Source organism: Marinobacter caseinilyticus (genome assembly GCF_011074955.1).
GTDB lineage: Bacteria > Pseudomonadota > Gammaproteobacteria > Pseudomonadales > Oleiphilaceae > Marinobacter > Marinobacter caseinilyticus.
In genome coordinates this window covers 203,967-289,226 of the sequence record NZ_WUQJ01000023.1, presented here as the reverse complement: position 1 = coordinate 289,226, position 85,260 = coordinate 203,967, and the positions used below count along the sequence as shown (strand labels likewise).

Below are 85,260 nucleotides of genomic sequence, written 5' to 3'. Positions count from 1 at the left end.
AAAGCTTTGCCACTCACCGCCGCTGAACTGACTGCCCTGGTCTGAATGCACCATAACAACCCCGTGGGGCTTTCGGCGCCAGACTGCGGCTAACAGGGCATCCAGCGCCAAGTCGGCGGTCATGCGTGGCTTCATCGACCAGCCAACAACCTGACGAGAGAACAAATCAATAACGACTGATAAATAGAGCCAGCCTTCGTAGGTGCGGATATAGGTGATGTCGGTAACCCAGGCGAGATTGGGCGCTGCTACTTCAAACCGGCGATCGAGATGATTGGGTGATACCGCAGCAGGTTTACCACTGTAGTGGCCCGGGCGGCGTTTATATCCAGTCTGAGAGCGCAGCCCTTCGTGGCGCATAAGACGGGCTACCCGGTGCTTGCCACACGCCTCACCAGCTTCTCGTAGATCCTGATGAATCTTACGATATCCATAGACACCACCGCTTTCCAGCCAGGCATGCTTGATCTGTCCCAGCAGACGCTGATCTTCCCGAGCCCGGCCAGACAATGCATTACGGCACCAGGCATAATAGCCGCTGGGATGCACAGACAACATGCCGCACAGACGTCGTACCGGATACTGGCCCGCATGATCCCGAATAAACGCGTACCTCAGTCGGACTCTCTGGCGAAGTACGCGGTGGCCTTTTTTAATATATCTCGCTCTTCTGACACGCGTTTAAGCTCAGCCTTCAATCGCCGGTTTTCAGCTTGGAGGTCATCATCTTGCTGGCGCAGATCAGCAGGCTTGGAGTAGCGCTTTCTCCACTGATATAGGCTATGACTGGACACGCCCAGTCGGGCAGCAACATCGGCAACACGGTGGCCTTGCTCTACCACCTGTTTGACGGCTTCAATCTTAAATTCTTCGGTGTATTGTGGGTGTCTCATTGGCCCTCCTAAGTGCCTTTAGTATAAGGCCTGGAGGTGTCTATAAAACCCGGGGCGATTCAAGATGCATAGGTTCGCATACGCACTTGAGCTCATTTCTCCTATGCTCTTGAAGCAATATCCGGGACAGATCTGTTTTCGCGTCTTTGAAGAATAGTGCTAAAACTGACTCAAAACACCCAACTCCTGACCCTCGCCCTGAATAACCGACCCATACCCGGTGCCAGGATGATTCGCGAAGCCGAAGCAAACGCAGGATTGACGCATCACACGCGTTTCTAAGCAGAAGTGCCCTTCAGGCAGCAAATAATAGGTGATTTTTTGTCAGGAACAGGCAAAATGATTCGGTACGATCGCCTACGGAATACTCTGGAACACAACCACTCACGACACTCGGACGCGCCAACGTTAGCGTGCGCCCGTGTGCTCCACGATAACGGCATTCGGTCTGACGCGGATGTTTAATGCCAAACAAGACACCCATTGTTCATGAAAAATAAAGAATTCATTCATCAGCGGATCTGTATTTATCTGGGTCAAGAGTTTGACCCGTCGGTTGATGCGCAGGTGAAGGCGGCGTTGCGTAATAAATTCAACATCCGCTTGCCACAGAGGCCCTCACTGAACGAATCCCTGTCGCTTGCGACCAGTGACCATGAGATTATCGGGCTCATTTTACAATATCGGACCATGGGCCGATAAACCCGGCGTCAGGTCTGATCCTTTGCCGGTACGGGTCTCAATGGCTGCGGGCTAGACGCCTGACCCCACGCGCGGAGTTAATAACTCTGGGTAGCGCCTGACAGGCTGTGGATCGAACGGGCCTATCGCCGGGCAATGAAATCGATCTCGACCAGCGCGTCCACGGCCAGTGCCGTGACCCCGATGCAGGTCCGGGAAGGCAATTTCCCTGCCGCAAAATACGATTGGTACACTGCGTTCATCGGATAGAAATCGCGTTTAAATTCGGTCAGAAAGATTCGCACCGTCACCACGTCTTCTAGGCCCAGGCTCATCCCCTCGAGCACCAGTATCAGGTTATCCATCACCCGGCGCGTCTGCGCCTCGATGCCTTCCGGAAGGGCGGCGTCGGCATCCTCGGGATCGGTGGGCATCTGCCCGGTCAGAAACACCCATCCGTCAGTCTCGGTGGCGTGACAAAACGGGCCGACGGGCGTTGGCGCCTGCTCGATCATGTGAAATATGGGTGCAGTCATAGTATTTTAGTCTCGTGGTGAAGGCTGAGGGTCCGGTCGTGTGTCTGGGCTGTGACCGAAACCGGGACAGCTCTGTGGTTTATTCCTCAAGAGTAGCCAGTTCAGCCTTAAAAGGTAAGTGAGCGCCAACATCACGGTGCCGGTGACAACAACCGCCAGCGACCGATAACCAGCGCCGTCTAAACCCAGACGTGAAGGAGATTTCCGGATGTCGATACTGATCACGGGTGCCAATCGTGGCATCGGCAAGGCATTGGCCACGGCGTGGCAAACCGCAGGCACGGCGGTTATTCCAACCGCCCGCAATACCGCGGGCATGGAGCCACTGGATGTGACCGATCCGGCCAGTATCAACGCGCTGGCAAAGCGGTTCGAAGGGCGGCCAATCGCCACCCTGGTCTGCAACGCCGGTGTATCGCTGGATAAATTCGATGAGCTGGAAACCGGCTACGCCCCGGCCCTCTGGGCGCAGTCTTTTGCCGCCAATGTCACCGGGGTGTTTCTCGTGGTTCAGGCCCTGCTCCCGAATCTGCGGGCCAGCCGGGACACGGGCGGCACACCGAAAATCGCGATCATGGCCAGCCAGATGGGGGCCCAGAGCCAACCGGCCGGCGACCGGTTCATTTACCGCGCGTCCAAAGCCGCCGCCATCAACCTGGGGCGCAATCTCGCGGTCAGCCTTGAGAGTGAAGGGATCGCCGTGGGCATCTATCACCCGGGCTGGGTGGCCACTGACATGGGCGGTGATGCCGCCGACCTGACGCTCGATGAGGCCATACCCGGGCTACGCCGACAGATCGATAACCTCACCCTGGCCGACACCGGCTGCTTCAAATCGTGGGACGGGACGGACTGCGCGTTTTAAGGGTTAAAAACTGGGGCAGGCCAGCTGTGAGCGTGTAAGACTCTCACGGAAAGTATTTAAGGTGACTCTGGTCCGGGTTTTTACGTACGAACGTCGGATTTGGCAGGATCGACAAGGTTGCAAAGCACAGGTTTTCGCCGGCTTGTTAAATGGCAATGGAATAACGCCTAAACCCAATTGTGTTTGAAAAATGACCCGGTGCGGTTGTTAAAAGCCCATCAGCGATTGTTGTGACAATCCCATACGACGCGATAATACTCGACGCACTTTTTATGTGTAGTCGCGTGGTAAAGGCAACGGGCAATTGACGCAAAACCAGCGCAAACAAGGGTTGTGCCAACAAGGTTTGCGCCACCCATAATTAATGAGACCGCGACCCGCGACAGCGCAACAACAAGATTAAACCGTAGCAGGAAGGGGTACCAAATGGCCTTGCCCCGGGAAAGCAGAAATGTGGGGGTTAGGATGTAAGAGCGGCGAGCCGAAACAGAGCCAGAGAAACAGGCCGCACGTAGTGCTGAACCATTGTGAGAGCGGCAAAACCACAGGCACCGATAACAGTGCCAAGACTAAGACCTTGCACACGACGCGCCGATCATACGCCATAGGCCGCCGGGGAATGTCTCAGACTGTGGTGGGGCTTGTCCTTGTTTTGCCGGTTGTTTATCACACCTGACGCCTCCGTGCAGGTTGCTCTCCAATGGACCATCCGCCCAGTGCGCTGCCGCCGCCAGGATACTTGTGCACCTGTTCCTTAGTGGCGATCCGGCATGAGCAATGTAAGCATAGCCAACTCTTTTAGAACATAACCTTCACTCATCAACGGCCAAGGGCACTACTTTAACTCTGGTGATCGGGCTGTGATTTCGATTTCACATCCTGCCTGGATTCTTTTTTAGGTGGACTGCCCGGAATCCACCACTCACTTGCTATTTGCGCTGCTTCACCTGGCTTCAGGTGTCTTGTCCTCCATATCGAAAACAGGATGGAGCCACCGATAAGAACCCCGGTTGCCAACAGCGCAACTTCGGTTGGAATGACCTTGGTTCCGAACCAGGCATTGATAACCATCTTTACTCCCACGACGACCAACACCAGCGACAACCCGTACTTCAGGAAATGGAAGCGGTGCACAATGCCTGCCAGCGCAAAGTAAAGTGCCCTCAGCCCAAGGATTGCAAAGACGTTTGACGTATAGACGAGGAACGGGTCCGTGGTTATGGCAAAGATCGCCGGAATCGAGTCCAGAGCAAAAACCACGTCTGTCAGCTCAATGAGAATCAGCACCAGGAATAGCGGCGTCATATACCAGACGCCATCAACCGTCACAAAGAAGCGAGGCCCTGCGAATTGCTGCGTAATCTTAAAGCGCCGGTGTATAAACCTGACGATACGGTTATTGTCGACGTCTGGCTCCTGACCGACAGTCACCAACATTTTAATCCCCGTAAAGATCAGGAAAGCACCGAAAATATAGCTAACCCAATGAAATGCGTCGATAATCGTAGCGCCCGCCAGAATGAGCGTCCCACGCATCACCAAGGCGCCCAGAATGCCAAAAAAGAGCACACGGTATTGGTGCTGTGGGGGGACGGCAAAGTGGGTAAAGATCAGCATGAAGACAAAAATATTGTCGACACTGAGGCTCTTTTCTATCAGGTAGCCTGTAAGGAACTGATACCCCTCCGCTTCTCCAATGAAGGCAAAAATGCCGGCGGCGAATATCATTGCGAGCACGACATAACCAAGGCTGAGCCACAAGGCATGCCTGATGGTTATCTGCTTTTCACTTCGGTGTAGAAAACCGAGGTCCAGGGCGAGCAGCGTAAGGACAAATAGGTTGAACCCGACCCACATCCATATTGCGTCCACCGGTCATTAACCTCTCTAGGGTATTAGTTCCAGCTTCTTGCGAATTTCCTCGGTCGTCGGCCGCAATTGGGCGAGCCCTCTCCTTGACCGTCGCTGACCCAGATAATACAGAATTGGTGACGCAATAAAGACCGAGGAGCTGGTGCCAATCACAATGCCAAAAAGCATGGGCAAGGCAAAACTCGCCACGGCCGCTCCACCGGCAATGCCCATAGGCAACAGCGCTAAAAAGGTCGTTACCGAGGTAAACACAGTGCGGGTAAGCGTCGATGAAATGCTGTCGTTCACCAGATCCAGCATGGGGCGGTCCGGTGTCTTCCGGATGTTTTCCCGGATTCGGTCGAACACCACCACCTTATCGTTAACCGAATATCCCATCAGTGCGAGCAGTGCAGCGACCGCCGTCAGGTTGAACTCCACGCCGGCGAGGGCGAAAAATCCGATGGTTTTTGTGAGATCCAGTGTAATGGTCAGCGCGGCCGCCCAGGCGAAATGAGACTCGAAGCGGAACCAGAGGTACACCAGCATACCGGTACCGGCCAACAGGATTGCCAGAATGGTGGCATCGCTGAAGCCACTGCTGACTTTCGGCCCGACCATATCGACCTTCGGGAACTCGGCATTCGGTTCGATCAGTGTGACGGCGGTTTTGAGCAATGCCACCGGCTCCCCCATCTCTGCCGGCAAACGGATGAGAAAGCGCCCATCGGTGCCAGCTTCCTGAATGGCTGCGTCCTTAAGGTGTTGGGCCTGGAGTGTGGTTCGCAATTGATTCACAGTTACCCCTTTAGCCTGCACCTCGACCACCGTACCGCCGGTAAAATCAACGCCGTATTTCAGCCCCGGCTGCACAACCAGAGCGATCGAAGCAATGGAAAGCACCGCCGATACCACGAGACCCATGACGCGACCGCGCATGAAGTTCACGCCTCGCTCGCTCAGTCGATCAAGCAAGGCAACACCTGAAATCATCAGCGGTTTCCGTTCACGACCCCGGATGTGCCATTCCATGATCAAGCGGGTAACCGCTGTCGCCGTAAACAGGGACGTCATTAGGCCTATGCCAATGGTGACGGCGAAGCCCCGGACCGGACCGCTGCCAAACAGGAACAGCAGGCTGACCGCGATCAGGGTAGTGAAGTTGGAATCCAGAATCGTACTGTAGGCCTTGTCAAACCCCTCTCGGAGGGCCAGCCAGGCTGGCTTGCCTCGGCGAGATTCTTCACGCATACGCTCGTTGATCAGGATATTCGCATCCACCGCCATACCAATGGTGAGGATAATTCCCGCAATACCCGGAAGGGTCAGGGTCGCCCCCAAGAGACTCAATATTCCGAAGACCAACCCAATGTTCACCGTTAATCCGACACAGGCAATCAGCCCCCAGCGTCCATAAAGTCCTATCATGAAGGCAATCACCATGGCGGCACCCAGCAAGCCGGTAGTCAGCCCCATGGCAATGGCGTCACTGCCCAGGTCGGGGCCTACGGTACGTTCTTCCACCACATGCAAGGGAGCGGGCAAGGCTCCGGTCCGCAGCAGCAGGGCCAGGTTGCTGGCTTCTTTTGTGGTAAACCCACCGCTGATCTCACCGTTAGCGCCAATGGCGCTGCGGATCACCGGCGCTGTAATGACTTCACCATCCAGTACAATGGCCAGGGGCCGGCCAATGTTGTCCCGGGTCATGTCCCCAAACAGCCGGGCACCTGTGTCGTCCAGCTTGAAATTGACCACCGGCTCGTTCGTATCCGGGTTGAAAGTCATGTGGGCATCGCGGATGTGCTCGCCCGCCATGGCAACCCGTTTTTCCAGTCTGTATTGTCCGTCTTCATGGGCGCCCGGCAGGGTAATGGTTGCTACACCTTCCCCCCCTGTTTCCCGAGCCACCCAATGAAACGTCATTTTCGCCGTGGTCCCGAGCAATTCACGAATCTCGCTCGGGTCGGCAACTCCCGGCATTTGGACCAGAATGCCGTCGCTGCCCTGGCGGGTGATACTGGGCTCTACCAGTCCGGTTTCATCGAGCCGCCGCCTGACCACTTCCAGGCTTCGTTCTACCGCACCCCGTGAGACACTGGCCCGCCAGGACTCGGTCGGAGTCAGGACCAGGCGTCCGCTATTGATATCGACGTCGAACCGGCGCGTGCCATCCAGCGTTTCCGTAGCCAGTTCACGAGCAAATCCGGCGGCTTCGGACGCCCGTTCGGACTGTCGCACCGGTAGCTCGATACCTTTATCGGTTATCTGGAGGCGTCCGTAACGAATGCTTGCCTCACGCAGGGAGGTGGTTAACTCGCCTGCAATTGCTTCGAGCTCGCTGGCCATCAGTTCTTGGATGTCCGCTTCCAGAAGCAGGTGTGAGCCACCCTGAAGGTCCAGCCCCAGGGAAACCGTGTTCTGCTGGTACCCGTCAGGCAATTGACCGAACAAAGTGGGAGGAAGAAGGTTTGGTAACGCACTCAGCAACCCGAGCACAATGACCAAGCCGTAAACGACGGCCCGTGTATGCAACGATTTCATGGATAATCCTCGAAGAAAATTTCGCTAACCGGTATGACTGCCCAGACGCACAGCCATGAATAAGCGGAGGACTACGCCAGAGGGGGTGCGCGAAGAAGGGGGATCAGAAAACGAGGTGATGCTGGGGGGTATCCCGAATCCGCCGTGAAGTTGCAGATATTGCGGTAAAGGCGGGGCCAAAAAAGCATCGCACTGTTATGCCACCAGCCGGGATAATCCGGACCACCATCCGCTGCGACATCGTTCTTGGGTGTGCCGCTCATAGGCCTGATGGATTCTTTATGGCTGGCAGCAACCAAGTGATCCAGATTTCCAACAAACCCATGCTCTGCCGGTGCAGATGAGGCATGTTGGTGGGTAATAGAAAAGAGAAATACGAGCAGCAATGCCAGTAGTGGAAGTACTACAAGACGAATCTGGATCTGTCGGCGGAGGAGGTGATGAATGACGTTGTTCATTCTGCTGTCTCTAGACGTCTAATAAATCTTGAAATGCGGACCGACCGAAGTCAACGGATTTGTGAAGCCGGTTAAGGAAACTATTTAGCAGGATGTGAGGATGGAGTAGCGTCGAGTAAAACCAGGACAGATTTAATCTTGGCGCAGTACGCCTTTTAGGTGTGTCTGCCCCGGGTTTCCAGGCTCAATGTTCAAAGGCAACCCTGCCGCTTACCTGAGTTTTTATTTAAAAACAATATCTTGAAACTTTTCAATGCGCCTTATTTCGAACGATCACTCTGTAACTGGTTGAGTAACAATGTTTCAAAGTCCTTGGCTGGCAATGCTTTGCTGCACAGGTAGCCTTGCCATTGGTCGCAGCGATGCTCGCGTAAAAAATCGAGCTGAGCGTCGTATTCCACACCTTCGGCAATTACTTTCAGGCCGAGATTGTGGGCCAACGCGATAATGGCAGCGACAATAGAGGCATCATCTTGATCAGAGGTAACCCCTTGGGTAAAGGAGCGGTCAATCTTAATTGTATCGATGGGAAGACGCCGGAGTTTACTTAGGGACGAGTAACCCGTTCCGAAATCGTCGATTGAGGTTACAACGCCTGACTGCCTTAGGGTTGCCAGCATTTCAGTGGCGCGCGTTATGTCGTGCAAAAAGACCCCTTCGGTTAACTCCAGCTCCAGCCACTGGGGCGCCAACTTTGTCTCTGCTAACGTTTTTAGAATGACATCGACCAGGTTTCTTTGCTCAAATTGTCGCATCGACAAATTGACCGCGACCGGCATGGGCGTATATCCGGCCTCCTGCCAGGCTTTATTTTGCGAACATGCCTCCTTGAAAACCCATTCCCCGATTTCGAGGATTAGACCAGTTTCTTCCGCCAACGGGATAAATATATCCGGCGGTATAAAGCCCTGCACAGGATGACGCCAGCGCAATAGCGCCTCCATCGAAACAATTCGGCCGCTGGAACAATCTAATTGAGGTTGGTAATAAAGCTCCAGTTCTGCGTGTTTTATGGCGTTACGCAGGCTGTTTTGCAGGTCCGATTTTGCGGAGGCCTGGGCACTCATGTCTGATGAGTAAAACTGATAATTATTACGTCCGAATTGTTTCACTTTGTACATTGCTGTATCGGCGTTGCGCAGCAAAAGCTCGACACTGTCACCGTCATTTGGATAAAGGGCAATACCAATACTGGCGCCGATAAAAAATTCCCGGCCGCCAACCAGATACGGTTTAGACAGTGTCTGAACGAGGTTGTCAGCAATGGGTGCGATGGCTTCCGGCCCTGCAATATCAAGCAGCGCCAGCGTAAATTCATCACCACCCAAGCGAGCGACGGTATCGCTTTTCCGCACGCAGTTGAGAAGTCTTTCGGCCACCATTCGCAACAACTGATCACCTTCCGCATGTCCGACGGTGTCGTTGACGTTCTTAAAGTGATCCAGATCCAAGAACAAGACAGCCAGCAACTGGCCATTACGTTCGGCGTAGGTAATGGATTGCTGCAGGCGATCCTGAAAGCATACCCGATTGGGCAATTCGGTGACGGCGTCGTAATTGGCCAGAAGCTGCTCGTGTTTGCGAGCTATTTCCAGTTCCTTATAAGCTTTGGCCAGTTCCCGGGATTCCTTACGAACCATCTCGGCAACTGCCGCTTCTGCGGCAAGCTTTTTTTCTTTCGCCGCTCTTTGTTCAATCTCACCAAGTAGCTTTCGAAGCTCTTCGTTTTTCGTTTGAAGCTCAACCAACAGCTCTGCTCTGGTCAAGCGAGCAAGCGTCTCCCGTTGCTGCTCGACAAAAGGTTCCGTGGGCTTGAAGTGTGGATCTGGCAGGTACTTGAACACGAGAAAACTTTGATGATTGTCCTCAGGGCGATTTAGGTTTGTGTGATCGAAGAAACCCCCCGTTCGTTCAGACACCAGCGCACTGCTCTCCGGCGCCGTGGCACTGTCCATTCCCTGAAAATTCAAGAGTAGGCCAAACCCTTGTTCTCTCTCGTCAAAGGCAACAATAACAAAGGCATAGGCATGGTTACGATACAGGCTGCGACACAAGTCCGAGACTAGGGTGGCCAGCCGTGTGGCATCAATGGCGTTAAATTCAAGATTCTCGGCCAACAAGCGGATCTTATTTCTCGATCCGACAATGGCAGCGGTATTTTCTATCGACAGGCGCCCTAGCTCAATCATTTGTCACACCTTGACCACTATGCAGCTGGCATCGTCATCTTTTTTACCGAACTCGGAAACCAGGGTCTCAGCAATGTCGCGCGCACTGCTCCCCTGACGACTCACAACCTCGCTGAAATCAAGGTGGGCTGGCAAGCCGTCGCTGTGTAGCACCAGTATTGCACCTTCGGACAAAACCAAGGTCTCTTCACGAAGTGTGCTTATGATGTAGCCCACGATGCCTTCGCGTGGCACAAACCTGATTGGTTTTGGCGCGTATATTTTCACGCTGATGTTGCCAACTCCGACATAGTTCAACATACCGGTTCGTTGGTTGAGTCGGCATAACGCTACCACGGCGCACCGCGTCCCCTTCAGGTGTTTGTGCAGGCCTTGCATGATGTCAATCAGACTGTTTTTCAGTCTCGCGCCGTCCAGGTACTTAGCGGCGCCGGCTGCGGCGATATGCGCTTCGCTACCATGTCCTAATCCATCGACCAGAGCAATGAACAACTCGTCGCCAAGTTGTTTGATTACGCCGGTGTCGCCGCTGACTTCCTCGTCGGAATGCACTCGAACCACGAAGGCGTGATCTGTTGACCGGCTTGTCATAACCACTTTCTCACCACAATCTGTGTTCCCAGGAGTCGTTTTTCATCAAATACAAATTCATCCGTGAGGCGCTTCGCCCCTGGAAGCCCCAGGCCCAGTGTTCCCTTAGTGCTGTACCCTTCGCCCAAAGCCTGGTTGATGTCGTTTATTCCCGGGCCGCCATCCTCCGCAACTACTTCAATACCCTGTTCGCCGGCGCGTTCCAAAGGCCTTAATGTAATAACCCCTGATCCTGCGTGCAGGAAGATGTTTCGTGCCAGTTCGCTGACCGCCGTGGCGATCATAAACTGATCTATGTTGCTAAATCCGATGGATTTCGATAAAAAATGTGCCTCGAAAATTGCGTGCGCTATATCCGCCTCTTCCGCTATTTCGATGCGTTGTTCTTCATTGTCCATGATGGAATTAATCAACTGACCCAGCGCCATCGTCAGTGGGGAGTATCTCGGCAAAGCCCTCGTCATCTCCAAGCACAATGCTTGTCGGATATTCATCATCGATGCCGTCTGCGGTGTTTTGCTCTACCGCTTCATTATCTGCCGTATTCTGGATGGTTCCATTGGGCCAAACAAAAGGCTCCAGCATCTGAAGTGCTTGCTCTGCGGTCAGGGCCGTGCGGATATCCGCCAGACTGATATCCAGGTCTGTCAGTGCAATCGCCACCACAGGTTTAATACCTACCAGAACTGTCTGGGCGCCAAGCATTGTGGCCATCCTGGTCATGTCTGAAAAGGATTTGGCGATGAAGGAATCCATGATTTCGACCGTTGACACGTCAAGAACAACACCTTTGACGCCTGATTCATGGACCTTTTTCAGCACGTCTTCCTGTAACTGATTCACCATGTTGTCGTAAAGTTCTGCCTGGACAGAGACAATAAGACAGCCCCGTATTATGTGCATGCTGACTTGAGAAAAAACGGGTTGATCATCCATGTAAGGCTCACCTGTATGCCACATCACCAGTCCCGCATCGCCGATTGTTCTGCGGGTATTACTTGCGTGCGGTTGTCGTCGAGGCTCTTACGTCGAGGCCGAGGGTTTGAAATGCGTAGAGTACGGCATCTCTTAAGGTCGCCCGCGTGACGACGGTCGTCAATGGAATGCCCAATTGCACCAGCGTTTGCGCAATTGCTGGCGATATCCCGGAAACAATACAAGTACAACCCATGAGTTGCGTGGCCTGAGTGATTTTGATGAGATGGTTGGCCACGGCCGTGTCAACCGTCTCCACGCCCTCTATGTCGAGGATCACCACTCTGGCTTCAGTCTCCGCCACTTTAGACAGCATGGAATCCATAATTGTCTGGGCTCGCTGGGAATCGACAACGCCTACTATAGGGAGCATAAGGACACGTTCCCAGAGAAGAGTGACCGGAGTATATGTCTCCATTATTTTTTTTCTTGATGTCGTTGCCGTCATATTATTAACCAATGTGAAGTTTGAATAAGTGTGCACTATAAAAGGGCGACTTTGTAAAGTTTGAGTGAGTGCGCACTATAAAAAGGCGACTTTTTTATAGTCGCCGGTCAAGCGGATTAAATTCAACACAAACTCAATTGACGCTAGCACGTGTCTGCGTTATTTGTACACCGTAACCTAATCACATCTTGAAGCGGGTGACTTGCGTGTTGAGCCCTTCCGCAAGCCGTGCCAGTTCTGCGCTGGCAGAAGCAACCTGTTCGGTGGAAGCAGCAGACTGATCACCCACATCGCGGATCAGAGTGATATTTTGATTAATCTCTTCCGCCACGGAACTCTGCTCTTCAGCGGCGGTTGCAATCTGGTTGTTGTGCTGGCGAATTTGTTCAACCCCTTGTGCCATTTCCTGAATAACGGAGCCAGCCAGTTGCGCCCGCTCAAGTGTTTGTTCAGCACGCGTGCGTCCGGTCTCCATGCTGGTAACCGATGTTCCCGCGCTGGTGACCAGATTGCTGATCAGGGTTTCAATCTCGGCTGCGGAGCTTTGAGTGCGCTGAGCCAATGACCGGACTTCATCTGCGACCACAGAGAAACCGCGCCCGTGTTCGCCCGCACGGGCGGCCTCAATGGCGGCATTGAGTGCTAGCAGGTTGGTCTGATCGGCAACCGACTTGATCACGTCCAACACAGAAACAATGTTGTTGGTGTCCGCTTGCAGGCCGGTGAGCTGGTCCATTACGTTGGCGCTTTGTTCGTTCAGGTCCGCGACTAACTCTAGGGTTTCTCTGACGGCTTTTTGACCGTTGTCGGATTTTTCGCTGGCTTGATTAGCCGCCTCAAAAGCCGCTTCAGCACTTTTGGCCACGTCATTAACAGTCGCAACCATCTCATTCATGGCGGTGGCAACCTGATCGGTTTGGCTTTGCTGTTCCGCCACTCCCTTACTGGTCTGATTGGTCACTATGGAAAGCTCTTCCGAAGAGGAGGCAATGCTGGACGCCCCGGTGTCGATCTCGCGAATCAGCTCTCTGAGATTGGTAATCATGGTGGCAAAAGCGGTAAGCAACTGGCCGAACTCATCACCTCGCTGGCTCCGGACACTTACAGTCAGGTCGCCTGAGGCAACCTTGTTGGCAATATAGACCGCTTCGTTGATTGGCCGGGTAATTGAACGGGTCAGTAACCATCCAAGGACGATGGCAATGAGGAAGGCGCTCCCTGACACGATAAGGATTTCTGCAACCGCGAGCTCATACACTTCCTGCAACTCCGCCTGCACTCCATGTTTAAGATCCTCCATGATGTCAATAGTACTGGTTGCAACAGCGTACATTTGCTCTTCAATGGATCTGACGATTTCTGGTTGCCCGGAAGTGCCGGTTTCATAACTTTTCAGGAGATCCTCATAGGACCTGATACCGTCAAGAATTTGTTCTGCCTGCTGTCGGTTTTCGTTGCCTTTCTCTTGCATTTCGATCAGAAGCGGCGCTGTACTTTTAGCTTCACCGATGAACTTGAAGGCGCGATTGATGTATTTTGAGTCCTGCGTAATCGTAAAGCTTTTCTCGGCTCTTTCCGTTTTCAATAAGGCAATTTCAGTGTCGTTGGCGTGTTTTAGCATCGCAACGCCCTGGTGATATTCATGAAGCGAAAAAATACCGACGGCGGTTACAATGGCGAGAAGTATGAGCAGGGTGGTGAAGCTGGCCGCCAATTTTTTACTGACGGCAAGGTTTCCAAAAAAATGTTTGAGCGGCATAAAAGTAGTCCTCAGAATAAATAGGAAAACAATGATTTTCAATCAATACATATTAGTGGAGCGGCCTGTTAGTTACGAACTTTAGCTCAGACTTGGATTTCTTTTGGTAGCCAAGTCTTTCACAAATAGTTGTCGCTAAACCGGAAAAATTAATTGCCCCGGTGTAGTCTAATGAGACTAACGGCAAGCAAGATCAATAATGACGGTTCGGGTACATCAAATGGAATGATATTAGGATGAGAGAGTTTATGATCCCCAGCACGTCTTGGAGTGAGAAACGTATTTGACAGTACTTCACTTAATTTCATGTCGTAGGCGCCTATAACCAGTAAATAATTGCCCGGTGATATAAACACTGAAAAACAGGAGTCTAATCCCGCATTGTTATTATCATCAACAAAAATGAAGTCTCCGGCATCAAGTGAGTCATCATTCATTGGCAACCTTTACCATTAAATCTGGCAAATCTGATCTTGTCGCGCCGTCACATTTAAGCCGGATGCAACAACATCAATTTTTGTTGTTCCCGCAGTATTTATGGCAAATGGGCGGACGAACCGCCCGACTTCGACGTTCGGGCTTTTGCCGGCGTGTCAGTGCCTGGCCTGCAAGGCCGACCGGGATCAACTGCCGAGGCAGGTTCCGATACTGGTGTCAGAAAGGAGAAAAGTTCTCAGGGGCTTGGTCACGAAGAATGGGTAAAGCATGCACATGGTGTTGATCGTAATAAAAAATTGGAATTAAAGGCGTCGCGGCAGGTAATCGAGTCAATAATGTCGATGACGGTGCGTATCAAAAGCAGTGGTCAGGCACAGGCTTTGGGGCGGCCTCGTTGGTGCGAGGGTAAAGGGGTCAACGCCACCGCTTAACCCAATTTCCCGCCCAGCAATATCCGCACCGCCTTGCAGGCGTCTTCCAGTTCTTCCTCGCGGGGTTCACGGTCGCAGATGACATCGCTGTAAAGGCAGGACTCCGCCAGCCGGACCATAAAATAAGACAGGCTGTCGGTCTTCATCGGCGGCCGCAGGTGACCCTCGGCGATCTGTTCCCGCAGGGTGCGGGCGTTGGCTTTCACCACCCGGCTGTGGATGGTGGAACTGGTGGAGGTCAGTATGCGCAGGGCGTATTCCGGGTCCTGGCTGATGAAGGTGCGTAAGGGCCTGGAATTGAGCAGTTTACGATTGATCCGGCGGTAGACACCGACAATGTAGTCGACGCCGTGGCCTTGGGTCTGGGCGAGGGCTTTGGTGCGAATGGGCTCGTAGGTGGACCAGAGGATTTCGCCCAGCAGCAGGTCTTTGTTGCCCACCCAGCGGAACAAGGTGGCGCGCCCGATGTTGAGCTCTTCCGCCAACGAGGCGAGGTGGATGCGCTCGCCGACAATCCACAGTTCCCGGGCCCTGCGAAAGGCATCCTGCGGCGTGGCCCTGGACGTTTTGAGTCCGTCGTCCGAGCCGGTTATTTGCGAAGGGGGTTCGGTTGCCCTCACCACTGCTACCTCTTGCGCCGTTCACTGACAGGAGGATCCGGGCGTGTGCACGGTTCCACGATGTATTGCGAGATTACTGGGCGGGTGGGGCAAAAGCAATGCAACTGTCGGCCAGTTCTGTCGATTCCCGGATCGGTGAAGGGGTCGGTTAAAGCAAATAACGTTTCACTTCTTGACGGTGAGGTTAAAATAATGGAATTTAGTTTCACAAAATAAAGACAATTCACGGATAAGTCAGAGGCCCCCATGAAGACGCGCATTACCGAGCTATTCCAGATTGAGCACCCCATTATTCAGGGCGGCATGCACCACGTCGGCTATGCCGAACTGGCCGCCGCGGTCTCCAACGCCGGGGGGCTGGGCATCATCACCGGGCTGACCCAGCCTACGCCGGAGGCACTGGCGCGGGAAATTGCCCGCTGCCGTGAGATGACGGACAAGCCGTTCGGGGTCAACCTGACGTTTTTGCCGTCGTTCAAGGCGCCGCCTTACCCGGAGTACATTCAGGCCATCATCGACGGTGGCGTGACCGTGGTGGAAACCGCCGGTCGCAGCCCGGAGCAATACATGCCGGCGATGAAGGCGGCGGGTATCAAGGTGATTCACAAATGCACCTCAGTCCGCCATGCCCTGAAAGCCGAAAAGATTGGCTGCGATGCCGTCAGCGTGGATGGTTTCGAGTGCGGCGGTCACCCGGGTGAGGACGATATCCCGAACTTTATCCTGCTGCCCCGCGCCGCGGAAGAACTGACCATTCCGTTCGTCGCCTCCGGCGGTATGGCCGATGGCCGCAGTCTGGTGGCTGCCATGGCGCTGGGCGCGGAAGGCATGAACATGGGCACGCGCTTCATCGCCAGCCAGGACGCGCCCGTGCACGACAACGTCAAGCAGGCCCTGGTGGCCGCCGACGAGCTTCAGACCCGGTTGATCATGCGAGGCCTGCGTAACACCGAGCGGGTGCTGAAAAACGCGGCGGTGGACGAGATTGTCCGGATTGAGGCGCTGAAAGGGCCGGCGATCGAGATCGACGATATCCGGCATCTGGTCACCGGGGTTCAGGGTCGCAAGGTGCTGCAGGACGGCCAGATGGACGCCGCGGCCTGGAGTTGCGGCATGGTGGCCGGGCTGATCCACGACATCCCCACCTGTGAGGTGCTGATTGGCCGCATCATGGCGCAGGCCAATGCCCTCATCCGTGAGCGTTTGAGCGGCATGTTGTCGTAAACCGTTGCGTTAAACGGTCGTCGTAAACGGTTCAGCCACCGTTCAGTGCCACTGTTCAATACCACAGCTGCCCCACCGGTGTGTCGGGTGAGAAGTGGTGCTGTATCTGCGCCTGCAGCAGCTCCGCCGAGGCCAGGGCGTCGGTCAGCGCGTGGTGGGGCGGGTAATGGGGTAAGCCGTAGCGGAGGCGACTGTCCCCGAGCCGGATGGACAGGGGTTCCTGGCCCCGCAGCCGTCCGAACCAGGTGGGCTGGCGGTTCGGATGCACGTCCGCTTCGATGGCCATGGTGTCGATCACGGGAAACTCGATGCCTTCTTTCAGGCGCCACCGCAGCGCCACATCCAGAAACGGTCGCTCAATGCCACGGTGGTGCACCACCACTACTTTACCGGCGAGTGCGTCCAGCAGTTCGTCCAGCACCTCCGTCAGGTCAGGCGCCTGATCAATGTCGGTGTGGGTGATGCCATGGATGGTCACCGAACTCTGATGCAGCGGCAACGGCGGCCGCACCACCCAGTGCTGGGCTGCATTGCAGCGGATGCGTCGGGTGTCCAACGGGATTAAACCGACACTGACGATGGAGTGCCGGTTGGGGTCCAAACCGGTGGTTTCAAAATCCAGCGCCACCAACGGCGTGTCCGCCAGCGCGGTATCGGGCGTCACGCAGCCGGTTTCGTAAAACCGTTTCAGCCGTGGGTCGTTGGTGGTGTCGGCCAGCAGCCGAAAGCGCGCCGGCCAGTCAATCATGGCGGGGCGTTCAGGCGTGGGGTTTGCGTTGTCAGGTCCGGACATGGCCATCAGGAAACGTTGCGCCCCGCCGGTGCGTGGTAGCGATAGCGCAGGAACTTCTGGCCGCTACTGAGAATCTGGAAGGCGTCCTTGAGGTTGCGCCGCTCAAACGGCGACAGGTCTTCCGGCCGCACGCTGTTGTCCGGTGCGTTGCCCGCCTCGATGGCCAGGGACTGATGACGGATACGCACAATGGCGATGAATTCCAGCGCGTCCCGCAGGTTCTCGACGCTGCCCTCGGGCAGCAGCTTGGTGTCGGCAATGGCCCGCAGGCGTTCAAACGAATTCTGCGCCCGTGAGCCACAGGCCAGTGCGTGGACCCGGATCAGGTCGGACAGAGGCGCGGTGCCCCGGCGCTTGAGGTTGATGGTGTTGTTCTGTTTGCCGTCCTGCTCCATCACAAAGGTGCGGAAAAACCCCAGCGGCGGTGTCCGGTTGAGTGCGTTACGGGCCATCAGCGCCAGGAAACGCTGGCTCTTCATGGCTTTTTCCGCCACCAGGGTTTTGAGTTCCTCGGTGTAAGCGGTATCGCCGTGAATGCCTTCCAGATCGAAGAAGATGTTGCTGTTCAGCAGGGCTTGCGCCTTGGGGTTTTCGATCCAGTCGGTGAAGTAGTCTTTCCAGACACTCAGCGGTTGCCGCCATTTGGTGTTGGTGGCCATGATGTCGCCGGTGCAATAGGAGTAGCCGCAGGCGGCCAGGCCGTCGCTGACAAACTTGGCGAGTGCCTTGAAGTAGTCGTCGTGCTGGACCGGATCGAAGCGGTCGTCCAACACCATGGCGTTGTCCTGATCGGTCACCACCAGCTGCTCGTCCCGGGCCATGGAGCCCAGCGCCATAAAGCAATAGGGTATGGGGGGTGGGCCCAGCGCTTCCTCACCCAGCTCCAGCAGCCGCTGGCAGAAACTGCGGCCGATGCCCGCCATGGCACTGCCGATCATGTGGGAATTGGCGTCTTCGCTCACCATGCGGATGAAACTGTCGCGCACATCGCGGCTGACTTCCTTGAGCCCGCTCACATCCGATTGCCGGAAGATATTGCTGACCACGAACAAGGTGCTTTGGGACTCGTATTTGACGATGTCGGACAGCCCGATGATACCTCGGGGCTGACCTTTCGGGTCCACCACCGGGAGGTGATGAACGTTGTTGTGCAGCATCATCAGCATGGCTTCGAAGATAAAGGCTTCGGAGCGGATGGTGATCAGGCCGGTGGACATGATATCCGAGACCGGCGTCTCCGAGGGCAGCGCTTCGGTCAGCGCGCGGGTCCGCAAATCCCGGTCGGTGATAATGCCCGCCATCTGCGGCGGGTCCCCGGACTCGTCCATCAGCAGCAACGCCGACACGCCTTGCTCCGTCATGATGCGGGCGGCTTCCTGCAGGCGTACGCAGGACGGCGCCATCACCGGCGGCCGCGAGATCAGCCGGGTAATCTTGGCGTTCATCAGGTTACCGGATTTGCTTTGTCGGGCAACGGCGGTGCGCAGCCGGGTCCGGTCTTCAATCTCGACAAAATCGGCAAAGCTTTCTTCGGTTTCCCACAGCTCCTGAAACAGGGCGGCGGGAATGCAGTAAATCAGGGTGTCTTCCAGGGCCTTGGCGGGGAACCGCACGGTCTTGTTCATCATCAGGCCAAACTGGCCAAAGATATCGCCCTCGGTGAGTCGGTTGTAGAGTTCCCCCGAGCGCCGGAAAATCTCGACCGCACCGCTGCGGATAAAGTTCAGGTCGGTGCTGGGCTGATCCAGTTCCAGAATGGTGCTGCCGGCGCGGAAATAGGCGATCTCCACCTGGTTGACGATCTTGTCGAGGGTGGCCTCGGGCAGGCCGTCAAAAGGCTCATATTGGCTCAGGTGGTTGCGGATTTCGATGAGCTCGGCTTGCATGGTAACTTCCCAGGAATACGATAATACCCGTCAACCTATACCGTGTTTGACGCATTCGCAAACCTCACCGCAGTAACCTCGTACAATCACGGACAATATGCCGCGCCCAAGGCGCCGGCGGTCACTCAGGCTGCCAGCGGCAGCGATACCGTCGCACACAGCCCGGTGTGGCCATCGCTGCGATCGTCCAGTTGCAGGCTGCCGCCGTGAAGCTCAGCGATGTGCTGGGCGATGGCCAGGCCCAGGCCCGCGCCCCGGCCCTTGCGCTGATCGAGCCGCACAAACCGGCTCAGCGCCCGCTCACGGTCGGCCCTGGGAATGCCCGGGCCGTCGTCATTGATGCTCAGATGGCAATGCTGATGGCCCTTGCGCAGCATGACCTGAATGTTGCCGCGAGGCGGGCAAAACTGGATGGCATTGGCAACGAGGGAGCGGATCAGGGTGGCGATCAGGGCCGCGTTGCAGCGCACCGGACAGGGTCCGTCGGCGTCGTCGAACGACAACTCCAGGTTTTTTGCCAGCACCAGCGGGGCAATGTCCGCCAGGGCGTCGGCGGTCACCGTGGCCAGGTCCAGCCGCTGGATGTCGGCGGCAAAATCCGGGTCCAGCCGGCTGAGCAACAGCATCTGCTCGACCAGGTGCGTCATCCGGTCGACCGACTCCAGCAATGGCGTGGCAACCTCCGCGTTGTCCGGCAGCGCATGCTCCACGTTCAGCCGCAGGGCGGCCAGGGGGGTGCGCAGTTCATGGGCTGCGTTGGCGGTAAACTGGCGTTCCCGTTCCAGGGCGTCGTCCAGCCGCCCCAGCATGCCGTTGATGGCTGCCACCAGCCCCCGGACTTCCTCCGGCGCCATCGACTCGTCCAGGCCCTGGATCGCCTCTGGCGCCATGTAACGGACGTGCTGTTCCAGCCTTGCCAGCGGCTTGAACGCCCAGCGGATGGCGGCCACCACCGCCAGGATCAACAGTGGCAGTACCACCAGCAGCGGCAGGGTGTTGCCCAGCGCCAGCTCCTGACTGAGCTCGCGCCGGATATCGTCCCGCTGGGCCGAACGCACGGTGAAGCCGGTCCGTTGGTCCCGGATCAGGAACGTGCGCCAACGGTTGCCGTCGAATTCAATCCAGCCATAGCCCGGTTCGCTGGTCTGGGAGCCGGCTTCCCGGATGGTGGACGCCAACAACGGCTCACCGGTCGGCGACCAGACCTGAAACATGATTTTCTTTTCATACTTGTGGCCGGCGCCGCCCGGCAACACCTCGTCGTCTTCGTTGTCGCTGAAATGCGGCAACTGTAAGGTTTCGTTAAGGGTCTCGCGCAACTGCGCCATGGACTGGTCGTTTTGCAGGTTACGCACCAGGCCCTGGACCACGCGGGTGTTCTGCGCGAGCTCGGCGTCAAACACCTCTTCCAGCTCGTGGTTGCTCTCAAGGTAACTCCAGACCGCAGCGGTCAGCGCCATGGTCAGCACCAGCAGGGTCAATGTCAGCGTTAAGGTACGGGTCAGGGACATCAAAGGTACTCACAGGTACTGGCGGCGTTGCTGTCGAGCATGTACCCAACGCCCCGGATGGTTCGGATGAGGGATTTCCCGAGGTGCTTGCGCAGATGGTGAATATGAACTTCCAGGGCGTTGCTTTCAACACCGGCATCCCAGCCATAGAGCTGGTCTTCCAGTTTGCGCCGGGTCGCCACCTGATTGGGGTGGCGCATCAGGTAATAGAGAATCTGGAACTCGGTGGGTGATAACGGCACCGGATGGTCACTGACTGACAGCTGGCAGGCGGCGGGATCCACTTTCAGGGTGCCGATTTCAAGGTACGTGCTGGCGTTGCCGTCGCCCCGCCGGATGATGGCCCGGATGCGGGCTTTCAGCTCTTCCATGGCAAAGGGTTTGGTCAGGTAGTCGTCGGCGCCGGAGTCCAGACCCTTCAGTTTGGTGTCAAGGTCGGTGCGGGCCGTGAGAATGATGATGGGGGTGGTGATGCCCCGGCTGCGGGCGCTCCGGAGCACTTCCAGACCGTCTTTGCCCGGCAGCGACAGGTCCAGAATAATCACATCGAAGTGTTCGTTGAGAGTAGCGCTCAGGGCCTGCTGGCCGTCATCGATCCAGTCCACCGTGTGCTGCTGCTGCAACATCGAGACCATGGTTTTGCCCAACAACGGGTCATCTTCTATCAGCAGTATGCGCAATCTCCAATCCCTCCGGTTCTGCCCTGCGGGTGGGCTGACGATCATTTCATGTCGACCTTAAGCTTCCCTTAAGACTCGCGCCTTATTCTCAAGTCACGTTGTAAGAGGAGTACTGATGCATGTTGGATACCTCTGTGCCTTTTATCTTAGATGTTTCTGCGGCATCCGGCGTGCGCGATGTTGCACGGGTGGGTGGCCACACGCTGTATTCGGTCCGGCCCGAAGATAATGCCTGGGGCAGTGTGGAAGCCTTTATCAGGAACCGGTTCTGGCAGGCGTTTGCCGCCGTGCCGTCGATTCAGGTGCCGGAGCTGGTGGTGCTGTGCGATGACCGGCATGTGATGCTGGCGGCGGTCGGGCTCCAGCTCGCTGGCCCGGCCCCGTTGTTTGTGGAGAACTATCTGGGCCAACCCGTTGAACAGGCGATGGCGCCCCGGGTGGTCGCCGACCGCAGCCTGATTGTGGAGATTGCCCACCTGGCGGGGGTGCAGGGCGGCATCAGCCGGCTGTTGTTCCCGATGCTGACGGTACTGCTGCACGACCAGGGCATCCAATGGGTGACCTTCACCGGCACCCGTCAGTTGCGGGTCAGTTTTCAGCGTCTCGGCCTGACCGCTCACAGCCTGGGCGTTGCCGATCCCGACCGGATTCCCGGCGGGGCCGAGGCCTGGGGCCATTATTACCATCACCAACCGGAAGTGCTGATCGCCCACGTGCCCTCGGGTTATCGCGTGCTGGCGGATAAGGGCGTGTTAAGCCGGGTTTTTCCCCAATCCAGGGACGGAGATGCGCATGAACTCTCTGCTTGACCGGTTGGCGCTGCACGCCCGTCAGCGGCCTCATGACGTAGCCGTGCGCGACGACCAGCGGGACCTGAGCTACAGCGAGCTGTGGCAGTGGGTGACGGAACTGGCGTCGGCCCTGACGCTGCGGGGTGCCGGCCGGGTCGGGCTGATGGGGGACAACACCCTGGCCTGGGTGGCGGCCGACCTGGCCTGTCGCCTGGCACGCATTCCCTGTGTGCCGATTCCGGTATTTTTCTCGGCGCAGCAACGGGAGCATCTGAAAACCAGCGCCGGCCTGGATGTATTGCTGTGCGATCAGCCGGAGGCTCTGCGCCAGCAGGGCGTGGCGCCGGAAGCACTCGACCATGCGGTGTGGATGGGTCGGTTGGTCCCGCCACAGGCCCCGGCGGCGATCAATAAGCTTCCGGACGACCTGGCCAAGGTCACGTTTACCTCGGGCAGTACCGGGACACCCAAAGGCGTGTGCCTGACCCATCGCCACCTCGACAACACCGTGGCGGCGCTGGCCGAGCGGTTGGCGTCGGTGGCATTGAGTCGGCATTTGTGTGTGCTACCGCTGGCGACCCTGCTCGAAAACGTAGCCGGCGTATACCTGCCGCTCTGGTTGGGCGCCAGTGTCACCGTGCGGCGCTTGCAGACGCTCGGGTTTAGCGGCAGCAGTGGCCTGGATATGGATCAGTTCTTGGCGACCCTGGGCGCGGAGCAGCCGGATTCGCTGATACTGGTGCCTGAAATCGCGCACCAGCTGGTGGCTGCGGTCGGGCGGGGGGCGGAATGCCCGGCCAGCCTGACCTTTGTCGCCGTCGGCGGTGGCAAGGTGTCGGTCGACGTGTTGCTGATGGCCCACCGCCTGGGGCTGCCTTTTTACGAAGGCTACGGTCTGTCCGAGTGCGGCTCGGTGGTGGCGCTGAACACGCCGGACGACAACCGCCCCGGTGCCGCCGGGCGTCCGTTGTCCCACATTAACGTCACGGTGTCGGGCGAGGGCGAGTTGCTGGTGACCGGCAACACCTTCGCCGGTTATCTGGGTGAACCGTCACGCCCGGACTCCACACTCGCCACCGGCGATCTGGGCCACCTGAGCAAGGACGGTTATCTGTTTGTGGATGGCCGTCGCAAGAACCTGCTGATTACCCGGTTTGGCCGCAACATCAACCCGGAGTGGCTGGAGAGTGAATTGCGATTGGCCCCGGGCCTGCTGCAGTCCGTGGTGATCGGTGACAACCAGGTTTATCCGAGTGCCCTGGTGATGCCGACCAAAACCGCGGATATCCCGGCGCTGGTGGCGTTCGTAAGGACGCTGAACCAACGGCTGCCGGATTACGCCCGGCTGCAAACCCTGCACGTCAGCGCCACGGCCATGACGCCTGCCAACGGCATGCTCACCGCCAACGGTCGCCTGAACCGCCATGAAATTTCACGACAGCTCGAACACTGGCTGGGCCAGTGTGAGCCCTGGTCGGTGATGGACGCCGCACCGGTATCGCCGGATGTCGCCAACCTTGCATGAGGAACACACGATGAGTTTTTTTGAAACCCTGCAAACTGAAACCGCGGAAGCACGCAACCATGTCATGACGGCACCGGTGCTGGCGGCCGTCGGCAAAGGCCAGTTTTACAAGGCCAGTTATGAGTATTTTCTAAGCCAGGCGTATTACCACGTCAAGCACACGGTGCCGTTGATGATGGCCTGCGGCGCGCGGTTGCCCGACCGGCTGGAGCCGGTCCGGAGCGGGTTGGTGGAATACATCCAGGACGAATACGGCCACCAGGAATGGATACTGAACGATCTGGCGGCCTGTGGCGCTGACGCCGAGGCGGTCCGCCATGGCGCGCCCGACCTGCCGATTCAGCTCATGGTGTCGTACCTCTACGACGTCATTGCGCGCGGCAACCCGCTCAGTTTTTTCGGCATGGTCCAGGTTCTGGAAGGCTCCAGTGTCGAGCTCGCCACGCCGATGAGTCAGCAGATCCAGCGCCAGCTGGGGTTGCCGGATCAGGCGTTCAGCTACCTCTATTCCCATGGCAGCCTCGATGTGGGGCATTTCGAGTTCTACCGCAACCTGATGGACGGCATCACCGATCCGGACGACCAGGCCGCGATTATCGAATCGGCGCGGGTGGTGTACCGGTTGTACGGTGACATGCTGCACGCCATTCCGCTGACCCAGGTAACAGAGGAGCGTTGCCATGCCACTGCATGATCGAACCTTTTTGCTGTTGGGGGCCACCGGTGGTATCGGACAGGCGTTGATCAAGCCCCTGCTGAAGACCGGGGTGCGGCTGATCGTCGGGCTGCGGGACGTTGGCCGGGAAACGTCGGCCACCCATTTGCTTGAACGGGTCCGTATTGATCTGGCGGCACCGGATCTGGACCAGCAGCTGGCTGCTGTCTCGAGTCAATACCCGGCCATTGACGGGGTGATTCACTGCGCCGGCCAGAACACCTTTGCCAGCATCGAGGCCACCACGATGGCCGACATCGACCAGATGCTGGCGGTGAATCTGCGCAGCCCCATGGCCCTGAGCCGGCACTTTGTGCCCCGGTTCCGGACCATGGGGCGTGGCACCCTGATGTTTGTGGGCTCAACGTTCGGCAGCATCGGGTTCCCTGGCTACTCGGTGTACAGCGCGACCAAATTCGGGTTGCGGGGGTTTTCCGAAGCGCTCCGGCGCGAAGTGTCGGACTCCAGTCTTGAGGTGCTGTACCTGGCGCCACGGGCAACCCGAACCGATATGAACACCGCGGAAGTGGATGCCCTGAACGATGCCCTGGGGAATACCACCGACGCACCCGAACAGGTGGCGGCACAGATTCTCAAAGCGCTCACCCACACCCGGCGCCGCACGTATCTGGGCTGGCCGGAGAAGCTCTTTGTCCACCTCAACGGGGTGCTGCCGCGGCTGGTGGACGCCGCGCTGCGCAAACAATTACCGATCATTCGCCGCTTTCTGGACCAACGGGGGTAACTCATGACACCGCGTATTGTTACTTATTTAGTACTCACACTTGCCAGCACCCTGGCGCTGGCGGGCAACCTGCCAGACGATCTGCACGCCCTGCAACAGCAATGGGCGGTCACCCAGTACGAGACCGCGGACGAGGCCAAAGAAAAAGCCTTTGAAGACCTGGTGGCCAACGCCGAGCAACTGGTGAAGGACTACCCGGGTAAGGCCGAGCCACTGGTGTGGAAGGGCATTATCCTGAGCACTTTTGCCGGTTATAAGGGCGGGCTGAGTGCGCTGGGCCTGGCAAAAGACGCCCGCAAGGCGTTTGATGCCTCGCTGAAGCTGGACGACAAGGCGCTGGATGGCTCGGCCCACACCTCCATTGGCACCCTGTATTACAAAGTGCCGGGGTGGCCGTTCGGCTTTGGCAATGAGGAAAAAGCCGAGATGCACCTGCGCGAAGGCCTGCGCCTGAATCCGCAAGGCATTGACCCGAACTATTTCTTTGCGGAATTCCTGCTGGATCAGGGCGAACCCGAGCGGGCCCGAGCCTACTATGAAAAGGCCCTCCAGGCCCCACCCCGCCCGGACCGACCCCTGGCGGACAAAGGCCGTCGCCACGAAGTGGAAGTTCGTTTGAGCGAGCTGGGGGCGCGATAACCGGCGGTCATTCCCGACAGGCATCGCTTTCATGGCGCGATCATCTTCGGTATAAGAACCCCTTACACGTGACAGCCCACACCCGCATCGCCGGGTGTGGTGGCCAGGGGTCCGGAGACCAAACCATGTCAGCTAAACATACCCTCGTACTGGGCGGCATTCGTTCCGGTAAAACCGCGCTGGCGGAACAGCAGGCCTCCGCCACCGGGATGCCGGTGGTGTATGTGGCGACCGCCACCGCCGGGGACGACGAGATGGCCGGGCGAATCGAGCGCCACCAAGCTCAGCGTCCGGTGACCTGGGGCTTGATCGAAGTGCCGCAGGCACTGGCCGGAGCCATGACGCAGGCGGCCCGGCAAACGGCGCCGCCGTGTTTGCTGATCGACTGCATGAGCTTATGGCTCAGCAATCTGATGCACGCGGGTACGGAGGTGATGGCCCGTGAACGGGCCGCGTTCCTTGACGCCGTGGTGGCTTACCCTGGCAACCTGGTGGTGGTCAGCAACGAAGTCGGGCTTGGCACCATTGGCATGGACCCATTAACCCGCGCCTTCTGCGACCAGCTGGGCTGGCTCAATCAGGCCCTGGCCGAGCGCTGTGACCGGGTGTTGATGAGTGTGGCGGGGTTGCCGCTCAAACTGAAGTGAGCCCGGGTTAGCCGTGGGACACCAGGCAGCTCAGCCGTCCATGGGGGCTGTGATCGAGGCGGACCCGGGTACGGCAGGCGTACGGCACTTGCATGGCCGACAATACCCGCTCTTGCGGCACCCCCATGACGGCGCCCACCGCGACCCGAACCACCCCGCCGTGACACACCATTAAGATCCGCTGGCCGGCCAGGTGTTCGGTCCAGTCGCGCCAGGCGTCGGCAATTCGGTTCTGAAAGTGACTCAGGCGCTCCCCGCCCGGCGGTGGGTTGGTTTCCGCATCGGCCCAAAATCGCGCCAAGGCCGCCGGGCCATACTGCGTGTTGATGGCCTCCACGGTTTTGCCTTCCCACTCGCCAAAACGAATTTCACGCAGGCGGTCATCGGTATGCAGGGGAATGGCCAGCCGTTCGGCGAGGGTCTCGGCGAACCGGAGGCAGCGCTGCATGGACGAACTCAGCACCACGTCCCAGGTTTCGTCGTCGCCAATGGCCGCGGCCATTTGATGCCAGCCCAGCGGGCTGAGTGGATCGTCCTTGCTGCCCCGGAACATCGGGCCGCCTTCGGGTTCGCCGTGGCGGATCAGGTCGATGATGGTGGTGGTGTCATTGCCCATCACTGACTCCCGCGTCGGCAAAACTGGCCATGGCATTGTGCAGGGCACAGGCGTGGCGCAACAGCGAGGTGGCGACCGCTGCGCCGCTGCCTTCGCCCAGACGCATCTGCAGGTCCAGAAACGGCTGGGCCTGCAGCGCTGACAGAATGGCACCATGGCCGGGCTCGCCGGAGCGGTGGGCAAAATGCAGCCAGTGTTTCAGTGCCGGTTGTTGGCGAACCGCCACCAGCGCGGCAACGGACACAATAAAGCCGTCCACCAGAACCGGTATCCGGCGTTGGCCGCAGCCCAGGAAAGCGCCCGCCAGGGCAGCGATTTCGAAGCCCCCCAGGGACGCCAGAACGGCCAGCGGGTCGGTGGCAGTCCCATGACGCTGCAGCGCCTGGCCGACCACGTCGGCCTTGTGGCGCATACCGGCCGCGTCGAGCCCGGTGCCGGGGCCGACCAGCGCCACCGGTGGCTGGCCCAGCAAGGCACAGGCGATGGCGGTGGCGCTGGTGGTATTGCCAATGCCCATGTCGCCGCCGATGAACAGTTGGGTGCCGTTATCCGCCGCCCGTTGCGCGGCCTGATCGCCCGCCGTCAATGCGGCTATCGTCTGAACGTCGGTCATGGCGGGTGCTGTCACCAGGTTGGCGGTGCCGGGCCCGACGCGCTGCGTGATGACGCCGGGTAGCTCGGGTAACGGGGTCAACGTGCCAATGTTGACCACTTCCAGCCGGGCGTCCAACTGCCGGGCAAGCACGCTGATGGCCGCGCCGCCATGGGCAAAGTTGGCCACCATCTGGCCGGTCACGGCCTGGGGAAAGGCCGACACGCCCTCGGCACAGACCCCGTGATCGGCGGCAAACACCGCGATCTGCACCCGGTCCACCGCGGGCTGGTCGGTATTCTGTTGCCCACACAAATCGATGGCGAGATTTTCCAGACGGCCAAGGGAGCCGGGTGGCTTGGTCAATGAGGCTTGTCGTTGCCGTGCTCGCGCCCTGCGGTGGTCGCAGGGCAGTGAGGGTGCTTGATGCCAGAAATGCAAGTCGGTCACAGGGAAGGCCCGTTAATGGATCGTGGGCGCACGATGGTCTAACGCACCACCGGGGCTGTCAAGTACACTGCGGGTCTGGGCCCACGAATAAGTGAGGCGGCAGCAACACACAGCATCAAGGACAGGTTGTGGACAGTCTATTAAGTACGGTGGTGGTCTGCCTGACGGCCATCCTGATCGACCAGTGGCTGGGTGAGCCCAGGCGTTGGCATCCGTTGATCGCCTACGGTCGCCAGGTCGAACGCGTTGAACGCTGGCTGAACACACCGCCAGGTCAAAATGTTGCCCGCGGAGCCTGGGGGGTGGCGATGCTGGTTGGCGCCCCGGTCGCGGCGGCGCTGCTGTTGATCTGGATATTGCCCCCGGCGCTGGAGATGGTGGCGGAAGTGCTGGGGTTGTGGCTGGCGCTGTCGCTGCGGGGGCTGGCGGAGCATGCCCGGGCGGTTGAATACCCGCTTCGGGCTGGCCATCTTGTGACCGCGCGTCTGCAGGTGAGCCGGATGGTCAGCCGCCAGACCGAATCGCTGGACGACACCGGGGTGGCGACGGCCGCCACCGAGTCGGTGCTGGAGAACGGGGCCGATGCGGTTTTTGCCAGCCTGTTCTGGTTTTTGGTGGCCGGTTTGCCGGGCGTGGTATTGCACCGGACAGTGAACACCCTGGATGCCATGTGGGGTTATCGCAACCCGCGTTACCTGAGTTTTGGCCGGGCCGCCGCCCGGCTGGACGATGTGCTGAACTGGGTGCCGGCCCGCCTGACCGCGATGACGTACGCCCTGGTCGGGCATTCCTCCCCCGCCCTGCGCTGTTGGCACACCCAGGCGGCGGCCTGGGACAGCCCCAATGCCGGGCCGGTCATGGCCGCCGGTGCCGGCGCCCTGAAAGTAACGCTCGGCGGGCTGGCGACATACTCCACCGGGGTAAAGACGCGCCCGTTGCTGGGCGAGGGCCCCGCGCCAAACGCCTTTACCATCGACCGGGCGATTGCACTGGTGCGCCGCGGCGTCTGGCTGTGGATGATACTGCTGGGGGTGCTGGCGCTGATGACCATGACGCCCACCGTGATTCACAGCGGTGTGTCGTAATTTCACAATGGCAGGTTGTTCATTCATGGTGGCGCGCTGAAACTTCCCAAGGAATGTCCCGACATGACCCGGCGTCCGGCCCACGGGGGGCGATTGCACGCCGCTGCCCGGCGCTGGGGTATCCCGTACGAGGAATGGCTGGACCTGTCGACCGGTATCAATCCGCACGGCTGGCCAGTGCCCGGGATTCCAGCGGCGCTTTGGCAGCGTCTGCCGGAAGACGACGACGGTCTGACCGAAGTGATCCGTGTCTGGGCGTCGCCGCCGACCGGCGCGGGCGTGCTGGCGGTGGCGGGCAGTCAGGCCGCCATTCAGGGCTTGCCATTGCAGCGTGCCGGCGCTCGGGTGGCGGTTCCCGCCCCGGGGTATGAAGAACACCGCTTCGGGTGGCTGAACGCCGGTCATACCGTCGTCGCGCTGAGCCCGGAACAGATTGACCAGCAACTGGACCGGTTGGACGTGGTGGTCTGGATTCAGCCCAACAACCCGACCGGTGTCAGGCTCACATCGGAGCGGCTGTTAGGTTGGCATCAACGCCTGGCAGCCCGCGGGGGCTGGCTGGTGGTGGATGAGGCTTTTCTGACTGCGGCCGATACCGGTAGCCTGGTGCCCTTCACCGACCGGGAAGGCCTTATCGTGTTGCGCTCAGTGGGTAAGTTTTTCGGTCTGGCGGGCATTCGCGCGGGCGCGATGTTTGCCATACCGGCCCTGTGTCAGGCCTTGAACCGGAGCCTCGGCCCCTGGGCGCTCAGTGGCCCCAGCCGTTACGTCATGGCGCAGGCGTTGTTGGACCACGACTGGCAGCAAGGGATGACCAAAACCCTCCGGCAGGACGCCCGCCGGCTTCGGGCGTTACTGGCCGACGTCGGCTTGCGACCGTCCGGCGGCACGGATTTGTTCCAGTACGTGCCGCATCCCCAGGCCGGGCTGCTGGCCGACAGGCTCGCCCGGGCGGGCATTCTGGTACGCCGGTTTGATGCGCCGTCGGCCCTGAGGTTTGGCTTGCCAGGCTGTGAGCAAGACTGGCAACGATTGCAGGCGGCGATGCAAAGCCTGGTAAATTAATTGACCGTTCGGTCACCGATTGCTAGCCTTGCCGCTCTTTACAGGTGTCCCGTCGCAATGCGCGGCGGGGTGAAACGGGAAGCTGGTGAATCCAGCGCTGCCCCCGCAACGGTAATTGAGTGAACCCTGATCAAACGCGCCACTGTACCGACGGTATGGGAAGGTGATCAGCGGAGGACGCTTGCGTCCGCTCATAAGCCCGGAGACCGGCCTGAAAAGCGGGAACCTTGATGGTTTCCATCACCAGACGTTGCGGTGGGCGACGGTATGGTGGGTGATCCCGAGCCCTCCCATCCCGCTCGCCGAAGACCCGCCAGCCCAGCCCCCGCCACATTTAAACAATCGTGCGGGCGTGCACGGTGTGCTGAGCGAGATACGAATATGACCACTTCAAACCTGCTGTCGGTGCTGATTGTCACCGCGGCCTCCCTATGTGTGTTACCGACAACGGCCTGGACTCAGACCGGTTCCGACAATCCGTCGGCCGAGCCCGATGACGTCGTCACTGAAACGACGGAAACGGCTGTCGCGGCAGAAACCAATGACCAGCGCCTTGAGCCCCTGGTAGTCACCGCCACCCTGACCAACCAGACCGTGGGTGAGAGCCTGTCGTCGGTCACCGTGATCGAAGAAGACGCCATCCGTCGTCAGCAACCCCGGGAATTCTCGGAGCTGTTGCTGGGACAACCCGGCATCGACATTGCGGGCAACGGCTCCTTTGGCAAAAACACCAGTGTCTATACCCGGGGTACCGGCAGTGAATCCACCGTGCTGTTGCTGGATGGCGTGCGGTTGCGGTCGGCGACGGCGGGCAGCGCACCCTGGGCGTTCGTTCCGCCTCAGCTGCTGGAACGGGTAGAGATTGTGCGCGGGTCGCGCAGCAGCCTTTACGGTGCCGATGCGGTCGGTGGTGTGGTGCAGGCATTTACCCACGCCGCCACCGCGACCCCGGAAGGCTGGGTCAATGCAGGGGCCGGCAATTTCAATTCCCAGGAAGTGGGTGCTGGCGTGGCCGGGCGCGATGGCCGATTCACCTACAGCTTCAATGCCAACCATTACACCACCGACGGCACGGCACTCATCGAAAACGGGGAAGACAAGGGCTACCGGAATACCTCGGGCATCGCCCGGATCGGCCATGAGTTTGAGGGCGGCGGCCAGGCCAGCGTGCTGATGGTCCGTGCCGAGGGCAATACCGAGTTTGAGGGCGGCGAAACCGACTTTGCCATCCAGACCCTGGGGCTGACGCTGGAAGCACCGGTCAGCGATTACTGGATCAGCGAAGTGCAGTTCGCCGAGTCCATCGATGAGCAACAAACCCTCGACGAATTTGGCGACAGCACCTTCGACACCAAAACCCGCAGCGCGCGCTGGGAAAACCATGTTTATGCCGGACCGCATCAGGTCATTGTCGGCACCGAACTGCTGGTCGATACCGTCGACAGCACCACCAATTTTGACGAAAACAGCCGCACCAACACCGCGGTGTTTGGCCTGGCGTTGCTGGACTTTGGTGCGCCGGACCTGCAGTTCAGTCTCCGGGCCGACGATAACGAAGCCTACGGCCGCAATGAAACCGGCTCGGTTGCCCTCGGTGTGGCGTTGGATGATGCCCACCGCTTCCGGGCCAGCTACCGGACCTCGTTCCGTGCCCCGACGTTTAACGACCTCTACTTTCCAGGCTTCGGCAACCCGGACCTGAAGCCGGAAAAAGCCCGCTCCGCCGAAGTGGGTGTCAGCGGGCACTATGACCAGTGGTTCTGGGATGCGGTCGTGTATCAAAACGACATTGATAACCTGATTGTCTTCACCTCCATGGGCGGCGTCTTTGCCCCATTCAATGTCGATGAAGCCCGCATCCGGGGTTTGGAGCTGAGCACCGGCCTGGATCTGGCCAACTGGCATTTCCGTGCGACTGCGGCCGTGATCGATCCCCGCAACCTTGAGACCGATAACCGCATTCGTCGTCGCAGCGCGCAACAGTTGCGCCTTGAAGTGGACCGGGACATTGGTTCGGTGTCGTTGGGGGCCACTGCCAAGGCGCAAGGGTACCGCTACGACGATGCCGCCAATCAGAACCGGCTGGCAGGCTTTGCCACTCTGGATCTGCGGGCCGGCTGGCAATTTGCCCGCGACTGGTCCACCCGCCTGACGGTGGACAATATCTTCGACAAGCAATACACCACCGCCCAGCGCTTCAACGGCGACAACTACATCAGTGCCGGTCGTACGGCGTTCCTGTCGGTTCGTTACGACTTCCAATAAGATGGCACTGTAATCACTGCACGGGACGACGGAATGATGGCACGGCCGGTCTGGCAACGATGGTGGATACTACTGCTCGCGCTCTGCCCCGTGCTGGCGCTCAGTGCTCCGCGCTGTGCCGTGGATGACTGGGGTCGCGAAGTGTGCCTGTCCGGCGCTGCACAGCGCATCGCGGCGTTGTCACCGGGCGCCACCGAGCTGGTGTTTGCCGCCGGTGCCGGCGCGCACGTGGTGGCCGTGGTGGCCTACAGTGATTTCCCGCCGGCCGCCCAGGCGGTACCGTCGGTGGGCAGCCACACCCGGCTGGATCTCGAAGCTCTGGTGACCTTGCGCCCGGACCTGGTCATTGCCTGGGTCACCGGCAATCCGGCGGAGCAGATTGAAACCCTGGCCGACCTGGGTATGCCGGTGTTCTACATTGAGCCCCGGGATTTTGACGGCGTATCAACGGCGATTGAGCGGCTCGCCTACCTGGCGGGCACCGAAGCCGAAGGCGAGCGGGTTGCCGCTGCTTTCCGCGCCGGCATGGCGGAACTGGCCGCCCGCTATGAGGCTGCGGCGCCGGTGCCGGTATTCTATCAGGTGTGGGACGAACCCTTGATGACGGTCAACAACGACCACCTGATTGGAAAGGTGCTGACCCTCTGTGGTGGTGTGAACGTGTTTGGTGATCTCGACCGGCTGGTGCCGCGCATCGCGGTGGAATCGGTGCTGGTGGCCAACCCCGAGGCCATCGTCGCCGGCGGTATGGGTGAGGAGAACCGCCACTGGCTGACCTATTGGGAGCAATACCCTCACCTGCAGGCCGTCGCCCGCAACAATCTGTTCTTTGTGCCGCCGTCCCTGATCCAGCGCCCCACCCCGCGATTGCTCGAAGGCAGCCGTATCCTGTGCCAGAAACTGGAGCAAGCCCGTGCCCGGCGTTAACACGCTGTCGCCAGGGACCCCGAACCGGCGCAGCCCCGGCGGAGGTGGCTTATGCGGCCACTGACCATCCCCCTGATGGCACTGGCGCTGTGCTCCGTGTCCGCGCTGGTACTGTCGGTGACGGTCGGCAGTGCCCCGGTGGCGCTGGCGGATGTTTGGGCCGTACTGGCCGGGCAGGGCAACGATCTGGCCAATACCCTGGTACTGGAATTGCGGGTGCCGCGGTCGGTCGCCGCGTTTGTCACCGGGGGGTTGCTGGCGGTGGCCGGTGCCCTGATGCAAGTGTTGCTGCGCAATCCTCTGGCGGATCCTTATGTGCTGGGCCTGTCCGGAGGCGCCGCCGTGGGTGCCTTGTTGGCGATGCTGGCCGGGCTCGGCAGTGTGGTGGTGTCGGGTTCGGCCTTTGCCGGCGCGCTGGTGGCCACCCTGATGGTTTTCGGCCTGGCACACGGTACCGGCAGTTGGACGCCGTCGCGGTTGTTGCTGACCGGGGTGGTGGTCGCGTCCGGCTGGGGTGCGATCATTACTCTGATGCTGGCCATCAGCCCGGCCAACCGCTTGCCGGGCATGCTGTACTGGCTGATGGGTGATATGTCCTACGCCCGTGCGCCGTGGTTTGCCCTGGTGGTGCTGGTGGCGGTATGCCTGCTGGTGGTGCCGTTTGGCCGCAGCCTGAACGTGTTGGCCCGGGGGCCGATGCAGGCGGCGGCACTGGGGGTCTCGGTGCGCCCGCTGGAATGGACCATCTATCTGGTGGCCAGCCTGTTAACCGCCGTCGCCGTGACCACCGCTGGCAGCATTGGATTTGTCGGCCTGATCGTGCCCCACATGCTGCGGCTGGTGCTGGGCAACGATCAGCGCCTGATCCTGCCGGCTTGCGCGCTGGCCGGCGGTACGTTGCTGACGCTGGCGGACACCCTGGCCCGCACAGTGATAGCGCCGGAACAGCTACCGGTGGGCGTGATTACCGCCCTGATCGGGGTGCCGACGTTCCTGTTCCTGTTGTATCGGAGTCGCTGATGAGTGCACTGACAACCGAACTACTGGTGATCGACATACCGGGTCGGGCCGACGGCCGGGCGTTGGACCTTGACCTGCAACCGGGCCAGGTATGGGGTGTGTTGGGTCCCAATGGTGCCGGCAAGACCACGCTGCTCCATACCCTCGCCGGTCTGCGGGCGCCCCGGTCGGGCCAGGTGCGGATCAGCGGGCAACCGCTGGCCCAGATGCGTCGGCGGGCGGTTGCGCAACAATTGGGGTTGATCTTTCAGGAGCGTCAGGACGGGTTTCCCGCCACTGTGCTGGAAACCGCACTGATTGGTCGCCACCCGTACCTGTCGCCCTGGCGAATGGAAGGTGCGGAGGAGTTTCAGCGGGCTAACGAGGCGCTGGCTGCGTTGGATGTGGGCCACCTGAAGGACCGTCTGGTGAGCACGTTGTCGGGGGGCGAACGTCAACGGGTAGCCATCGCGACGGTGCTGACCCAGGCGCCGGACATCTGGCTGGCGGACGAGCCCACCAACCATCTGGACCTGCACCATCAATCGGCAGTGATGGCGTTGTTAAACCGGCAGGCGCAATCGGGTCGTACTGTGTTCATGTGTCTGCACGATCTGAACATGGCGGCGCGCTGGTGCGACCATGTGTTGCTGTTGTACCCGGACGGGGAGGCCTGTTGGGGGCCGGCAGCGGAGATGCTGGTCCCGGAAGCGCTGGAGGCGCTGTTCAATCAGCCGCTTGCGATGGCGACCGTGAACGGGGCGCCGGTTTTTGTGCCCATTGTCTAACCTGTGGATCAGACATTAAGGAGTGTCCTATGCGTGACCGGGCGAAAGACCCCGAACGCCATGCCCGCCGGATGGCGGCAAAACAGAAAATCATGCAGGAACGCATCGCCCATGCCCAGAAAGAGCAAGGCATCTTGCTCGTCCTGACCGGGCCTGGCAAAGGTAAAAGCAGCTCTGGATTTGGCATGGTGGCCCGGGCGCTCGGCCATGGCATGAAGGTCGGCATTGTGCAATTCATCAAGGGTGCGTTCAGTACCGGCGAGGAGGCGTTTTTCCGTGACTTGCCCAACGTGGACTATCACGTCATGGGGCAAGGCTACACCTGGGACACCCAGGACCGGGAACAGGACGTGACGGCCGCTGAGGCCGCCTGGGACATAGCCAGCCGGATGCTGTCCGATGACCGTTACGACCTGATTCTGCTGGACGAGCTCAACATTGCCCTGCATTACGACTACCTCAGTCTCGACCGGGTCCTGGACGATCTCCAGGGCCGGCCGGAACGACAGCATGTGGCCGTGACCGGACGCCATGCGCCGAAGGAGCTGATCGAGCTGGCCGACACGGTGACCGACATGCAGGTGGTGAAACACGCTTTCAAAGACCAGGGCATCAAGGCCCAGAAAGGCGTCGAACTCTAGCCCGGCGCCCCGTGTAACGACAGGGCATCGAGGATTGGCGAGAACTCGGTGGCGTTGCACGCTGGCCCGATGCTGGCAAATGTAGCCGACGCTTCGCTTCGGAACAGGCCCCGGGCCTGCCGGGGTGACCCTCGGGGCCCTGTCGGACCCACCGAAGCTGAAGCGTCGGCTACGACGCGCCGTCGACTGCAGGGATGAGCATTCTTCTCCAGGCGTGGCCTTGTTTCCGGGCAGAATGCGATGTATTAGACAAAAAGCCTATCGCGGTGTGGCTTGAAAAGTACAGACTCTGCACACTGTTCTCGGTAGCTGGTAGCTGGTAGCTGGTAGCTGGTAGCTGGTAGCTGGTAGCTGGTAGCTGGTAGCTGGTAGCTGGTAGCTGGTAGCTGGTAGCTGGTAGCTGGTAGCTGGTAGCTGGTGCCCGGCCCGGCGCTGGCAAATGTAGCCGACACTTCAGCTTCGGAGCAGGCCCCGGGCCTGCCGGGGTGACCCTCGGGGCTCTATCGGGCCCACCGAAGCTGAAGCCACGACGCACCGTTCGACAGCCGACATGGGCAGTTCCCCTCAGGGCATAGCCGTGTCGCCGGCCCAGCGCGATGCACCCATAAAAAAACCCCCGACTGGCGGGGGTTTTTTGACTCACGTGTGACGCTTACATGGCGGCAGCACGGGCTTCTGCAAGCCAGCTATCGTAAGTTTCACGATGGCCTTCGATCCACGCCTTGGTGTGCGACATGATTTCGCGCTTGGAGTCTTCCCCGTCACGAATCTTCATGTTCTGGGCGCTGACATCGTTGACCGGCAGCTTCATGACTTCAAACAACTTGGCGGCCGCCGGGTTGGCGTCGGCCCACGCCTTGTTGGCAACAATGCGCTCGCTGTTGATTTCAAAGCCGTAGTTCTTGCCATTGGACAGCGCGGTGTCGGAGCCGTTCGGATTTGACGAGAACGGAACTTCCAGCCAGGTTACGTCATCGCCCGGTGACAAAATGCCGGATACCCAGTAAGGGGTCCAGGTGTAGTAGAAGACCGGATCGCCTTCGTTAAAGCGGGTGATGGTGTCGGAAATGATCGCCGCGTACTGACCCTGTTTGTGGGTCACGGTATCCCGCAGTTTGAAGGCATCCATCTGATGCTCGATCACACCTTCACAACCCCAGCCTGCCTGACAACCGGTCAGATCCGCCTTGCCATCGCCGTCGGTATCGAACAGCTTGGCAATTTTCGGGTCTTTCATGTCTTCGATGTTGTCGATGTCGTACTTTTCGGCCGTCTTTTTATCAATCAGGTAGCCCTGGGCTGCGCCAGTAATATAATGGCCCTTGCGGAAGAACTTTTCGTCACCGCCGGCATTGCTGTACATGGCGTTGTGGAGTGGGTACCAGCTTACTGCGAGGTAAGTGGCGTCACCACTGGCAACCGAGGTGTAACCGGCGCTGTAATCCACTTCCTGAGTGTCTTTGACATCGTAGCCCAGGTCACGAAGAGCCTCGTTGATCAGCATGGTCTGGAAGGTTTCTTCCGCGATTGTGCTCTGGATGGGCTGAACGGTTACGCCCTTGCCAGGCATGGTCTCTGCGTGGGCTGTCAGGGCCAGTCCACCCGCAAGCAACGTGCCTGCGATCATAGTTTTCAACTGCATAGTCTGTACTCCTGTTGCAACATTGAATTTATCCGACGTCCCTGCCTTTACTCACTAGCGAATACACAATGCCGGCCGGGCCGGCTTCATACCAGTGTCGTTTACCGCGCTCTCGGGAATCTTTGCCGAGGGCCTGGGTCATGCGATCGAGAATAATGGCCAGAATGACGATGCCGATGCCACCCACGGTCGCCAGCCCGATATCGAGCCGGCCGATACCGCGAAGCACCATCAGGCCGAGGCCAGGCACGGCAATCATCGACGCAATCACCACCATGGACAGTGCCAGCATCAAGGTCTGGTTGACCCCGGCCATAATGGTTGGCATGGCCAATGGCAGTTGTACTTTGTAGAGCAGCTGGCGCGGGCTGGCGCCGAACGAGCGCGAGGCCTCGACCAGATCACCCGGCACCTGGCGGATGCCAAGGTTGGTCAGGCGAATAACCGGTGCGACCGCGAATATGATGGTCACGATAACCCCGGGCACGTTGCCGATGCCGAACAGCATGACGATGGGCACCAGATAGACGAAGGCCGGGGTGGTTTGCATGGTATCCAGAATGGGCCTTACCGAACTGGCTACCCGATCGCTCTTGGCCATCCAGATGCCGGTGGGAATACCGATCGCCATACAGAACAGCACCGAGGTCACCACCAGCGACAACGTCGTCATGGCCTCATCCCAGGCGCCAATCGCGCCCATGACAAACATGCCCGCCATGGCGGCGATGCCGAGCCTGATGCCGGACACCTGCCAGGCCAATATCCCGAATATCAGGATGATGATCGCTGGGTGAATACTCAGTAGGGTGGCATCGAAAATGGTCAAGGCGAAGTCGACGGGTTGCTTGATCAACTGAAAGAACAGGCGGAAGTTGTCAACAATCCAGTTGATGCCGGTGTCGACACCACCCTGGATGTCGAACCATTCGGTACGGAATGGCTCGCTGAAGGTGTTCTCCAGGGCCTGGGTATCCTCGGCCTGGCTCAGCCAGTCGCCACCTTGCTGTTGGGGTTCCGATTCAGCGGCTCCCCACGGGTCCGAACTGGTTGCATCGGTGCTGGTGGTGCCAGCACTGGCAGCGGGCTCTGCCGTGCCGCCCCAGGGGCTGCCACTGCTTTCAAGGTCGTAGGGTACCGCTTCGGAATTCTGTGCGCTGCGTTCTTCAGCCATGATTAATCATCCTCCCGGTTCAGCGCCTGTAACAACGCGGTGCGTGATACCACACCGACATAGCGGCCCTGCTCGTCGGTGACCGGCAGGCCACAAGGGGCCTCGGCGACGCTGCCGATAATACTGTTCAGATAGGTATCAGACGCAATCGCCTCAATGGTTGGCAGCACGGCTTCGTTAATTGACTGGTCCTGCTTTTCCGCTTTCAGCAAGGATTCGACAGACACCACGCCCTGGAATATCTGGTCGCGACTCACCACATAACCGTAGTCGCGGTCTGCCTCGCGCAAACGCGCCAGCGCGGCCGCAATACCGGCACCTTCGCGCTCAATGACCGTGACTTGCTTACGTTGAGCCACATCGGCGGCGGACAATACGGTCGATTTGTCGACCCCTCGGAAGAATGAACGGACGTAGTCATCGGCGGGATTTTTCAGGATGTCGTCCGGCGTGCCGACCTGAACCACTCGCCCGCCTTCCATGATCGCAATGCGATCACCGATGCGCATGGCTTCGTCCAGGTCGTGGGAGATGAACACTACGGTGCGGCTTGAATTCTGCTGCAGTTTTACCAGTTCATCCTGCATTTCGGTGCGGATCAAAGGGTCCAGGGCAGAAAACGCTTCGTCCATCAGCATGATTTCCGGGTCATTGGCCAGCGCTCGGGCGAGGCCTACACGCTGCTGCATGCCACCGGATAACTCATCGGGGTAACTGTTCACATTGGCTTCCAGGCCAACCTGGGCCAAGGCATTGCGGGCGCGCTTGTGGCGCTCTTCCCGTGGCATGCCCGACAGCTCCAGACCAAAGGCCGCGTTGTCGATGACGTTCATGTGAGGCATGAGGGCAAAGGACTGAAAGACCATGCTGATTTTTTTGCGCCGGAGCTCGTTGAGTTCCGATTCCGAGAGGTTGGAAATGTTCTGGTCGCCAATCCAGACCTCACCATCGGTGGGTTCGATCAGGCGGTTGAGGAGGCGCACCATGGTGGATTTGCCCGAGCCCGACAGGCCCATGATGACAAAAATTTCGCCTTCCTGAATTTCGAAGGAGGCATCCATGACGCCAAGTGTCTGGCCGGTGCGTTTGAAGATTTCATCTTTCGGTATGCCTTCCCTGACCAACTTCATTGCTTCCTTGGGTTGACCTCCAAACACCTTATATAGGTTTTTCACGACAACCTTAGGCTGCATCGATTTTTGGTCCTTTTTTATCAATTAGTTAATCTTACGAGCAAGAAACGGGCCCGGACCATGGGTTTCCTACATTACCACTAGTATAGGTGTGTTTTGCAAATTCTCCCGGTTTGTAGCCAGAGCCTCGCCTATCAGCTGTTCTGGGCGAATCGCAACCGGTACCATAGATCCAAACGTCCGTGGGTCAGCCTTCAAGGCGAGGGAGTATTGACGCCCTGCAATTGCAACCTTCGGCCCGCACCATTGTGGAGCAATATTTTCCGTGATCACTCTGATGGTGCAAGGCACCACCTCCGACGCAGGTAAAACCACCGTTGTGGCGGCACTTTGCCGCTGGCTGGCCCGGCAGGGCGTGTCGGTGGCGCCATTCAAACCTCAAAACATGGCGTTGAACAGTGCGGTGACCACCGACGGTGGCGAGATCGGCCGCTCCACCGCGTTGCAAGCTTTGGCCTGTGGTCTGTCGCCCCACAGCGACATGAACCCGATACTGCTCAAACCGCAAAGCGATTGTGGCGCGCAGGTGATCCTGCGGGGCAAAGTTCACGGCAATATGGACGCGCTGGACTATCACACCTACAAAGCCGAGGCCATGCAGTCGGTGCTCGATGCCTGGCGGAGCCTGTCGAGCCGATACGACGTGATCATTGCGGAGGGCGCTGGCAGTCCGGCTGAAATCAACCTGCGTGCGAATGACATCGCCAACATGGGGTTTGCCGAAGCCGCCGATTGCCCGGTGCTGTTGGTGGGCGACATCGACCGAGGCGGCGTTTTCGCGCAGTTGGTTGGCACCCTGGAACTGATTTCCGCTTCGGAGCGGGCGCGGACCCGGGGCTTTATAATCAACCGCTTCCGGGGCGACATCGGGTTGCTGGAGCCGGGCCTGGACTGGCTCACCGAGCGTACTGCCAAACCGGTGGTGGGCGTGCTGCCCTACCTCCATGGCCTGATTGTGGATGCCGAGGACAGTGTCGGCACCAGCGGCGACCACGAATCAGGCGCGCTGAGCGTTGTGGTACCGGTACTGCCCCGCATCAGCAACCACAACGACTTCGACCCACTGCGCCTGCACCCCGGCGTGAAGCTGCAATTTGTTGGCCCGGACCAGCCCATCCCAGCAGCCGATGTGATCATACTGCCCGGCAGTAAAAGTACCCGACATGATCTGGAATGGCTCAAAGTTCAGGGCTGGCCGGAAGCGATCCGCAAACACCTGCGGTACGGCGGTAAAGTGATGGGCATTTGCGGCGGCTTCCAGATGCTGGGCTCAGTGGTCACCGACCCCGATGGCCTGGAAGGCGATGCCGGTGACACCCAGGGGCTGGGCCTGCTGGAACTGACTACCCGCATGGTGGCCGGCAAACAGCTTACCCATGTGACGGGCCATTTGACGTTCGACACCGAACCGTCACCGCTGACCGGCTATGAAATGCATAACGGTGTCTCCTCCGGACCCGCACTGACCCATCCGATGGCCGACCTGGGAGGGCGACCGGACGGTGCCATCAGTGCAGACAACCAGATTATGGGAACCTACGTGCACGGTATTTTCGATTCCCCGCAGGCCTGTGATGCTTTGCTCAACTGGTGCGGTTTGTCGGGGGACGGAGGTGGTAACCGGCAGGCGATTGACTATCAGGCCCATCGCGAACAGCAACTGGACCGGCTGGCGGATATGGTGGAGGCTCACCTGGATACCGAATGGCTGCGGAGCCTGCTGGGCCTGACGCCTGAAGACGCTGGCGCGGGGCGGAAAACCTTATGAGCACCCAGGAACAGAACCACAACCGGCCGTTCACCGACGACGAGCTGCATGGCCTCTATCGCGCCATATATGAGCGCCGGGATGTGCGCTCACAATTCCTGCCAGACCCGATCCCCTCAGACGTACTGGTCCGGTTACTGAACGCGGCCCATCACGCACCGTCCGTGGGTTTTATGCAGCCCTGGGATTTTATCGTGATTGACAGTGTGGCGGTGCGGGAATCGGTGCTCGCCATTTTCGAGCAGGAAAACCGTAAAGCGGCGGAGAATTACACCGGCGATCAGGGCGCCCGCTACCGTAGCCTGAAACTGCAGGGCATTCTGGAAAGCCCGATCAATCTCTGCATCACCTGCAACCGGAGCCGGGGCGGCCGCCATGTGCTGGGCCGCAACTCTGTTGTTGAAATGGATTTGTTCAGCACCTGCCTGGCGGTGCAAAACCTGTGGCTGGCGGCCCGAGCCGAAGGCATCGGCGTGGGCTGGGTCAGTATTCTTGATCAGCAGCAACTGGCGCACACCCTGAAACTGCCCAACGACGTCTACCCGCTGGCCTACCTGTGCCTGGGTTACGTCAGCGAATTCCTCGACCAACCGGAACTGCAAGCCAAGGGCTGGCGCTCACGGCTGCCGCTGGACGAGCTGGTTCATGGCAATACCTGGGGCGAGGGCTTAGGGAATGAGGAGCTGCAGGCCGAGCTGGCAAACAAAAAAGTGTGGTGAAGCGATGCCGCGCGAGTGACTTGCGAAGACACACTCAGGTTGGCGGATGAACGGCGTGGGCCGATCGTTTGGGTTGGCAATACGATTTGACGGGGCGCGTTCGCGGGGTTACACATGGCATGGACTGAGGGCGCAGGAAGCGGCCCATTAAAGGACGAACTGAGGATTGGATTCGGTGTCACAGAACCGGCGCAAAGGGGATGTCCTCAGACCTTTCTGTGAATGACGAGAGGGACGTTACCCGACGTTTAGCAATCTTCAGTGCAATGAGCTCCTTACCTTCGAAACGGCTGTGGTAATAGAATCGTTTAGAAGGGAGCAGGAGGCGAACACGGCAAATATAAGCGGAGTGGCCGGAAGAACAGACGGAATCAGAGGTTCCAACATCCGTATTGAAGACAAGACGTTTAAACGCATAAAAATGAAAGTTTTCTAAACGACGGGCAGGGATTCAGCCACCGGATTCTTTAACAGTGCATTATCAGCGATACGGGTCGCGACAGTTGTGCGGCCGCCGCGAACAATGTCAGTAACTGGAATATCAAATCGTGGGGGATGTTACATGTTGGATTACCCAATAGAGGCGTCGTGTCAGTGTGGTCAGGTTCGTTATAAGTTGTTGCAGCCGCCAGTGAAAGTCATCGCGTGCCATTGTAAAGAATGCCAGAAACTGGCCACCGGTCCGTTCAGCGTAACGGCCATTATGCCGGCCAGTCACATTGAGTTTACCGGCGAAATGAAAGAGTGGAGCCGGTTGGCCGACAGCGGCAATACGAACACCGCCACGTTCTGCCCCAACTGTGGCACCCGGATCTATCACTACAATCCGGCAGATCCGGAGGTCATCAAGCTGAAGCTCAAGCCTGTAGGTTTGACGGATGACAAGGTTTTTGAGCCAACGGCCCATCTGTGGGTGAGTGAGAAGCTTAGTTGGTGTGTTTTGCCGGAGGGCGTGCCGGCGTTCGACAAGCAGGGATAGAACCGCACCATGAATCCCCTAAGGCCGGGGCGCCAAAAGCCAGACCGATGCCCGGGCGATTCACCAGGTTCTGTTCGAACAGTGCGCACCCGGTCAGGTACGATGGGCGACCTTCACTGGATAAAAAGGTTGACGTTATGGTTGATGAAGACACCTTGCGCGCTTTGAAAACCGCTTTTACATTCATGCCCAACCCTGTCGAGGTGACCCGCTACGATTACGGTGACCAGGCGGACAAGATGCTGAAACAAATAAATTTTGTGAGGGAAGTCCTCGCCAGCCACGGCATTGATCCGGACGAAGTGGCCGGTGACATTAACCCGGAATCGACACCGAATTCCTGTTACTGACTGCCTTTTACGGACTCCCTGATCGACCGCTAATACGCCGGGCAATAAGAAGGGCATCATCTTTGCCGCTTTTGCGGTGAGGACGATCGACGCCCTGCACGCCTCCGGTCGCACAGGGCCGGAAAGCGGCTCGCCTTAAGAGAATGACCGGTTTGGCCGAGACGGATCGCCACTGTCCCTGTGCGCCTTTTCGCTGTTCTTGGTGAGCATCTTCTTAAGCCGTGGACTGCAGCCGGGTCGGAGCCATACAGCGGTTGTCTGCGTGCGGTTCCATGGCGGGCAAGGTCACGGAATGACCGGGCGTTTAATGAGGACGGGCGGCGTAAGGCCTGGATTGTTTGTAGGCTGGTGGGTAACAGGCGACGTCGCAAAACGCCCGGTTCGTGCCATTCAGTCGAGCATCTGCTGTGTGATAGCACGACACGGCGTATGCGAGGTGAGCCGTCACCCACTTTACCGTCCAATCGACAGGGACAGCAATTTATGGATGAATTGTTCGAATTCGGTCAGAGAATGTTGCGGGAGCAGCCGTTCAGCGTGCTGCTGGGTACTCAGTTGGCACTGTTCAAACCGGGAGAGGTCGTGCTCACGCTCGCCATCCGGCATGCACTGAAACAGCAACATGGCTTCGTTCACGGTGGCGTTCTCAGTTATCTTGCGGATAATGCACTGACCTACGCCGGTGGCTCGGTACTGGGCGATTCGGTAACGTCCGAGTACAAGATTAATTATGTGCGTCCCGCCCTGGGTCACAAACTGGTCGCAAGGGCTTCGGTACTGTCCTCTGGCAAGCGTCAGGCCGTCTGCCAGTGCGAGATCGTTGCCATTGGCGAGGATGGCGAACGCCTGGTGGCGGTGGCGCAGGGCACGGTCAGGAAGGCAGAGACTGAGGCATAGCCGGACACTGGGCTGACGGGTGTCGGTGTGGCCCCCGTAACGCACCCGGTTGATGGGTCAGGGTTCAGGATGTCGTATGCGCGCTCATTGTTTTCAACACATCCCTTTTGAAGGGCTCGGCAGTATTGGCCCCTGGTTGGAACAGGCCGGCTATCGGGTCACCAGTACCTGTTTTTACGAGTCAGCCGAGATGCCCGATCCCGATGCCATTGATGCGCTGGTGGTGATGGGCGGGTCGATGAGTGTCAATGACGAGGCGGCGTTTCCCTGGCTGGTGGCAGAGAAGCGTTATATCCGCGAATGTATCAGGGCGGAAAAACCGGTACTGGGAATTTGCCTGGGTGCGCAACTGATAGCCAGCGCAATGGGGGCACCTGTTTACCCTAACCCGGTGCCCGAAATCGGGTGGTTCGTCATCCGGGGTCTGCCAACCAATGACGTCTCCAGTTTTGGTTTCCCGCCCTCCGCGCCGGTTTTTCACTGGCACAACGATACCTTCGACTTACCCTCCGGTGCCATTCACCTGGCCGTCAGTGACGCCTGTGAGCATCAGGCGTTTCAGCTTGGCAAGTCGGTGATCGGACTGCAGTTTCATCTTGAAGTCACCGCCGAGTCACTGGCCGAGATGATCGCCCAGGATGGTGACGAGCTAGTACCGTCGGCAACCGTGCAGGATGGCGCGACCATCCTGGCGGCGGACCCGGCCCGCTACGCCGGTGTGACTCAACTGATGTACCGAGTGCTGACGTATCTGTTCTGAAGGCGTGATGATCGGTGGGGGCAGCGGGGCGAAGCAGGCAGGCATCCTTGATACGCCCCGGGTACCTGTATCGGCCAGTTCCCGGTTGCCAGTTGCGAGCGCTCACCAGGAGAAGTCTGAGCTAGGGCGGAGAGGTCCGATATCCGGCTCGTCTCGACAGCAGGATCAGCCCCGCACTGATGCCTCCCCAGAGCGCGCCGTAGAGGTGGGCGTGGGTCACAATGGCGCCCCCGAGTAACTGCGCCAGCCGCGGGTCGGCACCGTGGAGGGACTCGGTGACCAGTTTAGCCACCGTTACTGCCAGGGCACCCCAGGCAAGGATGGGGTTTTGGCGCAGAGAGAGCAGAGCGCCGACGACCAGCATTCCTTGCAGAATCCCCGACAATCCCACATACCAGACAATGCCGGGGTGGAAAAGCAGCAGGCAGAGACTGAGCCCGAGTCCGGTAAGGACCGTCACCGCCAGCCATAGGACGGGCTGCAGCCGGTCTTCAAACAAACTCCAGATCAGTGTCAGCCCGGCCAGGTTCAGCGCAAGATGTTCCCCGCCCAAATGGACCCAGTGGCCGGTAATGAGACGCCACCACTGATGCCCGTCCACAATCCCGTCACGCTGATACATCAACGCCTCCGACGCCGTATCGCCGATCACCCAGACAGTCAGGGCCGCCAGGACCATAGCCAGGGGGAGCCAATAACGTTTGATCATCGCTCTATGCCGTCGTCACGTTGTCAGGGCCTTTTTTTAGCATGGTTGCCGGTGGCGGGCGAGTGATTGACGATTATCTGGTGGAAATACTACGGATATGCAACTAAATTAAGTCCACATCAAACGATGTTTGCCAAACAGGCCAGGGGTCGCGCAAGCCGGGCCGCAGTGCACTACCCACCCGCGCATTAACACCTAAATTGAGGAGTGTCCCGTGCAAAAATCCCATGTTCTGGCGTGTGCTCTGTTGCTGGCGTTGCCGGTAGCGGCTTTGGCTGACGAAGTCATTAACGATGACCTGATTGTACCGTTCAGTACCTGTGTGGGTGCGGATTGTGTTGATGGCGAAGCGTTCGGTTTCGACACCCTGCGGTTGAAATCGCCCAGCCCGCAAATTCTGTTTGACGATACCAGTAACAGTGGCAGCTTTCCCAATCAGGATTGGTCAATCGGCATCACCGATGGAGGTTTGGCAGTGCCAACGTGGTTCTTTATTAAAAATGTGACCAACAACCTCGATGCCCTGGTGATCTCGGCCGACGGCGATGTGGCTTTGGGCGCCGGCTCGGAGCTGGTTGAGGGCGCGGTGTCTGTGGGCAATCTGGGCAGCGAACGCCGGGTTACGTTTGTGGCGGATGCGGTTGATGACAGCGATGCGGTGAACCTGGGCCAGTTCCAGACTTTCCAGGCGACAGCCTTGGCGACGGTGAGTACGGAGGTCAGTGATCTCGACAGTCGGCTCGCCGGGCTGGAAAGCCGGCTGACGGATCTGGTCGAGCGCCTGGATGCAGTTGCTGCGAAGGTCAACTAATCAACAGGCTTAGCCGGGGAACCATACTCATGGCGTTACACCAATATGTTGCAGTGGGGCTCTGCTTGGCAGTGGCTTCGACAACCTTAGCCGACGTAATCAAGTCGGACGGCATCATCGTTCAGGGCAGCCTGTGTGTCGGCTCAGACTGTGTTAACGGTGAAATCTTCACCAATGTTGCCTTGAAGCTGAAGGAGAACAACACCCGAATCCGATGGCACGACCTATCCGCGACCCCGGGGCCAATGGTGCGGGTCGATGGCGAAAACACTTATGTGGAGGGCACAGTCGGGGAATCCTGGCGGCTGGATGCGAACCAGTCCAACAACGGCGGCACCAATAGTGTTTTCATCAGCCAGTTCAGCCTGACGGATACCATCGTGCTCAGTAATGGCTCGGCGCCCGATTACGACTGCCCGGCCACGGCGAATCCAAATCCGAGTGTCGGGGTCATTGCCGAGGGCTTGCCCGCGGAAAATCAGTCGAATTGTGCAGAGCTGCGCGACTTCGTCCAGGTCAATGCTTTGAGCGCCGGTGGGGCCGCCGCCAGCGGCGTTGCCCTGGGCACGGGCGCTCAGCTTCAGGATCAGCAGGTGAGCCTGGGCAATATAACCCTCAAACGCCGTCTCGCCAGGGTTGCCCTTGCCGTGGCCGAAACAGACGCCCTCATCAAATCGCAGCTGGATGCCGATGTGCTGAAGGACCAGAAGCGGAGAGCGGACGAAATCGAAGCGTTGCTGGATATGGTGGAAGCCGACGTGGTGGCGTTGGAAGCGGCGACAAGTAAGCCGAAGACGCCCTTTGGTGGCGGCGGTGCCGCGACCTGGCTGCTGGTGCTGGTGCCGTTGCTTGGGCTGAAACGGCTGGCGCGCCAAGGCAGGCGCTAGTCAGGCGCAGAGGGGCGGTGGCGGGTGACGGCGTGGCGCCCCACCCGATCACGGCCTCAGTGTTCGGGTTTGTTGAGCTCGGTCGTATCGAGCTCCGGCGGTGCCCAGATCGGCACCGCCTCCGGTTTCGGCTCTTCCCAGTCCTTATTCATCACGGTGCTGAGGGTTTCTTCCAGTTTCATGAACAGCTCACTGTAACGGGGGCTGAAACTGACGCCAGCGTCGATTTCCTTCCAGGCTTCGAACAACTCGTCTTCGTGGGCGGCTTCGCTCTCAATGAAGGCCCAGGTCATTTGTTTGGCGCGCAGTGGGTGAACCCCCATGGCGGTGAGGGCGTGGCCGCCGAGTTCCAGTGCCGAGTGATAGGTTTCGCTGACGACATCGTCGGCGCCTGCCGCCCGGAGCCGGTAACCATGGCCACGGTCAAACGCCCGCGCCAGCACCCAGACCGACGGGTAGAACTGCTTCACATGTGCGACCATCTGCACGGCACGTTCGCGGTCATCGATGGCAACGACCAGCAACCGGGCGCTTTCGATGCCGGCGGTTTCCAACAGGTCGGAGCGGCTGGCATCGCCGAAAAAGCTCTTGATGTTGATCTGGCGGGCGATTTGGATCTGCTCAACCTCGTGGTCCAGCACCACGATGGGTATGTTGTTGGCCCTTAGCAAACGACACACGATCTGGCCAAACCGTCCGATGCCTGCGACGATCACCGGCGCCTGTTCATCGATGACATCGGCTTCCTGGGCGGCGTTCTTGGAGGAGCGATAGCGGGGCAACACCACCCGGTCGAAGAGAATGAACAGGGCGGGTGTGAGGAACATGGAGAAGGCCACTACCAAAGACAGGATCTGGGATGTTTCGGTGGCAATGACATGGTTCTGGACACTGTAATTCAACAGCACGAAGCCAAATTCACCGGCTTGCGCCAGGCCCAGGGTGAACAGCCAGCCATTGCTGCCATGGACGCCGAACAACACGGCCAGAGCGAACAGGATCAGCGCCTTGACCACAATGACGGTGAGGCCCAGGGCCAGTATGGTTGGCCATTCAGCGACCAGTACATCAAAGTTTACACCGGCGCCGACGGTGATAAAAAACAACCCAAGCAGCAGGCCCTTGAACGGCTCGATATTGGCTTCCAACTCATGGCGGAATTCGCTGTTGGCCAGCACCACACCGGCCAGAAATGCCCCCAGGGCCGGCGACAGGTTTACCAGGCTCATGAGAGCGGCAATCCCGATGACCAGCATCAATGCCGTGGCAGTGAACACTTCCCGTAAGCCTGACGCCACCACATACCGGAACAGGGGTCGGCTCAGATAAGATCCGCCGACGATCACCGTTGCGATGACAGCCACCACCGCCAGCGCATGAGCCCATGCCGGCAGATTGGCCACCAGGCTCATGCCGGCGCTGTCGGAGCTCGCACCGCCATCAACAGCGATCAGCTCTGGCAGTGCTAACAGTGGAATGAGTGCCAGCATGGGGATGACCGCAATGTCCTGAAACAGCAGTACGGAGAACGCACTGCGACCACCCTCGGTTTTTGTCAGGCCCTTTTCGTTCAGCGTCTGCAGCACGATGGCGGTGGAGGAGAGCGCGAAAATCAGGCCGATGACCAAGGCCGTTTGCCAGGGCAGGCCGAACCACCAGGCCACCGATGCGCCTGCTGCCGTGGTCAGGGTTACCTGCAGGCCGCCCATACCGACCAGACGAACCCGCATTGCCCACAAGGCTTTGGGGTCCAGCTCCATGCCGACCAGGAACAGCATCATGACCACGCCAAATTCGGCAAAATGCTGAATGGTTGAGGTTTCCTGCCCGACGAGGCCGATGACCGGCCCAATAACCACGCCGGCCACCAGGTAGCCCAGCACTGAGCCCAGGCCCCAGCGTTTCGCCAGGGGCACTGCGATAACGGCCGCAATAAGATAGATAAATGCCTGTACGAAATACGCCGTCATTGCGGTGCTCCTGCCCGCGTGATGCGGGTGGTCTGTTGGATCGTCTGTTTACGCTATGATGTGGGTAATGACGATTTAGTCTAGAGATTACGGCAGTTTAGTCTAGCCTAGCCTATAAAAAAGTGCGGGTCGGGTTGTTGATAGCGGTCCGGTGGACACTTCATGGTCTCAAGATCGGTTACAAGGACATCACAGCATGGCAGATACAACTCCCCTTTTTATCGCGCTGATATTCGGCTCCATCGGGATTGGTTATCTGGTGTATGGTCGGCGTCAGCAAAAAAAGCCTTGGTTCTACACCGGCCTGGCGCTGATGGTTTTCCCGTACCTGGTCACCACTCCATTGGCGATGCTCGTGGTTGGCGTGACCTTGTTGCTGCTGCCACGCTTTATTCCGTGAACGACGCTGAGCAACACAGGTTTCCAATGGTCGCTGACCGTCTTGAGGAGCATACCTTATGAATGAGCCCTTGTGGCTGAACGAGTGCGAACTGGTGGGGACCGTGGTCACCCTGCGGCCCCTGCGGGCATCGGATGCGCAAGGGCTGATGGCGGCGGCATCGGACGGCCGGTTGTGGGAGCTATGGTTTACCGGCGTGCCATCCCCGGCGTCGATTGAGCAGTACCTCGCATCGGCGCTCTCGGAGCAGTCACAGGGGCGTGCATTGCCCTTTGTGGTAGTGGACAACGCGTCGGGGAACGTGATCGGCAGCACCCGGTTCTGTAATGCCACGCCTCAACACCGGCGAGTGGAGATTGGCTACACCTGGTACGCCCAGCGGTTTCAGCGCAGCGCAGTGAATACTGAGTGCAAATACCTGTTGCTGGGCCACGCCTTTGAGCACTTATCCGCGATTGCGGTTGAGTTCCGGACCCATTGGCACAACCGGGCATCACGAGAAGCGATAGCTCGCCTGGGCGCGAAACAGGACGGTGTTTTACGTAATCACCAGATCGAGTCCGAGGGCGGCTTCCGGGATACAGTGGTGTTTTCGATCCTGGAAAGCGAGTGGCCGGTGGTCAAGAAAGGTTTGGCCTTTGAGCGGGTCCGGCGGCAGTTTGCGACGGCCGATCGAGAGCCTGGGGGCTAGTTTTCAGCGACGGCTACACCGGCTCAGGCACCGAGCATACGCCGTTTTGGCACCACGATTATTGCGCCCCGGAACGGAGGCCTGTGTCGCACGACGGGTGATTGTCAGTGGCCTGAAAAAGTAGGACACTTCAACACAACCACCCCGAGTTTGCCTTGCATTTATTGCGGGCTATGCCTCCTGCATGGTCACCGCGTTAAGGCCTGTGAGTCTGGTCCTTCAATCGGCCCACGGGATCGTTTGTCGCCCCCGCCTGATTGTTGATCGCCACCTTTGTTCGACTTGGTTAAGACTGCCTGCACGTCCCAGGCGGTGCTGGTCATGATTACAAAACGGAGGTAGTCATGGGAAAAAAACTTTTCTGGGCCCTGGCTGGGCTGCTGATTGCACTGCCGATAGTGGGTGGCATTGTGGGCACCAAGGTGCTCCAGTTTAAGGCCATGGCCGAGGCGGGGGCCCAATTCTCAATGCCGCCGGAACCGGTTAACGTGGTGACCGTGCGGGAACGCCGGTGGCAGTCATTGTTGTCCACGGTGGGTTCGGTGATGGCGGTACAGGGTACGGTGCTCAGCAGCGAAGCCGAAGGCGTGGTGCGGGAAATCAATTTCACCCCCGGCGCACAAGTCCAGGCCGGAGACGTGCTGATCCACCTGGATACGGACGTGGAGGAGGCACAACTGCACGCGGCGGAAGTCGATGCCGAGTTGGCCAGGGTCTCATACCAGCGCGCCCGTCAGTTGAGTCAGTCTCGTAACATCTCCCAGGCGGAGCTGGATACCGCCGCCACCCGTCTGGCGCAGACGCAAGCGCAAATCCGCTATATCCGTGCATTGATGGCGAAAAAAGTCCTGACCGCGCCGTTTTCCGGGCGGCTGGGTATTTTGCGGGTCAGCGTTGGGCATTACCTGGCCAAGGGCAGCCCGGTGGTGTCGCTGCAGTCGCTGGACCCGGTGTTTGTGGAGTTCTCCTTGCCCCAGCGGAGCCTGGGTGAGTTAAGCCGGGGCCTTAAGGTCATGGTCCATTCGGACGCCTACCCCGATGCCGCCTTCGAGGGCACCATTACGGCGGTTGATCCCGACATTGACCTGGACACCCGTAACGTCCGGGTGCAGGCGACGCTGGCCAATCCGGATGAGCAATTGCGGCCGGGTATGTTTGTCGCCCTTGAGGTGGTGTCATTCCGATACAAGCGCGCGTTGATGGTGCCTGCGACGGCGGTGCAGTATGGCCCGCAGGGCGATACCGTCTTCATTGTCGAAGCGCGCCGTGAGGGGGAATCCGAGATGGACGACCGGCGTGATCACAAGAGTGACAACAAGGGTGATAACAAGGGTGGCAACAAGAGTAACAACGACAATGACAGCAAGAGTCACGCCGAGGGGGGAGTAACCGGTGAAACAGACAGCGACGCGCTGGTGGTGCGCCAGCAGCCGGTCAAACTGGGCGAGCGGCACGGCGATTTTGTGGTGGTGATTGACGGGGTCGCGGTTGGGGAGCAAGTGGTGTCGACGGGCGTTTTTAAACTTCGGCCCGGCATGGCGGTGGTGATCGACAACACCCTGGCACCGGAGTTCAGCCTGGTGCCGAGCCCGGATAACAGCTGAACGCCCTGATGCGCCTTGCCGAGGAGCGCTGCCAATGACCACCTTTACTGACCTCTTCGTGCGTCGCCCGGTGTTGGCTCTGGTGGTCAACCTGGTGATTGTAATTGCCGGCCTGCAGGCATGGAACAGCCTGAGTGTGCGGCAGTATCCGCAAAGTGAAAACGCCTCGGTGGTGGTCGCTACACAATACATTGGCGCTAGTGCGGAGGTGGTGCGCGGGTTTGTCACCACCGCGATCGAGCGTGCCATTGCCTCGGCGGACGGGGTCGATTACATCGAATCCAAGAGCCTGCTGGGGCTCTCACTGGTGACCGCGCGGCTTGAACTCAATTACGATCCGACCACCGCCCTGGCGGACATCACCGCCAAGGTCAACGAGGTGCGCAATGAGCTGCCGGCGGAAGCTGAAGTGCCGTCGATCACGGTGCAGTCGGCGGATTCCGAATTCGCAGCCGCCTACCTGAGTTTTTCTTCCGATCAATTGTCCCAGAGTGACATTACCGACTACCTGGTGCGCATGGTTCAGCCCCGGTTGTCCGCGTTGGAGGGCGTGCAGCGGGCAGACATATTCGGGGCCCGAACTTTTGCGATGCGAATCTGGCTCGATCCCAATAAAATGGCCGCGTTGCACATTAGCCCCGCCGAGGTTCGGGAGGCGCTGGCGGCCAATAATTTTCTCACTGCGGTTGGCACGACCAAGGGTTCCTACGAGCAGGTTTATCTGACCGCCAATACCGATCTGCACACTGTGGACGAGTTCAAGCAGCTGGTGATTCGCCATCAGAACGATACCATCGTGCACCTGCAGGATGTCGCGGAGGTGGAGCTGGGCGCAGAAGACTATGACACCGAGGTCAGTTTCAACGGACAGACGGCGGTTTTCATGGGCATTTTCCCGCTGCCCAGCGCCAATACCATCGAGGTCGTCGAGCGGGTGCGTAAGGACCTGGAAGGCATCAGGAAAGACCTACCCTACGGGCTCGACGCCAGTATCGGCTACGACGCATCGGAATACATCAGCAATGCCATCGAGGAAGTGGTCGGGACGCTGATCGACACCTTGCTCATTGTCGTGGTGGTGATTTTCCTGTTTCTGGGGTCCGTGCGGTCGGTCCTGGTGCCGGTGGTGGCGATTCCGGTGTCACTGATTGGCGCCATTTTTCTGATGCAGGCGTTCGGTTTCACTCTGAACCTGCTGACATTGCTGGCTATCGTGCTTTCGGTCGGGTTGGTGGTGGACGATGCCATTGTGGTGGTGGAAAACGTCGAACGCCACCTGCGGGAAGGCCGGACGCCGTTCGAAGCCGCTCGTATTGGCGCGCGGGAGTTGGTGGGTCCGGTCATTGCCATGACCCTGACACTGGCGGCCGTCTACACGCCGATTGGTTTGCAGGGCGGGCTAACCGGGGCCTTGTTCCGGGAGTTTGCACTGACCCTGGCAGGGGCGGTGACCATCTCCGGAATTGTGGCGCTGACCTTGTCGCCGATGATGAGTGCCACCCTGCTGCGCAGCGCCGATCAGGAAGAGCATGGCCTGACCGGCTGGATCAATCATCGGTTTGATCGCCTGCGGAATACCTATGGCCGACTGCTGGCGGGTACGCTCAAGGCTCGCCCCGCGGTCTACATGGTGTGGGCGGTGTTAACCGTAATGGTGGTGCCCATGTACCTGTTTTCGCCCAAGGAACTGGCCCCGCTGGAAGACCAGGGTTTCATGTTTGGCATCATCAACAACGCCGCCAATGCCTCGGCGGATCAGAAGATTCACTTCGGCCGTGCCGCGGAGGAGGTCTTTCTCAATGCCCCTGAGCGGGCGCTGACTTTCCAGATTCTGCTGTCGCCTTCGGATCCCTTCGCGGCCGCCCTGGGGGTGGGTGGCTTCAGTGGCATGGTGGTCAAACCCTGGAACCAGCGCAGTCGCACCATCCGCGAAATCGTGCCGGACATGCAGGCCCAACTGGCGGCCATCCCGGGTTTGCAGATCTTCGTCGCGCAGCCGCCAGCGCTGCCTGGCGGTAGCAACTTTCCCATTGAGTTTGTGATCGCCTCAACGGCCGAGCCGGAGGTGATGCTGGAGTATGCCCGGCAGCTTCAGGCCCGCGTCATGGAGAGCGGTCTTTTTTACTTCCCGCCGGAAATTGACCTGAAGTATGACCAGCCGCAATCGCAGATCGTGATCGATCATCAGAAACTGGCCGCGCTCGGTCTCAGCAACGCCCAGGTTGGCGCCGATCTCGGCGCCGCGTTGGGTGGCAACTACGTCAACCGTTTCAACATTAATGGCCGGGCGTACAAGGTCATTCCCCAGGTGGCCCGTGTCGAACGCCTGAATCCGGATCAGCTTAAGGACATCTATATCAGCGGGCCTGACAACCAGCTGATTCCGCTCAGTGCGATTGCGACCCTGCAGGACAGTACCGTGCCTCGCTCGCTGAACCGTTTTCAGCAGCTGAACGCCATCAAACTATCCGGCATGAGCGCGCAAATCGATGCCGGCCTGAGGGCTATGGAGAGCGCCGCCGAGTCGATCCTGCCCGCAGGCTATACCATCAACTACACCGGTGAGTCCCGGCAATTGCGTACCGAAGGCGGAAAGTTTCTACCGGCTCTGGGGCTGGCCGTGTTGATGATATTTCTGGTGTTGGCCGTGCAGTTCAACTCTTTCAGGGACCCGCTGGTGATATTGTTGGGGTCTGTGCCGTTAGCCATGTTCGGAGCGTTGATCTTCACGGGTTTGAAAATGCCAAACGCCGATATGGCTTACTGGACCGATGGCTGGACCACCACCATGAACATTTATGCCCAGGTTGGGCTGGTGACGCTGGTGGGCCTGATTGCCAAGAACGGAATTCTGATCGTCGAGTTTGCCAATAAGCTTCAGGAGCACGGTAAGGACAAACTGGAGGCGATCAGGGAGGCTGCCATGACGCGCCTGCGACCAGTGCTGATGACCTCCGTTGCCACGATCGCCGGCCATTTCCCGTTGACGCTGGTCGACGGCCCCGGGGCGGCGGCGCGAAACTCTATCGGTTTGGTGTTGGTCGGAGGGATGACGGTGGGCACTTTATTCACCTTGTTTGTGGTGCCATCGCTGTACATGCTCATTGCCCGACGCCATACACCCGCACAGCCGGCCGATGCGGCCCCGGTATTGACGCCTGACCAGGCACCCGGACCGGTGTGACCCTAGGGCCGTGTCGTGCGCAAATGTTCACAGAAAACCACCCTTTTAAAATCATGAATTTACATTCAGTATCATTTGGAGCTCACTGTTTTATCGGGAAAATTAAAATTGTAAGCGTTTGAAAATTTGAACCGATAGTACTGGCTATTGGCCACTGCCATCCGATACATTGCAAAACGTGTAAACGTCAAGTTAGTGTAAAGGGTGCGGCGTAGTGAAGCGATTGCCGGAATTAGTCTTACTGGGGTGTCTACTTGGCATGAGCGTGCAGGTGCTGGCTCGGGCGAATGCCACGGGCGAACTCGACCTGTCCATCCACAACCTGGCGCCTGACCCCGGCACCAATGCCCCGGCGCCTGACAAAGACGCCGAAGCCTCACCACCTGATCCGTCACTCCATATTCATGCGCCGAACCCAAGCTGGTTGGGCGAACGGCTGTCCTTTCGCGGTGACAGCCAACAGGCCAATGGCGATTATCGCGGCCGGCTTGACCTGGCCGCCAACGATCTGACCGGCCTCAACGATGCGCTGCAGCTCAACTACAATCGCTCGTTGGCCGGACGCGCCGATGCCCATGCCCGGGGCTTTAATTTTGACTACTCGTTTCCCTCGCGCTTTGGTGTCATTGCGATTAACGGCGACCTGTCCGAGTATGAAGACTCCGTCATTGGCAGTGGTTATAAATTTCAGGTCAGTGGTGAGCGCCACGCCATTGATATGAGTGCCCGACGCAACCTGTTCGGTAACCGGATGATGAACCTTGATGCCCTGCTGGGCGCGGCCACCGAAGAAAGCAGCCGGTTTGAAGAGGGCGCGGAGCAGCGCGATTCCAGCCGACAGTTTTCCGCCGTATGGATTGAAGGCCGGATGAACTACGACCTGGGGCTATTGAATACCGCTGCTTTTACCAGCGTGTCGGTGGAAAACGGCTTTGAGCACTATCGGGAAACGGCGTCGGCCGCTAATGATACGGCTGAATACCGGAAATACACAGTGCTGGGGTCGCTTAGCAAACCCCTGTGGCGCTGGACATGGGATCTGAACGGCCAATATCAATACAGCCCGGATGCACTGCCTGGCTCCGAAAAATTATTGGTGGCCGGCTCCTCCCTGATCAGCGGCTTTGCCGGTCAGGGTGCCTCCAGCAGTCGCGGGGGCTGGCTGCGTCTGGATGCCAGCAGTCCGTGGCTGCCACTGATGATGCTGTCGAATATGCATTCCAGCCTCAGGCTGTCTGTGCTCAAAGGCTGGATTGCACATACGACCCATCAGGTCGACCATCACGGCAGTGCCAGTGCCGCCGAAGTGGCTCTGCAGGTCAAATCGGCGGGCATGACCGCAGGTCTGCGAGTGGGCAAAATGCTGGGTGAATCACTGCGGGTCATGTCCAAGCCGGACGTGCCTGATGTCTCTCTGACCTTGTCCCTCAGCCTCGAATAACCCGCCCCATTACTCCCATTGGCCGCGATACCAGAGTATGCTGGCGAGTCGATGACTCGTGTCGAGCCGGCCACAAGGATCCCCTGACCCCACCGTGATTATTCCCGCTACAAACGTGCCAGACCCGGAGATTACCTGTTCCAGTTGCGAGGCGTGCTGTTGTCGTCTCGAGGTCCTGTTAATCACCGATACGGGTGTGCCGGAGAAGTTCATTGAGACGGATGAATGGGGGGGGCAGACGATGGCCCGGCTGAACGATGGCTGGTGTGCCGCACTGGATCGATCCACAATGATGTGCCGCATTTACGAAGTTCGGCCCTGGGTATGCCGGGAGTTTGAGATGGGGTCCTATGAGTGTCAGGTTGAACGCGCCGATCACCTGTAACCGTTAACACGACCCCGTGTGAGCCTCCTCGCCATGGAACCGGCTGTAACCCCGCACAAGAATTAATCCCGTGTTGAGCGGAATGAGCTAAGCTGTATTAAGGGTTTGCGCAGTGTGGACGGACAGCTTACCAAGTTGTCACTTGATGTCACGCTAACCAGCGGTGTTACATGGAATTTGATGGAATCTGTCGCGTGTCCAATCGAATGGCCAGCAGTTGTGCGTTCAGATTCTGAGACGATGGAGATGGAGTGTCCATGGTTTTTGTGCGTGGTCTGTTGGCGGCGGTGTGGCTGGTTTTCGCTATTCCGTGTGTTGATGCAGCGACATTTACATTTGACGTCGTAATCGACCAGGCCCGGGCTTTGGCGAAGCAGCCTTACCAGGCATTGGCGCAAGTGCCGCAGTTTCTGCGTGATCTTGAGTACCGTCAGTATCAGGAAATTCGATTTAAGCCTGAGGCGAGTCTGTGGCGTGGCTCGAAATCGAAATTCCAGGTCATGATGATGTCCCCCGGCACCTATTACAGCCAGCCCGTGACACTGCACGAGGTCGATTCGGACGGTGTGCACACCATTGCGTTCGATAAAAGTAACTTCGACTACCCCAACGAGTCGCTGGCCAAACGCATTCCTGCCGACACCGGTTACGCGGGCTTCAAACTGACCTACCCCATGCACGACGACACTACCCAAAATCAGTTTTTGGTGTTTGCCGGAGCCAGTTACTTTCGCGGCGTTGGCCGTGACAATCACTTTGGCCTGTCGGCCCGGGGCATTGCGGTTGATACGGGCCTGCCCTCGGGCGAAGAGTACCCGATGTTTGTCGAGTATTGGATAGAGCGGCCCGCTGCCGGGGCGGATGTCATGACCGTCTATGGCTTGCTGGACGGGCCCAGCGTGACAGGTGCCTATCGCTTCCAGATTCACCCCGGCGAGTCAACGCGGGTCGAAGTCACTGCACAGGTGTTTTTACGTGAGGACATTCAGTTGCTGGGCTTTGCGCCACTGACCAGTATGTTTTACTACGGTGAGAACACCCCCCGGCCCGTCGGTGAGTGGCGACCCCAGGTGCACGATTCAGACGGTTTGCTAATTCACGACGGTCGTTCTGGCGAGTGGTTATGGCGGCCACTGATTAACCCTCGTAAATTGCGCATGAGCTTCCTCGAAGTTGAAAATCTGCGCGGGTTCGGTCTGCTTCAGCGGAACTCGGAGTTTTCCCAGTTTGAAGACGCTGAGGCGCGCTATGATGCAAGACCCAGCGCCTGGGTAGAGCCCAAAGGCGTCTGGGGTAAGGGCCAGATTGTGCTGGTTGAAATTCCGACCCGGTCCGAAACCCATGACAACATCGTCGCCTTCTGGCATCCGGCCGAGCCGACCCTGGCGGGCCAGCAACTCAGCCGGGAGTATACCCTGCGCTTTGGCAGCGCCACCCTGCCGGGACAGCCGTCGGCGGCCGCCCAGCAAACCTTTGTGGGCGACGGCAACCGGGTTGGGGGCGGTGCCGTAGAGGGCGCATACCGGGTGATCGTTGATTTTGCCGGCGGCAAACTGGCGGGCCTGGGACCCGGGGCCTCGGTGGTCAGTTCGGTGACCGGTGGCGAACGGGTCGAGGTGCTGGAGCATTTTGTCGAATACATCGCGCCTGAGAAATACTGGCGACTGTCCATGCTGGTGCGCCCCGCCGCGGATGCCATCCTGTCGCTGCGTGCTTTTCTCAGTCTCGACGGGCAGCCTCTGACGGAAACCTGGACGTACGAATTACCCCCGCAAGCGGGCGTCCGGGGGGCGATGAACTAGCCTGTCGTCTGGTTACCGAAGTCACCAGACGACAGGCTGAACGGCCAAGCAAGGAGCGGCACAATGGCCAGATCAATGTGTCAGCAAACCCTCGACCGAGTGATTGCTTACCTGCGTGGTTATGGCATCGAGCCCAGCAATTATGCCTGCCGCCGAGCGCTGAAAGTGGTTGATGCCGCGCTGGCCGACGGCAGTGAAGGCGCGATGGCGCGGGTGATTGACCGGGTGCCTGAATTTTTTGAACTGCCGGAACCCCACGTACCGCGCCAGCGACCGGAACTGAAACGCGGCAGCATCGGGTATCGACGTTATGTCTGAGCTGATGCAGGAGTTGGCCAAGCAGCCCACGGAGAAGGCCTCGCCTGCGCCAATACGGTGGCGCGGGTTGGCGTTTATTCGTCGTAGCTTGCTCGCGCTGTGCGTGTTTGGCCAAACCACCGTTGCGAGCAATTACCTGATGTGGGTGTTGCCTTACCACGGTGGCACCTGGGTTGAAATCGGGTTGGTGGTGTTATTCGCGTTGTTGTACGCCTGGATTGCCGTGGGCTTCTGGACCGCGATGCTGGGCTTTGTGCTGCAACTGTTCGGGGGCGACCGGCACTCGCTGCTCAAACGTCATAGCGCCAGAGAGATTGCCGCCACACCACTGGCCAAAACAGCGGTGGTGATGCCGATCTACCACGAACCGGTTCAGCGCACTTTGCGTGGACTCCGGGCGGTGTATCGGGACATCGAGCGCACTGGGCAACTCCACCATTTTGAGTTCTACATTCTGTCCGACAGCCGCGACCCGAATGTCTGGCTGGAGGAACAGGCGGCCTGGCAGCGGTTGTGTGACGAGTTGGGCGCCGACGGCCGGCTGTTTTACCGCCGGCGTACCGTCAACCTGAATTACAAGAGCGGCAATGTCGCCGACTTCCTGCGGCGTTGGGGCCGTCGCAGTGATTATATGATTGTGTTGGACGCCGACAGTCTGCTCAGCGGGCGCACACTGGTCAGGATGGTGCAGTTGATGGAGCTGGAACCCCGCACCGGCATTCTGCAAACCTGCCCCAATGTGATCAACGGCCAGTCCCTGTTTGCCCGGTTGCAACAATTTGCCAATCGGGTCTATTCCCCTTTGTTTGCGACCGGGCTGGCAGCGGTGCAGATGGGCGATGCCGCATTCTGGGGCCACAACGCGATCATTCGGGTGGATGCCTTTATGCGCCACTGTGGTCTTCGCAAACTACCGGGCATCGGTTTATTCCGGGGGCCGATCATGAGCCATGACTTTGTCGAGGCGGCGTACATGGGCCGTGCCGGGTATGAAGTGTGGCTGGAGCCTGGTCTGGGAGAGAGCTATGAAGAGTCGCCGCCAACGCTGGCCGATGAGCTGACGCGGGATGAACGCTGGTCCAAAGGCAATCTGCAGCATCTCTGGATCATGCTGTTTGGCCGCAAGCTCCGGCTGGCCCACCGAATGGCCTTCCTCAATGGGATTATGGCTTATCTGGCGTCTCCGCTATGGCTGGCGTTTTTGGCCCTCACCACGGTGGCCGCTGCGCAAATGGTGCTGGCGCCCATCGATTACTTTCCCGAGGGGCATCAGGCGCTGTTCCCGCTGTGGCCGGAGTGGCGGCCCGAATGGGCGATTGGTCTGGCACTGAGCACACTGGCGCTGCTGTTCGTGCCCAAGTTCCTGGCGATTTTAAGCCTGCTTCTGACGCGTCAGACCAGACCGTTCGGCGGTTTTATACGGCTGTTGCTGAGCGTGTTGGTGGAAATCGTGATTTCGGTTTTGCTGGCGCCGGTACGGATGCTGGCGCACAGCCGCTATGTGTTGGGCGCCATATTCAATGTGTCCCTGCATTGGGGTGGGCAGAACCGGACCGAAGAGACCACCTGGAAGCAGGCAATTCTGAACCAGTTACCCGGCACTTTGGTCGGTCTGGCCTGGTCCGGTTTTGCCTTGTGGCTGGACCCGCTGTTTTTCTTTTGGTCGCTACCGGTTGCCATACCCCTGATTCTGGCGGCCCCCACCTCGGTGTTGCTCAGCCGTGTCAGCGTTGGTCAAGCGCTGGCAGCCCATCGCCTGCTGTTGATTCCGGAAGAAATACAGCCTCCCGCGCTGCTGCTGGACGTCGCCGATGAGAGTCAGTTGCTGCCCCACCTGGACGGCCTGTCACGGTTCGAGGAGGCCATACTGCTGCCGCGCCTGAACCGAATGCACCAGAGCCTGGCACGATGGCACAGCAGCAATGCCCGTCGCGAGTCGCTGGAGCGCTTGACCCATCTGTGTCTGCGCGAAGGGCCGGCAGCTTTGACCCGCAATGAATTGAGCCATCTGTGTCAGGACAAAGCGTCGCTGGCCTGGCTTCATAAGGAAGCCTGGCGGTCAGAACCGGACAGTTTTTGGGGCCGGCGGTTAGCGTTTCTGGCCGCCGCAGAAAACTAATATCCCCCCGAGGCACGTCAAGTCGGGAGACGAATAGGTGAACCCACCATGGATCGACGATCGTTACTGAAATTGGCTGCCCTAATGGGTGCTTACGGGGTGGTTGCGCCCGCACTATGGCGTGTTGGAGAGGCACAGGGACGCCTGCTGGGTGATGCCCAGGCCTTTGATTACGCCTGGTTGAAGGGCGTCGCCCGGGACCTGGCGACCCGGCCGTTTCAGTCCCTTCAGGGTGATTTGCCTCCACGGCTCAAGACGCTTTCCTGGGACGAATATCAGGCCATTACGTTTCGGCCGGAAGCGTCGCTCTGGCGGGGGCAGGACCGGGCGTTTCAGGCGCAGCTGTTTCATCTCGGGCTGTACTTCCAGACCCCGGTCCGGATTTATGAGGTAGAGGATGGCCTGGCCCGGGAGTTGGCTTACGACCCGGACTATTTTCGCTATCACGGTGATGAGCCGCTCGGCACGCTGCCGGATGATCTCGGTTATGCAGGGTTCCGGCTGAGCTTTCACACCGACTTTAAGCGCGATCTGGCCGCGTTTCTCGGTGCCAGCTATTTTCGGGCTGTGGGTGAATCGATGCAGTACGGCCTGTCGGCCCGGGGGCTGGCCATTGATACTGCGATGGCCGAGGGTGAGGAGTTTCCCAATTTCACGGGGTTCTGGCTGGAGAAACCGAGCCGGGATGCAGGGCATCTCACCGTATACGCCCTGCTGGATTCCGCCAGCATCACCGGCGCCTATGTGTTCGACCTCTTCCCCGGCCGCAATATGGTGATGGCGGTGAGCGCCGCACTGTATCCCCGCAAACCGATTGCACGCCTGGGCATTGCCCCGTTGACCAGTATGTACCAGGTGGGCGAAAACGATCGGCGGATGGACCATGACTGGCGTCCGGAAATTCACGACTCCGACGGGCTGGCGATCTGGAGTGGCACTGGTGAGCGGATCTGGCGACCGTTGCAAAACCCGCAGACGGTTCGCGTTAACACTTTCCTCGACAACCATCCAAAAGGCTTTGGTCTGGTGCAGCGGGACCGGAACTTTGCCAATTATCAGGACGATGGCGTGTTTTACAATCGTCGTCCCAGTGTTTGGGTCGAGCCGGGAGAGAATTGGGGTAAGGGGGCGGTCATGCTGGTTGAAATTCCGACCCGGGACGAAACCTTCGATAATATCGTGGCGTTCTGGCGTCCCGACCAGCCACTGGTGCCTGGGCAGGAACACTTGCTGTCCTATCGACTGACCTGGGGCGAAGTGTTGACAGACTCACCCTATGAGCTGGCCACCACCCAAGCCACGCGAACCGGCCTTGGCGGGGTCGTGGGCAAAGAGCGTACGTATTTCTCGTGGCGGTTTGTGATCGACTTTGCCGGTGGCGTGCTGGCGATGCTGGGCCCCGATGCCAAGGTGGTGCCGGTCATCACCGTGAGCCGGGGCACGGTCGAAATCACCTCGGCGCGGCCGTTGTCGGCTATTCAGGGTTGCCGGGCAATGTTTGACCTGGTGCCCGACGACAGCGATGAGCCCATCGACATGCGAGTCTACCTCGCGCTGGGTTCACAGCCTCTGACGGAAACCTGGGTCTACCAGTACACGCCGCCGCCCTTAGCCGAACGTGCTGTTTAGCCGGGCGAGGCCGACTCGGACCCGTACCGGGTTCCCAATTGCGCTCAGGTCTGATCAACTATACGCCTCCAAATAGGGTGCGTTAGGTGTTATGACTACAGAAACCAATACCACACGGCTGAACAAATTCATTAGCGAAACCGGAATGTGTTCCCGGCGTGAAGCGGACCGGCTGATCGAGGGTGGACTCGTACAGGTAAACGGGGCCGTTGCGGTGATGGGCCTGAAGGTGGGGCCGGGCGACGAGGTCAAGGTACGGGGTAAATCGCTGCGGGCAAAGCCCAAGGCGGTGTACCTGGCTTACAACAAACCGGTGGGCATTACCTGCACCACGGACCCGAAAATTCACGGCAATATCGTGGAAGCGGTGAAATACCGGGGCGGCCGCATCTTCCCCATCGGTCGCTTGGATAAACCGTCGGAAGGCCTGATTTTGCTGACCAACGACGGCGACATTGTTAATAAGATCCTACGCGCCGGCAACGCCCACGAAAAAGAATACCGGGTCACTGTCGACCAGCCATTCGACGACGCGTTTTTACAGCACATGTCGAGCGGCGTGCCGATTCTGGATACGGTGACCCAGCCGTGCACAGTGCAACGCACGTCGGCAAAATCGTTCAGTATCGTTCTGACCCAGGGCCTCAACCGCCAGATTCGCCGGATGACGGAATACCTGGGCTACAACGTGGTGAAGCTCAAGCGGGTGCGGGTTATGAACATCTCACTGGACGGCCTCAAGACCGGCCAGTGGCGAGAACTCAGTAGTCAGGAAATGGCCGTCATCGACGCCATGGTTGCAAGTTCCAGCAAAACCGAGGAAGCCAGCACCCAGGGGCGGAAACCACAGCCGGCGGTTGGCCGGCGCAGCCCGCGTTCGCCTCGTAAACGCAGGGCATCGTGACGCCGTTGCGATAAATACCGAATCGTCAGCCCAGCGGTAAAACGATACACTGCCGACCTCTACCAATCAGGACGATGACTTCCATGGCTCTGCAGGCAACGCCTTACAAAATAAACCTCGATCTCTCGGATGTGGATCGCGGGGTGTACGAGTCGATCCGTATGACGGTGGCGCGCCATCCCTCTGAAACCGAAGAACGCATGGTCGCCCGGGTATTGGCCTACGGCCTGTGGTATCAGGAGCGGGTGACGTTCGGCCGTGGCTTGTCGGATGTGGACGAGCCCGCGCTGTGGCAAAAGAGCCTGGATGGCCGAATCGAGCACTGGATAGAAGTGGGTCAGCCCGACGCCGAGCGTCTGATCTGGTGTTCGCGTCGGGCCGAAAAAGTGTCGTTGCTGGCGTACGGCAGCACCCGGGTCTGGGCACCCAAAATTCTGTCCTCGGTGGCGACCCTGAAAAATGTCACCATCGCCGTCTTGCCGCAAGAGCCGCTTTCCGTGCTGGCGAAAGACCTTCCGCGCAGCATTAACTGGGGTCTGATGATTTCCGATGGCGTGCTTTATGTCAGCGACGCCGAGGTGCAGCATGAGCTCCCTCTGGAATGGATGCAGGGTGAGCGCTGAATGCGAAGGTGCTGACGTGAGTTTCTGAATAAGGCGGTTGGGTATGTCTCATTGGGTGTTGTTGGCGATTGCGATCGCGGCGGAAGTGTTCGGTACCAGTTTCCTGAAAGCCTCCGACGGTTTCAGTCGGTTGTGGCCTTCCATCGCGGTGGTGCTGAGCTACATGCTGGCGTTTTACTTTCTGGCCTTGACCCTGAAAGTGATACCCGTCGGCATAGCGTATGCGATCTGGGCCGGTGCCGGGGTGGCGCTGATCACCCTGATCGGCTGGGCGATTCTGGGTCAGGCCCTTGATGGGCCTGCGATTGTGGGGATCGCAATGATTGTCAGCGGCGTTGTGGTGCTCAACGTGTTCTCTTCCAGTGTGCCGCACTGACCCAGGCGGTGCCGTTGGCGGCGGTTAACCCGGCGGCCGGGTGTCAGTTAAAACTTGTCAGATACTCCACCAACTGATTTTCAAGCCAGGTCATGATTTGGCCACTCAGCGCACCCGGCGCCGTGAAAGTGCCGTAGCTTTGCCACGTCTGGGCTTTCGGGTGCTTGAACACCTTAAGCTGCTCCGCTTTGAGTGCGGCAGCGACCAGCGGCAGTGGTAAATTCGCCCAGCCCGCGCCTTCAATCACCGTGTCGCGAATCAATTCAAACTGGGTCAGCGCCAGATAGCTGGGTGAGTCAGACATTTGCGGAACCAGCAGGTTGTTCTGCAAAAAGGCGGTGGTGACTTCGGTATAGAGCATCAGGTCGTCCGGGCTGACGCGCGGTAGCTGGCACAGCGGATGCTCCGGTGCCGCAACCGTCAGCATGCGAATGTCCCCGAGTTCCTGCACCTGGAGCGAAGGGTCGTTGAGACCCGCCGGGGCCAGGCCAAAGGCGATATCCACGGCCTGGCGGCTGACCAGGGCCTGGAGTTCCTGGGGCGGTGCCAGATAAACCGAGATGCCGGTGAGAGGGAAACGCTGTTTTAATGCCGCCAGGGTCTGGCGCCAGAACACCTCCGGCAAGGCGTCATCCCGCGCGATGCGCAGCGCCGATTCCACGCCGTCGAGGTGATGACTGCAGCGATCCTGTATCTGGCGGCCGGTCTGTGCCAGACGGCGGCAATCCGCCTGAATCGACGACCCGATAGGGGTAAGGCGCAACTGGTTCCCGATGCGCTCGAACAGATGCACCCCCAGCTCGTCTTCAAACGCACCCAGTGCCGTGCTGACAGTGGTGCGGGAGCGGCCAAGCTGTCGCGCTGCACCGGCGACGGAGCCTTGTTCTACTACCGCCAGAAATATTTCTGCCTGGGATGTGCGCATAGCATTGGGCCGCGTGTCGGGTGGGTTCGGATCGGGTATGAACGCTTGCGACGGAAAACCCGTCACTAAGCGTCTCACGCTTAACACTAACATCGCATTATAATTCCGAACAGTGTTTTCTGGTCGCGTTTTGACGACGGAAAAATTGACGCTTAACGAGGTGTGTATGCGGCTCAAACCCACCGCAGAAAAACGTATATTGATGATTTCGGCGTTGTCTGCCGGAGTGTTCGCCATCGCGGGTATCGGTTGGGGGCTGTGGATCGGCTCGCTGGTGATTGTCTTTGACGGCCTCTATTCGCTGGTCAGCCTCGGGCTCTCCCTGTTATCAATGTTCGCTTTACGCCTGGTCCAGAAGCCGGCCGATGCCCGGTTTAATTTTGGGCGATTGCTGGTGGAGCCGCTGGTGGTCGCACTGAAGGGTTTGGTGATTACCGTGGTCTGTGTAGCGTCACTGGTTGCCGCTTGTTCGGCGATCCTGGAGGGCGGGCGCCTGGTGTCTGCGGAGCTGGCCATCGGGTTCGGTGTGATCGGTGCGGTGGGTTGTTTTGCGACCTGGAAGTACCTGGACATTAACCGCAAACTGGGAAGCTCTAGCCTGGTCGCGGCTGAAAGCCGGCAGTGGCTGATGGATACTGTCATCAGCGTGGCGGTGCTGTGTGGTTTCCTGATCGCTTCGGCACTGATCAACACCCGGTTTCATGCGCTGGCGGCCTATGCCGACCCGGTGATGGTGGTGCTGGCCTCGGTGTATTTTATGACGGTACCATTGAAGATGACGTGGGCGGCCTTGCGCGAGGCGATGCTGGCAATACCGGAGCCGTCGTTGTGCCGGCTGGTGTTCAAGCGACTGGCGGTGCAGGGCATTGGGAAGGGCGACGTGCGCATGACCAAGGTCGGTAGTCACCTGATTGTGGACATTGACGCACCGCTGGCCGAATTGACCGATCTTACCACCACGCGCGAGCAACTGGAGCGCAGTTTTGATGACCTGCCGCTGCAGTCGGTGGTGCGGGTTAACTTCTACGCCTCCGATACACCGTTGTTGGCCGCCTGCTGAGGCGTATTGAGCAAGCAAATACTGTAACCGGAACCGCACGTCATGCGGTTCCGGTATACGGTGAAGGCAGGCCCCGTCACAGGATTCCACTCGCTACATCTTAGGCCCCCGCCCCTTCAGTGCATTGACCACCAGTGAGATGACCAGCAAGATCAGGAAGACGAAGAATAGAATTTTCGCGAGCCCCGCTGCGGTTCCGGCGATTCCCCCGAACCCCAGAACGCCTGCGATGATGGCGATTATGAGACATACCACTGCCCAATACAGCATAGGTCGCTCTCCTTGTCTTGTTGATCCTTGTCGTGTCAGCGCGACAACCGACCAACGGTTCGCTGTTGAAGTGTCGAAGTGCTGTAATCAAACCTTTGATGATGCACTGAAAAAACGCAAGTGAAGCGCCTGATTGTGGCGGCAATGTAATGGACAGTTCACGGGCGGAACAGATGGCTCAGATGACTGGATCCCGGGATTTCGCTTCCTTGATGGTGTCGCTGGCGGCTTGCCACTCATCCCTGTTGGCACTCGGTGGTTCCTGTTCGCTGGCCCGTGTGGGCTGATAGCAGAGGGTTGCGATGATGGGGAAGTGGTCGGAACCGAAGCGTTGCAGGCGCCGCATCCGCTTCAGGGTGAAATGTTCACTGACGAAGATGTGGTCCAGGGGCCACCGCAGTAATGGGTAGTTTGCATGGAAGGTGCTGAACAGGCCGCGGCCCCGCCGGGGGTCCAGCATTCCACTGACGCGGCAAAACATTCGGGTAGTGCGCGACCAGGCGACGTCGTTCAGGTCTCCGGCAACCAGGGTCGGCTGGTTGTCCTGATGGATCTGTTTGCCCACCAGCAACAGCTCGGCGTCCCGCCACAGTGACTCTTCACTTTCGTTGGGTGCCGGTGGCCGAGGGTGCATGGCGTGCAGTCGCACCCGGTCACCGCTGGGCAGGCGGAGCCAAGCATGTATCGAAGGAATATCGTCCTGGATCAGCCATTTTACCTCAACCTCTTCCAGTTTCAGCCTTGAGTAAAGATGCATGCCGTACAGGTTATCCAGCGGAACCTTCACGCTGTGGGGCCAGTCTTGTGCCAGCGCATGATCGAGCTGCTGCTGCCACCACCCGTCAGATTCCAGGGTCAGAATCAGATCCGGCTGTCGTTGCCGTATTTGGCGCATCAGGCCCTCGGCATTGCGGTTGGGGGTCAGCACATTGGCGACCATCACCGTGACACAGAGCTCATCGTGGCCGGCCTTGGCGCGCTTGACCTGAACGGGCCAGAGGCGCGTCCAGGGCAGGATTTGAACCCCTTGTGCGACGACGACTGCGATACTGAGGAGCAGCGTGGGCAATTGCCATGGCGGTTCGGCCCAAAGTGACAGTATGGCGGTGAGGAATGCGAGAACGGCGATCTGAAGGCGGGGAAATTCACAGGCCCGAACCCACCAGTCGTGCAACGGTGTTTTGGCCAGCAGCGTGACGAGCATCAACAGGCAGGCGATAACGAATACACTCAGGCCGAGCAATAGCTGTCTCCCTCAGGGTATGCCATTCGGCACCGGCCTCCCACGTGGCGTCGGTGATCAGGGGCCAGATATCAGCATGCAAATACGGGTGGCTTGGAACGACGCGCGCCCGAATAGCTCGGGCGCGCTCGCAATCGGGTCATGGCCCAGAGTGGTCAGCTGGTCAGGCCGAACCAGGCCGGGAAGATAAAGATCATCGCCAGCACCATCAACTGCAGGAGGATGAACGGCGTTACACCTTTGTAGATGTCCGTGGTTCGCACTTCCGGGGGCGAAACCCCTTTCAGGTAGAACAGACTGAACCCAAACGGTGGCGTCAGGAAGCTGGCCTGCAGGTTCATGGCGATCAGGATGGCAAACCAGAGCATGTTAATGCCCAACGCTTCGGCAACCGGCGCCAGAATCGGCACGATAATGAACGAAATCTCAACAAAATCGATGAAGAAACCGAGCACGAGAATGACCGCCATGGCCACAATCAGAAAACCCCATTTATCGCCGGGCAATGACAGCAACCACTCCTCAAGGATGTAATCGCCACCGGTGTAACTGAACGTCATCGAGAAGGCCGTAGCACCCACCAGGATGGCAAATACCATAGCGGTGACTGTGACGGTGTCCTTTGCGCTTTCCCACATCAGTTTGAACGAGAACTGGCGATAAGCGACGGATAACAGCAGGGCACCCACACCGCCGAGTGCGGACGATTCCGTGGGCGTCGCAATGCCGGTAAAAATCGAACCCAGCACAATGGCAATCAGCGCCAGTGGCGGAATGATGGCAATCAGGGCTTTGACGATTTCCTGCTTTCGGGTGTCGTCGGTGGTACGCGGCATCGCCGGTGCCTGCTCGGGTTTTAGCCAGGTCAGGACCAGGATGTACGCGATGTACAGGCCGATCAGTACCACACCGGGAATCACCGCCGCGCGGAACAAATCGCCGACCGGCAGCCCGAGCACGTCACCCAGAATGATCAGGATAATCGACGGTGGAATAATCTGCCCCAGAGTGCCCGAGGCGCAGATGGTGCCACAGGCCAGCCGCTTGTCGTAGTTGTGGGCCAGCATGACCGGCAGGGATATCAAGCCCATGGCCACTACGCTTGCGCCCACAACCCCGGTCGATGCCGCCAGCAGGGCTCCTACCAGAATGGTTGAAATGGCCAGGCCACCGGGCAAACTGCCAAACAGGCGCCCCATGGATTCCAGCAGTTGCTCAGCCAGGCGGGTTTTCTGCAGTACGATGCCCATATAGATAAACAACGGAATGGCCATCAACACAGTGTTCTGCATGATGCTCATGATCCGGAATGGCATGAATGCAAACAGATCCGGCCCTTCGGCAATCAGGCCGAAGACCAGTGCCACACCGCCAAAGGTAAACGCGACCGGGAAACCCCACATCAGCATCAGCAGGGCGACGCCGAACATTACGATACCGATCATGCCAGGCCCCCTTTGCCAGTGTTGCTGGTGTACTTCTCGCCCAGTTTGATCACCCGAAGCGACCGAGTCACCATGCCAAGGCCACTGGTGGCGGTAAACACGGCGGAAAAAACTATCAGGCTTTTGATGATCCAGCGGTAAGGCAAGCCACCGGGGTCACCGCTGCCTTCGCCAAGGTTGTAGGATTCCAGGGCGTAGTCGTAGCCGTAGTAGCCGATCAGCATGGCGAAAGGAATCACGAAAATGACGGCGCCCACCAGATCAACCCACGCCTTGAAGTGGTCCGACCAGCGATCGTACAGCACATCGACCCGGACGTGCCCGTCGGTGCGCAGGGCAAAGGGAATGCCCAGCAGGAAGACGGCAGCGTACAGGTGCCATTCCATTTCCTGCATACCGATGGAGACTTCGTTAAAGACGTAGCGCGAAACGACGTCGAAAAATACGTTGAAAAGCATAAGAACAAACGCGGCGCTCGCAATCCAACCACAGAGGTAAGAAATTTTAGCGAGGCCTTTGTCCAGTGAAATAATCCACTGCATCACATCTTCCTCTTGGCAGCGTGAAAGAGCCGTTCAGTATTGGGAGTATAGTCAGGATTACCGGGCCGACCATGATAGACGGTCGGCCCGGCAAAGTGCAGGTACGGAAGACCTTTACTGCGGGTTGTTCATTTCGTACATGGTGTTCAGGTAGGCGCGGTCCGAAATGTTGGTGTACTCACGGGCCTTGTCCATGTATTCATGCTGCGACTCAATGATGCGCTTGGCCTGCTCGTCATTGGCTGCCACTTCCGCCAGGAGTTCGTCATTGGCTTTGCTCATCGCCTGGATAACGTCTTCGGGGAAGGTCTTGATCTGGACATTCGGGTGTTCTTTCCGAATAGAGGCCCAGGCTTCAGAGTTGGCATGAACAGATTGGATCAGCATGTCATAGGAGGCGGTACGCATTGCGATGCGCATGATTTCCTGCAGATCGGCTGGCAGTTTGTTCCAGGTTTTTTCGTTAATCAGGAACTGGAGCTCAGTAGCCGGCTCGTGCCACCCGGTGTAGTAGTAGTCAGCGATTTGCTGGAAGCCCAATCGCAGGTCCAGAGCCGGACCTACCCACTCAACCGCGTCGATGGTGCTGCGCTCAAGTGCGGTGTAGAGCTCGCCTGGAGCAATGTTGGTCGGGCTGACGCCGACTTTGGCGAACACTTCGCCGGCAAAGCCGGGAATGCGCATCTTCAGACCTTGCAGGTCGTCCAGTGATTTGATTTCCTTACGGAACCAGCCGCCCATCTGGACGCCGGTGTTACCGCCGGGAAAGGACAGCAGGCCGTGAGGCTTATACACTTCCTGCATCAGTTCCATGCCGTCGCCATAGTAAAACCAGGCGTACTGCTCGGTTGCGGTCATGCCAAAAGGCATGCTGGTGAAGAACAGGGTGTTTGGAACCTTGCCTTTCCAGTAGTAGGAGGCGGAATGGCCCATGTCGTATTGACCCGCTTTCACCATATCAAAAACGCCCAGTGGCGCTTTGTGTTTGTTGGCGGAATCGATGCGGATCTTGATGCGTCCGTTGGACATTTTTTCAGCCATCTCGGCCATGCTTCGTGAGGCATCGCCAAAAATGGGAAAGTTGGGGCCCCAGGTTTCGGCCATACGTAGGTTGAAAGTTTCCTGGGCAAAAACCTGAGTGCTCGCAAGCACCGCAGTCAGCGCTAGCGCAGACGCAGACGTAAAGAGTGAACGTAATTTCATTGTTAGGCGTTCCTGTTTTATATTTTTGTCTTGGGAGCCCGAACAGAAGCAGACGCAGAGCGCACGAATGCTGGCTGTCGAGCAGCCATTAGTGCTCACAAACGCTAACACGAAACGATGGCCAATTGAACCAAAAAGCCGCCATGGTCGACTTAAGTCTGATGCCGGTTTTGGCGGTTCTGACGAGTCCCGAACCCATGATTGTGTTGAGTCAGCAAGTGTGAATCCCAACCGCGCCCTACAGTGAAATACGCCCACGAAGAGCCCATAGGCGGCCGTGTTCGGTGACTGCCTGGGCTGGTGCGGTCATACCGTCAGGCATGCGAGCAGGGCGAGTTCGGTGAACACCACGCTGGCACCGAGGGCGTCGCCGGTGTAGCCACCCAGATTCTGCTTCAGGTTACGCCCCCACAACCAGGCCACCAGCCCGATGGACAAGGCTGACCAGGTCAGCAATCCGGGTGCCCAGGGTTCTGCCGCCAGGGCTACCAGCGCAGCAAATGCGAAGGCGGCCCACAATCGTTGCCGGGAAAAGCCTTCGGCCACCGGTTTGCTTTTGCTGGTGTCCGGATCGGTGACGTAATTCATGCATCGCATCAGCACCAGGGGTGTGAGTCGGGCCAGGCAGGGGGAGATCAGCAGGGCCAAACCGATATTGCTGGTCTCCATCAGCAGTGCGACCTTGAGTGCCAGTGCCAACACCAGGGCCACCGTGCCATAGGTACCAATTCGGCTGTCTTTCATGATGTGCAATCGGGCTTCGACGGTGTAGCCGCCACCCAAGGCGTCCATGCTGTCGGCCAAGCCGTCCTCATGAAAGGCCCCGGTGAGCCACAGGTGAGCGCTCACGACCATGATCAGGCAGATCAGCGGCGAGAACAGTAAGGACAGCGCCGAAAACAGACCCGCGTAAACCGCTCCGAGCAGGAGCCCGATCAGCGGAAAATAGACGCTGCTCTGGTTCATCAGTGTCTGTGTGTACTCAATTCTGATCAGCATCGGCACCCGGGTCAGAAAGCCCAGTGCCAGCCAAAAGGCCTGCCATTCCTGACGTGCTGAAGCGATGGTGTGAGGCAATGTCGGGTCCTTGCGGCTGGGTTGAGGGGCCATTGTAAATCAAAAGGGCAAAGTGAAAGAGCCCATCAAACAAAGGCGCCGCATTCACCGCCGGAATGACATCGTCAGTCTGGGTGTGTAAGCCCCATACCGGGGGGGTAAAACGGTTAGCGCATTGATTAAGCAGTGTGTTGAATAGTGCATTGAATAGTGAGTTGGATAATGCGCGTGATCGTGAGCAGAGCAGTCAGATCGAGGGCTGGAAACCGCGCGCATGTCGAACAGCAATAAGGCTGCAGGGTGCCGTGACGGGGCCTGGCAGGGAGGCACGTGGGCAATACATCGGCTACCGCTGCGAGACCCCGCGGGCCCCGCAGCGGTATTTCAAGCCATCGGGCGATTACTCGAAAGAAGTCGCGCCAATGCGGTGAATGCTGACGTCGGCGCCATTGAATTCCTCTTCTTCGGTCAACCGCAGGCCGGAGATGACCTTCACGATGCCGTACACGATCAGGCCGCCAACAAAGGCGATGACCAGGCCTGCCAGCGAGCCGATTACCTGGGACATCAGGCTAACGCCGCCGAGGCCGCCGAGCGATGTGGCGCCGAAAATGCCGGCCGCGATGCCACCCCAGACGCCGCAGACACCGTGCAGCGGCCAGACCCCGAGCACGTCATCAAGGCGTACGATCTTGTTTTGCGCCCACTCGAACAGGTAGACGAAGATGGCACCGGCAATGCCGCCTGTGATCAGCGCACCAATCGGGTGCATTAAGTCGGAGCCGGCGCACACGGCCACCAGGCCCGCCAACGGTCCGTTGTGAATAAAGCCAGGGTCTTTGCGGCCCACTACCATGGCCACCAGCAGGCCGCCGACCATGGCCATCAAACTGTTGACCGCGACCAGGCCGCTGATGCCGTCCAGAGTCTGCGCGGACATCACATTAAAACCAAACCAGCCGACGGTCAGAATCCAGGCGCCCAGTGCCAGAAACGGGATGTTCGAAGGTGCAAAGGCCACCACGCGACCGTTGCGGTAGCGGCCATTACGGGCGCCAAGCAGCAGTACCGCAGCCAAAGCAATCCAGCCGCCAACGCCATGAACGACGACAGAGCCGGCAAAGTCGTGAAACGCGGCGCCATACTCGGCCTCAAGCCAGGCCTGGAAGCCGTAATTGCCATTCCAGATCATGCCCTCGAAGAAGGGATACACCAGCGCCACAATGAGTGCGGAGGCGATCAGCATAGGGTAGAACCTGGCGCGTTCGGCGATACCGCCGGAAACAATCGCGGGTATGGCCGCCGCAAAGGTCAGCAGGAAGAAGAACTTGACCAGTTCGTAGCCCTGATTCTGGGTCAGTGCTTCCGCGCCACTGAGAAAGTGGCGGCCATACGCAATGTAATAGCCGACAAAGAAGTAGGCGATGGACGAAACCCCAAAGTCGGTGATGATCTTGACCAGGGCATTGACCTGGTTTTTATGACGCACGGTACCGACTTCCAAAAAGGCAAAGCCGGCGTGCATGGCCAGCACCATTATGGCGCCGATCAGAATGAACAGCGTGTTAGCACTTTCGGTCAGGGTTTGAACTGCACTCGTGATATCCACGGGTTGATGACTCCTGAGTTTGGGCCGTCATGGATTGACGGCATTGTTCGTTGTTGGTGCGCTATTGAAGCAATTAATGTTCCAGAATAGAGCATGATGCGTAATCATAGGGGCTTGCGGGTATTTTTCTGGTGCAGAGGAGGGTCATGGAAAACAAACTGCAGATTTTACGCTCTTAAATGGGGCGCTATATAAGGCCGTGCACAAAGATGGTTCATCGGGCTTGGATTTGGTCGCGGTAGAAAACGGCAACGATCTGGGACGAGAATCCTCAGAACACCACTGGTGTGGCTTACACACTGCGCGGGTTGGGGCCTGATCTCGCTACCAGGGGATGTCACCGGTCGATGTTGAGGGCGGCGAAAGGTTGAGACGCAGGCTAGGTTGAATCGAGGTCGCGGTTTTCTCCATCAGTTCCCGCAGCCGGGTTTCCTCCACCTGCATCGGCCCGCTCAGGTCGATGATGATTTCCACGCGGCGGTTGAGCGCCCTTTCCGCCGCAGTCTCATTACTGGCCCGTGGCTGGGTGGCGGCCAGGCCCTTAACCGCCAGACGCTGAGGGTCAATGGCCTGGTTTTCCAACAGCACGTTGGCAACCGAAGACGCCCGCACGGCGGACAGGTCCCAATTGCTTTGAAAACGGTTGCTGCCGCGGATGGGGACGTTGTCGGTGTGGCCCTCAATCGTGAGGGTGCCGGGAATGTTTTCAAACAGATCCGACATCTCAAACAGCAGGTCTTCAAACTCCCGGATGACCTCCGCGGAGCCGGACACAAACGAGCCGCGTTCCTCGATCCGGATAACGATACGCCGCTGTTCTTTTTGCACCTGAACGCGGCCGTCGTGGATGGCGTCCTGCCGCACCGTCTCAACATTGGTGAGGGTACGGTCGACCTTGGTTTCTATCATCCGATCAATGTGTTGTTCGGTGTTGGACTGGCCGGTTGCCAGCGTTGGCTTTTGCTCAGCGGTGGTCTGCCGGACCTCGTTCAGCACCGTCGGTTGCGGGGGCGCTGGCGAAAAGGTATCGAACACCGGGCTGGTGCCCATGGGCACCTCGAGCACTGGCACATCACGCTGCACCCCAAAGGCCTTGGAGAGTTCTGTGGCGATTTGCTTGAATTTAATGGCGTCGATCTCGGAGAACGACAGCAGCAGCACAAAAAAGCACATCAGCAGCGACATCAGGTCGGCAAAGGTCACAACCCAGGCCGGAATGCCCGGTTTTGCTTCTTCGGGAAGATCATCCATGGCTTATGCGGGCCCTGTCGCCTGCTCGGCTTCACCGTTCTTTTCACGTTTGTTGCGAGGCAGGTAGCTGCTCAGCAGTTGTTCGATGATGCGCGGATTATGGCCCTCTTTCATGGCCACCAGGGCATCGGTCCAGAGCGACTGCATGCGGGCCTCTTCGGTCATCCGCAGTGACAGTTTGTCGGCGATGGGTGTGGCAATCATGGTCGCAATCATGGCGCCATACAGCGTGGTGAGCAGGGCCACCGCCATAGCGGGTCCGATGGACTTGGGGTCCTCCATGTTCGACAACATCTGCACCAGACCGATCAAGGTGCCGATCATGCCCATGGCCGGGGCCACGTCAGCCATGGCCGTGAATACCTTGGCGCCGGAGCGGTTGTGGTCCAGCGTCATCAGGCGCTCTTTGGAGAGCAGTTCCTGGATGGTTTCAGACTGCTGGCCGTCGACCAGCATTTGCACGCCCTGCTTTAAAAACGGTGAGCTGACCTCTCGATCTTCCAGTCCCAAAACGCCTTCCTTTCGGGCAATCTGCGCAATTTCGATCAGCTCGTTGATGCTGGACTCGGTATCCGGCAGTTTGAATTTGAACGCCCGAATGGCCGTCTTGAAAGCGCCAAGGAACTGGCTGATGCTGAATTTTGCCAACACCACCAACAGGGTGCCGCCGACTACGATGAGCAGTGACGCTGAGTTCAGGAACACCCCGGACGACGTACCGAGAATCACAGCGGAGCCGATCAGTAGCAGAGCCCCGACCAAACCAATGAGTGTGGCGAAATCCAAGATAACTTCGGCGCGGAAGAGTGAGTGATGATGGCAATGGCACGACAGAGTATAACCACGATTCAACCAGACAACATCGAATCTGAGGCAAGCACATCGGTTGGCGTCTTGCGTTGCCTCCGGAGTTCACTGGGCGGTTCAGCCTAGCCCGACCGCATTTTGTATTGGGTTGAGCAATAACCCCGGCTGACATTTGGGTCTCTCAAGGCCTGGTGTTTGGTGGCCCGCCCCGATACGCGCTTGCGCCAGAGTCGAAAACTGGCCGGCTTCAGAGCCCGGCGCATGTGCTTGATTACCGCCTTCTCATCCAGCCCGTACAGGGTCTCGATGGCTTCGAACGGGGTCCGGTCTTCCCAGGCCATCTCGATAACCCGTGACCGGTCGGCTTCATTCAGTGCCGGCGTTTGGTGCTTGGACATGATCCCTTTATCTTTTGTCAGCGTGTGCCTTTGATACGGCCGGGGGCACGATAAAGGATCAATGCCCACCGATTATCAGGCACTGATAAGCATCAACCGGCGTCAGCAGAGGGCGAGGTCACAATCTGCAAATCCGGCTCTGCCCGGGCTTTATCAATAAAGATCTTTTTCACCAGGGAGGTGCCGCGTACGCCCTGAATGGCCAGCGTTGTGATCAGCCCGCCGATCATGGCGCCGACCACGCCGCAGGTGAGCACGTCCTGACCGGTCAGGTAGAGACCGGGTACCTTGGTTTTGGGCCGTAACCAATCCTGATTAAACCGTTCTGGGGTGTGATCGAGCCCATACAGTTCACCCCGGCTGTAGCGACAGAACCAGGCGGTAGAGAGTGGCGTGGAGGTTTCGCAGTAATCCACTTTGCCCCTCAGTTGTGGCAGTTTCTGGTACATAGCTTCCAGCAGCCGCTCCGTCACCCGGGTTTTCAGGGCTTCGTAGTCGTCGCCGCGTTTGCCCCAGGTGGTGTCCTTCCAGGGCTCAAACATTTCATAAGTGGTGGGTGCGACAACTTCGATTGTTGCGGTGCCAGGGTAGCGCGACTGGTATGTGGGGTCCTTGGCGGCGGGGAATGACAAATACACCACCGGAAATTCGGACTCGGTGTCGCGCATGAAGCGGTCCACGTTGGCGTCGTGATCGGCCGATGGGTAAATCCAGAAATTGGTTTTTGGCAGCCCCAGTGCCTGCGGTGTTTCTTTCAGGCCGATGTACAGCCCGATGTGGGGAAAGGAGGGATTGATGTGTTCGCGCTGCTCGGCGTAGCCACATTTTTTGGCGGTATCCGCTGGCAACAGCGTCTCAAACGTGTTGATTACGCCAGCGTTACTGATCACTTTGCTGGCGCGGACCTCATGGCCGTCGGCCATCCGCACCCCAACCGCTTTACCCTTCTCGATCAGGATGTCAGTCACATCGGCGTAAGTGAAGACGTCGCCGCCACCTTGCTGAATAACCGGAATGATGGTGTTAGCCATTTCAGATGCACCGCCGACCGGGTAGTACCCGCCATGCACGTAATGCTTGGCAATGAGAGCATGAATCATGAAGCTGGACTGCCTGGGGGTAACGCCGCAGTCTCCCCACTGTCCGGTGATGGCACCGATCAGTTCCTGATTGTCGGTCAGCTCCGACAGCACCTCGTAGGTGGTTTTGTTGAAGCAGTCGGGCAACGCCACATTGAGGGCTTTGCCCAGCAGCGGTGCCGCCAGACGGGGCGCCAGTTTGCTCAGTGTGTAAAACTGCATGCCGGTGGAGACTTTGCTGAGCAAGGTGATGTAGCGGTCGATGGCGTTGGCTTCGTCAGGGAAATGCTCCAGCAACGACTGTCGGAAACCGGCCTTGCCGGCGCGCAGGTTGATGACCTTGTCGCCCAGGAAAAAGCGGTCGTAGTTGTCGTCCATGGGGGCCCATTTGAGCTGGCCGTCGGTGATGTAATCAAACAGCTTGCGCCCGAGGGTGTTGGGTGAGCCCATATCCCCAATGTAATGCACGCCCACATCCCACTCGTAGCCATTACGGGCATAGCTGTGGGTGTAACCTCCGGCGGTGTAGTGTTGCTCCAGCACCAGCACTTTTTTGCCGGCTTTGGACAGGCACGCGGCGGTGGTGAGGCCGCCAATGCCCGAGCCAATCACGATGGCGTCGTAGCGACCGTCCAGTCGGTTGGCGCGATAGCGCCGGCCAATGCGGAGGGTGCTGGGTTTGAGGCGGGCGTTATGGTTACTGGGCATGGGGAATCCTGGGTCGGGTGCCAAAACAGACACGTTAGTGTACGACGATTGGTGGTGTTAAGGCAGGTCAATTCCGGACCTGGTTCACTAACCGACAGGCCAGTCTGCCGCATCCACGGTGTAGAGCGGTGTCATGTGTTCGGCCTGGCCATTCCAGCGGGCGACAAAATGGCCCTCCGGGTCGTATTGTCTGGCCTGCTTTTCCAGGTTGAACTGGCGCAGGCCCCGAGGATCGGCGCCAACACCGGCCAGGTACTGCCAATTCCCGTAGTTGCTGGCGACATCGTAGTCGATCAGCTGTTCTTCAAACCACGCCGCGCCGAAGCGCCAGTCCAGGCCCAGTTCATTGACAAAACAGCTGGCGGCCAGCTGTCTTCCGCGATTGGATAGGTAGCCGGTTTCGCGCAGCTGATTCATGCAGGCATTGACCAGGGGGTAAGGCGTGGTGCCCTCACACCAGGCCCGGAAACGCTGTGGGTAAAATGACACCGGCCGGCGCTTGCGTTGTACACCATCTCGCTGAAACAGTTGCCGTCCATACTTGAGCGCGTACCAGTGAAAGTACTCGCGCCAGAGCAGTTCAAAGTAGAGCCAGTAGGTCGAGTCGTTACGCTGGTCGCGTTCTTCGAACAGGCGAACCTGCGCGGCAACAGTGCGCACGGACAGTGACCCGTTCGCCAGCCAGGGTGAGAATTTACTGGATGAATACCAGTCATCCAGCGCGTTCCGGGTTTCCTTGTAGGTCACAATCTGGCGGCGCTCAAACACGTAGTGATACAGGTGGGAGAGCGCTACGCGTTCACCACCGCACATCCGGCTGTCCGTCGCACTGGTATTGAGCGGCGGGCATAGATGTCGGTCATCGTTTGGCAATCCAGGCGCTGGCGGCAGGGCGATGGGGTCCCCCAGCGGATCCGTCGGTTGGAGATCAACGTTCTCGACCTGTTTGCGAAACTGGGAAAACGTTGCCGACAGGTCCGCCAGGTCGAAGGGCAGGTTACTCTGCTCAAACAGGCTGGTCGCTTCGTACTGGCTGTGCTGAATGCCGGGCAGCGCCGCCACGGTCTGCTGCCAGTCGAGGGCTTCGGTCGTGCCTGCCAGTCGGGAGCGGCATAGGTGGTCAATGTGATAGCTACGGCACAGCTCGGGGATCACCTTGTGGGGTCGGCCGACGGCAATATGAAGGCGCTGGCCTTGTGCCCGCAATTGATGGTCGAGATCGCTCAATGACTGCCACAGGAAGCGCCAGCGATGCGTGCCCATGGTTCGGCTCTGGAAATGCCCCGGCTCGAACCAGTGTGGATCGACGACAAAAACGCACAGCAACAGATCGGCGTCTGAACACTGCATCAGACCCGGGTTGTCGTGCAGCCGCAGGTCACGGGTAAACCAATAGAGGGCGCGCAAGGCGTGGTCCTTCTTGCGGGTGGGCCAGTGCGAATGTACGTCGCCTGACGCTAGAAGGATTGGTGCCCGTATCAGGACCTTCCATCGTCGGGTGAGGCGTGTTGTGGCAGAATGCGAAGAGGCGGTTTTCAGGAATGGGGAGCAAAGCGCATGATGCAGACAATATGGATATTAAGGGCAGTGAGCTTGTTGGCCTGTCTGACGATTCTGGGGGGCTGCAGTACCACCGACACGCAGACGACACGTCGCCCTGATGCCAGTCTGACGAATACCTATTGGAAGTTGCTTAGTGTGGAGGGTGTTGACGTCAGGGTAGTGGACAATCAGCGCGAACCGCATTTGATTTTTCTGGACGACGGCCAGGTCCGTGGCCACACCGGTTGCAACAGCCTGAAAGGCCGGTATGGGGCCAGCAACGGTCAGTTGGCTTTCACGGCGATGGCAGCCACTCGCATGGCCTGCCAGGATAACTCGGTTGAAACGTCGATGTTGATCGCCCTTCAGGCGACCACCCAGGCACAGATCAGGGGCGATCGCCTGATTTTGCAGAGTATTGCGGGTGACACGCTGGCCGTGCTGGGCGCGGTCTATCTCAAATAGGCTGAGTCAGCCCACGATTGCGGAGGTGTTGAGCGATGAGTCATCCGCTTCGGAAACCCGACCGATGACCTGGTTCCTGCCTTGTGCTTTGCCCTGATAAAGACGCTGGTCGGCGGCGCCCAGCAATGAGCGCAATGAGTCGCCGTCATGACGAAACTCAGCCAGGCCGATACTCATGGTTAAAGCAATGGTTTGACCGCCGAGAATGAATGGCTCCGTTTCAAGGGAATGGCGCATATGTTCGGCAACCTGGGCGGCCAATTCCGCGTTGGTATCGACCAGAATCACACCAAATTCTTCCCCACCGAGTCGGCAGACCTGGTCCGTGGCCCGCAGGCGCCTGGTCAGTAAGTCTGCAACGTACACCAGTGCTTTGTCGCCAGTCTCGTGACCAAAGCGATCATTGACCGACTTGAAGTAGTCCAGGTCAATCACCAACAGTGACATCGGCTGGTTCTCCCTCAGTGCCCGTTGTTTCTCACGCTCAAAGCTGTCCTTGAAGCGAGCCCGGTTGGCGAGCCCGGTCAGGAAGTCGGTTTGTGCCATCCGTAACAAGGTCAGCTCGGATTTTTCTCGGCTCATTTCGTAAACGTGAGAGAACGATAGAATACACAGTGAGATAAGGACGATGTTGGCGATGGGCAGCGCTTGCATCAGCTCGGGGTTATCGCCGTGTTTGATAAAAAAGATAACCGCAGCGATGGTCAGGAACAGCAGGGCGATGATCAGCCCTTGTCGACGCCCCAGCAGTAAATGCGACAGCACAGGAATCACCAGTACCCAGGCAAAGATTGAGGCGCTGGCACGGGGAACGGTGAGCGCAAACATCATCACGCAGAAGAAGGGTAGCACGAACGCCACAATCCAGCGCTCGATGTATTGAGTTACCTGGACGACCAGTAACAATGCCCCCGCATAGACCACCATGAGCAGCTCAGCCATGGCAAGTATGGCGGAGCCATAAATTAGGTTAAGCACGGCAAACAGAAGGCCGGCGGCAACGGTTAACCACAGCAACGCGACAAGAATTGCCCTGCGGTGAGGTTGTGCCAGTCGTGTGACGGTTTCTAGCCTGGTATCCATACCGAACCTGTCTGATTGTTAACATTCGAAGCGATAAATTAGTTCAGCGGCGGGCGCGTGACAAGGTGTCAAAATAACGAATCAGGCTAAGTCATTGATAGTGCCAGTTCCTACCACAAAATATGACGTTTTCTAAGACTAAGGTCTTAGGTTGGGTGGCCGCGAAATGGGGTCTGTAAGGGCCGCTGGCATAGCGACTTGTATCGTCGTCGGTCGATTGTTCATGCCTGGAGCAAACACCTGGCCGGGATACTCACAAACACAATGTTCGGCGGTAGTCGTATCGGTGGAATCAGTGGTATCGGCAGTGTCACGACCGCCAGCACAGCATCAGGTAACCAGTCCGCGCACCAATGCTGCCGTCCCCGCCACGGCGGCAATCCCCAGAATCAGTGGTCGTAATGCGCCAAACGGCACCCGGTGCACCAGCTTGCCGGACAACAGGAACCCGGTCAGCACACCCGGAAATGTCACCACAAACAGTTTCATTTCCAGTGCGCCGATGTGGCCGGATAGCAGCAGCGCCAGCACGCTGGCACAACTGGCAAACAGAAAGAACGCCGACATGTTGGCCCGAACCAGTGGCCCCTGCTCGTTCTGGTAGATCAACGCAATGGGTGGTCCGCCGACAGCGGTGATGGTGCCCATGTACCCGGATGCTGCCCCGGCCACCAGGCTGGTGCGTGGCGATAACTGCGGGCGCAAACCGGCAACGCTGAGCAGGACGGCGAACAGGATCAGGCCACCGAAGATCAGCTCGAAACCCTTGGTCGACAGCACCATCAGAGTCAGGCCCGCCAACACGGTGCCCACCGCATCGCCGCCAATGGCGAAACGAACTTCACGAAAGCTCAGGCTGGCGCGATTCCGGAACAGCATCATCACCGTAAGCAAGACGGCGTTCAGGATCAGTGAGCCGGGCAGAAACAGGGGGCTTACCAAAAACATCAGCGGTGCTGACAGGGTGCCGATGCCATAGCCTGCCACGCCCTGCAGGCAGGCACCGGCAAAAACAGCCACGTTGGCCAATAGAATCTGAATCAGGCTGATGTCACTCACAGGATGCCCGGTGTGCGGAGGAAGGTGACCTGATGAACGCTGCGCATGATGGCCTCACAGGCTGAGCCGCCGATCTTGAGTTGATAAAAAGCGTGCCCCGATGACGCTCAACGGGGCACGCAAAACGGAACCATGTTATCCAACAGACTAGTTGGAATCCGGAAGCCGTGCTTCCGGGGTAATGACGCCCGGTTAGTCGGCGAGCGCCGGGTAGTCGATGTAGCCCTTGGCATCGCCGCCATAAAAGGTGCTGTCGTCCCACTTGTTTAGCTCAGCCCCCAAGCGGAAGCGTTCCGGCAGGTCCGGATTGGCGATGAACGGTCGGCCAAAGGTGACCAGGTCACATTGACCCTTGCCGATCCGTGTTCTGGCTTCGTCCGCTGTGTAGGCGCCATTGGCAATGTAGCCGCCTTTGAACACGGCCTGAATGGCATCAATGACCGACTGTGGCCGGCCGTCGGCATGGTTGCCCTGAAACGAGTCTTCCACCACTTCAATGTAGGCAATGCCGATATCGTTCAGGTGCCTGGCCAGGGTGCCAAACGTCTCAACCGGGTTTTGGTCGTGGACGGCATTGAAGCTGCCGGTTGGGCTAACACGGATTCCGACATTTTCCTTGCCCCACACTTTGGTCACTGCCTCGGTCACCATCAGAGTCAGGCGAATGCGGTTCTCGACGGAACCGCCGTACTCATCGGTACGCTGGTTGCTGTCGCTCTTGAGAAATTGATCCAGCAGATAACCATTGGCGGCGTGAATTTCAACACCGTCAAAGCCTGCAGTCTTGGCGTTTTCAGCGCCAATGCGAAATTGCTCGACAATGCCGGGAACCTCATCGGTTTCCAGGGCGCGGGGTTCGGGAATGTCCACCATGCCAGAATCCGCACTGACAAAAGTTTTGGCGCCTTCCGGTGCAATCGCAGAGGGGGCAACCGGCTGACGGCCATCGGGCTGCAGGTCGGGGTGGGAAATCCGGCCGACGTGCCAGAGCTGCATGTGAATACGCCCGCCTGCTTGGTGGACCGCGTCGGTCACCTGCTTCCAGCCGGCGATCTGCTCAGCGGAGTGGATGCCCGGGGTAAAGGCATAGCCCTTGCCCTGGGGCGATACCTGGGTGGCTTCACTGATGATCAGGCCCGCACTGGCGCGCTGCGCATAGTACTGGGCGTTCATGGCATTGGGAATATCCCCCGGCTGGCTGGAGCGCGAGCGGGTTAGCGGCGACATCAGCACGCGGTTTGGCAAGGACAGCTTGCCAAGGGTGAACGTCTCGAACAGTACGTCGTTTGGGTTGTCGTTGCTCATGGTGTTATCTCCTGTTCCAGAGGCTGGATTGTATGGGCTGAAATATCGGTATCGGATTTAATTAGACCAGTCTACTAGCTGCGAAGTGAAAAAAAGTCAGCCGGCGCGCAGGCAGTGTGAAAAAAATACCCGGATGAATCGTTCCATGGGCTCCGTGGATTTGAGCACTTTGGACCTCAGAATGGCACCTTCCCATCCTGACAGCAGAAAGCTGGCGGCGTCAGCGGGGTCCAGGTCCTGATTGATGTCACCGTTGGCCTGAGCTTCGGCCAGGCATTCGGCAAACTTTTTCTCCCACCCGGAAAAGACCGTATCCAGGCGGGTTCGGAACATTTCATCCTGCCCCGCCAGTTCCTGACCGAGATTGCCCATCAGGCACCCCTGACTGTATTCACAGCGGGTCATGGAGGCCAGGCCGGTATCAAAATAGGCGTGCAGCCGATCAATGCAGGAGCGAGACCTGTCTGTAAGAATCTGGTCAAGCTTGGCATCGTATTCTTCTGCGAAGGTGTCAATCACGGCAAGGCCGAACTCATTCTTGCTGCTAAAATAATGATAAAACGAACCCTTCGGCACGCCACATGCGGTCAACACGGCGTTCAGCCCGGTGGCACCAAAGCCCTTCTGGGCAATCAGATCGGCACCAACCTGAATAATGTGATTGCGCGTGTCATTCGATGTCATGGCGGGCATATTAGACCGGTCGTCTACAGTGTGTCAAACTGACGTTCAAACGAATCAAAACGCACAATGAGGAGTCTGTCTGTGATCAAGTCTCGAGCTGCGGTGGCCTTTGCCCCCAACCAACCGCTGGAAATCGTTGAAGTGGATGTGGCACCGCCACAGGCTGGCGAAGTTCTGGTCCGAATCGTCGCAACCGGTGTCTGTCATACCGACGCCTATACCCTGTCCGGCGCCGACTCCGAAGGTATTTTCCCGGCCATACTCGGCCACGAAGGCGGTGGCGTCGTCGAAGCGGTCGGTGAGGGCGTCACCTCCCTGGAAGTCGGTGACC

The 85,260-nt window shown here is 58.8% G+C and carries 79 protein-coding genes, 1 pseudogene and 1 riboswitch (1 of these 81 cut by a window edge); of the genes and pseudogenes, 40 read left to right on the top strand and 40 right to left on the bottom strand.

Annotated elements, in window-relative coordinates; genetic code table 11:
• Positions 1 to 893: pseudogene (locus tag GRX64_RS12955) on the bottom strand (IS3 family transposase); the annotation flags it as partial.
• Positions 894 to 1,382: 489 nt separating this feature from the next.
• Between GRX64_RS12955 and GRX64_RS12950 the strand changes: the two are divergent.
• The gene (locus tag GRX64_RS12950; protein WP_166267832.1) at positions 1,383 to 1,595 is read left to right on the top strand and encodes a hypothetical protein; all 213 of its coding nucleotides are present in this window, start codon (positions 1,383 to 1,385) and stop codon (positions 1,593 to 1,595) included.
• A gap of 122 nt (positions 1,596 to 1,717) precedes the next feature.
• Here the strand turns inward: GRX64_RS12950 and GRX64_RS12945 are convergent, their stop codons facing one another.
• Complete coding sequence (locus tag GRX64_RS12945; protein ID WP_166267830.1) at positions 1,718 to 2,110, bottom strand: RidA family protein; 393 nt, start codon at positions 2,108 to 2,110, stop codon at positions 1,718 to 1,720.
• Positions 2,111 to 2,318: 208 nt separating this feature from the next.
• Here GRX64_RS12945 and GRX64_RS12940 point away from each other — a divergent pair, with 208 nt between their 5' ends.
• A complete protein-coding gene (locus GRX64_RS12940) occupies positions 2,319 to 2,975 on the top strand; it encodes an SDR family NAD(P)-dependent oxidoreductase (RefSeq protein ID WP_166267828.1) in 657 nt (218 codons plus the stop codon).
• Between the two features lie 840 nt (positions 2,976 to 3,815).
• Here the strand turns inward: GRX64_RS12940 and GRX64_RS12935 are convergent.
• The 10 genes from GRX64_RS12935 to GRX64_RS12890 all read right to left on the bottom strand — a co-directional run bounded on the left by GRX64_RS12935 (position 3,816) and on the right by GRX64_RS12890 (position 15,279).
• Positions 3,816 to 4,847: a TerC family protein gene (locus GRX64_RS12935; protein WP_345790080.1), complete on the bottom strand. Its 1,032-nt coding sequence runs from the start codon at positions 4,845 to 4,847 to the stop codon at positions 3,816 to 3,818.
• Positions 4,848 to 4,862: 15 nt separating this feature from the next.
• Complete coding sequence (gene secD / locus GRX64_RS12930; protein ID WP_166267826.1) at positions 4,863 to 7,367, bottom strand: protein translocase subunit SecD; 2,505 nt, start codon at positions 7,365 to 7,367, stop codon at positions 4,863 to 4,865.
• A 71-nt stretch (positions 7,368 to 7,438) separates the two neighbouring features.
• Positions 7,439 to 7,825, bottom strand: coding sequence for a hypothetical protein (locus GRX64_RS12925; protein ID WP_166267825.1), 387 nt, complete (start codon positions 7,823 to 7,825; stop codon positions 7,439 to 7,441).
• Positions 7,826 to 8,085: 260 nt separating this feature from the next.
• Entirely contained in the window at positions 8,086 to 10,014 is a 1,929-nt protein-coding gene (locus GRX64_RS12920) for a putative bifunctional diguanylate cyclase/phosphodiesterase (protein ID WP_166267823.1), read from the bottom strand.
• Positions 10,015 to 10,017: 3 nt separating this feature from the next.
• The gene (locus GRX64_RS12915) at positions 10,018 to 10,566 is read right to left on the bottom strand and encodes a SpoIIE family protein phosphatase (RefSeq protein WP_166267821.1); all 549 of its coding nucleotides are present in this window, start codon (positions 10,564 to 10,566) and stop codon (positions 10,018 to 10,020) included.
• A 35-nt stretch (positions 10,567 to 10,601) separates the two neighbouring features.
• Entirely contained in the window at positions 10,602 to 11,003 is a 402-nt protein-coding gene (locus GRX64_RS12910; RefSeq protein ID WP_207308798.1) for an anti-sigma regulatory factor, read from the bottom strand.
• 7 nt (positions 11,004 to 11,010) lie between these two features.
• Entirely contained in the window at positions 11,011 to 11,541 is a 531-nt protein-coding gene (locus tag GRX64_RS12905) for an STAS domain-containing protein (RefSeq protein WP_207308797.1), read from the bottom strand.
• A 58-nt stretch (positions 11,542 to 11,599) separates the two neighbouring features.
• Entirely contained in the window at positions 11,600 to 11,953 is a 354-nt protein-coding gene (locus tag GRX64_RS12900; protein WP_282433949.1) for an STAS domain-containing protein, read from the bottom strand.
• 256 nt (positions 11,954 to 12,209) lie between these two features.
• Positions 12,210 to 13,829: a methyl-accepting chemotaxis protein gene (locus tag GRX64_RS12895; RefSeq protein WP_235937665.1), complete on the bottom strand. Its 1,620-nt coding sequence runs from the start codon at positions 13,827 to 13,829 to the stop codon at positions 12,210 to 12,212.
• An 823-nt stretch (positions 13,830 to 14,652) separates the two neighbouring features.
• The gene (locus GRX64_RS12890; protein ID WP_235937664.1) at positions 14,653 to 15,279 is read right to left on the bottom strand and encodes a QsdR family transcriptional regulator; all 627 of its coding nucleotides are present in this window, start codon (positions 15,277 to 15,279) and stop codon (positions 14,653 to 14,655) included.
• 243 nt (positions 15,280 to 15,522) lie between these two features.
• Between GRX64_RS12890 and GRX64_RS12885 the strand changes: the two genes are divergently transcribed.
• A complete protein-coding gene (locus GRX64_RS12885; RefSeq protein ID WP_166267819.1) occupies positions 15,523 to 16,500 on the top strand; it encodes an NAD(P)H-dependent flavin oxidoreductase in 978 nt (325 codons plus the stop codon).
• A gap of 55 nt (positions 16,501 to 16,555) precedes the next feature.
• Here GRX64_RS12885 and GRX64_RS12880 read toward each other — a convergent pair whose 3' ends face one another.
• The 4 genes from GRX64_RS12880 to GRX64_RS12865 all read right to left on the bottom strand — a co-directional run bounded on the left by GRX64_RS12880 (position 16,556) and on the right by GRX64_RS12865 (position 21,370).
• Positions 16,556 to 17,293: a 3'-5' exonuclease gene (locus GRX64_RS12880; protein WP_166267875.1), complete on the bottom strand. Its 738-nt coding sequence runs from the start codon at positions 17,291 to 17,293 to the stop codon at positions 16,556 to 16,558.
• 5 nt (positions 17,294 to 17,298) lie between these two features.
• On the bottom strand, positions 17,299 to 19,179 hold the full coding sequence (locus tag GRX64_RS12875; RefSeq protein WP_166267817.1) for a putative nucleotidyltransferase substrate binding domain-containing protein: 1,881 nt from the start codon (positions 19,177 to 19,179) through the stop codon (positions 17,299 to 17,301).
• Between the two features lie 125 nt (positions 19,180 to 19,304).
• A complete protein-coding gene (locus GRX64_RS12870; protein ID WP_166267815.1) occupies positions 19,305 to 20,690 on the bottom strand; it encodes a sensor histidine kinase in 1,386 nt (461 codons plus the stop codon).
• A complete protein-coding gene (locus GRX64_RS12865; RefSeq protein ID WP_166267813.1) occupies positions 20,690 to 21,370 on the bottom strand; it encodes a response regulator transcription factor in 681 nt (226 codons plus the stop codon). Before GRX64_RS12865 ends, GRX64_RS12870 begins: the two co-directional genes overlap by 1 nt.
• A gap of 134 nt (positions 21,371 to 21,504) precedes the next feature.
• On the opposite strand from GRX64_RS12865, the gene GRX64_RS12860 reads away from it, so the two are divergent.
• The 6 genes from GRX64_RS12860 (at position 21,505) to cobU (ending at position 26,432) form a co-directional block, all read left to right on the top strand.
• Entirely contained in the window at positions 21,505 to 22,179 is a 675-nt protein-coding gene (locus tag GRX64_RS12860) for a thermostable hemolysin (protein WP_166267811.1), read from the top strand.
• Positions 22,163 to 23,686: an AMP-binding protein gene (locus GRX64_RS12855; RefSeq protein ID WP_166267809.1), complete on the top strand. Its 1,524-nt coding sequence runs from the start codon at positions 22,163 to 22,165 to the stop codon at positions 23,684 to 23,686. The genes GRX64_RS12860 and GRX64_RS12855 overlap by 17 nt, the downstream gene beginning before the upstream one ends.
• A 10-nt stretch (positions 23,687 to 23,696) precedes the next feature.
• The gene (locus GRX64_RS19610; protein ID WP_166267807.1) at positions 23,697 to 24,380 is read left to right on the top strand and encodes an iron-containing redox enzyme family protein; all 684 of its coding nucleotides are present in this window, start codon (positions 23,697 to 23,699) and stop codon (positions 24,378 to 24,380) included.
• Positions 24,367 to 25,146 carry an SDR family oxidoreductase gene (locus GRX64_RS12845; RefSeq protein WP_166267805.1) on the top strand — a complete coding sequence of 260 codons (780 nt, stop codon included), beginning with the start codon at positions 24,367 to 24,369 and terminating at the stop codon, positions 25,144 to 25,146. Before GRX64_RS19610 ends, GRX64_RS12845 begins: the two co-directional genes overlap by 14 nt.
• A 3-nt stretch (positions 25,147 to 25,149) precedes the next feature.
• On the top strand, positions 25,150 to 25,785 hold the full coding sequence (locus tag GRX64_RS12840; protein WP_166267803.1) for a tetratricopeptide repeat protein: 636 nt from the start codon (positions 25,150 to 25,152) through the stop codon (positions 25,783 to 25,785).
• Positions 25,786 to 25,910: 125 nt separating this feature from the next.
• Positions 25,911 to 26,432 (top strand): bifunctional adenosylcobinamide kinase/adenosylcobinamide-phosphate guanylyltransferase, encoded by a 522-nt coding sequence (gene cobU / locus GRX64_RS12835; protein WP_166267801.1) that lies wholly within the window; start codon positions 25,911 to 25,913, stop codon positions 26,430 to 26,432.
• 7 nt (positions 26,433 to 26,439) lie between these two features.
• Here cobU and GRX64_RS12830 read toward each other — a convergent pair whose 3' ends face one another.
• On the bottom strand, positions 26,440 to 27,048 hold the full coding sequence (locus GRX64_RS12830) for a histidine phosphatase family protein (protein ID WP_166267799.1): 609 nt from the start codon (positions 27,046 to 27,048) through the stop codon (positions 26,440 to 26,442).
• Positions 27,038 to 28,081: a nicotinate-nucleotide--dimethylbenzimidazole phosphoribosyltransferase gene (gene cobT, locus GRX64_RS12825; RefSeq protein ID WP_235937677.1), complete on the bottom strand. Its 1,044-nt coding sequence runs from the start codon at positions 28,079 to 28,081 to the stop codon at positions 27,038 to 27,040. Before cobT ends, GRX64_RS12830 begins: the two co-directional genes overlap by 11 nt.
• Before the next feature lie 137 nt (positions 28,082 to 28,218).
• Here cobT and cbiB point away from each other — a divergent pair, with 137 nt between their 5' ends.
• The 7 genes from cbiB (at position 28,219) to cobO (ending at position 35,860) form a co-directional block, all read left to right on the top strand.
• Positions 28,219 to 29,175, top strand: coding sequence for an adenosylcobinamide-phosphate synthase CbiB (cbiB, locus tag GRX64_RS12820; RefSeq protein ID WP_166267795.1), 957 nt, complete (start codon positions 28,219 to 28,221; stop codon positions 29,173 to 29,175).
• A gap of 63 nt (positions 29,176 to 29,238) precedes the next feature.
• Positions 29,239 to 30,240, top strand: coding sequence for a threonine-phosphate decarboxylase CobD (cobD, locus tag GRX64_RS12815; RefSeq protein ID WP_166267793.1), 1,002 nt, complete (start codon positions 29,239 to 29,241; stop codon positions 30,238 to 30,240).
• A 25-nt stretch (positions 30,241 to 30,265) separates the two neighbouring features.
• Positions 30,266 to 30,469, top strand: a riboswitch (cobalamin riboswitch).
• 152 nt (positions 30,470 to 30,621) lie between these two features.
• On the top strand, positions 30,622 to 32,505 hold the full coding sequence (locus GRX64_RS12810) for a TonB-dependent receptor plug domain-containing protein (RefSeq protein WP_166267791.1): 1,884 nt from the start codon (positions 30,622 to 30,624) through the stop codon (positions 32,503 to 32,505).
• Between the two features lie 36 nt (positions 32,506 to 32,541).
• The gene (locus GRX64_RS12805) at positions 32,542 to 33,432 is read left to right on the top strand and encodes a cobalamin-binding protein (protein WP_166267873.1); all 891 of its coding nucleotides are present in this window, start codon (positions 32,542 to 32,544) and stop codon (positions 33,430 to 33,432) included.
• 51 nt (positions 33,433 to 33,483) lie between these two features.
• Entirely contained in the window at positions 33,484 to 34,452 is a 969-nt protein-coding gene (locus tag GRX64_RS12800) for a FecCD family ABC transporter permease (protein WP_166267789.1), read from the top strand.
• A complete protein-coding gene (locus GRX64_RS12795) occupies positions 34,452 to 35,219 on the top strand; it encodes an ABC transporter ATP-binding protein (RefSeq protein ID WP_166267787.1) in 768 nt (255 codons plus the stop codon). The genes GRX64_RS12800 and GRX64_RS12795 overlap by 1 nt, the downstream gene beginning before the upstream one ends.
• Before the next feature lie 29 nt (positions 35,220 to 35,248).
• Entirely contained in the window at positions 35,249 to 35,860 is a 612-nt protein-coding gene (gene cobO / locus GRX64_RS12790; RefSeq protein ID WP_166267785.1) for a cob(I)yrinic acid a,c-diamide adenosyltransferase, read from the top strand.
• A gap of 652 nt (positions 35,861 to 36,512) precedes the next feature.
• Here the strand turns inward: cobO and proX are convergent.
• The 3 genes from proX to proV are packed head-to-tail and all read right to left on the bottom strand — an operon-like array spanning position 36,513 to position 39,869.
• Positions 36,513 to 37,502 (bottom strand): glycine betaine/L-proline ABC transporter substrate-binding protein ProX, encoded by a 990-nt coding sequence (gene proX, locus GRX64_RS12785; RefSeq protein ID WP_166267784.1) that lies wholly within the window; start codon positions 37,500 to 37,502, stop codon positions 36,513 to 36,515.
• A gap of 28 nt (positions 37,503 to 37,530) precedes the next feature.
• Complete coding sequence (gene proW, locus GRX64_RS12780) at positions 37,531 to 38,676, bottom strand: glycine betaine/L-proline ABC transporter permease ProW (RefSeq protein WP_166267782.1); 1,146 nt, start codon at positions 38,674 to 38,676, stop codon at positions 37,531 to 37,533.
• Positions 38,677 to 38,678: 2 nt separating this feature from the next.
• Positions 38,679 to 39,869: a glycine betaine/L-proline ABC transporter ATP-binding protein ProV gene (gene proV / locus GRX64_RS12775; RefSeq protein WP_166267780.1), complete on the bottom strand. Its 1,191-nt coding sequence runs from the start codon at positions 39,867 to 39,869 to the stop codon at positions 38,679 to 38,681.
• 265 nt (positions 39,870 to 40,134) lie between these two features.
• Between proV and GRX64_RS12770 the strand changes: the two genes are divergently transcribed.
• The 6 genes from GRX64_RS12770 (at position 40,135) to GRX64_RS12745 (ending at position 45,342) form a co-directional block, all read left to right on the top strand.
• Positions 40,135 to 41,637 (top strand): cobyric acid synthase, encoded by a 1,503-nt coding sequence (locus GRX64_RS12770; RefSeq protein WP_166267778.1) that lies wholly within the window; start codon positions 40,135 to 40,137, stop codon positions 41,635 to 41,637.
• Positions 41,634 to 42,356: a 5,6-dimethylbenzimidazole synthase gene (gene bluB / locus GRX64_RS12765; protein ID WP_166267776.1), complete on the top strand. Its 723-nt coding sequence runs from the start codon at positions 41,634 to 41,636 to the stop codon at positions 42,354 to 42,356. Before GRX64_RS12770 ends, bluB begins: the two co-directional genes overlap by 4 nt.
• A gap of 562 nt (positions 42,357 to 42,918) precedes the next feature.
• A complete protein-coding gene (locus GRX64_RS12760) occupies positions 42,919 to 43,335 on the top strand; it encodes a GFA family protein (protein ID WP_207308795.1) in 417 nt (138 codons plus the stop codon).
• 137 nt (positions 43,336 to 43,472) lie between these two features.
• Positions 43,473 to 43,685 carry a penicillin-binding protein gene (locus GRX64_RS12755; protein WP_166267774.1) on the top strand — a complete coding sequence of 71 codons (213 nt, stop codon included), beginning with the start codon at positions 43,473 to 43,475 and terminating at the stop codon, positions 43,683 to 43,685.
• A gap of 483 nt (positions 43,686 to 44,168) precedes the next feature.
• Positions 44,169 to 44,582, top strand: a complete 414-nt coding sequence (locus tag GRX64_RS12750; protein ID WP_207308794.1) for a PaaI family thioesterase — start codon at positions 44,169 to 44,171, stop codon at positions 44,580 to 44,582.
• A 76-nt stretch (positions 44,583 to 44,658) separates the two neighbouring features.
• On the top strand, positions 44,659 to 45,342 hold the full coding sequence (locus tag GRX64_RS12745; RefSeq protein ID WP_166267772.1) for a type 1 glutamine amidotransferase: 684 nt from the start codon (positions 44,659 to 44,661) through the stop codon (positions 45,340 to 45,342).
• 121 nt (positions 45,343 to 45,463) lie between these two features.
• On the opposite strand, the gene rrtA is transcribed toward GRX64_RS12745, so the two are convergent.
• Positions 45,464 to 46,051 (bottom strand): rhombosortase, encoded by a 588-nt coding sequence (rrtA, locus tag GRX64_RS12740; RefSeq protein WP_207308793.1) that lies wholly within the window; start codon positions 46,049 to 46,051, stop codon positions 45,464 to 45,466.
• 214 nt (positions 46,052 to 46,265) lie between these two features.
• Between rrtA and GRX64_RS12735 the strand changes: the two genes are divergently transcribed.
• Both GRX64_RS12735 and GRX64_RS12730 read left to right on the top strand, forming a co-directional pair.
• Complete coding sequence (locus GRX64_RS12735; RefSeq protein WP_166267770.1) at positions 46,266 to 46,862, top strand: hypothetical protein; 597 nt, start codon at positions 46,266 to 46,268, stop codon at positions 46,860 to 46,862.
• Positions 46,863 to 46,891: 29 nt separating this feature from the next.
• Entirely contained in the window at positions 46,892 to 47,749 is an 858-nt protein-coding gene (locus GRX64_RS12730; protein ID WP_166267768.1) for a hypothetical protein, read from the top strand.
• A 56-nt stretch (positions 47,750 to 47,805) separates the two neighbouring features.
• Here GRX64_RS12730 and GRX64_RS12725 read toward each other — a convergent pair whose 3' ends face one another.
• Positions 47,806 to 49,719, bottom strand: a complete 1,914-nt coding sequence (locus GRX64_RS12725; protein WP_166267766.1) for a monovalent cation:proton antiporter-2 (CPA2) family protein — start codon at positions 49,717 to 49,719, stop codon at positions 47,806 to 47,808.
• A gap of 196 nt (positions 49,720 to 49,915) precedes the next feature.
• Here GRX64_RS12725 and GRX64_RS12720 point away from each other — a divergent pair, with 196 nt between their 5' ends.
• From GRX64_RS12720 to GRX64_RS12660, 13 genes are all read left to right on the top strand, one after another.
• A complete protein-coding gene (locus GRX64_RS12720; protein ID WP_166267764.1) occupies positions 49,916 to 50,119 on the top strand; it encodes a hypothetical protein in 204 nt (67 codons plus the stop codon).
• A 58-nt stretch (positions 50,120 to 50,177) separates the two neighbouring features.
• On the top strand, positions 50,178 to 50,810 hold the full coding sequence (locus GRX64_RS12715) for a GNAT family N-acetyltransferase (protein ID WP_166267762.1): 633 nt from the start codon (positions 50,178 to 50,180) through the stop codon (positions 50,808 to 50,810).
• A gap of 344 nt (positions 50,811 to 51,154) precedes the next feature.
• Positions 51,155 to 52,414 carry an efflux RND transporter periplasmic adaptor subunit gene (locus GRX64_RS12710; protein ID WP_166267760.1) on the top strand — a complete coding sequence of 420 codons (1,260 nt, stop codon included), beginning with the start codon at positions 51,155 to 51,157 and terminating at the stop codon, positions 52,412 to 52,414.
• Between the two features lie 34 nt (positions 52,415 to 52,448).
• Positions 52,449 to 55,598, top strand: a complete 3,150-nt coding sequence (locus GRX64_RS12705; RefSeq protein ID WP_166267758.1) for an efflux RND transporter permease subunit — start codon at positions 52,449 to 52,451, stop codon at positions 55,596 to 55,598.
• A gap of 259 nt (positions 55,599 to 55,857) precedes the next feature.
• Positions 55,858 to 57,039: a ShlB/FhaC/HecB family hemolysin secretion/activation protein gene (locus GRX64_RS12700; RefSeq protein WP_166267756.1), complete on the top strand. Its 1,182-nt coding sequence runs from the start codon at positions 55,858 to 55,860 to the stop codon at positions 57,037 to 57,039.
• 94 nt (positions 57,040 to 57,133) lie between these two features.
• Positions 57,134 to 57,424 carry a YkgJ family cysteine cluster protein gene (locus GRX64_RS12695; protein ID WP_166267754.1) on the top strand — a complete coding sequence of 97 codons (291 nt, stop codon included), beginning with the start codon at positions 57,134 to 57,136 and terminating at the stop codon, positions 57,422 to 57,424.
• Positions 57,425 to 57,681: 257 nt separating this feature from the next.
• Positions 57,682 to 59,226 (top strand): glucan biosynthesis protein G, encoded by a 1,545-nt coding sequence (locus GRX64_RS12690; protein WP_166267752.1) that lies wholly within the window; start codon positions 57,682 to 57,684, stop codon positions 59,224 to 59,226.
• A gap of 63 nt (positions 59,227 to 59,289) precedes the next feature.
• Entirely contained in the window at positions 59,290 to 59,544 is a 255-nt protein-coding gene (locus GRX64_RS12685) for a hypothetical protein (RefSeq protein ID WP_166267750.1), read from the top strand.
• 4 nt (positions 59,545 to 59,548) lie between these two features.
• Entirely contained in the window at positions 59,549 to 61,663 is a 2,115-nt protein-coding gene (mdoH, locus tag GRX64_RS12680) for a glucans biosynthesis glucosyltransferase MdoH (RefSeq protein ID WP_427901659.1), read from the top strand.
• Positions 61,664 to 61,711: 48 nt separating this feature from the next.
• Positions 61,712 to 63,292, top strand: a complete 1,581-nt coding sequence (locus tag GRX64_RS12675; RefSeq protein ID WP_166267746.1) for an OpgD/OpgG family glucan biosynthesis protein — start codon at positions 61,712 to 61,714, stop codon at positions 63,290 to 63,292.
• 91 nt (positions 63,293 to 63,383) lie between these two features.
• A complete protein-coding gene (gene rluF / locus GRX64_RS12670) occupies positions 63,384 to 64,196 on the top strand; it encodes a 23S rRNA pseudouridine(2604) synthase RluF (protein WP_166267744.1) in 813 nt (270 codons plus the stop codon).
• 83 nt (positions 64,197 to 64,279) lie between these two features.
• A complete protein-coding gene (locus tag GRX64_RS12665; protein WP_166267742.1) occupies positions 64,280 to 64,819 on the top strand; it encodes a YaeQ family protein in 540 nt (179 codons plus the stop codon).
• Positions 64,820 to 64,862: 43 nt separating this feature from the next.
• Positions 64,863 to 65,195, top strand: coding sequence for an SMR family transporter (locus tag GRX64_RS12660; RefSeq protein WP_166267740.1), 333 nt, complete (start codon positions 64,863 to 64,865; stop codon positions 65,193 to 65,195).
• A gap of 43 nt (positions 65,196 to 65,238) precedes the next feature.
• On the opposite strand, the gene GRX64_RS12655 is transcribed toward GRX64_RS12660, so the two are convergent.
• Positions 65,239 to 66,120: a LysR family transcriptional regulator gene (locus GRX64_RS12655; RefSeq protein ID WP_166267738.1), complete on the bottom strand. Its 882-nt coding sequence runs from the start codon at positions 66,118 to 66,120 to the stop codon at positions 65,239 to 65,241.
• 166 nt (positions 66,121 to 66,286) lie between these two features.
• On the opposite strand from GRX64_RS12655, the gene GRX64_RS12650 reads away from it, so the two are divergent.
• Positions 66,287 to 67,180 (top strand): cation efflux transmembrane domain-containing protein, encoded by an 894-nt coding sequence (locus GRX64_RS12650; protein WP_166267736.1) that lies wholly within the window; start codon positions 66,287 to 66,289, stop codon positions 67,178 to 67,180.
• 93 nt (positions 67,181 to 67,273) lie between these two features.
• On the opposite strand, the gene GRX64_RS12645 is transcribed toward GRX64_RS12650, so the two are convergent.
• The 12 genes from GRX64_RS12645 to GRX64_RS12590 all read right to left on the bottom strand — a co-directional run bounded on the left by GRX64_RS12645 (position 67,274) and on the right by GRX64_RS12590 (position 80,198).
• Positions 67,274 to 67,450 carry a DUF1328 domain-containing protein gene (locus GRX64_RS12645; protein ID WP_166267734.1) on the bottom strand — a complete coding sequence of 59 codons (177 nt, stop codon included), beginning with the start codon at positions 67,448 to 67,450 and terminating at the stop codon, positions 67,274 to 67,276.
• A 178-nt stretch (positions 67,451 to 67,628) separates the two neighbouring features.
• Complete coding sequence (locus GRX64_RS12640; RefSeq protein WP_166267732.1) at positions 67,629 to 68,693, bottom strand: endonuclease/exonuclease/phosphatase family protein; 1,065 nt, start codon at positions 68,691 to 68,693, stop codon at positions 67,629 to 67,631.
• Positions 68,694 to 68,848: 155 nt separating this feature from the next.
• Positions 68,849 to 70,138: a TRAP transporter large permease gene (locus GRX64_RS12635; protein ID WP_166267730.1), complete on the bottom strand. Its 1,290-nt coding sequence runs from the start codon at positions 70,136 to 70,138 to the stop codon at positions 68,849 to 68,851.
• Complete coding sequence (locus GRX64_RS12630) at positions 70,135 to 70,680, bottom strand: TRAP transporter small permease subunit (protein WP_166267728.1); 546 nt, start codon at positions 70,678 to 70,680, stop codon at positions 70,135 to 70,137. The genes GRX64_RS12635 and GRX64_RS12630 overlap by 4 nt, the downstream gene beginning before the upstream one ends.
• Before the next feature lie 114 nt (positions 70,681 to 70,794).
• Positions 70,795 to 71,883 (bottom strand): TRAP transporter substrate-binding protein, encoded by a 1,089-nt coding sequence (locus GRX64_RS12625; protein WP_166267726.1) that lies wholly within the window; start codon positions 71,881 to 71,883, stop codon positions 70,795 to 70,797.
• A 306-nt stretch (positions 71,884 to 72,189) separates the two neighbouring features.
• The gene (gene cobS, locus GRX64_RS12620) at positions 72,190 to 72,993 is read right to left on the bottom strand and encodes an adenosylcobinamide-GDP ribazoletransferase (protein ID WP_166267724.1); all 804 of its coding nucleotides are present in this window, start codon (positions 72,991 to 72,993) and stop codon (positions 72,190 to 72,192) included.
• A gap of 346 nt (positions 72,994 to 73,339) precedes the next feature.
• Complete coding sequence (locus GRX64_RS12615; RefSeq protein ID WP_166267722.1) at positions 73,340 to 74,548, bottom strand: ammonium transporter; 1,209 nt, start codon at positions 74,546 to 74,548, stop codon at positions 73,340 to 73,342.
• Between the two features lie 324 nt (positions 74,549 to 74,872).
• Positions 74,873 to 75,799, bottom strand: coding sequence for a MotB family protein (locus GRX64_RS12610; protein ID WP_166267720.1), 927 nt, complete (start codon positions 75,797 to 75,799; stop codon positions 74,873 to 74,875).
• A 3-nt stretch (positions 75,800 to 75,802) separates the two neighbouring features.
• On the bottom strand, positions 75,803 to 76,585 hold the full coding sequence (gene pomA, locus GRX64_RS12605) for a flagellar motor protein PomA (RefSeq protein ID WP_166267718.1): 783 nt from the start codon (positions 76,583 to 76,585) through the stop codon (positions 75,803 to 75,805).
• Between the two features lie 143 nt (positions 76,586 to 76,728).
• Positions 76,729 to 77,004, bottom strand: a complete 276-nt coding sequence (locus tag GRX64_RS12600; protein WP_166267716.1) for a TIGR03643 family protein — start codon at positions 77,002 to 77,004, stop codon at positions 76,729 to 76,731.
• A gap of 92 nt (positions 77,005 to 77,096) precedes the next feature.
• Complete coding sequence (locus tag GRX64_RS12595; RefSeq protein ID WP_166267714.1) at positions 77,097 to 78,791, bottom strand: phytoene desaturase family protein; 1,695 nt, start codon at positions 78,789 to 78,791, stop codon at positions 77,097 to 77,099.
• A gap of 87 nt (positions 78,792 to 78,878) precedes the next feature.
• Complete coding sequence (locus tag GRX64_RS12590) at positions 78,879 to 80,198, bottom strand: DASH family cryptochrome (RefSeq protein ID WP_166267713.1); 1,320 nt, start codon at positions 80,196 to 80,198, stop codon at positions 78,879 to 78,881.
• Between the two features lie 150 nt (positions 80,199 to 80,348).
• On the opposite strand from GRX64_RS12590, the gene GRX64_RS12585 reads away from it, so the two are divergent.
• Complete coding sequence (locus tag GRX64_RS12585) at positions 80,349 to 80,798, top strand: META domain-containing protein (RefSeq protein WP_166267711.1); 450 nt, start codon at positions 80,349 to 80,351, stop codon at positions 80,796 to 80,798.
• A gap of 6 nt (positions 80,799 to 80,804) precedes the next feature.
• Here the strand turns inward: GRX64_RS12585 and GRX64_RS12580 are convergent, their stop codons facing one another.
• The 4 genes from GRX64_RS12580 to GRX64_RS12565 all read right to left on the bottom strand — a co-directional run bounded on the left by GRX64_RS12580 (position 80,805) and on the right by GRX64_RS12565 (position 84,938).
• Positions 80,805 to 81,881 carry a GGDEF domain-containing protein gene (locus tag GRX64_RS12580; protein ID WP_166267709.1) on the bottom strand — a complete coding sequence of 359 codons (1,077 nt, stop codon included), beginning with the start codon at positions 81,879 to 81,881 and terminating at the stop codon, positions 80,805 to 80,807.
• Positions 81,882 to 82,211: 330 nt separating this feature from the next.
• The gene (locus GRX64_RS12575; protein WP_166267707.1) at positions 82,212 to 82,940 is read right to left on the bottom strand and encodes a sulfite exporter TauE/SafE family protein; all 729 of its coding nucleotides are present in this window, start codon (positions 82,938 to 82,940) and stop codon (positions 82,212 to 82,214) included.
• A gap of 192 nt (positions 82,941 to 83,132) precedes the next feature.
• Entirely contained in the window at positions 83,133 to 84,245 is a 1,113-nt protein-coding gene (locus GRX64_RS12570; protein WP_166267705.1) for an alkene reductase, read from the bottom strand.
• 96 nt (positions 84,246 to 84,341) lie between these two features.
• Positions 84,342 to 84,938: a TetR/AcrR family transcriptional regulator gene (locus GRX64_RS12565; protein ID WP_345790079.1), complete on the bottom strand. Its 597-nt coding sequence runs from the start codon at positions 84,936 to 84,938 to the stop codon at positions 84,342 to 84,344.
• Positions 84,939 to 85,010: 72 nt separating this feature from the next.
• On the opposite strand from GRX64_RS12565, the gene GRX64_RS12560 reads away from it, so the two are divergent.
• A protein-coding gene (locus GRX64_RS12560; RefSeq protein WP_166267703.1) for an S-(hydroxymethyl)glutathione dehydrogenase/class III alcohol dehydrogenase crosses the window boundary here: on the top strand, positions 85,011 to 85,260 show its 5' end (the start). The gene runs 863 nt beyond the window's last position; the window shows 250 of its 1,113 coding nt (coding positions 1–250); the start codon lies at positions 85,011 to 85,013; the stop codon falls past the right edge of the window.

Bases quoted from the DNA above. Each gene is read 5' to 3' on its own strand.
- GRX64_RS12950 (WP_166267832.1), top strand. From the start codon at position 1,383: ATGAAAAATAAAGAATTCATTCATCAGCGGATCTGTATTTATCTGGGT.
- GRX64_RS12945 (WP_166267830.1), bottom strand. From the start codon at position 2,110: ATGACTGCACCCATATTTCACATGATCGAGCAGGCGCCAACGCCCGTC.
- GRX64_RS12940 (WP_166267828.1), top strand. From the start codon at position 2,319: ATGTCGATACTGATCACGGGTGCCAATCGTGGCATCGGCAAGGCATTG.
- secD (WP_166267826.1), bottom strand. From the start codon at position 7,367: ATGAAATCGTTGCATACACGGGCCGTCGTTTACGGCTTGGTCATTGTG.
- GRX64_RS12925 (WP_166267825.1), bottom strand. From the start codon at position 7,825: ATGAACAACGTCATTCATCACCTCCTCCGCCGACAGATCCAGATTCGT.
- GRX64_RS12920 (WP_166267823.1), bottom strand. From the start codon at position 10,014: ATGATTGAGCTAGGGCGCCTGTCGATAGAAAATACCGCTGCCATTGTC.
- GRX64_RS12910 (WP_207308798.1), bottom strand. From the start codon at position 11,003: ATGGACAATGAAGAACAACGCATCGAAATAGCGGAAGAGGCGGATATA.
- GRX64_RS12905 (WP_207308797.1), bottom strand. From the start codon at position 11,541: ATGGATGATCAACCCGTTTTTTCTCAAGTCAGCATGCACATAATACGG.
- GRX64_RS12900 (WP_282433949.1), bottom strand. From the start codon at position 11,953: ATGCTCCCTATAGTAGGCGTTGTCGATTCCCAGCGAGCCCAGACAATT.
- GRX64_RS12885 (WP_166267819.1), top strand. From the start codon at position 15,523: ATGAAGACGCGCATTACCGAGCTATTCCAGATTGAGCACCCCATTATT.
- GRX64_RS12880 (WP_166267875.1), bottom strand. From the start codon at position 17,293: ATGTCCGGACCTGACAACGCAAACCCCACGCCTGAACGCCCCGCCATG.
- GRX64_RS12875 (WP_166267817.1), bottom strand. From the start codon at position 19,179: ATGCAAGCCGAGCTCATCGAAATCCGCAACCACCTGAGCCAATATGAG.
- GRX64_RS12870 (WP_166267815.1), bottom strand. From the start codon at position 20,690: ATGTCCCTGACCCGTACCTTAACGCTGACATTGACCCTGCTGGTGCTG.
- GRX64_RS12855 (WP_166267809.1), top strand. From the start codon at position 22,163: ATGAACTCTCTGCTTGACCGGTTGGCGCTGCACGCCCGTCAGCGGCCT.
- GRX64_RS19610 (WP_166267807.1), top strand. From the start codon at position 23,697: ATGAGTTTTTTTGAAACCCTGCAAACTGAAACCGCGGAAGCACGCAAC.
- GRX64_RS12845 (WP_166267805.1), top strand. From the start codon at position 24,367: ATGCCACTGCATGATCGAACCTTTTTGCTGTTGGGGGCCACCGGTGGT.
- GRX64_RS12840 (WP_166267803.1), top strand. From the start codon at position 25,150: ATGACACCGCGTATTGTTACTTATTTAGTACTCACACTTGCCAGCACC.
- cobU (WP_166267801.1), top strand. From the start codon at position 25,911: ATGTCAGCTAAACATACCCTCGTACTGGGCGGCATTCGTTCCGGTAAA.
- GRX64_RS12830 (WP_166267799.1), bottom strand. From the start codon at position 27,048: ATGGGCAATGACACCACCACCATCATCGACCTGATCCGCCACGGCGAA.
- cobD (WP_166267793.1), top strand. From the start codon at position 29,239: ATGACCCGGCGTCCGGCCCACGGGGGGCGATTGCACGCCGCTGCCCGG.
- GRX64_RS12810 (WP_166267791.1), top strand. From the start codon at position 30,622: ATGACCACTTCAAACCTGCTGTCGGTGCTGATTGTCACCGCGGCCTCC.
- GRX64_RS12805 (WP_166267873.1), top strand. From the start codon at position 32,542: ATGGCACGGCCGGTCTGGCAACGATGGTGGATACTACTGCTCGCGCTC.
- GRX64_RS12800 (WP_166267789.1), top strand. From the start codon at position 33,484: ATGCGGCCACTGACCATCCCCCTGATGGCACTGGCGCTGTGCTCCGTG.
- GRX64_RS12795 (WP_166267787.1), top strand. From the start codon at position 34,452: ATGAGTGCACTGACAACCGAACTACTGGTGATCGACATACCGGGTCGG.
- cobO (WP_166267785.1), top strand. From the start codon at position 35,249: ATGCGTGACCGGGCGAAAGACCCCGAACGCCATGCCCGCCGGATGGCG.
- proX (WP_166267784.1), bottom strand. From the start codon at position 37,502: ATGCAGTTGAAAACTATGATCGCAGGCACGTTGCTTGCGGGTGGACTG.
- proW (WP_166267782.1), bottom strand. From the start codon at position 38,676: ATGGCTGAAGAACGCAGCGCACAGAATTCCGAAGCGGTACCCTACGAC.
- proV (WP_166267780.1), bottom strand. From the start codon at position 39,869: ATGCAGCCTAAGGTTGTCGTGAAAAACCTATATAAGGTGTTTGGAGGT.
- bluB (WP_166267776.1), top strand. From the start codon at position 41,634: ATGAGCACCCAGGAACAGAACCACAACCGGCCGTTCACCGACGACGAG.
- GRX64_RS12760 (WP_207308795.1), top strand. From the start codon at position 42,919: ATGTTGGATTACCCAATAGAGGCGTCGTGTCAGTGTGGTCAGGTTCGT.
- GRX64_RS12755 (WP_166267774.1), top strand. From the start codon at position 43,473: ATGGTTGATGAAGACACCTTGCGCGCTTTGAAAACCGCTTTTACATTC.
- GRX64_RS12750 (WP_207308794.1), top strand. From the start codon at position 44,169: ATGGATGAATTGTTCGAATTCGGTCAGAGAATGTTGCGGGAGCAGCCG.
- GRX64_RS12745 (WP_166267772.1), top strand. From the start codon at position 44,659: ATGCGCGCTCATTGTTTTCAACACATCCCTTTTGAAGGGCTCGGCAGT.
- rrtA (WP_207308793.1), bottom strand. From the start codon at position 46,051: ATGATCAAACGTTATTGGCTCCCCCTGGCTATGGTCCTGGCGGCCCTG.
- GRX64_RS12730 (WP_166267768.1), top strand. From the start codon at position 46,892: ATGGCGTTACACCAATATGTTGCAGTGGGGCTCTGCTTGGCAGTGGCT.
- GRX64_RS12725 (WP_166267766.1), bottom strand. From the start codon at position 49,719: ATGACGGCGTATTTCGTACAGGCATTTATCTATCTTATTGCGGCCGTT.
- GRX64_RS12720 (WP_166267764.1), top strand. From the start codon at position 49,916: ATGGCAGATACAACTCCCCTTTTTATCGCGCTGATATTCGGCTCCATC.
- GRX64_RS12715 (WP_166267762.1), top strand. From the start codon at position 50,178: ATGAATGAGCCCTTGTGGCTGAACGAGTGCGAACTGGTGGGGACCGTG.
- GRX64_RS12710 (WP_166267760.1), top strand. From the start codon at position 51,155: ATGGGAAAAAAACTTTTCTGGGCCCTGGCTGGGCTGCTGATTGCACTG.
- GRX64_RS12705 (WP_166267758.1), top strand. From the start codon at position 52,449: ATGACCACCTTTACTGACCTCTTCGTGCGTCGCCCGGTGTTGGCTCTG.
- GRX64_RS12700 (WP_166267756.1), top strand. From the start codon at position 55,858: ATGAGCGTGCAGGTGCTGGCTCGGGCGAATGCCACGGGCGAACTCGAC.
- GRX64_RS12690 (WP_166267752.1), top strand. From the start codon at position 57,682: ATGGTTTTTGTGCGTGGTCTGTTGGCGGCGGTGTGGCTGGTTTTCGCT.
- GRX64_RS12685 (WP_166267750.1), top strand. From the start codon at position 59,290: ATGGCCAGATCAATGTGTCAGCAAACCCTCGACCGAGTGATTGCTTAC.
- mdoH (WP_427901659.1), top strand. From the start codon at position 59,549: ATGCAGGAGTTGGCCAAGCAGCCCACGGAGAAGGCCTCGCCTGCGCCA.
- GRX64_RS12675 (WP_166267746.1), top strand. From the start codon at position 61,712: ATGGATCGACGATCGTTACTGAAATTGGCTGCCCTAATGGGTGCTTAC.
- rluF (WP_166267744.1), top strand. From the start codon at position 63,384: ATGACTACAGAAACCAATACCACACGGCTGAACAAATTCATTAGCGAA.
- GRX64_RS12665 (WP_166267742.1), top strand. From the start codon at position 64,280: ATGGCTCTGCAGGCAACGCCTTACAAAATAAACCTCGATCTCTCGGAT.
- GRX64_RS12660 (WP_166267740.1), top strand. From the start codon at position 64,863: ATGTCTCATTGGGTGTTGTTGGCGATTGCGATCGCGGCGGAAGTGTTC.
- GRX64_RS12655 (WP_166267738.1), bottom strand. From the start codon at position 66,120: ATGCGCACATCCCAGGCAGAAATATTTCTGGCGGTAGTAGAACAAGGC.
- GRX64_RS12650 (WP_166267736.1), top strand. From the start codon at position 66,287: ATGCGGCTCAAACCCACCGCAGAAAAACGTATATTGATGATTTCGGCG.
- GRX64_RS12645 (WP_166267734.1), bottom strand. From the start codon at position 67,450: ATGCTGTATTGGGCAGTGGTATGTCTCATAATCGCCATCATCGCAGGC.
- GRX64_RS12635 (WP_166267730.1), bottom strand. From the start codon at position 70,138: ATGATCGGTATCGTAATGTTCGGCGTCGCCCTGCTGATGCTGATGTGG.
- GRX64_RS12630 (WP_166267728.1), bottom strand. From the start codon at position 70,680: ATGCAGTGGATTATTTCACTGGACAAAGGCCTCGCTAAAATTTCTTAC.
- GRX64_RS12625 (WP_166267726.1), bottom strand. From the start codon at position 71,883: ATGAAATTACGTTCACTCTTTACGTCTGCGTCTGCGCTAGCGCTGACT.
- cobS (WP_166267724.1), bottom strand. From the start codon at position 72,993: ATGGCCCCTCAACCCAGCCGCAAGGACCCGACATTGCCTCACACCATC.
- GRX64_RS12610 (WP_166267720.1), bottom strand. From the start codon at position 75,799: ATGGATGATCTTCCCGAAGAAGCAAAACCGGGCATTCCGGCCTGGGTT.
- GRX64_RS12600 (WP_166267716.1), bottom strand. From the start codon at position 77,004: ATGTCCAAGCACCAAACGCCGGCACTGAATGAAGCCGACCGGTCACGG.
- GRX64_RS12595 (WP_166267714.1), bottom strand. From the start codon at position 78,791: ATGCCCAGTAACCATAACGCCCGCCTCAAACCCAGCACCCTCCGCATT.
- GRX64_RS12585 (WP_166267711.1), top strand. From the start codon at position 80,349: ATGATGCAGACAATATGGATATTAAGGGCAGTGAGCTTGTTGGCCTGT.
- GRX64_RS12580 (WP_166267709.1), bottom strand. From the start codon at position 81,881: ATGGATACCAGGCTAGAAACCGTCACACGACTGGCACAACCTCACCGC.
- GRX64_RS12570 (WP_166267705.1), bottom strand. From the start codon at position 84,245: ATGAGCAACGACAACCCAAACGACGTACTGTTCGAGACGTTCACCCTT.
- GRX64_RS12565 (WP_345790079.1), bottom strand. From the start codon at position 84,938: ATGCCCGCCATGACATCGAATGACACGCGCAATCACATTATTCAGGTT.